This window comes from Spirosoma arcticum (genome assembly GCF_054779955.1).
The window spans coordinates 1-101,483 of record NZ_BAAGXG010000020.1; the positions used below are offsets into that span (position 1 = coordinate 1).

Consider the following 101,483-nt stretch of genomic DNA (forward strand, 5'->3'; position numbering starts at 1 on the left):
GATCAGCGTGAGCCTGTGCGTGGGTGTACCCCTGAACCTGACCAGCCTGCTGGGCAGCGTACCGGGTAACGTGCTGACGGGTCTGACAACGACCTTACTGGGCGGGGGCGCGGTGCCCACCAACCTGAGTGTGGTAGCGGGTCTGAACGCCTTCAACTTAGTGAGCACCAATCCGCTGGGCTGCTCGGCTACTACAACTATTAGTGTAACGGGTGTGAACGCACCGGTGCTACCGCCCTTGGGTCTGTCGCTGTGCGTAGGTACCAGTGTGAGTCTGTCTTCGCTGACGGGTCCGGGTGGGTCGCTGTCAATCCTGAGCGGCTTAACCAATGTGTTCAGTCTGAGTGGGACAGTGCTGACCGATCCTTTATCGGTGAGTGCCGGAGTTAGCCTCTTCGACGTTACCAGCACCAACCCGCTGGGATGCAGCGCAACAACAACGATCAGTGTAACGGGTGTGACGGTGCCAGGAATATCACCACTCTCGCCCATCAGCCTGAGTCTGTGCGCAGGCACTACGCTGGATTTGACGAGTTTGACGATCCTGAGTGGCTTAACGAACGTCTTTAGTCTGAGCGGCACTGTTATTAATGCGCCGGTCTTAGTAAGTGCGGGAGTAAGCGTGTTCGATGTAGTGAGCACCAATCCGGCGGGTTGCAGTGCTACGACAACGATCATCGTCACGGGTACTGGGTTGTCGTTAACCGTCACACCCGGCGCTTGTAACACGGCTACCAATGAATTCACACTGACGGGCACAGTAAGCCTGACTAATTCACCGGCTGCCAGTCTGACGATTACGGATGGTACGGCAACGGTTACGGTCTCTGTTTCAGCGGGTCAATCCTCCGCTACGTTCAGCTTGTCGGGCTTACTCTCAGGAACGGGTGCTCACACGGTCACCGTAGCGTCAACCGGAATCTGCAGCACGGGCGCGTCAACTACGTATGCCGCTCCGATTTCCTGTACGTCGACGGCCAGCCTGGGTAACTTAGTCTTCGCCGACAACAACCAGAACGGGGTGCAGGATGCAGGCGATACGCCGATCTCAAGCGTGACGGTGACGCTGGTCAGCAACGGTACGGTGGTCGCAACCACGACTACTGACGTTGCCGGTCTGTACTCCTTCACGGGTCTGACGCCGGGTGTTCCTTATTCAGTGAGCTTCACGGCACCGGCCAATTATTCGGCGTCGACGCCCAACGTGGGTGGGGATGATGCCATTGACAGTGATCCGGTGGCAGGCATTACGGCGCCGGTTACCTTAACCAGTGGGGAAAACAATACCAGTATAGATGCAGGTTTCATTCTGCTGACCGCTTCGTTAGGTGACCGTGTGTTTGTCGACGCTAACCGCGATGGGCAGCAAGGACCAGTGGCTCAGGAGCCAGGTATCTTCAATGTGACGGTCAGCCTGTTCAGTAACGGCACATTGGTAGCTTCGACTACTACGGACGTGAATGGCCTGTACAGCTTCACGGGTCTAACCCCAGGAGTTCCTTACTCAGTGAGTTTCACGGCTCCGGCAGGCTTCTCGGCCACGTTGCAGAACATGGGTGCTGATGCTACCGACAGTGACGGTGATCCGGCGACGGGCCTGACGGGTACTTACTCGCTGACGGCTAATGAGAATAATCTCACCGTCGATCAGGGTTACTACCAACCCGCCAGCTTGGGTAACTCAGTCTTCGCCGACAACAACCAGAACGGGGTGCAGGATGCGGGCGACACGCCAATCAGCAGTGTAACGGTGACGCTGGTCAGCAATGGCACAGTCGTGGCGACCACTACTACTGATATCGCTGGAATGTATTCCTTCACGGGTCTGACGCCGGGTGTTCCTTACTCAGTGAGCTTCACGGCACCGACCAATTATTCGGCTACCGTTCCTAACGTGGGTGTCGACGACGCCATCGATAGTGATCCAGTAGGAGGGGGTATTACGGCTCCGGTTACCTTGACATCAGGAGAGAACAACACCTCAGTTGATGCAGGCTTCATCCTACTGACGGCTTCGTTGGGCGACCGCGTGTTTGTCGATGCGAATCGCGATGGGCAACAGGGATCTCCGACTGCGGAACCCGGCATTCCGGGTGTGGTCGTGGTGCTTTTAGACGGCACCCTGACGCCAGTCGCTTCGACTACCACCGATGCCAGCGGTCTGTACAGCTTCACGGGTCTGACACCGGGCGTTCCTTACTCGGTGAGCTTCACGACCCCGGCAGGCTTCTCGGCTACGTTGCAGAACGTGGGTGCTGACGCTATTGACAGTGACGGTGATCCGGTGACGGGTCTGACGGGTACTTACTCGCTGACGGCCAACGAGAACAACTCGACGGTCGATCAGGGCTACTACCAGACAGCCAGCTTAGGTAACATGGTCTTCGCCGATAACAACAACAATGGAGTGCAGGACGGGGGCGATACGCCAATCAGCAGTGTGACGGTGACACTAGTCAGCAACGGCACGGTTGTAGCAACTACCGTTACGAATGTTGCCGGGATGTACTCCTTCACCGGATTGACGCCGGGTGTACCGTACAGTGTGAGCTTCACCACGCCAGCCAACTTCACCGCGTCGGCTCCCAACGTGGGCGGGGACGATGAACTTGACTCTGATCCAGTGGGCGGTATTACCACACCGGTCACGCTGACTTCGGGCCAGAACGACACGAGTGTCGATGCGGGCTTCTCCCCACCAACGGGCAGTATCGGCGATATGGTCTTCAACGACCTGGATCGGGATGGTCGGCGGGATCCGGGTGAGCCGGGCGTCAGTGGCGTGACGGTCCGGTTGTTACAGGAAACGACACCGGGTAACTACACGGTAGTTTCGGTGACGCTGACGACGGGCAACGGTGGCTATCTATTCCCGAACCTACCCGCCGGAAACTACATCGTTGAGTTCGACGGCACGAATCTGCCAGCGGGCTTTACGTTCACTCAGAGTCCGAATGCACCGGGTGTGCCCGACGATCTTGACAGCGACGCCGATCCGGTAACGGGCCGCACGGGGGTTATCACGATTGTACTGACCGACCCGGCTCAGCGTAACATTACAGCGGTGGATGCCGGATTGGTAACGGATTGCCCGCCCGCCAAATGCGTACCGTTTGTGATTACGCGGACTCGGTAAATAGCAACTAAGCAGCAGCAACGGGGGCCGCTAACCGGCGGCCCCCGTTTATTACTTCACGTCACTAAACATTATTACCGCCTTGATCGACTATCTACGGACTACCCTGCACTCATTCGCCAATAATTACCAGGCCATTATGTGGCGCCTGCGCGAATGTTCGCTCAATGATGAGCAATTAGGAACAGCACTCGGAGTCAGCGGCAACGCGATCCGAAACCGGCGCGCCAAACCCGACCTTTGGAAACTGTCGGACGTGGAGCGGTTAGCCACTCATTTTGCGCTGCCCGTTACGGCCTGTATTCAGCTCAATCAGGCGCTCCACGAGTTGCCCGGTCACCTGCGAACAACGCCAAACGACCAACGGCGGAAAACGGAGCGCTTGCTGCTCATTAAAACGAATCAACTGGAACTGTACAATCAGTCGGAGTGGCCCGTGCGGCAACTGCTGCGCATGCACCGGGCCTTGACAAACGGCAGTCACTGAGGAGACTGAGCCTGACGCAGGAATGTCCTGCATCAGGCTTACTTTTGCGGTGGTTAACTATTCCCACCGTATGCGATCCGTCCCTTACCTATCCGTTATATTTCTGTTTTTGACCGCCGGTATCGTCTCCGCTCAGACGCCCACGCTGGTACGCGGTCCCTACCTACAAGTCGTTACGCCCACCTCCGTCACCGTCCGTTGGCGAACGAGTCAGCCCACAACGGGTCGGGTATGGACGGGTCCTACGACTGCTCAACTCACTGGCAGTCAGCGCGAAACGCAGCCTGCACTCGATCATAGCCTGACCCTGACGGGCCTGCAACCGGCCACACGGTACGCCTACGCCATTGGTTACGACGAAACTCAGCTAACATCGGGACCGGATTATTACGTTCAGACAGCTCCACCAACTGGCGACACCCGCCCGTTTCGGCTGTGGGTGCTGGGCGACTTTGGCTTTGGTAACGACAATCAGCGGGCCGTTTATCAGGCGTATCGTACCGCTACCAGTAACCGCCCTGCCGACCTGTGGCTCTGGCTCGGCGACAACGCGTACTGCTGCGGCTTCGATGACCAGTTTCAACGATACGTGTTCGACGTATATGGATCAACGTTCCGAAACACGCCTTTTTATCCAACACCCGGTAACCACGATTACGCCGATAGCCGGACCAATTTCGACATTACTTACTACAAACTTTTTTCTGTGCCGAAGCAAGGAGAAGCGGGGGGAGTAGCCTCAAATTCATCGGCTTATTTCTCGGCTGATTACGGCAACGTTCACCTCATTTCGCTCGATTCACAGGCGCAGCAACCCGACGATCAGAAACGACTTTACGACACCACCGGTACGCAGGTACAGTGGCTCAAGCGCGATTTAGCCGCCAACCGACTGCCCTGGACACTGGTTATTTTCCACCACCCGCCCTACAGCAAAGGGTCGCACGACTCCGACACGGAAGAGCAAATGCGACTGCTGCGCGAAAACCTGACGCCCATCTTTGAACGTTACGGGGTTGATCTGGTCATGAACGGCCACAGCCACAACTACGAACGCTATTACCGGTTAAAAAACCAAACCGGTTTGGCCAATACGTTCGACCCGGCGAAGCACATTGCCGAAGCCACCACTGCCCGCTACGATGGTTCGCCCAATTCCTGCCCTATCCTGACCAAAGGCCAGGGAACGGTGTATGTGGTGAACGGGTCGGGCGGGGCATTGGGGGGCGTGTCGCCGGGCTACCCGCACGGGGGCATGGCAGCGGGTTACCGGGGCGACATTTGGGGTGGTTCGATGCTCCTCGACGTAACCGATAACCGGCTCGACGCGCAGTTTATCGCGTACGACGGCTCGGTGCAGGACAAGTTCACGCTGATGAAGGCCGTTAATAAAGTTGCCTCGCTCACGGCTGAATTTGCGGATACACTCCAGATTTCGGCCTCGTGGGTTGGCGATTACCGCTGGATGGACAGCCAGACGAGCCGTTCAATTCGGTACGTTGCCGACAAATCCGGTACGTTTCCAGTTACCGTCAGCGACGCCCAACAGTGCCTGACCGATCAGTTCACGGTACTGGTTCTGCCGCAACCGGTGCTCACCACCCGAACGTCGGCGTCGGTCTGTGCGGGTGGCACCCTCGCCGTTACGGCCACACCCGAAAACACGACGAAGGCCGCTGGCTGGCAGTATGACGTGCTGCTGTCGGACGCGTCGGGTAGTTTTTCGGCGGGGCGCGTGATTGGATCTGGTACGCTAACGGCGCTCAACGCGACGCTGCCCGCCTCTCTCCCCGCCGGAACGGGCTACCGGCTGCGGGTTCGGCCGCGTGGCATTGCCTACGCCCAATTGGTGCCGAGCGAACCAATTGCCGTAAAACTGCCCGCAACGGCTACCCTCACCGGTTCAGCGTCGGTATTGGCTGGTGAACCGGCCTCCTTAACGCTCACCTTCACGGGCGAGGGGCCGTGGCGGGGCACATTATCGACCGGGACAACCTTCTCGGCCACAACCAGCCCGACGGTAGTAAGCGTTCAGCCGTCGCAGACGACGTCGTATTCGGTTGCCACGGTTGAAAATAGCTGCGGATCGGGAACCTCGACCGGTCAGGCGATGATTACGGTGCTGTTGCCAACCGAAATAGCGCCATTTGCGGGCGGGTATTTACATATTTACCCTAATCCAGCGAAAGATGTTATTTATGTGACGCTCTCGACGGGTCAGAAAAAAGAAACCAATCTCCGCCTGCACGACGGACAGGGACGATTGGTTTATCAGAAGAAATTTAATTCGTCAACGCTGGCAGAGGAGGCCGTTCCGATGCCGGATCGTATTGGAACGTATCTGTTAACGGTGCAGGTCGGTCAGCAGACGATTACGCGGAAGGTTGTCCGGGAATAAACCCAATACCTACAGCACCTGTCCAACGCCGAAGAGCACCACAAACAGCAGCGTCGAGAGCGCTAATTGACCCAGCCGGGCGTTGAGTTCGGCGGGGCGTTCGTGGGTGGCTACCGCCCGCCCGTTCAGCACAAACAGCGGAAACGCCAGCACGTAGATATAGCCCACCCAGGACGCTTCGTTGAGGAACGAATACGTCAGGGCGCAGGCCATGCCCGCAATCAGCAATCCCCAGTGGTACCGAATGGCCAGCGACCGGCCCAGCCGCGCCGGAATGGAGCGTTTGCCCGTCATGGTGTCGGTCTCAATATCGCGAATGTTGTTGATGTTCAACACGCCGGTGGCAAACAGACCAACGCTCGTGGCGGGTAGCAGCAGCAGCGGCACAAACGACAGCGTGTGCAGAAAATAGGTGCCCAGCACGCCCACCCAGCCAAAGAAAACCAGCACCGCAATGTCGCCAAAACCGGCGTAGCCATACGGTCGTTTCCCATTGGTGTAACCCACCGCAGCGGCAATGCTGAGCAAACCGAGAATTAGAAAAATCCAGAACCGGGGAGGAATATTGGAGGTACCTGAATCACGAAATGATTCGATCAGCAGCCACACCCCACTAACGAGCGATAGCACCGCCGTGATGACGATGCCGCGCAGCATGGCTTCTTTGGTGATATCGCCGGTGGCCACGGCCCGGCGTGGTCCTACCCGCTGATCGGTATCCTTGCCCGACACCGCATCGCCGTAGTCATTGGCGAAGTTGGATAGAACTTGCAGGAAAATCGTTGTCAGCGAGGCCAGCAGCGCGATTGTCCAGCTAAACTGCACGTTAGCCAGCGCCAGCAGACTACCCAGAATAATACTGGCCAATGACAGCGGTAACGTACGCGGCCGGGCCGCAGCGATCCAGGGGTTCATACAATTAGTGAATGAGTGAAAGGGCAAGAGAGTGAAAGAGCGAACAGCCAACGCTGGCCTTATCCGCTCTTTCACTCTCTCGCTCTTTCACTAATTAAATTCCAACGGCTTTCTTGAACTCCGCGTCGTCGGGTTTCACGCCCGATGCAAAGAAGTTGGTCAGTTTGCCCGCTTCGTCGATGACGTATTTGCAGAAATTCCAGGTTGGGGCTTTGTCGTTCCAGCCGTTGAGCGATTTGGTCGTCAGCCATTTGTAGAGCGGGGCCTGATCGTTACCGACCACGTCGACCTTCTCAAACATCGGAAACGTGACGCCGTAATTTTTTTGGCAGAAACTGGCGACCTCTTCGTTGCTGCCCGGCTCCTGACCCATGAAGTTATTGGCCGGGAAACCCAGCACGACAATTTTGTCACCGTGCGCTTTGTAGAACTTTTCCCAATCGGCATATTGTGGTGTGTAACCACACTTGGAAGCTGTATTGAGGATTATAACTTTTTTGCCTTTGAAGCCGCTTAAAGGCACCGTTTTGCCGTCGATGCTTTTTACGGTGAAATCATAGAGCGATTTGGTGGGCGCTTCCATGTTGGTTGGCGCAGCAGCGGCATCTTTCTTATCGCTGAAAATACCTTTGACAATCGTTGATAACGACATAAAGCTGGTAAGGGCCACGACGAGCGCAACCGCAATTAGGGTGAAAATGAGGGGCTTTTTCATGGTGGTTTGGAATTCACATTTTTTCGGGAACGTCTATGCCTAACAACCCCATCGCCTTCCGGATGGTTTCCGCCACTGATGCCGACAGAATAAGCCGGTTGCGGAGTTTGTCGGGGTCGGTCTCCTTCAGAATCGACAGCTTATCGTAGAATTGGTTAAACGTTTTGGCCAGTTCGTAGGCGTACTGCGCAACGTAGGACGGAGCCAGATCATCGCCCGCTTCTTTTACCCGCTGCGGATACTGACTCAGTAGAAAGATGAGTTGCTGCTCGATTTCGTCTAATTCCGTTGCGGCAACGGGTCCATCAGTTGGTAAACCCGTCTCAGCCGCCTTGCGCAGCACCGACCGAATTCGGGCATGGACATACTGGATGTAAGGCCCCGTGTTGCCGTGCAGATCGACCGACTCGGTGGGGTTGAACTGCATTCGTTTCTGGGGGTCCACTTTCAGTAAATAATACTTCAGCGCCCCCAATCCCAGCATTTGAAACAGACTGGACTTTTCTTCGGCGCTGAACTCATCGAGTTTACCTTTGGCGGCCTCGTCGGCGGCTGCGGACGCGGCTTCGGTCGTTTCCTGAATCAGATCATCAGCGTCGACTACAGTGCCTTCGCGGGATTTCATCTTACCCGACGGCAAATCGACCATGCCGTAGGAGAGGTGATACAACTGGTTGGCGTAGGGCCGACCCAACCGGCGCAGAATGGCAAACAGGACGTTGAAATGGTAATCCTGCTCATTACCCACCACCCAAATCTGGCGGTTGCTGTCAAAGTCGCCGTACTTCAGTTCGGTCGTGCCGAGGTCCTGCGTCATATACACCGACGTACCATCGGACCGCAGCACGAGCTTATGGTCCAGTCCTTCGTCGGTCAGGTCAATCCAAACCGAATTGTCGTCTTTGCGGTAGAAAACGCCTTGCTGCAATCCTTCTTCAATGATTTCTTTACCGAGCAGATAGGTCTGGGATTCGTAATAGGTTTTGTCGAAGCTGACGCCAACGCTGCGGTACGTTGCCTCGAACCCGGCGTAGACCCAGGCGTTGAGTTTATTCCAGAGCGCCAGCGTATCAGGATCGCCCTGTTCCCACAGCCTGAGCATCTGCTGCACGTCCTGCATCAGTGGGGCCGTTTTTTCGGCGATTTCCTTCTCAGATCCTTGCGCTACCATCTCCTCGGCCTGTGCTTTGTAGGCCTTATCAAACAGCACGTAGTATTTGCCAATCAGGTGATCGCCCTTCATATCGGCTGACTCCGGCGTTTCCCCATCACCGAATAGCTGATAAGCCAGCATCGACTTACAGATGTGAACGCCCCGGTCGTTGACGATGCAGGTTTTGGCGACGTTGTACCCATTAGCCTTGAGAATCCGGCTGACTGAATCGCCGAGGAAAATATTGCGCAGGTGGCCGAGGTGAAGGGGTTTGTTGGTGTTGGGCGACGAGAACTCAACCATCACCGATTGCCCGTTTGCAGGTAAGGTTCCGAAGGTTGACGTATCGGCAATATCAGTCAGCACCTCCAGCCAGGCCGCATCGGCGATGCTGATGTTCAAAAATCCCTGTACGACATTGAATCCGCTGACGATCTCGCTATTTTCAACCAACCAGGCTCCGATGGCTTGCCCAATTTGCGCCGGTGCCTGACGGAGTGCTTTCGTGAGGGAAAACGTAACGAAGGTGTACGTTCCCTCGAATTCTTTTTTGGTGGGTTGTAGAACTACGTCGCCGATTTCCTGCTGATATAATGCAGCAACGGCCCGTTGAATGGCACTGCTTACTTCGTCCTGTATATCCATGTAGTCATTAACCGCACTAACGGTGGCGGTTTAGCGGGGGCAAAAGTACGAACCTTTCTTTGTCATGCTGAGGAACGAAGTATCTTCGGTGGCTACAACAGTCGGTTGAGAAGATGCTTCTTTCCTCAGCATGACAAAAATTACGGCCGCAGCACCGTCGTGCTTTCGGCTTCAGACTTGACTTTCTCCTTCGAGAAAAACACCGGGAAATACCCGTTTTCGGCCCAGATCGGGAACAGGTCGCGGTAGTGGGGGCTGGCCGGGTCGCCCGACTGACCGGGGCTGTTAATACCCAGTGTTTTGTCCCAATCCTCCGTATCAACCAAAATTCGGAACGAGGCCCCGTGGGTTTGGTTGAGGTTGTTGGCCGTTGCGTTGACGGTTTCGCCATAACCACCCCGCGCCACCGGACCGAAGTTTATTTTTTGCTGCATCGACTGCTCGACCAGGTCGCTGAGCGGGTGGGTGATGGTGATGTGCTTGTTTTTGCGCTGCCCGTAGGACCAGTCGTCTGGGTCGGCCCCGAGTCGGGTGGTCAAATCGGCCACGGCGCGGTCGAGGCAAACGAGCAGCAGGCTGTCGCGACTGGCGGTTGGTGGCAACAACGCATCTATAATTCGCTTGGTCGGAAGGCTTTTGAGGTAGGGTAGGGCCGCTTGGGGAATTATCTGCTGCGCTATCGTCTTTTTTAGCTGATCCTCCCACGCTACGTAGATCGCGGCCGGAACCGAACTGGGATCAAGCTTATAATCCCACTTCCGCAAATAACTCAGCGCCTGTTCCGTGCTGCCGTTGGGCGACGACAGGTTTTGTAACAGTGGTACCAGTTTCCGGGCAGGAATGGACAAGTAATCGGCTTGCAGGGCCATGAAATCCACTAAGCTCTTGCGTTTACCGTCGTTCAGTACTTCCTCAATGCGGTGCGCCCGACTCGGCCCGGACCACGTCCAGCCAATCGCGTTGCGGACTGGAAAATTAGCCGGGGTGAGATTGTTGTTGGCCGTGACGACGTAGCCTTCGGGCGGGTTGAGTTTGTTGGGCAACTGCTGAATGGGCAGGTAGCCGCCCCACTCGAATCGGCCGTCGCCCGGCACCGGCACCAAGCCGGTATGATTTTTTCGGATTGGTGACTGACCCACCGCCTGCCAGCCAATGGTGCCGCTTTTATCCGCCCAGATCATGTTTTCGCCCGGCAGTCGGCTAAACAGACACGCCTGCCGGAATTCGGTCCAGTTCTTAGACTGGTTCATCCGCAAACTGGCTAAATACGGCGCACAGCCCGTTTCGAGCCAGCCAGCCCGCACGGCATACGCTTTGTGGTTCACTTTATCCTCAAACACCACCGGGCCGTGTCGGGTATATTTCAGCGTAGCCACAACGCGCGATCCACCCTTTACTGGAATGGTTTCGGTGAGCACGTTCATGGCCACCCAGCTACTTGCCGCACCCTTGCCTTTGTAGCGGTACTGGTTGGGGTTAGCCGGGTTCGTTTCGTATACGTACAGATCTTCATTGTCGGTCTCGAAAATCGTCAATCCCCAAGCGCCATAGTCGTTGTGACCAATGGAAATACCCGGCAGCGTTGGCTCACCGGCACCGACTACGTTCCAGCCCGGCGCGTTCAGATGCACCCAGTAGCGCAGCGACGGCGTTGATTGCGCCCGGTGCGGGTCGTTGGCCAGCATGGGGTAGCCACTGCTCGACTTGTTGCCGGAGATGATCCAGTTATTGGAGCCGATATATTGTTTCTCGTTATTGAAGTAGTCGTCTCGGCTGGCTTCGTCCTCGTCGGCCTTCGTCGCGCGTCCGCCAAACTTGAGTGGTAATCGAAAGGCTTCATACAGTTCCAGAATTGGCTGAAAGAGTTGGTCGCCGTTGACGTGCAGGGTCAAATCCGGTTCGTTTGGTTTCGTTTTGGGATGAAACCAGCTTAACTCGCGCAGCTTGTCGGGGCCGATGAGCTTGACCAACCGGCCGTAGTTCAACTCTTCCCGGACGTTATACGCCAGTCCCTGATGGCGGCTGATGACGACTTCGGGCGTCCACAGGCCTGGTTTTGTGTCCAGCACCTGAAACTCGAAGGGCAGCGTAGCCGGTGTTTTCAGCGCTTTGGTGATGTAGGCGTTGATACCATCGACAAACGCCCGAACAATCTGCGGACCACGCGGATGGTAGTGCCGGAGTTCGGTGTCGAGGTCGCCAGCCGTGGGTCGGAACCGAAATAATCTCGTACCAATGTCGCGCTTCACCTCCTGCGGACCGAGGAGTTCGGCCACGGTGCCGGTTGCCTGCCGACGCCAGATTTCTAATTGGAACAGCCGGTCCTGAGCGGCCGAGTAACCTTGGGCAAAAAATAGATCGTGCTCATTTTTAGCGTAAATATGGTTAACGCCCCAGCGGTCGCGAATAATCTCGACGGGTTGCTGGAGGCCGGGTACGTTCAGCGGCTGATTAGGCTGAGCCGAGCAGCCGTACGTGGCGAATAGACAAAGGGTAAGAATAAAATCGAATCGGTTGAGCATCATGAATCGGGTTGAACCCGAACATACGCATAATTTCAACGCTAACTCAAAAGGGCGGCAAAAACGGCTTTACCGTTCTTACCGCCCTGTGAATTGGTAGTACGCTACGCTGCTTTCACACGCGCTTAGTCATCATCGTCATCCGCTTCAACCGTCAGAAACGCCCCCCGCTTCGGTGCGGGCATCACGGAGTGTTCGCCTTTGATGGCTTTCCAGATAATCTCGTTGAACAGCCGGTCGTCAATTTTGTCGGCGTAACGCAGGTCAATTTTCTCCGACTGCCGGGCGGGTTCGGTCATGGCCGTGTTTTTGGCGTCGAGGTCCACGCTGGTCGGGATGTGGGTGTAGGGTGTGAGGGTGGGCGTGTTAGTGAAGCAGGCGAACATCGGCGTGGCAGCCGCGTCGTACTGGCTCATCGGTGGTAATCCCAGAATCAATTCCATCGTCCTGAGCATACCCGAGGTCGAGTACATCGTGTGCTCCACATGCCTGCGCTTCGTGTAGGGGCTGATGACGAGCGCGGGCGACCGGTGGGCGTCCACATGGTCGGCCCCGTTCTGGGCATCGTCTTCGAGGATAAACACGGCTGATTCTTTCCAGATGGGACTTTTTGAGAGGTGTTCGATGAACCGCCCAACGGCCAGATCGTTGTCGGCAACGTGGGCAATGGGCGTCGGCGCACCAATTCTGGCTCCGCTGGTGTGGTTGTTGCCGAGCCGGATGCTGCTGAAGTGCGGCACGGCGTTGATGGCGATGAGCGAATCGACATCTTTTTTCCAGACTTCGACCCGGTCAATGTCCTTGATTCGCAGGTTGTAGTCGGGATAGTTGGGCGCAAACCGACCGTCTAAGGCCGAGCCTTTCTTGCGGGAATACGCTTCAAATTCGCCGTAGCTGCGGTAGCGCAGTCCTGCCCGCTGGCAATAATCCCAGATGAATCCCTTTTTCGGATACGCTACCGGTCGGCTGCCTTCGTAGTCATACGTACCACCCCGACCGCCGTAGCTCGTGGGCCAGGTTTTTTCGACGTAATCTGTGGCGTAAGCGGCCATGCTCCAGTTGTGGCCGTCGGCGCTCACCTCGGCATCGACGTAGAAGTTGTCTAACAGCACGAACTCGCGGGCCAGGGCGTGCTGATTCGGCGTGACTTTTTCGGGAAACAAACACAGCGAAGTGTCGCCGTTACCGCCGGGCATATCGCCAAACACCTGATCGTAGGTTCGGTTTTCCTTGATGATGTAAAAAACGTATTTGATAGCCGATGATTTCTCGCCCACTTTCTTGGGGATTGGCGATGCACCTGCTTCGCCAACGGCTACTTTCTCTTTTTCCTTCGTGTACGGTGTGTTCTGGTAAACCTGTTTTGACAGCGTCGCTAACTGGGCCGGTTTAGGAAGCTCAAACATGGACAACGTTCCCTTAAACAAGCCGCCGATGTATTCGGTCCCGGACTCGCGACGCTTGAATGGGTTGGGCCCGTTCGGGTTCGCCTGGGAGGAAAAGCCCTTGCCGTTCGCGACCAATACTTTGTTGCCGACTACCGTTACCGCCGTTGGATACCAGCCCGTTGGAATGAATCCCACTGACCGGCTTTTACCCGGCTTCGCTACGTCAAACACGGTCAGACAGTTGTTATCCGCATTGGCCACGAGCAGCGTCTTGCCGTCCGGCGTCAGGGCCAGACCGTTGGGCGTACTGCCCGCCGGAGAGTCGGGAAACAGGGCCGTGTTGAGCGTTTCGAGCACTCGGCGGGTTTTTACGTCGATCACCGACACCGAGTTATCGTTGGCGTTTGCAACGAACAGCGTGTTGCCGCTCTGAGAAAACTTCATGTCGTTGGGGTGACTCCCGGTTTTAATTTCGCCGGTTAGTTTTCCCTGTTTAGGATCGTAGACAACGATTTTCTCCCCGCCCCAAACCGAAATAAACAGTTCATCCGACACGGGCGAGCGCAGGCAGGTGTAGGCCTCGGCGGGCAGTTTAACCCGGCTCGTGATCTGCTTTGCGCTTAGGTCGCAGACGTACAGCGTACTGTCATCTTTCGTGACGGCGTAGAGTGTTTTACCGGTTTTATCCGTCTCGATACCCGCCACTGAAATTCGCACGGGCCAGGGTTGCCCCAATATGACCGAGTCAGTTTTAATGAGTTGGTCGCCCGACACGTCATAAATCAGGATGCGGTTGTCGTTACCGCCCGATGCCAGCAACTGTTTTCCGTTCGGGGTAAAGCGCAAACCAACCCATGATTTCGTGATGGGTACTTCGCTCAGCGTTTTCTCTCCCTTTATATCAATAAGCTGGATTGTCTGCGTGCTTTGCCCGTTGTTGGTCACTGCTAATCGGCTGCGGTTGGGCGAAACGGCCATGTTGAGGGGCAAGTCACCCAGCGGCAACGAGCGGCCATAGGGCGTCAGGCTCCAGCCATTGGGGAGCGTCAGCCGCTGTGTGGCTGATGTGCGGGTTGGCTGGGCTGGTTTTGGAGCCTGAGCGAACGTCAGCAACGAAGCGAAAACCAGTAGAAACGAAGGTAGTAGAGCACGCATGTTGAGGGGGTTTTCGACAAATATAGAGCCGATTCCGTTGCGCGGTGTTACGGGGGTGTTAAGGCGATTTACTGACGCAACAGCCAGGCTACGGTCGCCTTCGGATCGGCGATGGACCACGAATGGGGGTTGCGAACTTTTTGCTGTTTGCGGTAGCCCTTGCCGGACGTTTGCACATAAACCGCTTTCGTATTACCGCCCGCCCGCAAATAAGTAATGAGGGCCACGCAGTCGAGCGTGTTCATATCGTACAGGTCGCGATTTCGTTCGGTCATCTGCCACTCAATATCCGGTTCGCTGATTAAACGAATTGGTGTGTTTTCCAGTAAGTTAGGGTTCCGCCGGTTCGTATCGGAGTGGCAATAAGGTGACTTGGCAAGGTACTCTTTCAGATGGCTTGACGGTTCGCCCCCAAATTCCTGGCGCATCCGTTCGGTGAAGAAAGTCGCTTCGTTAACAGCCACATCCGCTTTGCTTTGGCGCTTCACCTTCTGCATACTGTCGTACATCCGCACAAAATCCAACGGTGGGTCAATGGAAAAAACGGCGTTTGGTCGGGGCAGATTTGCCGAGGCAGCCGCCCGTTCTGCGTATCGAACGGCCCCACTACCACCTAATGAGAATCCACCGATGTACAGCTTTTTGCCCGTGAGTTTGTAGGTAGTCTGCACGTCCTGAATCACGTCGCCGAGCGTCTGCTGAGAGATATCGTCGACGTAAAACGATTGAAAACCCTGCTGCAACGTAGCGATCACGGTTACTAAACCCTGCCGGGCTGCTTCTTTCGGTAAGTCGGTTTCGGTGTATACGTATTCCGGGAGTTCGCCATACCCCGGCAGCAGAACCAGCAAGCCTTTCGGCGGGCCAACCGGCATGACCGTCATATAGTAGTTGACGGCGCTGTCTTCAGGATTGCGAAACGTGATCGTCGTTTTTTGAGCGAATGCGCCAATCGTCAGTAACAGATTAATGATGAGCAGGGAAGCCAGTTTCATGGGCAATTTATTGGTCACGCTAAAGGTAAACCTATGCTTGGCAGTGTGTGGGTTAATATACCTTAAAAACAGACGAAGCCGCTGGCCTGATGCCAACGGCTTCTGTACTTGAACAGACAAATTAGCGAACCGACTGACTCTGTGCCTTAGGCTACATCAGCGTCACTGGCCACAAATTCAGCAGCTAACTGTTCCGAAGCGGCAACGCTGGTCGTTACACCCAAAAATTTTAGTGTGTTAAACAAAGTAGTTCCGCTTATGGCGTAATTAGCCGTATTGGGATTACCCGACTCATATTCAAATGATTCGTCAGCAGTTTTGTCCTTACCGGCTTGTACAGCAGCTTTCAGCTTTATCGTGAAGCCGTTTTGAACGTTGCCATTTGAACCCGGGTCGAACGTTATTGACTGACCTGCCATCTGTTTACCGTAACTGTCGGTGGTGTACGTCTGACCAGAGTTGGTCGTGTAAACTACTTCGGGGTCTACGTTAAACGCTCCCCGGTCAATGAGGTAATAATTTCCAATCGCTTGCATAAAAGAGGATTCCTCAGCTACCCGTTACTGATATCCAGTAACATTGTCTTTGGTAGGTCAAAGGTATTAGCTGATGGCTGCGCTGACTGGCTTAAATGAGAAAAGAGTTAGCTCATTTGAGTAATCTTAATTCTATACGGGCTTGATGTTTATTTAAACTATATAAAAGTTACAAAATTTATTGATTGCACGACACGATATCCGCGTTAATGGTTACCATCAAATTAAGTCATCAGGATCGTTTATCGCTTTAAAAAACGTCAGCACAAATCACTTTCAACGCGCTTCATGGCTTAAATCGCTGTTTACACCGCTTCCAGCATCGACACCGCTTTTGCTTCGAGGATGGTTTCGCCCATGAGGTAGCAATCGGCGGCTCGGGCGGCTTCGCGGCCCTCTGAGATGGCCCACACCACCAGCGACTGTCCCCGGCGCATGTCCCCGGCGGCAAAAACCTTTGGGTTAGTTGTGGTTTGGTAGTTAGTCGTTTTCACGTTGCCGCGCTCGTCATATTCTAGACCAAGATCGTCTAACAGCCCATTGTGTTGCGGGTGCAGAAAACCAGCGGCCAGCAGCGCCAGTTCGCAGGGGACATCGCGCTCCGAGCCGGGCAACTCGACCATCTGCATTTTACCGCCTTCATTTTGCCACGTCAAGTCCACCAGGCGCAACGCTTTCAAATTGCCGTTCTCGTCGCCGATGAACGCTTTGGTATTGATCGACCACTGCCGCTCACAGCCTTCTTCGTGCGAGGTACTGGTGCGGAGCATCATCGGCCAGTTGGGCCAGGGTGTGTTTGCCGCGCGATCTTTGGGAGGCATCGGCATTAGCTCGATCTGGGTGACGCTGGCGGCCCCGTGCCGGTTCGACGTCCCGACGCAGTCCGAACCCGTGTCGCCACCGCCAATAACCACCACGTTTTTACCCGTTGCCAACAGGTCGCCGTCGCCGTAGGGAACCCCCTGATGATCGACCTGCACGGGTCGGTTGGCATTGCGTTTGTTCTGCTGGCTCAGAAATTCCATCGCTGGGTAAACGCCTTTCAGGTCGCGGCCCGGAATGGGTAAATCGCGCGGAACGGTCGAGCCACCGGTGAGCATCACCAGGTCAAACTGCTCCATCAAATCGGCCGCTTTCACGTCCACGCCGACATTGACGCCGGTTTTGAACAGAATACCTTCGGCTTCCATAACGGCCAACCGACGGTCGATGGTCCACTTTTCAAGCTTGAAATCGGGGATGCCGTAGCGCAGCAAGCCACCGATCTGGTCGGCCCGCTCAAACAGGGTCACGATATGACCCGCCTTGTTCAGTTGAGCCGCTGCCGCCAATCCAGCCGGGCCGGAACCAACGACCGCAACCTGTTTGCCGGTCCGCACTTTGGGTGGGTTGGCCCGCACGTAACCCTTCTCAAAAGCCACTTCCGCAATTGACTTCTCGATAAACTCGATGGCAACGGGCGGTTTGTTGATACCCAGTACGCAGGACGCTTCGCAGGGCGCGGGGCAGATGCGGCCCGTGAACTCCGGGAAGTTGTTGGTGCTGGCCAGAATCTCGTAGGCGTAGGCCCAGTTCTGCTCATACACCGCGTCGTTGAACTCTGGAATGATGTTGCCCAGCGGACAGCCGCTGTGGCAGAACGGCGTTCCGCAGTCCATGCAGCGGGCAGCCTGCCGCCCGGAGTCCTGCTCGGAGAACGGCACGTCAATTTCTTTGTAGTCGTGAATGCGCTCCTGCGGATCGCGCTTTTTGGGCAGCTCCCGCGTAAACTCTAAAAATCCGGTCGGTTTTCCCATTGTGGTTGTATGCTACGGGGTTGGGCAGTGAAATCTCATGCCCATAATTCCATTTCTGGAACGTGTAAAATCGCTTTCTGCTGGTTGATTTTCTTAATTTGACTTTGATGAAGGGTTTCTACGGCGATTGTCTTGCCACTCGCATTAACAAATTCAATCTCAAAGCCTTGCTGGTCACCGTGAACCATAGCAACTGTGCCAACGTCACCACGTATTAAATCAGCACCTGGTAAATCAACTAACAGCGCGACCAAATCACTTTCCTTAATCATGATCGTTTCAGTTTGGATATGCTGTTACTAATTTAGGAACTTCCTCGCCGTTTGCAATAAACCATACGGATCGAATTGAATATTGTTTGCCGTTTGGACATTCCATCCAGCCTTCAACAACATACCGAATGCCAAAGTCGGTGTCGATAATCTTTGCAACCTCATTGGCGAGTACATGGCTTAGTAAGGCCACCCGGAGATGATCTGGGTTTTCTTTAGTAAAGCCTACGATCTCGTAAAAAGCGGCTTTACCTTTATTTTGTGGGTGAGCGTGATCTAACAGGTAGCTTGTTAGCTTTCGGTCAGGAACATCGGCATTATCTGTGTTCGGTAACTTCATCGATTCACCCCGGCGTCACATCCACCGTAATATCCTGATAAACGGCGTTTTTGTCGCGGATATGATCGGCGAGTGCGATGCCCCGCCCGGCTAATGCTTTGCGGAAATCGCCCGGCATCACCTTCACAAACCGGCTGATCTGCCGGTTCCAGTCCTGCATCAGGGCCAGCGCCACGTTACTGGTGGTATACTCAAAGTGCTTCTCGATGTACTCGCGCACGATGCCGTGGTCTTCGTCGTTCAGTTCTTCTAAGCTCACCATTTCCCCGTTCACCTTGGCCGCAAATGTGCCATCCTGATCGTACACGTACGCCACCCCGCCCGACATTCCGGCTGCGAAATTGCGGCCTGTCTGCCCCAGGATGATCGCTAAGCCACCGGTCATGTATTCCAGACCATGATCGCCCACGCCCTCAACCACAACCTTCGCGCCGGAGTTGCGAACGCCAAACCGCTCGCCCGCCATGCCCCGAATGAAGGCTTCGCCCGACGTAGCACCGTAGAACGACACGTTGCCGACAATGCTGTTCTCTTCCGGCTTGAACTGGGCCGCCCGGTCCGGGTACACGATCAACTGCGCCCCACACAGACCCTTGCCGAAGTAATCGTTGGCGTCGCCTTCGAGTTCGAGTTTAATGCCCGCCGTGGCGAAAGCCCCAAAACTCTGCCCCGCCGTGCCGCGCAGCTTGATGTGAATCGTGCTGTCGGGCAGACCCGGTCCGCCGTACAGCTTGGAGATTTCGTTCGACAACATCGTCCCAATGCTCCGGTCGATGTTCTGCACCGGGAACTCCGCATAAACTGACTCCGCCGAGTCCAGCGCGGGTTTCGCTATCTCAATTAGTTTGCGGTCTAGCACCTCGTCTAAGTAATGATTCTGCTCTTCCTGCTTGTAGAGGGCCACGTCGAGGTTCGTCGGGTGTTTGTAGAGCAGGGCGTCGAGGTTAATGTTTTTGTATTTCCAGTGCGGCAGGTCGGGGCGGAGTTCGAGCATCTGCGCCTGACCAACCATCTCATTGATGGTTCGGAAACCCAGTTCGGCCATGATCTCGCGCAGTTCCATCGCCAGGAACGTGAACATACTCACGACGTGCTCCGGCTTACCGGTAAACAGGGCGCGGAGTTCCTTGTTCTGCGTGGCCACGCCCACCGGGCAGGTATTCAGGTGACACTTGCGCATCATAATGCAGCCCGCAGCCACCAACGCGGCCGTGGCCACGCCGAACTCTTCGGCACCGAGCAGGGCCGCAATGGCTAAGTCCCGGCCGGTGCGCATCTGTCCATCGGCCTGCACCGTTACGCGCCCCCGCAGCTTGTTCCGAACCAGCGTTTGGTGCGCTTCGGCCAGCCCCAGTTCCCACGGCAAACCCGCGTGGCGGATGCTCGACAGGGGAGAGGCTCCTGTGCCGCCGTCGTGGCCCGAAATCAGGATATGGTCGGCGTGGGCTTTGGCAACCCCGGCGGCAATGGTTCCAACGCCCGCTTCCGACACTAACTTGACGCTGATGCGGGCGTCGCGGTTGGCGTTTTTGAGGTCGGAGATGAGTTGGGCAAGATCTTCAATCGAATAAATGTCGTGGTGGGGTGGGGGCGAAATCAGCCCGACGCCCGGTGTGCTGTGCCGCGTCCGACCGATCCAGTCATCCACTTTGAAGCCGGGTAGTTGGCCTCCTTCGCCGGGCTTGGCTCCCTGTGCCATCTTAATTTGCAGCTCGCGGGCGTTGGTCAGGTAGTGGCTCGTGACCCCAAACCGGCCCGATGCCACCTGCTTAATGCCCGAATTCATGCTGTCGCCGTTGGGTAGGGGCTTGTAGCGCAGTTCATCCTCACCGCCTTCCCCAGAGTTGCTTTTGCCGCCGATGCGGTTCATGGCAATGGCCAGCGTAGTATGCGCTTCCCACGAAATGGACCCGAACGACATGGCTCCCGTGGCAAACCGTTTGAAGATGCTTTCAACGGGTTCAACCTCATCGATTGGAACGGCTGTTCCTTTTTTGAACTTCAGCAGACCGCGCAACGTGATCGCACTTTTGTCCTGATTGTCAATCAGCTTCGAGTATTTCTTAAACAGCGAATAATCGTTCCGCTGCGTCGATTGTTGGAGCAGGTGAATCGTGTCGGGGTTAAAAATGTGCTTTTCGCCCCGCTGTTTCCACTGGTAGATACCGCCCACTTCGAGCCGGGGTGCCAGCACGGGCATGTCGGGAAACGCGACGCAGTGCCGGATTTTAATTTCGCAGGCAATTTCGTCTAACCCCATCCCGCCGATGCGAGACACGGTACCGGTGAAATAACGATTGACAACGGTTTCGTTCAGACCCAGGCACTCGAAAATCATTGCGCCCTGGTACGACTGGAGCGTTGAGATGCCCATCTTGGAGAAGATTTTGAGCAATTCGCCATTGACTGCTTTGACGTAATTTTTGTAGAGCTTGTCAAGGTCGTAATCAACCTGCAACAGCCCGCGTTCCTTCATGTTGGCAATCGTCTCGAACGCCATGTACGGATTCACGCCCGACGCGCCATAGCCGATGAGTGTGGCGACGTGGTGCGTTTCCCAAACGTCGCCCGCTTCAACTACGATACCGACCTTACCACGCAACCCGCGATGGATTAAATAGTGGTGAATGGCCGACGTGGACAGCAGCGACGGAATAGGGGCGTGGCTGGAGTCGATGGCGCGGTCCGACAACACCAAAATCGAATACCCGTCCTGAATGGCATCTTCGGCGTAGCGGCAAATGCGGTCAAGGGCACGTTCGAGCGATTTGCCCTGCCCGTCGGCCGTGAACAGGCAGTTGATCGTTTTGGCCTGGAATTTTGGCCGGTCAATAAACCGCAGTTTGTCGAACTCAGGCGTTGTCAGCACCGGCTGGTCGAGTTCCACCTGCCGACAGTGTTCCGGCGATTCGCTGAGCAGGTTATACGTGGCCCCGACGAACGAAATAAGCGACATGATGGACCGTTCCCGAATGGAGTCGATGGGCGGGTTTGTCACCTGCGCGAACAACTGCTTGAAGTAATGACTCAGGTGCTGGCTTTGCTCCGACAAAACGGCTAATGGCACGTCGGTGCCCATCGAGCCGAGGGCTTCCTTACCCGTTTCGACCATAGGCCCCAGAATCATCCGCAGATCTTCGGACGTGAATCCGAACGCCTGCTGCATCCGCATCAGTTTAATCGGGTCGTAGTGGCTGTAGGTCCTGATTGGTGCTTCGAGGTCCTGAATCCTGATTTTATTTTCGTTCAGCCACGTCTGATACGGCTGGCGCAAACTGATTTGCTCTTTAATTTCCTCATCGGCCACAATGCGACCCTGCTCCATGTCGACCAAGAACATTTTGCCCGGCTGCAACCGGCCTTTCGTCACCACTTTTGCCGGGTCGATGTCCAGAACGCCTACCTCCGACGCCATAATAACGATGTCTTCGTTAGTGACCCAAAACCGCGACGGACGCAGGCCATTCCGGTCGAGGGTAGCGCCCACAATACGGCCGTCCGTGAAGGAGATTGACGCCGGGCCATCCCACGGCTCAATCAGGGCCGCGTGGTACTCGTAGAAGGCTTTCCGAACGGGGTCCATCTGCTCGTTGCCGTCCCAGGCTTCGGGAATCAGCATCATCATCACGTGCGGCAGCGACCGCCCGCTCATAACGAGCAACTCAATGGCGTTGTCGAGGTTAGCCGAATCGGACTGTTTTGGGTCGCAGATGGGTAGGAGCATATCCATCTCGTCCTTGGTGAAGTTCGCCGATTCGAGCAGGCCTTCGGCGGCTTTCATCCAGTTGACGTTGCCGCGCACGGTATTAATTTCGCCGTTGTGGGCAATATAGCGAAACGGCTGAGCCAGCTTCCACGAGGGGAACGTATTGGTCGAAAACCGCGAATGCACCACACCGAGGGCCGAAACAACGTCTTCGTGCTGAAGATCGGGAAAGTACGGTTCGAGTTGAAGCGTCGTCAATTGCCCCTTGTAGGTGATGGTCCGGCAGGAGAGCGACGAGAAGTAAAAATGGTCGACGTCTGCTACCGTTTCGTTGATAATGCGGGTGCTGTAATTACGCAGAATATAAAGTTTACGCTCAAAATCGTCGGTATTGGTAATGTCGGCCGGGCGCTTAATAAATACCTGCTCCATTTGTGGTTCGCAGGAGCGCGATCCAGTGCCGAGTTCGCCGTTGTTAACCGGCACCACGCGGTAACAAAGCAGTTCCAGGCCCAGCCGTTTCATTTTTCGGTTCAGCACGGCCCGGCATTCTTCGCGTAGCCACACGTCTTTCGGAAAGTAAACCATGCCAACGCCGTATTCTCCGGCAGAGGGCAGGTGAATACCTAACTTGCGGGTTTCGTCTAGGAAGAACTCGTGCGGAATCTGGATGAGCAGACCCGCACCATCGCCGGTATTCCCTTCAGCGCCAACGGCCCCCCGGTGTTCCATACGCCGGAGCATCTGAAGCGCGTCGGACACGATTTGGTGGGACTTGCGGCCTTTAATATGGGCCACGAAGCCGATGCCACAGTTGTCATGTTCAAATTCGGGGCGGTAGAGGCCGGTGGTAGACGCGTTTGCTACCGAGGGCGTTACTTGGTCAACCTGATCAGACATGGTCGTAACAGTGTTGGGTTATGCCGATGTTTTTGCCATTTTTTATTAAAATGGCAAAAAAGGTCGACTGATTTAGTAAAATTCACATTTATACTGACCACGGCGGGGTAATCGAATCAGAAGTTAACAGCCGGGCTGACGAGTGTATATGGCAAAGTCACGCAATATAATACAAAAAATATTTGGCAAAAGTGCTTTTTTACGGAATTAGATAGCAATTTCCGTTGATTATCAGTTTGATTATAATCGTTCTTTGAAAGTCAATATAAGGCTTACTTATGTGCTTGTTTCTGTATGTTTCTAAAGGGTATATATCGGGTTTTAACCAAAAAAAGCCGCTCAAATGAGCGGCTTTCCTATTTTTAGTGATCCGGCTGGGATTCGAACCCAGGACCCATACATTAAAAGTGTATTGCTCTACCAGCTGAGCTACCAGATCATTTCCCCGATTTGGGAATGCAAAAGTACGTTTTCAATTCCAAAATCGCAATTAGTGCCCTAAAAAAAAGTTAGTTTCTGCGTCAATTTCACCGCTTCGACGGCCTCCCGTACGTCGTGGACCCGCAGAATGGCCGCCCCCTTCAGGAGTGCGGTTGTGTTCAGTACGGTAGTGCCGTTAAGCGCTTCATCGGCACTGATTTCCAACGTTTTCCAGATGGTCGCTTTGCGCGAGATTCCTACTAAAATCGGTTCGCTGAACAGGCTCAACGCATCGAGGTTGCTCAGTAAGTCAAAATTTTGAGCGGGTGTCTTGGCAAACCCAAAACCGGGGTCTAAAATAATATCATTGACACCTGATGCCCTCAAGGCAGCTAATTGAGCGGCTAATTCATCAATCACCTCCGTCACTACGTTCCCGTAGGTCGCCAGCGACTGCATGGTCTGGGGTGTGCCCCGGAGGTGCATCAACACGTACGGAACGCCCGGCAGGCTGGCAACCGTGGAAAACATAGCTGAGTCAAGCGTACCGCCCGACACGTCGTTGATCAGGCTCGCTCCGGCGTCAATGGCCTGTCGCGCTACCGATGACCGAAACGTGTCAATCGAAATGAGCGTATCAGGAAAACTGCTCAGGATGGCTTCGATGACGGGAAGCACTCGGTCAGCTTCTTCGCCGGGGCTAACGTCGGCCGCGCCGGGACGGGTCGAGTAGCCGCCAATGTCTAAGAACGTGGCTCCGTCGGCCAGCATTTTACGTGCCGTTTCAACCGCTTTTTCGGTGGCTACCCGACTGCCGGTAAAGAACGAATCGGGCGTCACGTTCAAAATGCCCATCACGGCGGGCACGGTCAGGTCAACCAGCCGCCCCCGGCAGTTCAGGGTGTGCCGCCGAAGCGGAGTGCCGCCCAGCGAGATGCCGCCCAGCATTTTTTTCGTAACTTTCGACATTAAAATAGCTGGTTAGTTAGCCAGTCGGTCAGTTACTGAGTGCTGACGCGCGTTGAACTGACTAACTCGCCGACTGACCAACTGACTTGACTTAATCTCTGTGAATACCGAAACCGAATATCGGCAGATTGTTCAGCGCTGCAAGGACTTGTTCCTCAAAAAGAATAAAGACTACGGCACCGCCTGGCGAATTCTGCGCTTGCCCAGCATCACCGATCAGATTTTTATTAAAGCCCAGCGCATCCGAACGTTGCAGGAAACGGGCGTGAGCAAAGTGGGCGAAGGTGTCGAGCCGGAGTTCGTCGGGATCATCAACTACTGCGTTATGGCCCTGATTCAGATGGAATTAGCCCACGAACGTAACGACGTGGATGCCGGTACGCCGGAGCGGGCCTTCCGACCGCAACGCATTGACATTCCGGCTAATGAACTCGAACAGCTCTACGACGAACAGATTGGCCGGGTTATTGAGTTGCTGTTTGCCAAGAACCACGACTACGGCGAGGCCTGGCGCGACATGCGTGTGAGTTCGATGACCGACATTATTCTGATGAAACTGATGCGTACCAAGCAGATTGAGGATAACCGGGGAAACACCTTGGTTTCGGAAGGTGTTGAGGCCAATTATATGGATATGATTAACTACGCCGTTTTTTGTTTGATCAAGATGAATTTATCTCCGACAGGATTATAGCCGGGCCGCCGTTGCGGATTGACAGCCTGTTACTGCTGTCCGTTATTATCCCGTTAATCCTCTAATCCTGTCAAAAAGTACGATGAACATAACTGCAACACCACCTAAACTAAAAACCGGAACGCCACCCATGCTCTGGGCGGCCCGGATTGCCCGCTTTCTGGTGGGTACTGTCTTTGTTTTCTCCGGCCTCATCAAGCTCAACGATCCCGTTGGGACGCAGATTAAGTTTGAAGAATATTTTGAAGTTTTCGCCCAGGATCTGCCGTTCCTGCATGATTTCTTCATGGCCTTAGTGCCGCTCACACTGACGATGTCGGTGCTGTTCTGCGCGGCTGAAATTATCCTCGGCGTGGCGCTGATGGTTTCTTACAAACCTAAGGTCACAGTTTGGCTGCTGTTCTTTCTGATCGTATTCTTCACGTTTCTGACGTTCTATTCGGCTTACTTTGACCGCGTAACGGACTGTGGCTGTTTTGGTGACGCCATCAAACTCAAGCCTTGGACGTCGTTCGGTAAAGACGTTGTGCTAACCGTACTGATTCTGTTCATTATCGGTCATCGTAACCGCATCACCCCCCGCAACAACGGCTGGTTCGTTGGGTTGGTAACGGTGTTCACGCTGGGGCTGGGTATTTACGCTATTGAATTTCTTCCTCCGCTCGATTTGCTGCCCTATGCTGTTGGCAAGAGTATTCCGGCGCAGATGAAACCGTCGGAGCCGCTGCGTTACAAATACATCATGGAGAAAAACGGGAACACAAAATCCTTTGAGCAGTATCCAACCGATACCACGTATAAGTTTAAAGAAATGGTGCTGATTAACGAAAGCGCCAAGCCAAAAATCACTGACTATCGCGTTTGGAACGACAATCTGGAGGGCGACTTTACCCAACAGACGTTTGTGGGTAATAAACTTTTTGTTGTCGTAAAGAACACCAAAGACATCGATGCGGGCAGTATTCCCGCCATTCGTTCCTTAGTCGGGAAGTTGAAGGGTTCTTCCATCGAAACGTATATGCTGACTTCGGTCAGCGACGAGGAAATCGACGCGTTTCGGGCGCAGTACCAATTGCCGCTCAAGCATTATAAGGTAGACGCAACCGTACTAAAAACCATCATGCGGTCGAATCCCGGTACGTGGCTCCTGAAAGACGGCGTTGTGCGCGGTAAGTGGCACTACAACACCACGCCGGACGCGGCAGAGGTACTTGAAAAAGTAAAATGAGCGAAAGAGCGAATGAGTGAAAGAGCGAAAACCATCTGGCGTTTTCGCTCTTTCACTCATTCGCTCTTTCGCTCTTTATTGCATGAAAAACATCTTCCTCATCGGTATGCCTTCTTCCGGCAAGAGTACGCTGGGTAAGCGCATTGCCGATGCGCTCCACTACCGGTTCATAGATACCGACCGGCTCATCGTTCGCCAGGAGGGCCGGTCAATTGCCGACATCTTCACGCAGGCGGGTGAGGCTTATTTTCGGGAAGCCGAACGGCGGGTGCTGCGGACAATCCGGCCCGGTAGCAGCTTAGTAGTCTCCACCGGTGGCGGCATGCCCTGCTTTCACGATAACATGAGCTACATCAACGCTACGGGCGTCTCTGTCTTCCTGGATGTGCCGGTGGCGGTGCTTCACAGTCGGATGGTTGCTCACGCCCAGCATGACCGTCCGTTGTATAGCCCTGACAATCCTGATTTGCTCCGCAGTCTACAGGAGCGCTACGAGACTCGCCTGTCATTCTATACCCAGGCCAACATTTGCATTCCGGGAGAACCGGACGAAGAGGAGATCCTCAGGCAGGTGGGGGAGTGGTTGTAAAAGAGGAGGGCGTCAACTTTGCCAAAGCTCTGAAGCTTTGGCAAAGTTGACGCCCTCCTCTTTCATTGCTTAAAAGAACACGCCGATGGATAACGTTGCATTCGCATTGCGATTACTGGTTAAAACGGTGGGCGTGTCCACGTCGGTAGGAAGCTGGTAGGGAGAAAATCCTGATTTAGTCGTTATATAGGAACCGGACAGGTCCGCAAAGAAACGCTCGTTACGAACGCCTAAGCCACCCGAAATCAGCACTTTGTCCCGGTCTGCCCGCGCTACCCGGTCCAGATCAAGTTTGTAAGCACTGGGTAGGTAAGCAACACCACCCCGGAGTCGAAGCAGGCCCAGCCGAAATTCAGCACCACCGCGCACATTCAGTACGTTCTGGTACGTTTCCTTAACCGCCCCCTGCACATCGTTTCTAAAATCGGTGTTATCCAGTTGGGTGTCGAAATAGGACGTCCGGACCCGCATACCCGAGTAACCTACGTATTCTGCCGTAGCCGTTACAAATCCGATTTTACCACCCCCAATAAAGTAGGTCAACCCACCGGATGCCCGCAATGGAGTTTGCAGCGTATACTCGAAATTGTCAAAAGGGGTGACAACATCGATGCTATTGGTTTGCAATTGCAGCGCCGGGTCATTAGCAACGGCGGATAGTCGCTGACTAAACGTTTCTCTAACACTACCAACGGACGGTGAAACAACGGTTGCACCCACTTGTAACTGACTGTTGAGTCTGTAAATCAGACCCAACGTCGCGTTAAATCCACTACCCGACACATCAAATCGGTTGGTTTGACCATAATTTGCAAATGTCCGGCCGCCGATGGGCGTTTCGGTAAATATGAATTCCGAAGAGTAGCGTAACCGCGTCAGTGCAACCGACGCACCCACATACAACTTATCATCTAAATTACCCGCGTAGGCCAGCGACCATTGCGAATGAGCACCCGACCGGCTGATAGTCGCCCGCTGCTCTTTAGGCGTATTCGCGTCGAAGCGGGTGTACGGTGGCCCCGAATAGTTTTGCGCCGGTATGTCGGTCGGATTGATTAGAAACAACCGATAGGCGGCTGCTTCCCTGAACGAAACCTGATTTGTCGATGGATCGTAGTCGTTATCCAAATCAGTTTCGCTGTAGGCTTCATCGTTTGCCGCATTGACATACGTTTGCGCGATTGAGGAGTTGGGATTGAGATTCCGGCCGCGTGCGTCAATATAATCGTGGAAGTTTACCGATTGCGAATAGGTAATACCCAACGCCGTCCGGCGCCAGCGTCGGGTACCGTTGTCGTTTCTTCCCGCTAATATGGCTCCAAACTGACCAATACTAACCTTACCCTGATTGCCGGTTGTTTGCGCCCCTAAAAATGTGCTCTGGTTATTGGCCAGATTAAGCGATGGGCTGAAACTCAGTTCGGAACGGTTATAAAAACCTAACCCAGCCGGATTGCCGAACAGGTTGCTGGCGTCTCCTCCGAGTGCCGAATGATTGCCGCCAAGACCACGAAAACGGGCAGTGCCACTTTGTGTGAAATCAGAGAACCGGAAAGCGTCGTCAGCATAATCAGCGGCCGGTCCCTGCGCGTAGCCTATGTGGGAGAGCAACGCTAACGTTGCTGCGCACGTGAACAATTTTTTCATGATTTCCAGATAAATCGAAGAGTACAGACCTGTAACCATTGGTTAGAATAACGAACCGATAAAACGTTTAATGGCCGGAGTGGTCTTTCGTTTAGTAAAAACGAAAATCCCCGCTAATTGTCAGTATCAGCGGGGATTTTTTATTAATTGTTAATCGAATACTGTCTATCGTGGGCCACGGGAGCTACCGCCACTTGAGCGGCTACCGCCCGATGAACTACCTGACGAGCTGCTGCTGCCGCTACTGTAGCTGGGCGAAGGCGCACTGGCTGCGGGCGCACTATAACTCTGCGATGGCTGACTGTAGCTGCTCCGGCTTTGGCTTTGATACGACGGTTGACTGCTGCTCTGCGATGGCTGGCTGTAACTACCCCGGCTCTGACTTTGGTAGGACGGAGACGGTTGGCTATAGCTGCTTCTGCCACCACTGCTGCTTTCTGAAGGCGTGTAGCTACCGCGTGAACTTTGCCGGGGACGAGCATAATAGTCGCTATTGCTGTTAACAGTTGGTGTTGAATTTACGGATGAACCGGGGTTCGTATTAGCCGACCGACCGTTGCTGCTGGTACCATTATCATAATAGTAGCTACCGCGACTACTGTTGCCGGGACGGGAATAGTAACCGCTGTTGTTGCCCCGGTTATTGCTGTATGTGCCGTTGCTTGCAGAAGCCGGGTTGCTGCTGCCACGCCGACCGCCACCGTTCGGGTTGTAGGTGCGGGCCGAGTTGTCGAAATCAGATGCATAACGCCCTGCCGAGCGGGCATTACTCGGCGAGTAGTTCCGGTTGCGGTACGGATCGGCACCTCTCACGATAACATTGTTAACGATTACTGGTCGGCCATAGCCACCGCCCCAACCGCCAAAGCCACCGCCGTAGAACGAGTTGTAGCCACCAAATCCACCACCGTAGTAAGGGTTGTAGAACGAGTCATAAAACCCGTTTCCATAACCGCCGTACCCACCAAAACCACCGTAGGCAAATGAGTTGCCGTAGAAAGGTGAGTAGAACGGATCATAGAATCCGCCACCGAAGCGATTGAAGCCACCGCCCCAGCCGCCAAAGCCACCCAGTCCTAAGCCAAGGCCCAGACCGCTGTAGAAACCGGTGTTGTTGAAACCCCAGCGATTCCAGCTATAAGCCGACGTGCTGGCAGCATTGTAGCCATTAACGAAGCCGGAATTGTAGTCAGCCTGATCGTTCCAGCCCGGATCGGGCGACAGACCCCGGTTGAGTTTGCGGGCGCTCAGCTCCGTATAGTACTCATCGGAGTTGGCATTGTAGCCCTGCTGCTCGTCGGAGTACTCCGGATTGTCGTTGCGGGACAACCGCTGTAGACGCTCCTCGCGTTGTTGCTGACGGCTGGGCCGCTGCGCTACCGTAGACACATCCGACGACGTGCTCGCGTACACGGCCGCATTGGTCGAGTTCGCGTACAAATCGTCCATTTCACCGACATTCTGGGCGGTCTGACGGCTGGAAGAACAACTCCAGAGACCCATCAGCGCGGCCAGTGTCAGGTAGCGGTATGACTGTTGCGTTTTCATTTAGCAAAGGGGATTTATCGTAAAAGCTGTGACATGCACCGTCTCATATACATAAACACGAGACCGGGTTGTTTGATTACAAAAATAGGATAAAAACCTATCTTTGCAACTTTTCACTTATTAGATTCTGATTAGAATCGAATGGTTTAATTCAGTTAGAAAAAGATTTTGGACGCACTCCATTATCGGTCACACCCAACATGGCAAAAGCAATTCCGTCCCGTAGTGAAAACTACTCTGAGTGGTATAACGAATTAGTGAAACGGGCCGATCTGGCTGAGAACTCTCCCGTGCGCGGCTGCATGGTCATTAAGCCGTACGGGTTTGCAATCTGGGAAAAAATGCAGCGGGCCTTAGACGATATGTTTAAGGAAACCGATCACCAGAATGCTTATTTCCCGCTGTTCATTCCCAAATCGTTTCTGAGTAAAGAAGCCTCCCACGTCGAGGGGTTTGCCAAAGAGTGCGCTGTGGTGACGCACTACCGGCTCAAAAACGCCGAAGACGGGTCGGGCGTTATTGTTGACCCCGACGCCAAACTCGAAGAAGAACTCATTGTTCGGCCCACGTCCGAAACCGTGATTTGGAGTACCTACAAAAACTGGATTCAGTCCTATCGCGATCTGCCACTGCTCATCAACCAGTGGGCCAATGTGGTGCGGTGGGAAATGCGCACCCGGATTTTTCTGCGCACGACCGAGTTTCTGTGGCAGGAAGGGCACACGGCCCACGCCACTGAAGCCGAAGCCCAGTTTGAAACGCGTCAGATGCTGGACATCTACGCCCGATTTGCTGAAGAATGGATGGCGATGCCCGTTATCCGGGGCACAAAAACCGCCAATGAGCGCTTCGCCGGGGCCGTTGATACGCTGTGCATCGAAGCCATGATGCAGGATGGCAAGGCGCTACAGGCGGGTACGTCGCATTTTCTGGGTCAGAACTTCGCGAAGGCCTTCGACGTGCAGTTTCTGAACAAGCAGAACACGTTGGAGTACGTTTGGGGAACGTCGTGGGGATCGTCGACGCGTCTGATGGGGGCGCTCATCATGGCCCACTCCGACGACGATGGGCTGGTGCTGCCCCCAAAACTGGCGCCCATCCAAGTGGTAATTGTGCCCATCTATCGGACCGATGAGCAGTTGGAAGCCATTTCGACTAAAATCAAACCGCTGGTTCAGGAATTGAAAAAGGCGGGCGTCTCAGTCAAGTACGACGATTCCGACGCTAACAAGCCCGGCTGGAAATTTGCCGAGTACGAACTGCGGGGCGTTCCAATTCGTCTGGCGATGGGCGGACGCGACCTGGAAAACGGCACTGTCGAAATTGCCCGGCGCGACCTTAAAACCAAAGAAACGGTACCATTCGACGGGCTTACTGAGCGCATCAGAACGCTGTTAGACGACATTCAGCAGGCTATTTATGACAAGGCGTACGCGTTCCGTCAGGCCAACACGTTCCGGGTCGATACGTTGCAGGAGTTTGAGGAGCAGCTCGAAAAGGGCGGTTTCCTGGTGGCACACTGGGACGGCACGTCCGAAACCGAAGACGCCATCAAAGAAGCCACCAAAGCCACCATCCGGTGCATTCCGTTGGATCAGGAAGCCGAAGACGGCGTTTGCATCTACTCTGGCAAACCGTCCAAAGGCCGGGTCGTGTTTGCGCGGGCTTATTAACGGGCGTTTGTCGGTTTTCACGCCAACGCCAGCCGAAATTCGGTACCGGTTCCCTGCTCTGACCGGACACTGATCTGGCAGGCGATGGCGCGGGCTAAATCGCGGATGAGGTGCAGTCCCAGCCCGCTTTTGCCGCTGATAGCCGCGTCGTTGGTGTACAAAGCGCTCAGTTGATCCTCCGACATACCGGGGCCATTATCACGGATGGTCAGCACTACCCGCCCGTTTTCGGACCGAGCCTGCCACTGAATGTGGGCCGGTCGGAATCGCTCCGGCGAACCGGCCGCATCACCGCCGATGCGGCCGGGCTTGTTTTTCAGGGCGTTGATGGCGTTGCTGGTCAGGTTTTGCATAATGGTGCGGAGGTAGTCCTCATCGGTGGCTACCTGCAATCCGTCGGGGGCGTCGAAACTGAACCGCACGTTGGGTACGTTGGCGAAAAGCCGTTGCTGGTAATTGAACAGCGTTTCGACGGGAATGACTTTTACGTCGGGTTTAAATTGCTGCATCTGCCCCTTACTCCAGAGCAGCATCGACTCCATCGTATCGAGCAGGCCCTCGGCGGCTTCGGTAACGGTTTGCTGATGGCGGGCTACCTGATCGGGGGGCAGCAGGTCGGGACTTGTGCGCTGGAGGTGCAGAAAATTAATCAGGTTAGCAACGGGGCCGCGCAAATCGTGGCTCAGAATGGCGAAGAACCGGGTCTTTACCTGATTGGCCTCATCGAGTTCCTGATTCAGGTGGAGTAGGGTCGTATTGGTCAGTTTACGGGTGCGGCTTTGCCAGTACAGTAGCCCCCCAATCACCAGCAACAGCCCGACGCCCACCAGCAGAGCTAATTGCTGGCGTTGCTGCCCGGCAATAGCCAGCCGGTTGATTTCGAGTTGTTTATCGCGGAGTTCAATTTCGCGCTTTCCTTCCAGCCCGGCAATCTTGTTCTTGGCCTCCTGCGAATACAGTGAATCCTGCACGGCCTGATACGCCCGAAAGTTCTCGTAAGCGCCCTTATAGTTACCCGTTAGTGCCTGTAATTCGGCCAGATTTCCCCGAAAATGAGCCAGATCGCCCACCTCACCCTTGTCGCTACTGAGCCGGATGGCGTCGGTCAGATATCGCTTGGCCAATTGCAGTCGGGCGGTCCGGTCGGTGGGCTGGATAGTAGCCGTACTGGGGCTGGGGTGGCGCACCAGATCGAAATAGGCCACGCCGAGGTTCGCTAAGTTGCTGACGGCATTAAGGTTTCGCGGATTATAGCTGTCCCAGCGTTGTTTGGCCCTCAGCGCGTAGTCGATTTTTCGGCGGTAATCGCTCTGCATGGCAATGGCCAGGTTGCCGTAAGTTTTGGCCAGACCTTCCTGGTTGCCCACTTTCTGATGTTCAACTAAAGCCCGCAACCCATATTGCCGGGCTTTGGGCCAATCTTCCATTAGCGTGTACAGGGCCGCCATACTACTTAGTGAACCAGCCAGTTCGCGCCGAGCGTTGATGTCGGGGTTGCGTTGTTGCTGCCGCAGGACCAGCGACCGCCGACCAAATTGCAGGGCTTTGGGGTAGTTTTTCTGAATCCGATAAATCTCCGAAACATTGTCGAGGCCGATGCCAATTAGGTAGTTATCGCGGTTGGCCTCGGCGTATTTTAATCCTTCAAAATAGTAGCGCGTAGCGGCTGGGTAATTAGAGCGGATATTGTGTTCGGCCACCCCGAGGTTATTGGTGGTGCTGGACAGATTCCAGGTGTCGCCCAGTGTTTTGTAGATCGCAATCGCTTTTAGAAGATAGTGTCGGCAGGAGTCGTAGTTGCCTTTATCGCTGTAGGCCCGGCCCAGGTAACTATTGAACACCCCAATGCCCCGTTGCCAGTTCATGCGGGTAGTGTGCTGCAACCCTAACCGGCTGTAATGCAGCGCCTGATCGACGCTAACAAAAAAATATTCATCGGCAATAACCCGGTACAGCCGCCCTTTCACGGTGTCGTTGGCGGCTTTAGGCAGTTCGGCCACTAACGAGTCGATAAGCACACGCCCCTGCTTCTGCGCCAGTACCGGGGCGGTCAGCAACAGAAAAAGCAGGATTAGAAAAGTACGCATTGGCTCAAATGGCTTTGTCGACGTAATCAGGCAAATCGGTTGGTCTGCTGCGGGTTAATCCCATTCAGTGCCGCCCGGTAACTCCGGCCAATCGGTAACGTAAACTGCTGGGCGTGAACCTGCTGGGCGTCAATCCGATCAATATAGTGCCGCTGTACGGCGTAGCTGCGGTGAATACGCAGAAACGACTGAAACGCTACTTCCTGTACCAGATTGCCGATGGATGACAGCACCGTGTACTGCTGAGTGGCCGTCACGATACGCGTATAGTCTTTAAGCCCCTCCAGATACACAATTTCGTACAGGTTTACCTTAATCTGCTGGTGACCATCCTTGATAAACACCGTATCGACCCCCAAACTCAGGTCGAACAACTGCGCCTTTCGGGTCAGGTCGAAAAACGCCTGAATGCGGGCCATCACGTGACTGAATCGCTCGGCCCGGATGGGTTTCACGATGTAATCGAAGGCGTCGACCGCAAAACTTTCGGCCGCATAGTCCGGGTAAGCCGTAATAAATACGCAAACCGGCACCTGCATCAGACTCGCCCGCAGGTCCAGCCCGCTCAGGCCGGGCATATCGACGTCGAGTAACAGCACGTCGACCGGCTGGTTTTGCACGACGGGTAAGGCTTCGGTGGCCGACGCAAACACCCCGATAATGTCGAGCAGCGGGTACTGCCGGGCGTGCGCCAAAGCGGTCAGCCGGTCAATCTCGTTATCATCGACAATAACGCAGGAATGGGTATTGTGGGGCATTGCCTTAGCAAACAGTCAGTTACTCAAATATAGGCGCTTTTTTGATTATAAATTAACCGGTTGCTCAAAGTGACCGGTTGTTTGTCGATTCAAACGGTCGTTGGTCGAGGCCGTATTGTGAGCGCCGATCAATCCGGGCAATTTCAACCCGTCATTGATTTTAACTCATGAAAAAGCTCCTGTTTCTAATCCTGCTGGCGGGTTGCACCAGCCCGGCCGACGTTCCGGCGGCCAACGACCCTAACCCGGCCGCCCCGACTAATCCGTCAAATCCCACCGACCCAACTCGCGGTGGCAGCGCGACCCTCGGTAATGGGCAACCCGGTGTGGTGGGCATCAGCGGCATCAGTGTCTGGGATAACCTGACGGCGACCGAAAAAGGACGTGTGAAGGGCTGGAACAGTCTGTTCGTTCACGCGTCGGTGGGGGGCGACCTGGAAGACGGCTCGCAGAATAACGGGTTTAAGTTTGAGTTTTACGACGGCAATACGCTCTACGATGGTCCGAACGGGACTGACTGGAACTCCATCAACAACGGGGCCAACATCTCGAATGGGGAGCCGGAGAAAAAGATGGCCGCTTTCAAACGCGAAGCCCTTCAGCAAAGGGATAAGCTCCAGATTGCCATCTTCAAATTTGGGTACGCCGACATCACGGACAGCAACGTCGAAACCGTTAAAACGGCCTATAAACAGATGGTCGACGACCTGCGGGCGGCTGGTATCAAACGCTTCATCCACATCACTCCACCCCTCATTTACATCGTCACCAAAGACGACGGCAACGCGGCCAAACTAAAGGTAGGCCAGTGGATGCGTGACATCTTTAAGGCACAGGATGTAGTCTTCGATTTACAGGAAATCGAATCTGACAACGGAGCCTGCAAACTCGGCACCGTCTGGACGATCTGCGACAAATACCGCTCGACGGTCGCTTGCTCCAGCAAAGGACAGGGCATCGACGCGCCCGAAGGTCAGGGTCATTTGTGCGAGCAAGCCGCCAATCGCATCAGCAAGGCATTTTTGATGGCCATTTATAATGCGGGGAGGTGATTAAAACGGACCGCAGATCATTATGATTTTTATGATTAACGCTGATAAAAATCATTTTAAATCATAAAAATCATAGCAATCCGCGTTCCCCTGATTCTTATGACAAAAGGCACAAGACTACTGCTGATTCTGTTGGGCTTGGCGGGCCTTAGCTGGGGCGTGTACGAGTGCAAGTACGCCTACAGCTACTACGCCGACCTGAAAAATCGGCCCTGGGCGTACAGCCGCGACGAGAACGCCAAACTGCTCGTAGGCACCTGGCAGGGTGAATTTCGGGACCCCGATGGCGTAGCGAAAACCATCCGGCTCGAGATCGCAGAACCCGTGACGGACGAAGAGCGGGCCAAAAAAGCGGGTCGACGTTCCCGGCGTCGGAGTGGGTTGGATTCCCGAACCGATAAAAGACGGTTCGACGGTTTCGCTACTGTGACCAGCAAACGCGGGAAAGAGAAGTATGAACTATATGGCGCGGTTGGTGAAGACGACTGGCATCAGATCAGCTCGGTTCACTTCATCGTCCCCGACGAGCAGCAACAGCTACGCAAAAACTTCGGTCTCGGTCAGCTTGAAAGCGGCCAGTGGCAGGATGACAAGCTAACCCTGACGCTCGCCTTTACGTACACCACCGCCACCGGTTCGCATATGTCCGACAGTGTCGACCCGCGCTACGACAAAAAAGTAACCGTTCGCTTTTCGCGGGCAAAACCATAAATACGGTACGCATAACCAACGAATTACACCACCCTACAACTATCACTTTTGCTCATGGAACGCCGTCATTTTCTATCTGCCACAGCCGCCATTGGCTTGCTTTCCGGCATCGGTTTACCCACGCTGTCGGCCCAGCCAAACGCCGGTGACCCGCTGAAACCATTTTACCTGCCGCCCGTTGAGCCGCTGCAACCCGGCCCGTTCGGGCTGAACACCCGAACCCGCGTTCGGCAGACCCAGACCAACGGGCAGTTCTCCTGCGTTGAGTTTGCCGTTGCACCCAAAAAAATGGGTCCGGCTCCGCATCTGCACAAAGAACTTGACGAGCTGATGTACGTGGTAGAAGGCACCATTACCGTACTGGTTGGCGACACGGAATACCAGGTAGCGGCAGGCGGCTGGCATCTGCGTCCGCGTGGCATTGTGCACACCTTTTGGAATGCCACCGACAAACCCGCCGTGGGCATCGACTGCTATTTTCAGCAGCCCTTCGAGGAGTATTTAGAAACGGCGATTCATACCATTCCTGAAGCAGCCAAAACCCGTGGACTGGCCATGAATTCGCCGGAAGTACAGGCCATGTACAAAGACCTTCGCCAAAAATTCGGCATGGTGAGCTTCCCGGAAAAACGCCAGCCGCTCATCGACAAGTACGGCCTGGACGCCTGATTATTCACCCTTCCAATTACTTAAAACTATGAAAAAATTACTCGTCTACAGCCTGTTAGCGGCTGTTCTGTTCGGCAACTCGGGAGCGGGTTGCAGCAGCAAAAACGCCGACGATCCACAGCCCGGTAACGACATCAAGTTATTGGTGGGCGGCCTCTGGGAAGTGGCGCAGACTTTAACGTTTACGCCGAGCGACAAAATAACGCTCAAACTGAAAAAGGGGGCTTTAGGCTTTAAATTTTATGCCGATGGAAAGCTGGAAAGCTGTTCGTTTGGCACCTGTTCAGCGATTGGCCGCTGGTCGTTTCTGTTGCAAAGCCAGAGTAAGGGAACGGGAACGCTAACCATGTATATCGAAAACCCGGATGTAGCGTCCATTTATGGAAACAAAATGGAAGGATACCTCGATATCTCAATCGATAACTTTGTCCGCTGGGTGGTAAAAGGAAACCCCACGATTGGCGATACGGACGCAACGCAAATCCAATGGACGATGGAGCGGAATCCTTAATAATCAGTCATTTTTTATCGCCAACCACTATGAAACACTACTTTTTTCTCCGAACAGTCCTCATCCCGCTGTTTCTGATGTTGAGCCTTTCATGCCTCAAACAGGCGGCCAAAGACGACCCTGCACCTGCACCTACTGACCCCATCAGCAATACGCAATGGTATGGGGAGTTTGCCTATAAGGATCAGGCGACTTTCCGTGTTTTTACCATCCAGTTCAAAAAAGACGGTGATTTTGTCTGGCAGGACATGAGTGGTTCGTACGACGGCACCTGGAACCTCAACGAAGCGAACGATAGGGTAACCATAACCTTTAGGGCCAACGGCATCCAAACGGCATTTACGTTGCTGGGAACCAGTGAATTGGCAAGACCCGATAACCTGAATCACTCGACCTGGGTCATTCTCCAGCCCTTACGAAAAATCGAGTTGCCTTTCGTGCAGAACATCGGCGCGAAGCTGCCTAAAACCTATTGGCTCGGTCGGCTGGAAAACTTTGCATTCATGTTCGATGAAACCAGCGCGGGGAAGGTGACCTGGTATTGGCCTAGAAACGCCAATAAGGTATACGGACACGCTGCGTATACCATGAACAGTCCGGTTGTTATGGCCGACGAAGCACCACTTGATGGGATAGGCCCGGGTTACCGGTGCCGTTTCTTTGGCGTGTTCATTAACGAAAAGACGCTTCGGGTGAACACCTGGTACTGGCGACCGGGTCAGGAGCAGACCACACTCCGCATTAATGACAGCGAAGACTATAGCGTGAAATAAGCTCAACCCATAGGTCATGATGAAACCCCTGCGTCTACTGATGTTTGGCGGGCTGCTCCTGCTTGCGTTCGCGCAATGCCAAAAAGCCACCAACGACCCGGCCCCTGACGATCCAACACCCGGAGACAATACGTCGGTCCCGTCGGGCTTTGCCTGTACCGAACCCAACCCCACGCCCCGAACGTGGTACGTGGCCCTCAACGGCAGCGATAACAACGACGGTACACTCGATAAACCGCTGAAAACGGTTCAGAAAGCGGTTGATTCGGCCAAACCGGGCGATGCCGTCGAACTGCGGGCCGGTACGCACGAGAGCCGCGAAATCAGAATCCTGACCTGTAACCTCACGCTCCGGTCGTATCCGGGTGAGTGGGCCGTAATCAAAGCCGTTACAAACGTGGAAGACATCGCATCGGTGCTTTGGTACCGCGAACCGACCATCGTGGGCGGACTGATCGAGAATCTGGAAATCGTGGGCGGGTATTACTACGGCATTAAACTCGAAAACAACTGGGAGAACAGCGAACCCGTCCGGCGCAGCGTCAGCGATCTGATTATCCGCAATTGCCGCATTCACGACACCGGCCGCGACTGCATCAAGATTGTACCGGGATGCCAGAACATCAAGGTGCTGAACTGCGAGATTCACCATTCGGGGGTAGGACCGGCCAATGTAACGGCCCAGAACGCCGAGGGCATCGACAACGTGAACGGCTCTGGTATGGTGGTGCGCAACTGCTACATTCACGACATTGCCACCACGGGTCTCTACGCCAAAGGCGGGGCCAAAAACTGTCTCATCGAAAACAACCTGATTGTCAATTGTGGCGATATGGGCGTTACGGCGGGCAACACCGACACCGACGAAGAGTGGTTTGACAAAGACAACCGCGACTACACCGAAAGCGTCGACATCATCATCCGTAACAACATCATCGTGGGGGCCAAATGGGGCGGGGTAGGGCTGTTCGCGGCCGTTCGTCCGCAGGTGGTTAATAATACGTTCGTCAACGTGGCGAACGATACCTACGGTGCGCTGTACGTCAGCCGGGGCGAAACCTACGTAAGCCCAAACGGGGCGTTGCGCACCCCGCCCTGCCGCGACGTAGTGGTGCTGAACAACATTTTCGTGCAGGCGCAGGCTGGTGACCGGCCCATGATCCGCATCCGCTACAACGATGATGACAAAGCCGAATCGCTGACGGGAACCAGCCAGATTGATTATAACTGCTACTACCGCTCTGGTAAAGCTGCCATCTACGAAAACCGGCAAGCCAGCAACCTCACTTTTGCCCAATGGAAAGCGGCCACCGGCTTCGACGCGCACAGCACCGAAGGCGACCCAAAACTCAACGGGCACTATCACCTGCAGGCCGACAGCCCCTGCCTGAAAGCTGGCCAGTCAACCAGTATTATCACGATAGATTACGACGGCGGTACCCGCTCCGGCAAGCCCGACATCGGGGCCGATGAAGCAGGCGGAACGGCCTTGCCGGTGCCCCCATTGGCCAGTGTGATTGGTACGGGATTGAAGTAACCCAACGCGGACCTCATCTGGTTTGGTCAGTAGGCGGCTGAACAAAACGGCTCGGCCTGGTTGTTAGCTCACCGGCATACAACCCGAATTTATGACAACCGCATCCCCCCTCATTACACCTGGCCTCATCGCGTCGGCGCTTACCTACGAGCAATACAGTCAGTTATCCGTCGACCGCTTTGCGCAGGGCTTGAGCACAACTGATGACGCGCACTACAACACGCCCGAAATTCTGGGGTACGTTAAACTGAACCTGTCCCGGATGAGTCGCCTGAACAAGCAGGTAGTTCTCACGCCTGAGTTGCAGTCGGTAATGGCGCAGGTGACGGAGCCGTGGACGTGGCTCGTGCTGACCGAGTCGTGGTGTGGCGACGCGGCCCAAATTGTTCCTGTGCTGCACCGCATCGCACAGGAATCGCCAAACATCAACCTCCGGTTTTTGTTGCGCGACCAGCACCCCGACCTGATGAACGCTTACCTGACCAATGGCGGCCGATCTATTCCCAAACTAATTTGTCTGCGAACGAGCGACGGGGACGGCCCGGCGCTACGGGAGCTTGGCACGTGGGGACCACGCCCGGCTGGTTTGCAAACGCTGATGAACGATTGGCGCACCGAAAAACTGTCGTTGGCTGAGGCTGTAGAACGAGCACAGCGCTGGTATAACGACGACCGGACGCTGGCTATGCAGCGTGAACTTTTGACCCTGGTAGCGAGTTGGTCAAAAGTTATTGTATAGTTCGGTCCCTGTCGGAAGTTCCGGTATTTTTGGGACAGCGTTTACCAAACAAACAGCACTATGGCACAAGCAAAATCCGGCGACACCGTTCAGGTGCACTACACCGGCACCCTGAGCGACGGAACCGTATTTGATTCGTCGGCCGGTCGCACTCCATTAGAATTCACCGTTGGTAGTGGTCAGGTCATTAAAGGCTTCGACGAAGGCGTTGCCGGGATGAATCAGGGTGAGAAAAAAACGATAAACATTCCAGTGGAAGACGCGTATGGCCCGGCCAACGAAGAGATGATCTTTACGCTGAACCGCACCGACATTCCCGACGATATCCCGCTCGAAATGGGCATGACCCTCAATATGCACGAAGACGGCAACCCCCGGCCCATTCAGGTCATTATTCGTGACCTGACCGATACCAACGTCACGCTCGATGCCAACCACCCGCTGGCCGGGCAGGACCTGGTGTTTGAAGTTGAATTAGTTGGGGTCAAGTCCCCATCGGGGTTGATTATTTGAAAAGAGTCGAAAAAGTCATAAGTCGTAGCAGTCGTAAGTGCGGTTTCCCGCCGGGACTGACGCCAGCAGTTGCCGACGGGGAACCGCACTTACGACTGCTACGACTTATGACTTTTTCGACTCTTCTATCCTTCCTCCTCCGTCACCAACAAATCGCCCAACTCGCGCAGGGCGGTTTGGATGCCCCGCAGGTTGGCGCGGGCCACGTAGGATGCCAGTGCCACCGTAATGGCCCCCACGTTGAGCGCCACCGTCAGGTTGCGAATGTGTTTCAGGCTGTCTTTCGCTTCCCGCGTGGCCCGCTGAATACCTTCGGCCATCTCCGCCGTATTGCTGAAGGCGGGCCGAACGGCCATCGTTTGCAAATCCTGCGCCCGATTGAGCAGGCTGTTCTGATACGCATTGATGTCTAAATGCTGCTCCGTCGAAAACTCCGGCCAGCGCATCACCTGAAATTCGTTCAGGGCGCGGGCCATGGAGCGATAACCGTTGGCGATGACGACGATTTGTTCAGGGGTTAAATCTTCCATAAACAGGTTTGAGTTGGTCCAGGTCGGTGCGGAGTTGTTGCAGCGTCGCTACGTGGGTGCCGATGGCGGCAAGTGTTTCCCTGCGGGTCAATTGTTTGCGCTTTTCGTACAAGACGTCGTAGCCCGTCCGCAGCGTGCTAAGCGACTTTACGTACGTCAAAACGGCTTGCCGCGTTTGCTCAATCGACCTGGTCGTTTGAAGCCACTGCTTCGCCAGGTCAAGCTTTTGGCTATAGGTCAGTGTTTTGTCGTTGATGAGCACACTTTTGTAATAGTTGTACTGCTGTTCCCGGCTGATGTCGACCACGTCGGCTAACCGCTGATGCGCAAAAATCAGTACGTCCAGCAACCCACGCACGTCGGTATAGCTTTGGTCGAGCACACTCGCTACCTGTCGTTGGCGGTACTCGCCCGTGGCGGCAGCCCCAACGAGATTGACAACCCGGGTGAATGAAATCACTTGCCCCGCCGTTAGTTTAAGGGCTGAATTTTGTAGAAACTGCTCAAACGTTGGCGATTTAAGTTGCACCGGAACGAACGCACTGCCCGCAGCGGATAGCTTAATCAGAGCGGTAAAATAATTTGTCAGGAGCGCAGTGCCATTCTTCGTTAACGTATCGGCTAATTGGTAAGACCGCAGGGAATCCTGCCGGACGTGGTCGGCGAAGTCGATACCCACCAGTGGAATTCGATTGAAGGGGTGCCGGTTGAGCGAGTCGTCCTGTGTGCGTTGTTGATACACACCGCCGAACGTCGCGGGTAGCGTTGTGCGCTGTTGCAGACTGACAACGGCCGCTGTGCTAAATACGTTAACGGACCGCAGGTTTACGCAGCCGGTTAAACTCAGACAACAAAAAAACAGGCATGAATAAAGTCGGTTCATAAAGCTGATTGGGGACTGGCGGGAAGATAAGCCATGATGTGGCTATTGTGGCTGTGTAAGCCCGACTTTTGAACGAACGGTAACAAATCGAAACCCCGGAGAGGAAAATCCGGTTAAATCAGCATGAATTCAGCACCGGTCAATGTTGGGTATGCTTGTATTAACTTGAGTCTTCAGGTTGATAAAGTTATGACGAATCGAGGAATGATCAAAAAGACATTCGTCGAGAAAGGAGTCGCCTATGCATCGGAACTGGCATTGAAAAATGTGCAGGACCTGCTGAAAATCGTGGACTGGAATCTGGCCCACGGGTTCGGGCTTTTTCGTATTTCGTCGGATCTGTTTCCGTGGGCGTCGGAGTACCGGATTGCCAGCCTGCCTGACTACACGGAGATTCGGGCCACGCTCGAAGAGATCGGTGCCCGGCCCATCCGCCTGACTACGCACCCCGGCCCCTTCAACCACCTCGCTGGGCAGGGGAAAGTGCTCGACAACACCATCATCGACCTCGAATACCAATCTGAAGTGTTTGACCTGATGGGCCTGAAACCGTCGCACTGGAACAAAATCAATATTCACGCGGGGGGGACTTACGGCGACAAAGCCGCTACGCTGGCCCGGTTTTGCCGGAATTTCAAACGGCTCTCCGAAAACCTCCGCGCCCGGCTGACCGTGGAAAACGACGACAGGATCAGTCTCTACGGCGTGGCCGACTTAGTGCCGGTTTACGAAACCATTGGTACACCCGTCGTCTTCGATTATTTTCACCACACCCTCAACCCCGGCGACCTGACGCAGGAAGAAGCATTTCTAATGGCCTATGACACGTGGGACGTTCGGCCGGTGTTCCACTACTCCGACTCGCGGCAGGAGCGCGAAGACCCCAAAGCAAGGCGCGAAGCCCACGCCGACTGGCTCTATTCGCCGGTCAACACATATGGCAAGGCCGTGGATATTGTTTTCGAGTCGAAAATGAAGGAGTTAGCCTTGCTGCGGTTGCGGGGGGAGGAACCGGAGATGACGCCTAAATTAGCCAAGCTGATTAATCAGCAAAAGAAGCAGGACCCCGAAGCCCCGCCGGTGGAAGTGGTCGCGTAATTCACCCCTCACCGGAACGCAAAACGCCCCAACTTGCTCATACGAGCCGTTGGGGCGTTTCGACTGTAGAGCAATTCAGCTTGTCCGAAAAGCTGGATTGCTCAATCAACTTACGTTACTTCCTGACATCCACACGGGAGGAGAAGTGTTTCTGCTCCGGGCCAACGACGAAGGTATAGGCACCTTCGGGCAGCGACGACAGATCGAACCGGCGGGCCGGTCCCGTAAACTTCTCGGTGTGTACCAGCACGTTCTGCGCGTCGTAGATGGCTACGCTGGCGTTCGTTACGTTGGTAGCGGGCAGCGCCACCTCAATCTTGTTCTTCTCGTAGGCCGTCAGCGTGGGCTGCATCACCTGTTGCAGGTTGCGGGCGTCCACGGTGAGGGCATTACCCCGGATGGTCACGCCCTGCGACATCCACCAGGCATTGTTGCCAGCCGTGATGTAATACTGGCCATCGGGCAGATTTTTGAGGTTGAACGACTGCTGACCCGCCTTGTTTTTGGCCGCAACGCCCTGGTAGAGTACGTTACCCTCGGCGTCGATGATGGCTACGTCAACGGCCGCGTTCGATGTTAAACTTCCCGTCGGGATATATAGGCGAACTTTCTTGCTCTCGGACTTCTCGATTTTCACCCCATTCGCTCCCGAACCATTGTCGGCTTTGGCACCCTGGGTGCCTGCCAGACTCCATACTGACAGCAGTACGGCGATTGTTAAACGGAACTTTTTCATTGCTCTATTTTTTGGTGGTTGTATTTGGTTGTTTGACCGGGACAAAGGTGGGGCAACCAAATCACCCAATGCAAGAGGGTACGCCTTGAAAACCAGTGTTTTAGTAAAAGTCCATCTAAAAAGACAATTCAATATAGGGATAATGAGTCATTTATGGGAAAAATGCAAAAAGTCCCTATTTATGGCGTATGTGTTGTATTATTCCGCTATTCTTAACTTATTGCACTGTGCGTTTGTCCACAACTATTTAAAAATAGTAAAGTACAATTCAGTAAATCAGAGCAATTAGTCAGCCCCGAACTTTACCCCGCCAATGCAAGCTGTTTCGGTTTAATTCACGCAGAAATGAATCGCCTTCCCGCTCGATTTGAGTGGCTAAGTGAATGGCCCGTTCGAGTTGTTCGTCGGATAATTGCCGATAGGCAGGGCCTTTACTTGTGAGTTGATTGCGCCAGGCATCGCCCACGACGTTGTCTAAGATGATGCGCTGGAAGCAGTGATCGGCCGTAACGACCCAGCCCTCCCGCCGGGCACGGGCGGGGAGAACCTCGCGGGTGAGGTGGAAATAAGTTTGAAGCACATCGGTGCGGTTCATTCCATACTCACATCAGGATGTCATTCACGGACTGAACGCGTTTGGGCAGTTCGGTTTCGCCGAGCATGTCGCGCAGGTCGATTTCAATATTGCGGCAAATGGCCGTCATCGGCACGTCGTTGATGCTGTTCTCAAACGGATTTTCGCTGGTGTCGCCCACGATTTCCATTGTATTAAATACCCACGCAATGACGGTGAAAAAGGGAACCGTCAGCCAAACGTGCCAACTGCTGGTTCTGGCCATTTCGGTGAGCAAACCAAACGGCAGCACCGCAATGAACAGCCAGACGAACACATAACTGAAAAACGCGTACTGGCGCGGAAACGGGAACGACTTAATACGTTCGCAGGCCCCCTGCTGATTATAAAACTCAACCAGCATCCGCTCCATTTCAACGTGGTAGTATTCGGGCAGGTGATTACTGTCGCGCAGTTGACGGAGTTGGCCCGACTGCTGACGCATGAGTACCGTGGCTGGGTTAGGGTGCTTGATGAGCTCTTCGATCTGGCTAACCGGCAAAAAACGACTCAGTTCTTTATCCAAACTACACTGCCGGAATTCCAGAATGCGTTCGACGACTTCGTGGGCGGGGTCGCGGTGGAGTTCCCAAACGGGCTTTTGCCGAAGCTGCACCCGCAGCGCCGTCAGAAAAGCCAGATGACGATAGATCAATTCCTGGCGAACCTGCTGCAAACCGGCTTCGGGCAGTGGGTCGTTAGTGTCGCGGTTGGTGATGTAGTCCAGCGTCATGATGCCCCACGACCGGCTGGCGTTGGTGAGGCTGCCCCAGATTCGGCGGGCCTCCCAAAGCCGATCGTACGACGAGTTGCTTTTGAAGCCGACGTAAAAAGCGACGGCCGTGCCGATGGTGGCTACGGGAACGAACGGAATGGCGAGGAACGTCCAGCCCGCGAGGGAATAGAGCAGACAAATTGCCGTAGAGTACGCCAAAAAGATGAGAACGGAACGCCGGGCAAACGGAAAGACAACGGAAAACGGAACGCGTTTGGTGGTAAACATACAGGCCGATTAGGATGAGTGAAGGACGAATATACGTACTCAGTAGCAACCACAAATGAATGAATTGGTTGGCAACGAAAACCTGCCCAGTCAACTGATTACAAAATAGTCACAAACCAAACCCGTCGGAAACGGCTTACCTGTTCATAAACCGCTTTTTCATGGACACTGTACTAAAAGGACAAATCGCCATCATTACCGGAGCCAGCAGCGGCATTGGGTCAGGCGTGGCCAAATCAATGGCCCAGGCCGGGGCAACCGTGGTTATCAATTACCCCGTTCCAACTTCGCAACCAGCCGCCGATGCTGTGCTAAAAGAAATTACGGACGTGGGTGGCACCGGCATGGTCGTCCAGTGCGACGTCAGCAAAGAAGACGAAGTTGCCCGGATGTTTGCCGACGCTGTCGCTGCGTATGGGACGGTCGATATTCTGGTGAACAATGCCGGTCTTCAGCGCGACGCCAAATTTGATGAAATGACCCTGGAGCAGTGGAACACGGTCATTGGCGTTAACCTGACGGGGCAGTTTCTGTGCGCCCGCGAGGCCATCCGGGAGTTTCTGCGCCGGGGACCGCGCCCGGAAGTTTCGGTGGCAACGGGTAAAATTATTTGCATGAGTTCAGTGCATGAACTGATTCCGTGGGCCGGTCACGCCAACTACGCATCCTCCAAAGGGGCCATCAAAATGCTGATGCAGTCGCTGGCGCAGGAGTACGGCGACCGTCAGATTCGGGTCAACAGCATCTGCCCCGGGGCCATCCAGACGCCCATCAACCGGTCGGCGTGGGAAACGCCCCAGGCCCTGAACAGCCTGCTGACGCTGATTCCGTACAACCGCATCGGTCAGCCGCAGGACATTGGTAATTTAGCCGTGTTTCTGGCCTCCGACCAGTCCGACTACATCACCGGCGCCAGTATATTCATCGACGGCGGCATGACCGTTTTTGAGGGATTTGCCACGGGGGGATAAAATTGGTTTGTAGTTTGTGAGCGTTTGAGTTCCAATCCACCCTACCAAAATAAGGCGGGGCTAATTCCGATTGACTGGAATTCGCCCCGCTTCGTGTTTACTAAGTCACCTTTTACTGTTTCAAGACCTTAACAGCCGCTGTCTGTCGGTTCGTTGACACACGCAGCAACACCAGGCCACTCGCCTGCCGACGGAGGTCGAAGATATGTCGCTCAACGATACTGCCTTGCTCAACCGAGCGGCTTTCTATCAGGCGACCTTTACTGTCGGTTAATTGGAGTTGCAGCGATTGCCCATTGGCTCCGGTGATTTCGGCTACTACCTGCTCCCGGACTGGATTGCCCAATAGTTTGACGGCGAGTTGATTACGCGGCTCCTCGGCACCCAGCCGACCGCTGCCGTTGCTACAAGCCGACAGCCAGTTGTAGCTGAACGTGACTTCGTTGGGAGTGCCGGTCTGCACCGCCCTGAGCGTGACAAGGGGGTTGTCGGTGTACAAATTCAGCGTGTAGGGGCCGGGGTTAATGGTGGGCGACAACTCGTTGACCACCGAGAAACTAACCGGCTGCCCACTCACACCGGTGTATTGAGGTGTAAAACTTACCGACCGCAGCCCGGCGCTCATCGTCTGGCAACTTACTGTGGTTACCGCCGTGATAGCAAAGGAAGTGTTGTTGCCATTGCTGTTGCAGGCTGTCAGCCAGTTATAACTAAAGCTTACTTCCCCGGCTGTTCCCTGCTGCACCGCCCTGAGCGTGACGACGGGGTTATCGGTGTACAGACTCAGCGTGTAAGGGCCTGGGTTCGTCGTTGGGGCCAGTTCGTTAACCACCGAAAAGCTGACGGGTTGGCCACTCAAGCCAGCGTACTGGGGCGTAAAACTCACCGACCGTAACCCGGTGCTTACCGTTGAACAACTTGCTGTCGTTACCCCCGTGATGGCAAACGGTCCCGGCGCTGGCGGGTCTGCCTGGCGCTCGAAAGCGCCGATGTCAACGCCCGCTCCCTGCGGACGCTCTACGCCGAGAATGTCTTTGGTGCTATACTGGTCCGGGGCGGAACTGCCTGCGTTGAGGGCTGGGCTATTGGCCAAAAGCTGAAAATCACTCCCGGCCGCATTGACAAACAGCGGGTCCCGGCCCGTTATGTTTTGATTGCCGCTGAAGAACGGCGTACCCGTACCCTCAAACGTCAGGTTGTTGTTGTACGCAATGGTGGAGGAGTTGACTTCGGTCACCTTTTCGCCCGGACGTCCGTAAAAAATGTTGCTGTAGACGCGGATGTTGTTGGCTCCCTGCGCAATGAACTCGCTTTCGATACCAATTCCCGGACCGCCATCACTGACCCCGTTCTGGTAGGTCGTGTTGTTGATGATGATGGCATTATCGGAATAGTTGACGTTAATGCCCCGACCACCATTCTGGTAACAGAGATTGTTTTCGATCAGGAACTTACCCGTATAATCGCCAAGGGGGTTCTTGACGACACTCGGTCGGCTGGGGTCAACCGCCTTGTTGTTGTCAAGAATGATGCCGTTACCGTCGAAGAACCGGCAGTTGGTGCCCGTACCGCCGATGTTCCACGCAATTTTCAGGATGTTGCCGAAACTGCGGTTGTTGCGGATGATGATGCGCGGGGTTGTGGTGTTGTTATCGTAGTTCCAAGCGTTGATGATGTTGATGCCGCTGGTCCCATAAATTGTGTAGTAGGAATTGTTGTACACCGTGTTATTCTCAATCGTCACGTAGTCGCATTCGCCCCCGCCAATGCCACCCCCGCCACAGTCGTGAACCGTGTTGTTGGCGATGACCACGTGGTGAGGCCGCAGGTTACCGCCCCGGCTCCCAATGAGCGAGATGCCATTGCTGTTGAACCGGGCCGTTCCGGTTGCCGTTGGGTTGGGACCTTCGCACGCGCCGGGCTGCTGCTGAGCTTGGGCCAGGGTGACGTTGGCGTTATTGCCGATCACCTCAAACCCCTGAATTTGGATGTAGGCGGCTGCGGGCAGTAGTCTGAATCCCTCAAAGTTAGTGTTGCCCAGGGCCACCACGGGCTTGTCGGTTCGGTAGGGCATAAAAACAATCGAGCGGGTGGGTGTTCCGGTGCGCTGAATGCCCACAACGGTGATGCTCGTACTCGTGTACCGGCCCGCCATCACGAAAACGGTGTCGCCCGGCGCTACCCGGTCAGCTGCTTTCTGGATCGTGTTCAGGGGCAAAGCTTCCGTTCCGGCCGTGTTGGTACTCGACGCGGTTGCGCTCACGTACCAGTTGCGGGTGCTGACGTAATTTGTTGGATAGATGCTGATACTTGCATAACCCGTGCCAGACTGGATGGCAGTATTACCCGCCGAGTTAGTCACCACCGCCCTGACCTGGTAGTTTCGCGCGGCCGTCACCGTCGGCGCTGTCCAGATAATAGAATACGGAGCCGTTAATGACTCCCCGATCTTCGTGCCATTTGTGGGATTCGTAAGGCCGCTGCTGAAAAAGTCCGTAGCAAAATAAAATTCGACCTTGGTAATGGTCGTACCGGCCGGGGTGGTTGCGGTAGCCTGAAGGTTGATCGGCGTTCCCGACAGATAGGAAGAGTTAAACTGGGGAAAACTCAGGCTTGTCGATAGTGACTGGGCGAAAGTAGTGGTTAATGCGCTTACAAAAAGCGCCAGCGCCAACAAACTGGTCCGGTAAAATTCAGACGAAAATCGGTTGCTAATCGACCGGCTGAAGGTTGGGCGCGGGGTGATAAACCGGGGGAAAGAAGAAATTCTAATCATTGGGCGTTTTTTGTAGTTGGTAAGAATGTAGGTAAGACGAATAGAACGTTCTGGCTGTCAAACAGAGCACATCGCCCTCTTTCCTGCTTTTCTCCGTATTATATTTAGGCGATTGGCGCAGCGGCCACTACAAATCCCGGCCATTCCGGTGCGGCAAAACCACATGAGTTATCTAACATGACCACCGAACAACAACGCCTTGACGATCCCGCGTGGCGGCAGTGGGGACCCTACGTCTCTGACCGGCAGTGGGGCACTGTCCGCGAAGACTACAGCGCCAACGGCGATGCCTGGAACTTCACCACCCACGACATGGCCCGCAGCTACGCCTACCGCTGGGGTGAGGAAAGCATCGCCGGTTTCTGCGACGATAAGCAGCAGTTGTGCTTAGGACTGTCGCTCTGGAATGGACAGGATCCAATTTTGAAAGAGCGGTACTTCGGCCTGACCAACAACGAAGGCAACCACGGCGAGGACGTGAAAGAACTGTATTATTACGTAGACGCGACGCCGACGCATTCCTACCAGCGGATGCTGTACAAGTACCCGCAGGCGGCTTATCCATACGAGCACCTGCTGGTCGAAAACCGGCGTCGGGGGCGATTAGAGCCTGAATTTGAACTGCTTGAGACGGGTATTTTTGACGACGACCGCTACTTCGACGTGTTTGTTGAGTATGCCAAAGCGGGTCCGCAGGACATTCTGATGACTCTAACGGTGCACAACCGGGCCGCGCCGGAGCAAAACCCGGAACCGGCTGTGCTGCACCTGGTGCCCACGCTCTGGTTTCGAAACACGTGGCGCTGGGGCGACGATACTGATGGCGTACCCCGCCAGAAACCAGCGCTTGTTCGGCAACCGGATGGCACGGTCATTGCTGAAGGGTCAGCACTGGGTCAGTACGTGTGCTGCGCGGAGGGTGATTTTGACTGGCTTTTCTGCGAAAATGAAACCAATACAGCGCGATTCTACAACGATCACACGGGGGCACGTTACCCCAAAGACGGTATCAACGATTACCTGCTGCACGGGACTGACAGCGTCAATCCATCGGGCGTGGGCACCAAAGCAGCCGCGCACTACGCCCTGACACTGGAAGCCGGGACTTCAACAACCATCCGGCTTCGGCTTACGTATTCTGGCACCGATACCGCTGGCTTAGTAGAACCGTTTGCCGATTTCGATGCAATCGTGGCACAGCGTAAAGCAGAAGCCGACGAATTTTATGCGAACATCCAGCCCGCGCAGGCCACCCCCGATGAGAAGCTCGTGCAGCGGCAGGCCTTTGCCGGGATGCTCTGGAGCAAGCAATATTACTACTATGACGTGTCGCGCTGGATGGCTGGTGATGCCAACGGGCCGCCCCCGCCCCCCCAACGGATGCAGGGGCGCAACCGGACGTGGCTGCAACTCATCAACGCGAACGTTATTTCGATGCCCGACAAGTGGGAGTACCCGTGGTATGCAGCCTGGGACTGGGCGTTTCACTGCGTAACGCTATCCGTGATCGACCCTTTCTTTGCCAAAGGCCAACTGATGCTGCTGACCAACGAGTGGTACATGCACCCTAATGGTCAACTGCCCGCCTACGAGTGGAATTTCTCCGACGTGAACCCGCCCGTGCAGGCGTGGGCCGCGTGGCGGATGTACCAGATGGACTGCGACTGCAAACCCACCGGTGAGGAAGACTTAGTGTTTCTGCGGGGCGTGTTTCACAAGCTGATGCTCAACTTCACGTGGTGGGTCAACCGGAAGGACGAATCGGGTAATAATATTTTTGAGGGTGGTTTTCTGGGCTTAGACAACATCGGCGTTTTTGACCGCAACGTGACGCTGCCCGGCGGAAGCCACCTCGAACAGGCCGACGGTACGAGCTGGATGGCCATGTATTCCCTGAACATGATGCGTATTGCCCTCGAACTGGCCGCTCACGACGAGGTTTATGATGAAATGGCGACTAAATTCTTCGACCATTTTTTGTACATCGCCGGGGCCATCACGAACATCGGCACCGCCAACGTGGGTCTGTGGGATCAGGACGATGGGTTTTTCTACGATCAGATTCGGATGCCGGACGGAAGCGTGAACCGGATGCGCGTCAGGACGATGGTGGGCCTGATTCCTATGTTTGCCGTTGAGGTGCTGGACGATAAACTGCTCCAGAGCCGCCCCGATTTTAAGAAACGGATGACGTGGTTTCAAAACCACCGCCCCGATCTCTACCAGCAGGTATCGCGCTACACGGAAGCGGGCCGAAACGAGAAACGGCTGTTGAGTCTGCTCCGGGGCTTCCGGCTTAAATCGCTGCTGAGCAAACTCCTCGACGAAACTGAATTTCTGAGTCCGCACGGCGTTCGGGCGGTATCCAAAATCTATCAGGACCAACCCTACGAGTTCACGCTGGACCACACCACCTTTCGACTGGCGTATACGCCCGCCGAGAGCGACAGTGGCATGTTTGGCGGCAACAGCAACTGGCGCGGGCCGGTCTGGATGCCGGTTAATTACCTGCTCATTGAAAGCATTGAGCGATTCTACGATTATTTTGGTGATGGCTTCACGGTCGAATACCCCATTGGGTCGGGTGAGCAGATCACGCTGAAAGCCGTTGCCGCCGAACTCACCAACCGGCTCATTGGCCTATTCACGCGGGATGATACTGGCAACCGGCCCGCGTTCGGGCAGCACCCGAAGTACCAGGACCCGCATTTCCGCGATTATGTTCTATTTTACGAATATTTCGACGGTGATAATGGCCGGGGCGTGGGAGCCAGCCACCAAACCGGCTGGACGGGCTTAGTGGCGGAGTTGATCAGCCGGAAGTACGGTAGTTTAGCGTGACGTGATTCGATGCCAATAAAAATCAATGCTTCTCCAACACGCCATCCTCTTTGACCACTTCCATCAGCCCGTCGGCGTTCACGGCGGTTAGTTGCACGGGCAGGATTTCGTTGATGAGCAGCGGGTCGTACTTCGCTACCACCCGGACGTAGTTTTCGGTGAAACCCTGCATAAATCCATCGGTAACGTCTTCTTCAAACAGTACCGTAGCGGCCCGCCCGATCTGTGAGTCGTAAAACGCCCGGCGTTTTTTGTCCGACAGGATATGCAGCATCTTCGACCGTTCTGCCCGGACGTGACCCGGCACGGTCGGTTTGATGGTTAGCGCGGTGGTGTTGGGTCGCTCGGAGTAGGTAAATACATGGAGGTAGGAGATAGGCAGTTCGTTTAGAAACTGATATGTTTCCCGGAAAGCACCGTCGGTTTCGCCGGGGTGGCCCACAATCACGTCGACACCGATGCAGGCGTGGGGCATGAGTTCCTTGATTCTGGCAACCCGGTCGGCGTATAATTCACGCTTGTAGCGACGGCGCATCAAACCCAGCACCCGGTTCGATCCCGATTGCAGCGGTACATGGAAGTGCGGCACAAACCGCTTCGACTGCGCTACAAACTGGATAATTTCATCGATGAGCAAGTTTGGTTCGATGCTCGAAATGCGGAACCGCTCAATGCCGTCGACCTCGTCCAGCGCCCGGACCAGATCGAAGAACGTTTCGGTGCGCTGTGCGTCGACAGTTGTATTCGTCAGGCCAAAATCGCCAATGTTGACGCCCGTCAGCACAATCTCCTTGACTCCACGGTTGGCAATCTCACAGGCGGCTCGAACGATATTGCTGACCGTATCGGAGCGGCTTTTACCCCGTGCCAGCGGGATGGTACAGTACGCACAGGGGTAGTCGCAGCCATCCTGTACTTTCAGAAACGTGCGCGTCCGGTCATTAAGTGAGTAGGACGCGTGGTAGTCGATGGCCTCGCTGATGGGTGAATTGTGCACCACGGCGGGCTGGCCGACGGCCGTTTTCTCAAACGTGCCGATCAGTTCGTGAAGCCGGAATTTCTCGGCCGCGCCCAGCACCGCATCTACGCCCGGAATCTCCGAAATCTCGGTCGGTTTCAACTGAGCATAGCAACCTATAATTGCCACGTAGCCATCGGGATTGATCTTTTGCGCTTCCCGGACAATCTTCCGGCATTTCTTGTCGGCGTTGTCGGTAACGGAACAGGTATTTATGATGAACACGTCGGGATGCGCGTTGAACTCCACCCGCTCATGCCCCTGCTGCTCCAGCAAACGGGCGAGGGTTGAGGTTTCGGAGAAGTTCAGTTTGCAGCCGAGCGTATAAAAGGCAACTTTTTTCACGGTAAATGGTCTATCCGTCAAAATTACAAAAAAACGGCGGGGCGGGTTCGTTTTTGGGTTCCCAACGCTAAAGCGGTGGGCTGATAGCCGGAACACCGCTCGTTTTTATCAGCCCACCGCTTTAGCGTTGGGACATAAAAAAAGACCGCTACAGATTTTAAAATCCGTAGCGGTCCGAACTACTGCAAACCTAACTAACTATCGGATGTCCATCTCGAACGGCAGGCGGGCCTGAACGCCGTTCATGGTTTTGAGCTTCTTCAGATACGTTACGTACGGAGCCAGTTCGCCAAGCTGGGCCCGAACAGCTGCTTCGCCGTCGTCGTTGAACGAGCTCATCAACTGCTCGAAGAACTCTTTTTTGCGCGGCTGATACTTCAGCTTGTAATCACCTTCTTTCAGTTTAGCCGTTTGCGCGGCTAACTTGATGGCATCATCCAGGCCGCCGAGTTGATCGACCAGGCCGATGGCTTTGCCCTGCGTACCCGTCCAGACGCGCCCCCCGGCAATGGCCCGCAGGCTGTCGACGGGCAGTTTCCGACCGGCTGCTGCTTTGCCCGTGAAGTCAGCGTAAATGCGTTCCGTACTACGCTGGAGGGACTGTTTCTGAAACGGCGTCATCTCGTGGGTCACCGCCGGGTAGTCGGCGTTGGTGTTGGTTTTCACCCGGTCATAGGTGATACCAAGCTTGTCTTTGAAGAAGGTTTCGGTGTTGAACAGCAGCGCGAATACGCCGATAGACCCCGTGATGGTGTTGGGTTGAGCCACGATTTTGTTGCAGCCCATGAGCATGTAGTAGCCGCCCGAAGCCGCGTAGTCGGACATGGAGCCGATAACGGGTTTGGCTTTTTTAGCTAATTCAACTTCGCGGTACATCACATCCGATGCCAGCGCACTGCCCCCGCCTGAATTGACGCGCAGCACGATGGCTTTGATTTTATCGTCTAACCGGGCTTTGCGCAGTTCCTCCACGATGGATTCGGAGCCGATGCTGTTGGCGTCGCCCTTACCCGAGTTGATGTCGCCCGAAGCGATGATAACGGCAATTCGGTTCGAGCTTGTTCCTGACTCAGCATCGGTGTCCGAACCTTTGTATTTGTTGAGCGACACGTAGTTGATCTTCTTTTTAGCATCGATGTCCAACTGCTTGTGAATCAACGCTTCGAGTTCATCCTGGTAGCCAATATTGGTGACGAGTTTGGTCCGCAGCGCGTCGGCGGGTTTTTGGATGGTCAGGTTGTCGGCGTAGCGTTTGAGCGAATCGACGCGCAGTCCCCGGCTTTGGGCCACCTTCACCAGCATGTGGTCGTTGACCGAATTCAGGAACGACGTCACCTGCAGGCGGTTTGGCTCACTCATATTCTCGCGAATGAACGGCTCCACGGCACTTTTGAACTCACCTACCTTGAAGATTTCGGGCTTCAAACCCAGTTTGTCGAGTGTTCCTTTAAAAAAAGACAGTTCGGCGTTCAGGCCATTCCATTCCAGGTCACCGGCCGGGTTGAGGTATATTTTGTCGGCCACCGACGCAAGGTAGTAGCCCTTTTCGGTCATCGTTTCGGCGTAGGCGTACACGAATTTTTTCGACTGTTTAAAATCGACGAGCGCGTTACGTACTTCTTCGAGCGACGCCCAACCCGCTATCGGGCCTTCGGCCTGTAGGTAGATGCCTTCGATATTTTCGTCGTCTTTAGCCTCCTTCAGGGCCTGCTTAAGCTCGACCAACCCAATGGCATCGCCCGAGCCACCAACCGAGCCAAAACCCTCGAACGGATTGTCAACGCTTCGCTCCTGAATGGGCTTATCTAAATCTAATTTCAGCACTGATTTTTCTTTGACGGCGGTTCGTTTGTCGGACGATGACGACACGGCGGCTCCGATGCCGGCCACCAGTAGAAATCCAACAAAAAAGAAAAGCAGCAGACCAACGATAGTGGCCAGAACATACTTAAGAAACTGTCGCATAAATGAAAGACGCTTGTTTAACAGGTCATTACAAATATAGCCCGGAAAGCTATCTCCGGGCTGTAAAAGTGTTGAGTGCATGAAAAGCGCGGACGAATGGCTGATGCCACTGCCGGGTATCAATCGACTACATCAGTTTATAGTCGGCGATGGATGTGCGGATAACTTCCCAGGCTTCGGCCTGCCCATAAATGTTGGCCAATTCCATGACGGGCGGCTCATCGGGCAGGTTTTTATAAGTCAGGAAGTAGTGACGCAGCCGCTTGACCACGGCTTCGGGCAGTTGACCCAACTCGGTAAACTGCTCGTACATGGCGTCGCCTTTCAAAACGGCAATGATTTTATCGTCGGCCTCGCCCTTGTCGATGAGCCGGAAACCACCAATTGGAATGGCCTGAAGAATAATGTCGCCGTGCGTAATCTCGCGCTCGGTCAATACGCAGATGTCGAGCGGGTCACCATCGCCCATGTGCACAACTTTACCCGATTTCTCACTGGCCAGCCGGGCAATCTGCTCCCCGCAGTAGGTTTGGGGAATGAAGCCGTAGAGGGCGGGCAGCACGTTGGAATACTGATGAGGACGGTCAATTTTGAGGTAGCCCGACGTCTTGTCAATTTCGTACTTAACCGTGTCAGTTGGCACAATTTCGATAAATACCGTTACCTGCTTCGGGGCTAAGTCACCAATTGAAATGCCGTGCCAGGGATGCGCTTTAAAGTTACTCTTCATTGAGTTGTTAGTAAAAGATTAATTAGTTGACAAAAATCGGTCACATCGATACCGTTTGTTCGGCAAAACCGATCCGTTCAGCAATGAGTGAATCACCGGTTTTGCTCAGGCTTTGCCGCACGAGCATTTCGCCCAGGAAGCCTGCCAGAAACAATTGAACGCCGAGGATAATGGCTACTAAACCGAAGTAGAACAGCGGATTGTCGGTGGCGTTGCGGAACCTGACACCCTGCGCAATATGAATAAGTTTTTCGGCAATGAGCCATACCGCCAGCACCGTGCCGACAAAGAACGACAGCGTTCCAAACGTCCCGAAAAAGTGCATGGGTCGCTTACTGAACCGATGCACGAAGGCAATGACGAGTACGTCCAGAAAGCCGTTTACAAACCGCTCCAGCCCAAACTTGGTGGTGCCGTATTTACGGGCGCGGTGTTGCACCACCTTCTCGCCGATGCGGCTGAACCCGTTCCAGTTGGCCACGATGGGTAAATTACGGTGCATATCGCCATAGAGCGAGGGCGCAATTGCCTTCACCACGCGCTGCCGGTAGGCTTTCAGGCCGCAGTTGAAATCGTGAAGCTGAACGCCCGAAATCCAGCGCGACACGGCGTTGAACAGTTTCGTCGGTAAGGTTTTGGTGATGGGGTCGTAGCGTTTTTGTTTCCAGCCCGAAACAAGGTCATACTTGTCTTCGACAATCATTCGGTAGAGTTCGGGTATCTCGTCGGGACTGTCTTGCAAATCGGCGTCCATCGTGATCACAACCTGCCCCCGTGCGGCCTGAAAGCCGGTTTGCAGACCCGCCGTTTTGCCGTAGTTGCGGTTGAACCGGACACCCCGCACGCTTGGATTGACGCCCGCTAATTGCTCAATGACGGCCCATGAATTGTCAGTGCTGCCGTCATCGACGAACAGGATTTCATACGTATAATTATGCTCCGTCATGACCCGAACAATCCAGTCGTGCAGTTCAGGCAGCGACTCGTCTTCGTTATAAAGCGGAATCAGGATGGTTAGTTGAAGTAGGCTGGTCATTTATTGATTTACGACGAATGACGAACGGTATACACTGTAAACGTAAAACGTAACCAGTCAATTCATTGGCAAAGGTCGAAAAGATTTAGAATATCAGGTAGAAATCGCGCAGCAACGCCCGAAACGCCGGGGTATACCCTTTACTGTCTGATTCATAAATGTCCAGTGTGCTACTGCTTGTCGTACGCTGGACATAGCTAAAGCCCGTAATGATGCGAAATACTGATTTGCGTTCGTTGTGACGCAGGTGTAGCTGCCGATAAGGTGTCAGGCCCATTGCAGCGGCTAATTTAATCAAACTGACGGTCTCGGAAGGGGGCAGCAACACCCACCATTGGCCGTCCGGTTTCAACAGCCGCCCAATCGCTTCGATCAACTTTGGGAAAGGAAGTTCGTCGGTGTGCAGCGCCCGGTTCACGGCGGAGTTGGGTGAGCGTAAGTGATTGGTGTAGAACGGCGGATTAGTGAGGATGTGGTCGTAGGGGTGAGGAGGAACAAAATCCTGCACCCGCCCGTACCATACCCGCCCCCGCCCGCTAAACGGACTATTCGCTACGTTCTCCACCGCCTGACCGAACGCGGCTTCATCAACCTCCACGGCGTCGACAAGTGCCAGCGGATTTCGTTGGGCGGCCATAAGCGCCAGCAACCCCGTTCCCGTCCCAATGTCGAGAATACGCACCGGGATTTCGGACGTTTCGGCTACGTCGGCAAACGCGCCCAGCACGCAGGCGTCGGTGCAGACTTTCATGGCCGTGCGATCCTGGTGGATGGTGAACTGTTTGAAGCGAAACATTACTTTCGGCCGAAATCAGCGGGATTTTCGCCCCAGACGGTGGTTTCCCATTTCAGTACCGGGTTGGCGAACGTGTGGGTTTTGAGCCAGGTTTCGGCCCGGTCAATTAACTCGAACAGCTCGGCGTTGCGGGCCGTTTCTTCGAGTTTGGTATTGGCGTGTTTCTTCTTGACCCAGCTAATGGCCGTTCGGGAGTCGGAGTAAACGGGAATGGTGCTGCCTTTTTGGTGGAGCAGTGCCAGCGCATGAATAATGGCCAGAAACTCGCCGATGTTGTTGGTACCATCGGCGTAGGGACCTTTCAGAAATAGCTTTTGCTTCGTGGCTAAATAAATACCCTGGTATTCCATGTCGCCGGTGGCGGTGTTCCAGGCCGCATCGACCACCAAACTGTCCTGGATTGGGTTGCCCACCAAGCCCGCTAATTTGCCTTGTTTGGCAACGGGTTTGGTGCCCTGCCCAACGTGGGCGTGGGGTTTGTCCTGAAACGCTTTCAGCGCGGCTGGTTTGCTGTCGAACGATTTGAACAGCGGCTTGGCAAACCCATCAGTCTGGGCTTTAGCGTCGTCCCAGTTGTCGTAGACACCAGGTTTGCGACCCTGCCAGACGACGTAGAACTTCGGTTTTTTCTGGGCCATGCGGGCAAACGATTGATTTCGCAAAACTAAGGAATACGCGCTCCCCTGCTACTACGCACCGAAATGGCTGGTTCGTGGTTTCTCGTCAACGACCAAGCAGCAGATTGGTGCGTCGGTGATTAATCAGGCTTAAGGTAACGGAATACGTATCGGACTCGTTACTGATGGTTAACGTATGATCTGTGGGGTAGAGTAGTGCCAGTCGACGCTGGATGTTGGCTAAGCCCACCCGATGCACGTTTATTTTGTGCTTAGAGGACGAAACCCGCTGCACGGCGGGTTTGCTGTTGCTGACCTCAAACCGTAATTTGTGCTGATCGACCCTTAACTGGATGCGTACCCAGGAGGACCCAATTGTGGAATGAATACCGTGTTTGAACGCATTCTCCACCAACGTTAGCAGGAGCAGGGGCGGCACGGCAAAACCGTTGGGATCGCCCGTTACCGCAAAATCAATGTGGGCGGGAGCCGTATCATCGTGCCGGATTCGTTCCAGTTCAATGTAGTCACTCAGAATGCTTACTTCCTGGTGCAGATCAATAAACTCGTTATTCACCTCGTAGAGGGTGTAGCGCATGATGTCGCCGAATTTCAGGAGGATTTCGGCCGCGTAGGCATCCTTTTCTTCAACAATGGAGTAGACGTTGTTAAGCGTGTTGAAGAGGAAGTGCGGGTTAATCTGCGCTCGTAACAGGTTAAGCTCTAATTGCAGCGCATGGTTACGGGTAAGGTAAATCTCCTTGACGACTTTCATAAAAACGGCGACTAACAACACGCTATAAAACCACCACCAGTTTTGGAAGAAAGTTTCCAGATTTATCAATGAGTAGAGCGAGTTTTCTTCGCCGTAGTAGCCGTTGATGTACTTATCGAATCGCTTGTTCTCACCCTTAAACGAGTCGCTCACGGCATGATAGAGGTAGTAAGCGCCTAAGCCAATCAGGACATACACGCTAACGCCGTGCATGATGGCGATGGGCCACCGCCAACCCACAACGTTTGGGATAATACGTAACGTAATCCAGTAATAGGCGATAAACGTGATGGCTACGTGACCAGCACCCAGCCAACGGGCCATGACCGAGTTAACTGGCAGATCAAAGTCAGGTACGTACGATTCGAGAAACAACCAGTGCAGATACGTCAGAGTCCAGTAGCAGGCTATCCAAATGAACGTGTGCGTCCAGACCTGGCGCCAGTTGACGGGCCGTCGGGCCAGAAAATCCACTACTTTATTGACTACCATACTTTGTGCGCTTGACTAACCTGCCTAATTGGGGTACTCAGTAAAACGATCTGAAACAGACATGGCACGTCAGCACGCAACGTGGTTAGTCAACGGTGAAGGCTTAGGGAGTGGCCGGTTTACTTCAACTGGTCCCTGACCGAATCCCGGTAGGTGATGCCAACCGTTAATTGTGTTTTGTTGGTTAACTCAACCGTTTTGCCCTGAATCGAGGCAACAGCATCGCGCCGGACAATGTATGACCGGTTGATGCGCATAAACTCATCGGGCGGCAACAACTGTTCCAGTTTGTTGAGGGGGGCATGGACTTCCACGCGCTGATCGGGCAGGTGAATGCGGGTGTAATCTTTGAGGCTCTCCAAAAACACAATCTCCCGAATAGTCAGCCGAATTTTCTTCTTGTTTATGTTGACCCAGATAAACGGATCAGTTGGGGCCGCGGCCTGACTGTCGGCGGACGCATTATCGACGGGGGCTGGGTTGGGGGGCAGGGTCACCGCCGTTTGCGCCGTGCGGGCGTGCACCTTATTGATGGCTCGCACGAACCGCTCAAACCGAATCGGCTTCAGCAAATAGTCCGTTACGTCGTAATCGAACCCCTCCAGGGCATATTGGGGATACGCAGTGGTCAGGATAACCTGGGGCCGGTTGGTGGAAAAAGTGTTCAGGAAATCAAGCCCGCTCAGTTCAGGCATCTCAATGTCCAGAAACAGAAGCGCCGGTTGGTGAACCCGAACGGCGCCAATGGCATCAACCGCGTTTGTGCACGTGCCAATCCAGTGTAGGGAAGCAATGCGGCTAATGAATCGTTCAATCAATTGGCTGGCTAATGGTTCGTCGTCAACGACCAGGCAGGAGATGGGCGTGTCCATGCTTCATGAGGGTTATGGTGATCGTATAGGTATCGGGGGTATCGACGATGGTCAGTTTATGACGGGCCGGATACAGTAAATCCAGTCGGCGCCGGATGTTGGCTAAGCCTACCCGGTGCACGTTCAGTTTGTGTTTGTTTATCCGCTTGGGCGTAATAGGCGGCTTGCTGTTGCTTACCTCAAACTGCATCCGCTGCGCGTCAACGTCCAGCCGAATATGAACCCAGGATGAGCCAATGGTAGCGTGGGTGCCGTGCTTAAACGCGTTTTCGACCAGCGTAATCAGCAGCAGGGGCGGCACGACAAAATCACCCGTGTCGCCCGATACATCAACCGTGATGCGAGCGGGTGTCGAGGCATCATGCCGAATGCGCTCCAGTTCGATGTACTCATTCAGCATATCAATCTCGTGTTCCAGATTGATAAAACTACTGTCCGTCTCGTACAGAGCATAGCGCATGATGTCGCCAAACTTCAGCAGAATATCGGCGGCATACGGGTCCTTTTCTTCAACGATGGAGTAGATGTTGTTTAGTGTATTAAAGAGAAAATGCGGGTTTATCTGAGCACGCAGCAAATTTATCTCCAGCCGCAGCGCACGGTTTTGCGCGTGAAAAATTTCCCGGCTCACCTTAAAGGCAATGGCCGTCAGCATGATGCTATAAAGCCACCAGTTTGGCAGGAAGATGCTCAGGCTGGTTATTGAATAGAATGGCCCCGCCTGTTTAAAGTACTTGGGGTAGCTATCCAACTGCGCATTTTCGCTGAGGAACGACTCGCCAACTTTGGTGTATAAAAGGTGAGTAGCCAGCCAGGTCAGCCCGTATATGGTAACCACGTGCAGCAGAACGTGTAACCAGCGTTCCCGTATAATGGCGCGGTACACAATCCGGGTGATCCAATAATAGGCAATGAACATACACACGAAGTGGCCCGCTCCCAGCCAGCGGGCAATTGTCCAGTCTACCGGTATGCCAAACTCTCGGCCCCGTGCATCAAGTGATAACCAGTAAAGCGTGGTGATCAGGCAATAACAGCCAATCCAGACGAGGGCATGTGCGCCAAGCTGGGGCCAGTTCACCGTGCGTTGGTTCGAGAAATACGGGACTTTAACGAAAAGCATAATTGCGTAGAACGCGACTGAACTGGTCAACTGATGCTGTTTGCAGACCGTAGCGCAAAACAGACGTTGTCCCGTCGGCACTCAGACTACAGGCCGGTTTGAGCCGGTTAAAATAAGCTACATCTCCCATAAACTGACTATCCTGTCGCTTAATTCGCATAAACTGTCGACCAATTGTATCCAACGATGCTAACCGTCTATTTCACTACAGATATCAATTATTGAGCCGTTTTGGTTACCTGCTACATAACAACAAACGAACATTCTTGTTAAAATTGCTTTCGATAACCAGCAGTAACCGGGTCATTAGCGGGCCAGTTGTTCACCAGATTTAATTTCTAATTAACCTGTTTCCATTATTTATCAACTGATTATGTTACAAACTTTTTTACGTGCGAATGGCAGCCAATCGACGCTGCCCGAAACATCTCAGCATAGCATACGACCCCGGTGGTTGATGCTGTTGTTTGGCCTGATGCTGATGGCCTCTTTCGTGCGCGCACAATCGCAGACGGTTTTCGTCAATGAAATCATCCGCGACGGCCAACGTCTGGTTGGTAGCACGTTCGTGTTTGACGTAGAGGAACTGGTTGAGATTGCCGGGCCAGCAAACACGAACGTGAACAGTTGGAGTCTGGTGTTTTACGGACGCATTCCAAATGTTAACGGTAATATCAACCAGGGGGCAGTTACCGGCTCGGCGGTATTGTCGGGCACAATACCGGATCAGGAAAACGGCTATGGCACCCTTGCTTTCACGTTCCCGCCAGGTACCATCAGTGCCGGTACTGAGCGGAAACAGGGAGGAATAGCGGTGGTCAATGCAAGTGGTGAGGTCACCAATTTCATCAGCTATTTTGGTTCGTCGCTGACCGCCGTAAGTGGTCCGGCAGCCGGTCTGGTAGCCCCCACAACCACTACGCCCGGTCCTCCCAACGGTACTAACTCCATCCAGCTACAGGGAACCGGTTCGATTTATACCGATTTTACCTGGTCGGGATTGTTCGAGAAAACACCGGGTCAGGTGAACAAGGCGTTCATCAACAACAAGCAGATTTTCGTTCAGCCGACGTTCGTCAATATATCCGTTAACCCCACGACCCTAACGGAAAGCAGGACGTCAGGCACGACGTCGTTCAGCGCCGTCGTGACGGTGACGGCCACCAGGCCGGTGGTGGGCAATCAGTCCGTACGCGTTCGCGCGTCAGGCACGAATATTTCGGGTGACGTCGGATTTAGTTTAACAACCATCCCCATTGCCAGCGGAGCCACCTCGGGCACGGCCCTGATGAGTGTTTTTAACGACGACGATATTGAAGGCACCGAAACAGCGATACTAACCATCGACAACCCCAGCGAATCGGTGTTCATCGGCCCAACCAACACGGCAACCGTTACTATCTTAGACGACGACGCGCCACCGGCCCTCACAGTCTCACCAACGACGCTCAATTTCAGTACATCTCAGGGCACCGCGTCGCCGGAGCAATCGTATGTGCTTTCAGCCACGGCGCTGACGGGCGTGTTAGAGGCAAGAGCACCCAGTGGTTATCAGATCAGTAAGACCTCAACGACGGGCTTTGCGAACGTAGTGACGTTTCCTAACTCCACTACCTCGGCCACGGTTTATGTTCGGTTGGCTGCTAACGCGCCGGTTGGTGCAGTAGACGGAACGATCATAAACTTCAGTGGTTCGCAAACGGCTAACGTCGGCGTTACGGGCACGGTTAGCTCGACAGTTCCTGCTAACCAGGCCCCGGTAGCGGTGAGCAACCCCAACCAGACGGCGACAGTAGGCGTCAACTTCACCTATGTCGTCAATGCCTTCACTGACCCTAACGGCGACGTGCTGACTTACTCGGCGTCGGGCCTGCCAGCAGGCTTGACCTTCGACGCCGGAACGCGCACAATCTCGGGCGTGGCCAGCGCGTCGGGCGTCTCAATGGTGACTATAACAGCGACCGATCCGGGTAGTCTCTCGGCCAGTACGACCTTCACCATCACGGTCAATCCTGCTCCAGTGACTCCCCCTGCTAACCAGGCCCCAGTAGCGGTGAGCAACTCCAACCAGACGGCCACGGTGGGTCAGAACTTCAGCTACGTCGTCAATGCGTTCACCGATCCCAACGGCGACGTGCTGACTTACTCGGCGTCGGGCCTGCCCGCAGGCTTGAGCTTCGACGCTAACTCGCGCACGATCTCAGGTGTGGCCAGTGCATCGGGCGTCTCGACGGTGACGATCACGGCTACTGATCCGGGCAACCTTTCGGCCAGTACGAGCTTCACCATCACGGTTAATCCGGCCCCGGTTACTCCGCCCACCAATCAGGCTCCAGTGGCGGTGAGCAATGATAATCAGACAGCCACGGTAGGGGTCAACTTCAGCTACACGGTCAATGCTTTCACTGACCCCAACGGCGACGTGCTGACCTACTCAGCGTCGGGCTTGCCATCGGGTTTAACCTTCGATGCTAACTCGCGTACGATCTCAGGTGTGGCGAGTGCATCGGGCGTTTCAACGGTGACCATCACCGTCACCGATCCGGGCAGTTTGTCCGCCAGTACGACCTTCACCATCATGGCTAATCCTGCTCCGGTTACTCCGCCTGCTAACCAGGCCCCGGTGGCAGTGAGCAACCCTAACCAGACGGCCACGGTGGGCCAGAATTTCAGTTACGTCGTCAACGCTTTCACCGACCCCAACGGCGACGTGCTGACTTACTCGGCATCGGGCCTGCCCGCAGGTTTGACCTTTGACGCTGGTACGCGCACGATCTCGGGCGTGGCCAGCGCGTCGGGCGTTTCGACGGTGACCATCACCGCGACCGATCCGGGCAACCTCTCGGCCAATACGACCTTCATTATTACGGTCAACCCGGCCCCCGTCACTCCGCCTGCCAATCAGGCTCCGGTAGCGGTGAGCAATAATAACCAGACAGCCACAGTAGGTCAGAGCTTCAATTACACGGTCAATGCTTTCACTGACCCTAACGGCGATGTGCTGACTTACACCGCGTCGGGTCTGCCAGCCGGACTCAACTTTGACGCCGGAACGCGCACGATCTCAGGTGTGGCCAGCGCGTCGGGCGTTTCGACGGTGACCATCACGGCTACTGATCCGGGTAATCTTTCGGCCAGCACGACGTTTACCATTACGGTTAACCCGGCCGAGGTTATCAACCCGCCAACGCCCGGTTCGTTTGCGATTACGGGTGTGACAACGGTGAATTGTGCCACGGTAACGGCTGGCTTGCGTACGCTAACGTTCGCGCCCCAATATACAGGTACAAATGGTCAACCGGTTACCTTCGAGGTTGTTAATGAGACACTGCCGACTACGGCACCGGGTCCGTACCGACTAAATTTGTACACCGATAACCCAACCGTTACGCTGAGGGCCACGCAGAGTGGAACAGCGGGTGAATCCAGCTTTAGCTATAGCTGGCTGGCCGCCTGCGTAGGAGGTTCGACTCCGCCACCCACCCCAACCCCCGGTTCGTTTGCGATCACGGGCGTAACGACGGTGAATTGCGCTGTAGTAACTGCAAGTCAGCGTACGCTAACGTTCACACCCGAGTACTCAGGTACGAATGGCCAGCCGATCACGTTCGAGGTGCTCAATGAGTCGCTGCCAACCACAGCATCAGGTCCCTACACGCTGACCTTGTACACCGACAACCCAACGGTTACGCTGAAAGCTACGCAGAGTGGAACAGCGGGTGGAGCCAGCTTTAGTTATAACTGGCTGGCTGCCTGCGGGAGCAACAGTGCCCGAAAAGGGGCTGAGTCAGGAACCGCTCTTCAGGTGCGTGTCCTGGGTAACCCAGTTCAGAACGTGGTTGAGGTTGAGGTGACGGGTGCTCAGGGAACTGCGCTCACGCTGTCATTGACCGATATGCAGAACCGCGTCGTTGGTCAAAGCCGGTCTGAGCAGGCGGGCGCGGCTGAGCGGCACCGCTTCAACGTGTCGGCGCATCCAGACGGCGTATTGTTACTGCGGGTTAGCACCAATAGTCAAACCAAAACGGTTCGGATAGTAAAAGTGAAGTAAGTTCGTTGACGTCCAATACAAAAATGCCCCGGCAAGCAGCCGGGGCATTTTTGTATTGGACCGATCCGGTCAGGCACGACACTTATTCCTCCTCATCTCCACCCGGCCAGAACGTGTACAGCAACAGCCCGGCCAAGGCGCTCCAGCCAATCACCCGCGCTACGTTGTACGACGTTGGTGCGGGCATATCGACCACGCCAGCTTCGTCCGTAATAGCGGCTTGCTTCACATATCGGCCTTCGGATGGTATGGACTGTTTATCGAAGTTATCGGCTAAGTGGGTCAGCTTAATCTGTAGCTCGTAACCCCGAACGGAAACGCCGTGCCCTGTGCCGACGGCCAACGGATTTAGATCGGCCAGCGTTTGAACCGACTGACGGGCAGCATCCCAATCGCAGGTAAAGTAGGCTGGTGGACCGTGAAATTCTTCCTTTTGCGTAGCCACCGAAACCGCCGAGTTCTGATTTGTCGTCACAAAGGCGTCGCCCGCGATTAGCGTCCGATCTTCTTCCCGGAAGAGCGAAATATGGCCCGGTGCATGACCCGGTGTATGAATCGCCCGCCAGCTTGGCAATTCGGGGATGATGCCGTCAGCCGGTATTGCCCGGACGCGGTCGCCGAAGTCGTCGGGACCGATGGGGAAAATGAATGAGCTATACGACATGAATCCGCCCCCAATGGCCGGGTCGGGTGGGGGATAGCTCGACATTCCAGTTAAGTACGGCAATTCGAGGGTATGCGCGTAAATCGGCACGTCCGGCCACTCCTTCAGCAATGATTTCAACGCTCCCGTATGGTCGAAGTGGCCATGCGTGAGCACAATAGCGCTGGGCTTTGCACCGCTTCCGAACAGCGTTTCGGCTTTCTTTTTAATCTGACCTGCGTAGCCCGGCAAACCCGCATCGACCAACACCCAGGGATTACCCGCGCCCGCGTCTCCACGCTGGGGTGTACCGATGAAGAATACGTTAACAAAAAGCGTTTTCAGACCGGCTACGTCGTGCGTGACATCGTAAGGAGATGACAAACTTGTGTCGGTTGATGTATCAAGATCGAGTTGAGCTTCCATACCGGCGTTGAATTTAGTTTGTTGCTCAACCTATGCGTCTGGCAGATTGTTCGTTAGATCGCGCAAACGGGATGTTACGCCCAAGCTGAAAATTACCGTCCAGCCCACCCTACTTACCCCAGTTGACGCTCACTAATCGGGTAAACAGTTTGGGGATTCGCTTACTCCGGCGCAGTTGAGGTAACGCTTTCATCCCGCCACAACCGCCGTTCAACCGGAAATGGCTCGCTCTTAACAACTTGGGTTTCGCTAAAACGGGGATGACCCGGATGCAGCAGGTAGTTGTACGACATCGGCACAACCACCGATGGCACAGCCGCTATCAACGTTGTGGGGTTACTGAGCCAGTCGCGCAGAATCCATTGGGTGCGTTCGTAACTCTCGTCGTTCCAGTAATCCGGTAGCTCTTCAGGGGGATAGGCCGTTACGTCCTCCGGCACTTCCAGCGTAAATAAAAACAGCTTTGGTAACTTTTGATAGTTCACGCGGGGCTGATGCACCAGCGACTCAACCAGTGCCAAAGCTGGTGAGGAGGTTGCGTATAACAACGGATAGCCCTTGGGATTCCAGCGACCGCCGAACAACCGCGCTCCCTCGGTGGACAGCGGTTCAGCTACGTATTTGGCTTTTACAGTTCGATAAACAGTCAGCATTGCGGGTTCAGTATGTCCCTTACCCGACAATGCCGTGTTCGATTCGACCCAGCACATCATCTACCAGCCCAAAGCCGGTCGTCGTGTCCAGCAGGTGCAGGGGCGACTGGCTATTCAACTCCCGGATTGGCGACCGCAGCCAGTCGGCAAGCGTTTCGGCGTCCTCATCGAACACGTCCAGCCCGTGCCGCAGCAGGTTCGTTAGCAGCAGTAGCCGCTCTGAAGCATCGCGCGACAGTCGCTCGTTGGGTTTAATTCGGTGCAGGTTACGGTCCGACATGTTCAGAATTCGGGCCATTTCAATGTCCGTCAGCCTAACCATACCCGCTACCTGATCGGCTTCGGACCGAAATACTCCCTGCCGAGCCTTATCAATGACAGTGTAGGGGGCATAAACAGCCGTATTTGGAGGAAGTGTTGCAGAAGCCATAGTTATTGACCGAAATATGTCAGTGCTATAACCGCAATATGTCATACTGGGTTCATTCTATCGACAGATTAGTGTGAATCACGCCCATGTTGCCACAGGCCCAAGCCGAAAATTACCGTCCAGCCCACCGTACGCATCCAGTTGACGCTCACTAACTGGGCTAATGTTTCGGGCGAGGAATTACTGGCTGCAATGGCGTTATGAATCGGCACTGCCTGGAACGCCGTTGAAGCCCACATCAGCCCAACCAATACCGCCGATGTTACCGCCAACCAGGAAGAGCGATTGACTAATTCCCAACCGATCAAACCAACCTGCGCCAGCATCAGCGGGCCGACGATGAGTGTGATGAAATTGCTGTATTTAGGATGCCAGGCGGCTAACTGGTCGGTGCTCATGTACTGGAAACTGGGGTAGATGATGAGCTGAACGAGCCAGATCAGAACGACTAAGCCGAAGTCAACGGCGATGCGGGCGGTGGTCATACGGATTTTCTTCGTCTTACTCCTGGTAAGTGACCCGTTGTGCCCCAGTTAGCAGTCGCCGGTGATAGTCGATCTGCCCCAGATGATAGTTCAGGTGACCGCTCAAATGCACCAGAAAATAATGAACGGTCATTGGGTAGCCTAATATTTCATTGGGATAAAGTTTGCTCAACTGGTCATCTGGTATTGCTGACAACGTGGCGTTTATCATGGCCTTTGTGCTGGTCAGATCCGCCAGCAGTTCGGCTTTGGGGATGTGTTTGGTTGAGAACTCAGCAGAACGGTCACGTATGTAGCCCGTCCTGCCTAAGGTTGCTCCGATGTACGCGTTGAGGTTGCCGATCAAATGCAGGCACAGGTTTCCGGCCGAATTGCTGATGCCGGGGGCAACTTCCCAAAGCTTTTGTTCAGCATCGTAGGCGTCGATTTGCTGCATCAGTCTGGACAGATCCCGCGCAAACAGCGTAATTAGTGTGTTGGTTAGCATAGCAGTGAACGCATCATTATGTGGCAACCATTGTTAAGCCCGTTCTTCCCACACCCGTGCCACGTTCACAATTACCTCCACGGCGCGTTGCATGTCCTGCACCGATACCCACTCCTGCCGCGAGTGAAAGGCGTGTTCACCCGCGAAAATGTTGGGGCAGGGGAGACCCATGAATGACAGCCGCGACCCGTCCGTGCCGCCCCGGATGCTGCGCCGTTCGGCCGACAGTCCCGCCCGGCGAATGGCTTCCAGCGCGTTGTCGACCACGGCCGGATGCTGATTCAGGATTTCTTTCATGTTCCGGTACTGCTGTTTCACCACGAAGTCAGCTTTTGAGCCGGGGTAGCGCGTCAGCACGTCGTTTAGCCCACTTTGCAGGTACGCTTCTTTGTCGTGCAAACCCATTTCGGTGAAGTCGCGGATGATAAATTCCAGCACGGCCTGATCCTGATTACCCTCTATCCGGGTCGGGTGCACGAAACCGGCCATGCCCTCCGTCGTTTCGGGCGAAAGCGTGTCTGTAGGTAACGCAGCCAGCAGATCACCGGCAATTTTCAACGCGTTTTCCAATTTGCCCTTCGCGAAACCAGGATGTGTGCTGACGCCCTGAATGGTGATCTTGACGGCGTCGGCGGAGAAGGTTTCGTCTTCGAGCGTACCGAGCGCTTCCCCGTCGATGGTATAGCCGAAGTCGGCTCCTAACTTCTGAATGTCGACCTTTTCGGTGCCTCGTCCTACTTCCTCGTCGGGCGTGAACAGCAGCCGGATACGCCCGTGCTTTATATCGGGATGGGTTGTTAGGTAGTGGGCCGCGTCCATGATTTCGGCCAGCCCCGCTTTGTTGTCAGCTCCCAGTAACGTGGTGCCACTGGCGGTAATAATGTCGTTACCGATTTGATTGTGCAAATCCGGGTGGTCGGCGACGCGGATAATCTGTGTTTTGTCATTCGGCAAGATGATGTCAGAACCGTCCCAGCGTTCGTGGATGATGGGTTTCACGCCCGCACCGGTCACGTCGGGAGAGGTGTCGACGTGTGAGCAGAAGCAGATTGTCGGCACATTTGGCTTGTCGCTGTTGGCCGGGATGGTGGCGTAGACGTAACCCCACTCGTCCAGTCCGGCGTCAGCAATGCCCATGTTGAGCAGTTCCTGCACCAGCACCCGGCTCAGGTCTTTTTGCTTTTCGGTACTCGGATTCGTCGGCGACTGCGGGTCCGACTGGGTGTCGATCTGCACGTAGCGCAGAAAGCGCTCAACGGCGGTGTAGGGATAATGCTGCATGAATTAGGGGACTATGGTATTCTTTCGGTTGAGTTGCTCCGCAACGTGCTGTTTGTAGGTTCGGCCCACCCGAAGCGTCTGTTTGCCAAGCACCAGTTCGTCGCCCGAATAGCGGGAAACGTGCTGGATGTTCACCAAGTGTGACCGACTGATGCGCAAGAAATGGCTATTAGTCAACTGTTCTTCGGCTTGTTTCATGGTTAGCCGCGTCACGAAGGTGGTCGTCGTCGTCACAACGCGTACGTAGTTTTCCAGGCTTTCGATGTACACAATAACGCTCGGGATTAGTTCGCGCTTACCGTCGTCGGTCAGGATGGTGAAGGGCAACGAAGTAGGAAAGCCAGTCGGAACGGGTGTCGCTGGCGGATCGGTCGGTCGGGTCAATTGCCGATAGGTTACGTACACGCCTAAACCGGTGATAGTAAACAGGTAGAACTTAACCAAGATCGGTACCGGCCAGTGAATGTCGTAGCCATAGCGCAGCGTTACCGTCATGTTCACCGTGCCGATGACCAGCGACAGTAGCAGCCAGCCCACGTACTCGCGCCGTTTGCCCTGCTCAAACAATCGCTCGAACAGGATGCGATTGTGAAAGACAATCCAGCCGTACATCAGCAGCAGAAACAGGTAGGGCGTCCATTTTGCCCAGCCCGAACGCGCCTGAATAGCGTAGTGGTCGGGTAGATAAATCGCTAACAGCAGACCCGCCAGCGCAATGCCGTTACGTACCCAGAACCGCTGAATCCACATGCGCTGCGTGATTACACTCTATGGCCACAAAAATAAGCAGTGGTGAATGCACTTGGTCACTGCCGGGTGGACTTTGTCACTCGTTGCTTGACGGGTACGGAGTCGACGCTCATCTTTGACCCGCTCCTTTACTTAAACCAAATCCGTCATTATGCTAACGATTAATACGTCGTCGCGGGCGTTGCTCCTGCTACCTTTTTTTGTGCTGCTTTTCACCCGGATCGGGATCGAGATCAGCGTATGGGTGCTGCCCCTGCGCTGGGCATGGTTACCGGCCTTCGCGGGCTACTACCTTGCCATTGCCATTACTATCCGGTACGCCAATCGTTACCTCGGCGTTAGCAGTCCGGTTGTCGGGAAACTGCTGCCTCCACCGTCAATCCATCTGATTCTGATTGGGGTGATGATACCGGCCCTGTTGCCGCTGGGCGTGTTCGTGCTGAACGTGCAGGTCGTGCCGTTATCGATGTTGATGGGCATTGTCGGGTTTGCCCTCATCAACCCGTTTTTCGAGGATGCTTTCTGGCGGGGCTTGTTAGCCCACGTGCCGCTCTCCCGCTGGGGGCGCATTCTCTTTTCGGCCAGTCTATTCAGCTTTTCTCATTATTTCCTGTGGGGAGCCTACTGGCTGGCCACTCCTCACATCCTGATTCCTACTTGCCTGACAACGTTCATCATGGGCGTTTGCTGGATGTGGTTTTACCAACGCGACCAACGACTCATTTACCCAATTATGTCGCACATGCTGGTCGACGTGTTCAATCTGTCAATCGCCGTCTTCATGGGCATTCCCCTACCGACCGTTCGATGAGAAGTAGCGGATTAATTCGTACCTAAAATGCGTTCCAGATCAGCTGGGGAGTAGTTCACGCTTTTGAGCGTTTTGTGGTCGGCGTCGCGGAAGACTAAGAACTTGCCCTCCGACTCGACGTAGTGACAGGGAACACCTCTCGCCGTGTACTGCGCGACGGTGGCTTCGGCTTCGGCGACCGTCATGCAGGCTTTGCTCATGTTGGAGCGTTGTACTTCATCGAACAACGCCTTAAACGAATCGCCCAGACCAAACTCCAGCACCGCGCCGGACAGGACGTACTGCAAATCGCAAAGCGCGTCGGCCACGGCGACAAGGTCACCGTCGGCAATGGCTTCGCGGAATTCGTCTAATTCTTCGGCCAGCAGCGACACGCGCAACTGAGCGCGGGCGTCGGACGGAATTTGGGGCGCTTTTAGAATAGGCGCGTGAAAGGTGCGGTGGAATTCGGCGACCTGATTGAGTGAGTCGGGTTGTTGCATAGGTGCGGTTGTCAGTTCTTAAACGTAACCTTCGGGTTCTTGAGACTCTTCATCGCCTGCTCCAGACCGTTGAGCGTTAGCGGGAACATGCGGTTGCCCGACCAGTCGCGGATAAGCTGCGTGCTTTGGGTGTATTGCCAATAAGCGGCTATGTTGGGGTTCAGCCAGACCAAATGCGGATACTGCGTCTTGAACCGGTCGAGCCAGACGATGCCCGCTTCGGGGTTGTAATGCTCCACGCTTCCTTTGGCCGACGTGATTTCGTAAGGGGACATGGCCGCGTCGCCCACAAAAATCACTTTGTAGTCTTTATTGTATTTGTGAAGCACTTCCCAAGTCGGGACCCGCTCTTTGCGACGACTGTTATCTTTCCACAGCGTTTCGTACACGCAGTTGTGGAAGTACATAAACTCCAGGTGCTTAAATTGGTAGCGGGCTGCCGAAAACAGGTGCGAACACAGTTCAACGTGTTCATCCATCGAGCCACCCACATCGAATAAAAGTAGCACTTTCACGCGGTTTTTGCGTGAGGGCTGCATCTTGATGTCTAAGTAACCCGCGTTGCGGCTCGTCCCGTCAATGGTGCCGTCGATATCCAGTTCATCCTCTACGCCCTCGCGGGTCAGGATGCGCAGTCGACGCAGGGCCATTTTCAGGTTGCGCGTGTTGAGTTCGAGACTATCGTCGAGGTTTTTGTAGGCCCGTTGCTCCCAAACTTTTGCCGCTGTTCGATTGCCTTGTGATGCATCGCCCGGTTTCATCTTAAAACCCTGTTCATTGGCTCCGTTCGTACCAAACGGTGATGTTCCTCCGGTGCCAATCCATTTGGTGCCGCCTTCGTGCCGTTCGTCCTGTTCATCGAGCAGTTCGCGGAGTCGTTGCCAGAGTGCGTCCAAGCCTCCCATGGCTTCTATTTCCGCTTTTTCTTCGTCGGTCAGTTGGCTTTCGAGCGCGTCGCGAAGCCAGTCGGGTGGTATGTCGGGCAAGGCTTCGGGCGGTGCCGACTGCTTACCCGTAACGTACTCGCCAAACAGCCGGTCGAACAGGTCGAGGTGCTGCTCGTGTTTAACGAGGGCCGTTTTACTCAGGAAATAGAAATCCTCAACGCTCGTACCACCCACGTCGCTCCGCAGCGCCGACAGCAGCGTCAGGTACTCCGGCAGCGTGACCGGCAGGGCGTGTTGGCGGAGGAGGAGGAAGAAATCTAAAAACATGGTTTTTAATGATGAATGATGAACGATGAATGATTAGCAGGTAAATCATTCATCGTTCATCATTAAATTAATACGGCCTTCCACCTTTTTTGCGCAACGCAATCATCAAATCCGTGTCCTGCTCGTTTTTGAGGAGTGAGCCGAGGTAGGGCGGGAGTTCGTTGAGCGCGTCGAGTTCGGCCAGGTCGTCGTGGGTGACGCCCGCCACCAGCAATAGCCGAATCCAGTCGATGAGTTCGCTCGTGGACGGTTTCTTCCTGAACGCCTTTACGTCGCGCAGACTATAGAACACCGACATCGACCTCGCCATCAGTTCCTGGGGCAACGCCGGGAAATGCACCGTCACAATCTGCTGCATCGTTTCGCGGTCGGGGAAGCGGATAAAATGGAAAAAACACCGGCGCAGAAACGCATCGGGCAGTTCTTTCTCGTTGTTGGAGGTGATGATGACCACCGGCCGGTGCTTTGCCGAAATAGTCCGCTGTAGTTCGTAGCAGTAAAACTCCATCCGGTCCAGTTCCTGCAACAGATCGTTGGGAAACTCAATGTCGGCCTTGTCGATTTCGTCAATCAGCAGCACCGCCTGCTCGTCGGATTCGAACGCCTTCCAGAGTTGACCCTTGCGGATGTAATTTTCTATGTTCCCCACCCGGTCCGAGCCGAATTGTGAGTCGCGCAGCCGCGACACGGCATCGTATTCGTACAGGCCCTGATGCGCCGACGTGGTCGATTTAACGTGCCATGTATAGAGTGGCTTTCCCAGCGACTGCGCAATTTCGTAGGCCAGCAGGGTTTTACCGGTACCGGGTTCGCCTTTAATGAGCAATGGCTTTTGCAGTTGAATAGCCGCGTTGACGGCCGTGCTCAACTCGCGGGTAGCAACGTAGGTATCGGTTCCCTGGAAATTCATAATCAAGAATGAATAATGGTTAATGTATAATGCACAATGAAATTCTCCAGCATCATTGTGCATTATACATTAACCATTATTCATTAATTTAATTTTCCTCCTCACTCATGAACGAATACAGCGTGGTATCCAGCGAAAGCGTGTTGGCGTTAAAATCGCGGACGAATTTTTCGACTACCTCGTCGGTGATTTCTTCCACGTTCAGGCATACGTCTAAGCTGATGCCGTAATCGAAATCGGTGTCGACTTCGATGTGTTCCTGCACCTTCACAGTCTCGGTTTCCTCAATCTCCTCGATGATTTCGGTCAGGGCGCTCTCTGCTTCTTCCTCCATCTCCGGGGTGATTTTGTAGTTCAACTCACGATCTTCAGGGGGCACGTAGGTTGGAAAGGTTTTTTGAACCTGGCCCACCGCCATCTCGTACACTAAACTGCTGTGGTGCAGCCGCAGGGTGTAGACTAAAGCGTCGTAGATTACCTCCTGCCCTTCATATACGCCCGGGAACTGAATATGAACGCATTCGCCGGATTCGAGCACGTCCAGATCGTCGTCTTCGACATACACAAATGATTTGCCTTCCTGCTGACATTCGTCTTTCAGTGCGTTGATTTCCTCGGGATCAAACCCGTCATTTTTGTTTGTTGCCATGGGGCAAAAGTAAGGTTTGTAGAGGAATGAACCGCGCGGGCGGCCCCGAATGTTAATGCACAATGAATACTGAACCGGCAAGTGCCCCGCGTATTATTATTCATTGTGCATTAACCTTTCTCCATTTCTCCACCACCGCTTCGGCCAGGTCGATGGCGGTGTACAGGGGCGTGGGGTCAACGGCCTCAAGGGTGTCGTCGGTTTGGTGAATGCGGGGCATCCGGCCGTTGGCGTCCAGCGCACACAGGGCCAGCACGGGAATGTTGTTGCGAACAAACCAGGCGCTGTCGAAGTCGGCGGTATGCCAGCGACCGACCTGCGCCTGGTCGCGGAACGCGTCGGTTTGAAGCAGGGTGCGGGCTAATCGGGTTGGTTCGTTGTCGTAGCGAAGGGTTTCAAGGGTGCCGGTCTGTTCCACTACCGTCAGCTTTCCCGCGCCGAGTGTATCAAAGTTGATAACCATTGTCCGGGGTCTATTCCAGGTTTTCTTGTGCCTTTCCACGTAATAGTACGCCCCGATCATCCCGGCTTCTTCGGCGCTCGTCAACACAACCTCGATGGCCAGATTGGGGAGGTTGGCCCGCCGAAGCCGGTCGGCGGTGGCGAGGGCAGCCGCTACCCCCGTGGCGTTGTCACTGGCCCCGTTGGTGTATCCTTTAAGCCAGTAGCCGAGGGTGCCGGTGAGCGCCTGCGCCACAAAATAAACCATTAGTCCGTAGCGCAGGTAAGTCAGGTACGGCAATCCAACGCCGACGGCTTCCAGAGTAGCCGCCATCGCTGCCAGCAGCATCAACCCCAGCGACACAATCAGCGACGACCGAAAACCCGCCTGCTGTTTGGGGCTGTAGAGCAGCGATACGGGAGCGGTGTCATAGTGCGCCATCAGAATCACGGTCCGAACGTCGCGGCCATTCGCGGCCCGGCCGGTTGTTTGGGCGGGCCAATGGCCAATGACATTATGCGCCGTATACTGCGCAGGAAACCTGATGATGAATGAATACCGCCAGTTGAAATACAGCCAGGCCAGCCCGACAAAATACCAGACAAAGCCAACCGCTACGCCCGTCACGGGCACCAGCGCCAGTCCTGCCAGCAACCCGCCAATGAGCCAGTAGACAACGGTAGCGTAGGTTTTGGGCGTCTGGAAGGGTTCCGTCCGAACTTCTGCACCCAGGTCGAAGAGGTACGTTTGAAGCAGCCGGGCGGCTTTGGCTCCTTCGGGCGTGGCGGCTCCCCGGTGCGGCAGGGCGCAAAGATCACGTAGAATTGTCGAAACGGATATTGGCATTGATTTTTATTGGTAGTATTGTGGTACGGTTTGAGGTTGCGTTCACGTTATGGACAAACGTCTGCCGGATTATCGAAATTCGTGAATTTTCGGGCCATAACTGCAATCCCGGAAAACCGAATTCAGTTAAGGATGTTTATTCAAAAACCAGTATCATCTCCCCCCCAACACAAATCAGTACCAATAATGGATTTATTCACCGAAATATTCGACAACAACCGGAACTGGGTAGCTGAAAAAACGCAGACTGACCCGCAGTATTTTGAAAAATTAGCGCAGGGCCAGCACCCCGACATTCTCTACATCGGCTGCTCCGACAGCCGGGTTACCGCCGAAGACCTGATGGGATTACAGCCCGGCCAGGTATTTGTCCATCGTAACATCGCCAACTTAGTTGTTAGTACTGACAACAACGTCAATGCGGTGGTTCAGTACGCGGTGGAGCAATTGCGGGTAAAACACATCATTGTGTGCGGTCATTACGGGTGTGGGGGTATTGACGCAGCCCTTCACCCCAGCGACATGGGCCAACTAAATAGCTGGCTTCAGACGCTGCGGGACGTTTATCGCCTGCACAGCGCCGAACTGGATGGAATTTCGGATGAGCGGCAGCGCTTCGACCGGCTGGTGGAACTGAACGTGCGGGAACAGTGCATCAACATTATGAAAATCGACCACGTACAGCGGATGTGGCGTAAAACCGGATCGCCGACGATTCACGGCTGGGTGTTCGACATTCGCACCGGGCAACTAAAGGACTTAGACCTTAAAATGGAAGAGGTGTTTGAAAAAGTCAGTGCTATTTACGACCTCCGCTTCGAAAAAGACTGAGGATTGGCAGGCCCTGTTGATGCGTTTGGCTTCCCGGCGGAGCTATTCCGGGTTATCGTCACCACCTGTCAAATTCTCCGCCGTTTTGCTTTTTTGCCTTTTCCAGAAAATCGTCAATTATGACGATGTCACGCAGGTCCTGTGGGAGTCGGGCAACAATTTCTTGTTCACGAAGATCATTCAAGTGTAGAAATGAATCGTGTTGCCGTACTGATTCTGAACGCAGCGTGAACGCTGAAAGCATTCGCTAAAATTGAACTTGCGATGAACAACGGTCAGGATGTCGAGGTAGTTGTTTAGCCCGAACACTTGCGGCTGCGTGAAATCAAGGGCTTTCATCTGGTCCAGTTCATCATCTGTGTCCCCCATACCCAGCAACGTCCTGATGAAACGCTGCCCGTTCAGCGCGGTTGGTTCAATCCAGATATTGACATCCTCCGTGTTCCGGGCCAGTCCATTCAGATACCTGGCAAAGCCACCAATTGCGATGTACCGCAGGTCGTTGCGTACGGCGTGTTCGGTGAATGGTTTGAACTCATCGTTCTCTAAATCCATGGTGGCTTGCTCACCGTGATGGTTCGTTTACTGGCATGGGGATAGCCTTTGATCGCCCAGAGCCGGAACTGCATGGCAAAGAATCCCCGGTAGCGCTCTTTGGGTGTTTCGCGTAGCCCGCGTTCCAGCATCCGCTCATACGGTTCGTTCAAATCCTTGTAAAACGTTATCGTGCGTTTCTTTTCCATAGTCAACGGGTTACTTCACAAATAGCAACTCCCGGTATTTTACTAATGGCCAGTCCTCGTCATCAACAATTTGTTCGAGCTTGTCTACTTCGTAGCGAATCGGGTCGAAGTGGTCTTTGACGTCTGTAGCGTAGAGAGTGGCCATTTCGATGGTGTCAGCGACGTTGTTGGCTCGCTTGCGACTCTCAATCATCGACTCCACGCCCTTCTTGATAACGATGACGCGGGCCGAAATTTCGCGTAATATTGCCTTGATTGGTTCGGCTTCGTCGGCCATGCCTAATTCCACGAGGTTGCGGGCGGTTTCGGCTAACTTGTTCTGGTACTTGAGCGCCGTTGACACGACGTGGTTCATGGCCAGATCGCCCATCACCCGCGACTCGATCTGCACGTTTTTGATGTATTTCTCCAGTTCAATTTCGTAACGCGACTCTACTTCGGCGTGGTTCATCACGCCCGTTCGCTCGAATAGGGCCAGCGTTTCCGGCTGCACATAAACGGCCAGCGCTTCGGGCGATGATTTGATGTTCGACAGGCCGCGACGTTCGGCCTCCGCCACCCACTCGTCGGCGTAACCGTTGCCCTCGAACAGTATGCGTTTGGACTGCGCGTAGTAGTCTTTCAGGATGTCGACAATGGCTAATTCTTTCTTTTCGCCCCGCGCCAGCCGCCCGTCGAGGTCGGCTTTGAAGTTGTTGAGCTGATCGGCCACGATAGCGTTGAGCACAGTCATGGTCGAGGCTGAGTTAGCTGAACTGCCCACCGCCCGAAACTCGAATTTGTTGCCCGTAAATGCAAACGGCGACGTTCGGTTGCGGTCGGTGTTGTCGCGCATCAGGCTCGGAATGCGCGTCAGGCCGAGTTTGTAGTAGACGTTATCACCTTTGTTGACGGTGATCTCCGACTTGCTTTCGAGGTCGTTGAGCGCCTGCGTCAGCGACTCGCCCAAAAAAATGGACATGATGGCCGGGGGCGCTTCGTTGGCTCCCAGCCGGTACTCGTTGCCCGCCGACGCGATGCTGCCGCGTAGTAAATCGGCATTGTCGTGCACGGCTTTCACCACGTTGACCAGAAACGTCAGGAACCGCAGCGTCTCTTTGGGTTTGGAACTGGGAGCGAGCAGATTAACGCCCGTGTTGGTCCCCATCGACCAGTTGTTGTGCTTGCCGGAGCCGTTAATTCCCGCGAATGGTTTTTCGTGAAAAAGCACTTTCAGGTTATGCTTCTCGGCTATTTTGTCCATTAAATCGCGCAGCAGCGCATTATGATCGACGGCTAAGTTGACTTCCTCAAACGTCGGAGCCACCTCAAACTGCCCCGGTGCTACTTCGTTGTGGCGGGTTCGAACGGGCATCCCTAATTTCATGGCTTCGAACTCAAAATCGACCATAAACGCGTTGACGCGGGGCGGAATGGACCCGAAATAATGGTCGTCCAACTGCTGCCCCCGCGCGGGCGAATGGCCAAAGACCGTCCGGCCCGCCAACACCAGATCGGGCCGGGCGTAGAACAGGGCGCGGTCCACCACGAAATATTCCTGCTCCGGTCCGAGGGTGGGCGTCACTTTCGTAATGCTCCGGTCGAAGTACTGGCAAACGGCCGTTGCTGCTTTGTCGAGGGCGTTGAGGGCTTTGAGTAGGGGCGTTTTGTAGTCGAGGGCTTCGCCGGTGTAGGAAATAAACACCGACGGAATGCAGAGCGTTTTGCCGCCTGCGCCGTTGTCGATCAGAAACGCGGGTGAGGAGGGGTCCCAGCCGGTGTAGCCGCGAGCCTCGAAGGTGTTGCGCAGCCCTCCACTCGGAAACGACGATGCATCCGGCTCCTGCTGCACGAGCGCCCCGCCCTTGAATTTCTCGATGGCTTTTCCGTCGATGGTTATGTCGAAAAAGGCGTCGTGTTTTTCGGCTGTTTCGCCCGTCAGTGGCTGGAACCAGTGCGTGTAGTGCGTGGCTCCTTTAGACGTAGCCCACGATTTCATGGCCCCGGCCACTTCGTCGGCGATGGCCCGGTCGATTTGTCCGTTGGTCTGGATGGCTTCCGTAATTTTCAGGTACGCTTCGGGTGAGAGCAGCGTACGCATCACCTCAGTGTTGAATGTATTACTGCCAAAGTAATCGGCAACGCGCTCGGCCGGGGCGGCTACCGGTATCGCCTGACGACTTTGCGCAATTTCGAGGGCTTTGAATCTGAAGTTAGACATGATCGGATTTAGGATGGTTTTGTTGGCACAAATTCAACCAAACATACACGCCTTTGGGTCCTGTTGCAACCGGCATTAAAAAAGAAAGCCCGACTACTCGCGCAGCCGGGCTTTTGTTATGTATTTGGGTGTTTTAGTGTTTGGGTGTGTAGGTGTTTGACATACACACCCAAACATGCACATACTGAAAACACTTAAGCCGTTTCCATCACGGCAGCCGATTTCACGGTTTTGATGATGACAGCGGCTACTTTGTAGGGGTCAGCCGCCGAGTTGGGACGCCGGTCTTCGAGCCAGCCTTTCCAGCCGCGCTCCACCGTGGCGATGGGAATTCGGATGGACGCGCCCCGGTCCGAGACGCCGTAGGAAAACTGGTCGATGGACTGCGTTTCGTGCTTGCCCGTCAGGCGCATCTCATTGTCAGCACCGTAAACGGCTATGTGCGCTTTGATGATGTCGGCGGGGGCGAAGGCCTGGCAGATGGTGTCGTAGGTGTCTTTGTTGCCCGCCGTGCGCAGGGCCGAGTTCGAGAAATTAGCGTGCATACCAGAGCCGTTCCAATCGGTGTCGCCCAGCGGTTTGCAGTGCCAGTTGATCCACACGCCGTAGGTCTCACCAATGCGCTCCAGCAGGTAACGGGCAACCCAAATCTGATCACCAGCATCCTTGGCACCCTTGGCAAAAATCTGGAATTCCCACTGCCCCGTGGCTACTTCGGCGTTGATGCCTTCCACGTTCAAACCGGCGTCCAAACACGCGTCGAGGTGTTCCTCTACGATGTCGCGGCCAAATGCGTTGTTTGCCCCGACGGAGCAATAATACGGTCCCTGCGGACGACTTGGGAAGCCTTCAACCGGAAAGCCCAGCGGCTTGTCTGTTTCAGCATCCCACAGGAAATACTCCTGCTCAAAACCAAACCAGAAATCATTGTCGTCGTCTTCAATTGTGGCGCGGCCGTTGGTGGGGTGGGGCGTTCCGTCGGCGTTCATCACTTCGCACATGACCAGAAACGCGCTTTTACGCTGCGGATCGGGGCAAATATAAACGGGCTTCAGTAAACAGTCCGACCGACCTCCTTCGGCTTGTTCGGTTGAAGAGCCATCGAATGACCAAACGGGGCAGTCTTCAAGATTACCGGAGAAATCAGCTTCGATTTTTGTTTTGGAACGCAGGCTTTGGGTGGGCTTGTAGCCATCGAGCCAAATGTACTCTAACTTCGATTTTGCCATGATTGTACAGTGGATTGAACTGGATTTGGGTTTTATTGCAATACGTTCAACAAATATAATGTAGGAGACCAATAACTTATAGAGGTGCAAAGGCTGTTTTGCCTTATATCGTATTGATTTTGTGGAATTATTATAATTAAAATTTGCTGAGTGCACAAATAACCATATATTCTACAAAATTAGTGGGCATTTCGCATGAAGTTATTTATTGACTGTTCAGCTAAGTGAGAGTATTTTTCGCTTCAATTCATACTGAAAACAGGCAGTTTTTAACCGACGATTAGGCATATTCGTTGTACGGTAGAGTGCAGATTTGGTCAATAAATCGGCGTTTTTGAGATGAATCCACTACCTTGTTTTTTAGTACCTTGGCGGGCGCAATAGTTGGTTTTTGATGCAGATACTTCCTGTACATCTTGACATATTTGCCTTGGTCATCCTGCTGGGGGTGGCGCAGGGCGTTTTCCTGGGTGCGTTTTTCCTCACCGGCAAGCGGGGCCAGCGTGTAGCGAACCGCTGTTTGGGCTGGTTTATGCTGGCTTTATCAGCCGTCAGTGCCGAAATATTCCTGAACTACACTAACTACATGTTCCGCGTGTTGTGGTTGGTCGATGTAGCCGAACCAGTCAATTTTGTACTGGGTCCGCTGTTCTACTTTTTCGTTTTCAGCCGCGTCCGGCACCAATTGCCGCATCGCTGGGGCTGGCATTTGCTGCCGTTTGGCATCTGGCTCGTTAATGCCCTGACATGGTTGTATCAACCCATCGAATTTAAGTACAACTCCTACGTTGACTCGCTCCATCCTGAATTGCCGCTCATTCCGTCCCAGCCGTATTGGGCAGAAGATTTTACGGGCGTGCGGCCTTTTATCAATGAACTGACCTTGCTGAGTTGCGTAGTGTATGCCGGGCTGGCCTTGCTGCTGATCCGAAACGCCAGCCGCCGGGATGCCCGGTTTCGACTGTCGGCTAATCGGGATGCGCTGCGCCTGTTGAGTTGGCTATTTGCGCTGGTTCCCCTGTTAATTGTCCTCGTGAAGCCTCAGTTTTATGAGGACCTCGGCGACTATTTGCTGGCAACGTACATGGCCGTCACGATTTACGCAACCAGTTTTCTGGTTATGCGCGGCTCTTCGTTCTTTGCCGATTCATCCGCCATCGTGCTACCCGAACAACCGGAACCTGAACTGCCCGTTGAATTAAAAAAGAAATACGAAAAATCATCGCTATCGGAGGAGGTTGAAGATGCGGTGCTGACCCGTTTAGCCCGCCTGCTCGAAACCGAGAAGCCACACTTGCAAAGCGATCTTTCGTTGCCTAAACTGGCCGGGCAGCTCGATACCAGTCCGCATCACCTTTCGCAACTGCTCAACGACCGGCTCGGATTGACCTTTTTCGACTGGCTGGCTACCCACCGCACCGCCGAAGCACAGCGTCTGTTGCAGAATCCCACGACGTCCCATCTCAAGATCGAGGAGATTGCGGAGCGGGTCGGTTATAATTCAACGTCGGCTTTTCACACGGCTTTCAAGCGCCTGACGAACCAAACCCCGGCTCAGTTTCGGGAATCGACCGGCGCAAAACCGGCGCGGCTGGGGTAGATGCAACTTCGTCCCGGTCGGCGCGAACTTCGTCGTTGTCGGGACATAGGGGGTTTAGGGTTTTGGCAGGCCATTTTTGGGCCATAAACCAAACGAACAAGGTTATGCAGCCAACCCGGCTATCCACAACCCCCGGTCCCGAATCTCCAGCCCTGAGCACAAGACGCTACGACCTCGACTGGCTGCGCGTCATTGCCATTCTGACGCTGCTGTTCTACCATACCGGTATGATTTACGTGTCGTGGGGCTGGCACATCAAGAGCGATGAACACAGCCAGCCGATGGAAGAAGTGATGCGCTGGCTGCACCGCTGGCGGATGCCACTGTTGTTCTTTATTTCGGGCGCGGGTACGTTCTTCGCCCTAAAAAAACGCACATTCGGCTCCTATGCCGGGGAGCGCGTCCGGCGGCTGTTCATACCGCTTGTGTTCGGGATGTTCGTGATCGTGCCGCCCCAGATTTATATCGAATGGCTGTTTCGGGGCCGGTTTACGGGCAGCTACGCCCAATTTTATCCGAACGTATTTGGGTTCCAGCCGTACGAAGATGGCGGCACGGGCGGAGCGTTTAGCTGGCACCACCTGTGGTTCATCTGCTATTTGTTTTTCTATTCGCTGCTGAGTATTCCGGTGTTTCGGTGGTTGAAGAGCGATAGCGGGCAGCGGTTCACGGATTGGTTTGGTCAGTTGATTTCTCGAAAGGGCGGGGCATTTTACGTTGGTTTTGCCCTTATCCTTTGTAGTCAACTCATTCTCAAACCGTTCTTCCCCGACGAGACGCACGGCCTGACCGATGACTGGGCGTACTTTGTCAAAAATTTATTGCTCTTCTGGCTGGGCTATCTGCTCATCAGCCGCCCGTTGTTCTGGCAAACGCTCACCAATCAGCGACGCTTTTTCTTAGTTGGAACACTGCTCTGCACGGTTCTGCTGTACGGTTCACGGGCTATTTGGGACGAGGAAATCATTGATAACACCGGTTGGCTCAATCTGCTGTACACCATCAATAGCGACTGCCTGATGTGGTTTTCGGTGCTGATGACGATTGGGTACGGCTACCGGTATCTGAATGTTAACAAGCCAGTTCTCAAGCACCTGAACGAAGCTGTTTATCCGTTTTACATCCTGCACCAAACGGTTATCGTCCTCATTGGATATTATGTGTTGACCCAAACCAGTTTAGGAATTTATGATGGTTTTCTGGTAGTAAGTCTGTCAACATTAGTCGTTTGCGTTACGCTGTACCTGTTACTCATTCGGCCGTTCAAGCTGACGCGGGTGTTGTTTGGGGTGAAATAGTTGTCCGTTTGTGCGGGAGACTCTATTTTTACCCCATACCGGGATAATTACCCCGACCAATTTCATGCTTCGTACCGACTGGACCCGCGCCGAAATCGCGGATATCTACAACTCCCCCGTTTTAGACCTAATGTACCGGGCCGCTACCGTTCACCGGCAGCACCACGACCCGCAGGAGGTGCAGGTCTGTACGCTGCTGTCGGTGAAGACGGGCGGCTGCCCCGAAGACTGCGCCTATTGCCCGCAGGCCGCCCGCTACCACACCGCCGTAACCGTGCATAAGCTACTGGAGGTGGATGAAGTGCTGACGGCCGCGCAACGGGCTAAAGATACCGGCAGCACGCGCTTTTGCATGGGCGCGGCCTGGCGCGAAGTGCGCGACAACCGCGACTTCGACAAGGTGCTCGACATGGTGCAGGGCGTGAATGAACTGGGTCTGGAAGTGTGCTGCACGCTCGGAATGCTCACCGAAAGCCAGGCGCAGAAGTTGAAAGACGCCGGGCTGTATGCCTACAACCACAACCTCGACACGAGCGAAGAGTTCTACGGCGACATTATTACCACCCGCACTTACGACGACCGGTTAGATACGCTCAGCCATGCCCGCAAAGCTGGTATATCGGTTTGTTCGGGCGGCATCATCGGCATGGGCGAATCGGACGGGGACCGCATCGGGATGTTGCACACCTTAGCCACGCTGCCGCAGCACCCCGAATCGGTGCCGGTCAACGCGCTCGTGCCGGTGGAAGGAACGCCGTTGGAAGACCAGCCGCGCGTATCGGTGTGGGAAATGATCAGGATGATTGCCACCGCCCGGATCATCATGCCAAAAGCGATGGTGCGCCTGTCGGCGGGGCGGGTCCGAATGAATACCGAAGAGCAGGCGCTGTGCTTCCTGGCTGGGGCCAACTCGATCTTCGCGGGTGACAAACTTCTCACCACGCCCAACCCCGGCGAAGACCTCGACGGGCAACTATTTCAGACGCTCAACATCCGCCCCCGCAAAGCGTTCAAAAACGCCGATCAGCCGAGTGTGGTGTTCGAGCAAATTCCAGTTTAAGGTATCCTGTTAGTGTATGTATCCTCGACGGCCATGTCCGGGCGGGAAAAGCCAGTTTCGCATCTTCACGCCCGGACGTGGCCGTCCAGGATACACAACCAAGCCATGCCAACCCCAAAACGTTTTTTCGGCACATTTGCCACAATTCTGGTTTCAATCAGCGCTTTTGCCCAAAGCCCCGCGCCAACGACAAAGCCATCTGCCACATCGGGGAATCCCGTGCTCAAAGGCTGGTACGCTGACCCCGAAGGTGTTATTTTCAATAATAAATATTGGATTTATCCGACGTATTCAGCTCCGTACAACGAGCAGGTGCATCTGGACGCGTTTTCGTCGCCCGACCTTGTCAACTGGACCAAACACCCGCGTATCGTGGACACAACGGCTGTGCGCTGGGTGAAGCGGGCACTGTGGGCACCGGCCGTCATCGAAAAAGGCGGTAAATATTTTTTGTTCTTCGGAGCCAACGATATTCACGATGATAAGAAAGAAGTGGGGGGCATTGGCGTCGCCGTTGCCAATAACCCCGCCGGACCGTTCCGCGACTACTTAGGGAAGCCGCTCGTGGGTCAGATTCACAACGGCGCACAACCCATTGACCAGTTCGTTTTCAAGGATCAGGACGGGGCGTATTACCTCATTTACGGCGGCTGGGGGCACTGCAACATTGCCCGGCTAAAAGACGATTTCACCGGCTTTATTCCGTTTGCGGATGGCACCACGTTTCAAGAAATCACGCCCAAAGGCTATACCGAAGGGCCGGTGATGTTTATCCGTAACGGCAAATACTACTTCATGTGGTCGGAGGGCGGCTGGACGGGTCCCGATTATTCGGTGGCGTATGCAGTGGCAAAATCCCCATTTGGCCCGTTTGAACGCGTCGGTAAAATTCTGCAACAAGACCCCGCCGTGGCAAGGGGCGCGGGTCATCACTCGATGATTCAGATTCCCGGCACGGACGAGTGGTACATCGTTTACCACCGCCGACCTCTCACCGAAACCGACGGCAATCACCGCGAAACCTGCATCGACCGGCTCTCCTTCGACGCACAGGGCAACATTAATCCGGTGAAAATCACGACGGAAGGGGTTCAGGCGCGGCTGTTGAAGTGATAATAAAAAATTATAGAACCGTCAGGTCATAGATAAAGCTTCAAAACTTGATTACAGATAGGTTACCGGCAAGAACTTATGAGCCTGCCACAATGATTCTCTATTGAAATAATTAGGTTGAAAAGGATCGATGATCAATGAAGGTGGACCATTTCGCTTGCTGGTTTAAACTGGATAATATTCATCAATACCTGATATGGATATGTGGTGAACCGGATTCTATTCATTTGAGAGATGATCTACGAATACCCGTATTTAGTAGTGAAATGGCTTTAGCGCAATATGCCCTCTCCAAAGATATTTCAATTGAAAATCAAGCGCCCGTTTTGCATGATTTAGATGCAGCCGAACGATGGATTCAGAACACCAGCGAACCCATTGACTGTTACGAGTTGCTTGCTGCATGGAACCTTTTTACGGATGTGAGTTATGCCCTGAATATGCCTTTCAAAGGCAACAGAGATTATCAGAAAAGGCGCTCTACAGTGAGAGATAAAATTTATGATAAGCTGTTTTACGGGAACAATATATACAATCTGACCCCGGAGAACGAGTATTACATTCCAATGTGGACTAACCGCGAACGAGAAAAGATAGCTGAAATAATTACGGATGGACTTGTTCTGTTCAGACAGGGTATAGCACCCATAAACACTCATTCTTACAAACAGGAATGAGTGCATTTTCAAGCTACATCAACTAATGCCTGCCAGCAGCCGGTGCTTCGCCGAAACGGGTAGCAACCGCCCCTGATCGTCCAGCAAGCCCATTTTCAAAAGCCAGTCCTCAAACTCGGGGGCGGGGCGGAGTTTGAGGATGTCGCGGATGTATAATGCGTCGTGGAAACTGGTGCTCTGGTAATGCAGCATTACGTCGTCGGCACCGGGAATGCCCATGATGAAGGTGACGCCCGCTACGCCCAGCAGCGTCAGGAGCGTATCCATGTCATTCTGGTCGGCTTCGGCGTGGTTGGTGTAGCACACGTCCATGCCCATCGGCAAGCCGAGGAGTTTTCCGCAGCAGTGGTCTTCGAGTCCGGCGCGGATAATCTGCTTGCTGTCGTAGAGGTACTCCGGTCCAATGAACCCCACCACTGAATTAACCAATAGTGGCTCGAATACCCGCGCTACGGCGTAAGCCCGCACTTCGGCGGTTTGCTGATCCATGCCGTGGTGCGCGTTGGCCGAGAGCGCACTGCCCTGCCCCGTTTCAAAATACATCACGTTCTGCCCCACTGTGCCGCGCTTCAGCGATTTGGCCGCTTCCCAGCCTTCGCGCAGCAGCGCTAAGCTTATTCCAAACGACGCGTTGACGGCTTCCGTGCCACCAATGCTTTGGAACGCCAGATCGACTGGTGCGCCCTGTTCGATGGCCTGAATGGTGGTGGTCAGGTGGCTCAGCACACACGACTGCGTTGGGATGGCGAACCGTTCGCGCACGGCGTCGATCATGTCCAGCAGCCGGATGGACGTTTGCACGTGGTCGGTGGCGGGGTTGATGCCGATGACCGCGTCGCCCGATCCGTAGAGCAGTCCGTCGACCAAACTGGCCGCGATCCCCCGCGCATCGTCGGTGGGGTGATTGGGTTGCAGCCTTGTACTAAGCCGTCCGCGCAACCCGATGGTGTTTCTGAACTTTGTAACGACTTCGCACTTGGCCGACACCGTGATTAAATCCTGATTGCGCATCAGTTTCGAGACAGCCGCGACCATTTCGGGAGCTAATCCAGTGTGTAGGTGTTTAAGTGTTTCTGTGTCCGTCGTGTTGGCCAGCAGAAAATCGCGAAAGTCGCCGACGGTCAGGTGCCGGATAGGGGCGAAGGCATTAGTGTCGTGGGTGTCGATGATGAGCCGCGTCACTTCGTCCCGCTCGTAAGGCAACACGGCTTCGTTCAGAAACGTGGCCAATGGCAGATCGGCGAGGGCCATCTGAGCGGCTACCCGCTCCTCGGCCGACCTGGCTGCTACGCCCGCCAACTCATCGCCCGACCGTAAAGGTGTGGCGCGGGCCAGCAGCGTTTTGAGGTCGTCGAACACGTAATTTGTTTGGCGGACGGTATGGCGGTACGGCATGAAGCAGGAGTGAAGCGGTGCTGTCTGTAAAGATACGATGTTCACTGAACGGTCAAATACCCGGCTAATTCTCGTATCTTACCGAAAGTTCATAGATAAATGGACAATAAATCACCTTCAAGTTATGGGAAGAGGAGACATAAAATCGCGCAGAGGTAAAATTTCAATGGGTTCCTACGGGAATGTCCGTCCCCGTACTTCGAGTAACCTGACCGTTCCCGTTCCGAAACCCGCTGAACCGAAACCGACCGAGGAAAAGGCGTAAGAAGAGGAACGCAACAAAGCAGATGAGTTCCGGATGATAGTACGTTCAATACTATCATCCGGGACTCATCTGCTTTGTTATAAGACCTAAATGAGGACCGAACTGGCCGGGGAACAGGTCTTCATATCAGCGCGTCTTCGCTTTGGTTGGTTTGGGTGCGGGCTTCGGCTTTACCGGTATTGGCTCTGAAATTGTTGGCGCAACGGGTTCGGGAGCAACGGGCACAAATTCGGAACGCCGGTTTCGGCCCTCGCGAAAGATCACGAAACCGATCAGCGCAATCAGCAATATGTTGCAAATCAGATCGATGGTATCGCCAATTTTAGCGGCTGGCGGATCGAATCGAAACTCAATGGTGTGCTTGCCCGCCGGAACGCGCATGGCCCGCAGTACGTAGTTAGCCCGCAGGTGCTCGACTGGCTTGCCGTCCAGCAGCGTTTGCCAGTCTTCCTGTCCCCGGTAATAAATTTCGGAGAACACCACCAGCCCGTCACGTACGGCGTTGGCTTGGTAGATCATCTTATCGGGTCGGTAATTCGTCAGTTGAATCGTGCTGCCGGTATGGTCCAGCGTCGTGGGCAAACCACCCAATTGTGCCGTAAACCGTTTATCGACCACGGCCGAATCGCGCGGGTTCAGCGTTTTCATGGTGGCCAGTTCCGCATCGGCGTCGGCCACCGGCACCACCGTCCCCACAAACCAGGCCGCGCCCAGCACTTCGGGATTCGGCAGAGCCACCGGTGCTGTGGGCTGTTGTTGCTGCGGGTCGGCTCCCGGCGCGGGTTGTCCCTGCTGAATGATGTATTTCGCGTTCAGCATGTTGAGCATGTTCAGCATATTACCTGGGAAAGCATACGACACCAACTCCTGATACCGGCGCAGCTTGGCCGCGTGGTAGCCGCCAATGGACCGGTGGAAATACGACGTCCGGTTGCTGTTCATAAAGTCAACCGTCTGGTCGAACACGCGGTAGCCGGGGGTCTTATCCGCCAAAATCTGCTCATCGGCGGGTGTCGGCTCGAAAATTTGGGATGCCTGCGTTTTTGAGATGAAGTCGGTGTTGTTCAGGAACCGCTTGTCGACCCCGAATAGATCGAACAGCACAATCGCCAGCAGCACCGGGTAGAAGACAATGGGTTTGATTTTATTCGTCACGAATGCCCATACCGCCCCAGCCGTCAGCAAAATCAGAATGACCGACCGGAAGGCATCGCTCCGCAGCAGACTTTGCCGGTCACTAATGAGCGCAGTTTGAAATTCTTTAGCCGCTTCGCCGAAATATGAAGATAGCCGGTCGAGGTCGGCAGGCCCCTGAAACTTAAATAAGGCACCGCCCACCACGGCCAGCACGAGGGCTACGCCCGCCGTCAGGCCGAGACTGATGAATAGGGGTTGCTTCAGTTGGGCCAGCGTCAGCTTCTGGCTCACGATGGACTGCACTGCCAGTGCTGCACCGGCCCCGATAAACAACTGCGCCAGACACAGCGCCATCGTCATCGCCCGAAACTTGTTCAAGTACGGCAGGTAATCGAACAGAAAATAGTTGACACCCGCGAAGTTTTTGCCCCACGCCAGCACGATCATCAGTCCGGCCGCGCTCAGCAGCCACCAGCGAATGTGCCCCCGGATGACAAACATGCCCAGCACGAACAAAAACAGCAGGGCCGCGCCCGCATAGGCCGGACCACCCACCATCAACTGATCGCCCCAGTAAGCCGGTGCGCCGAGTTCGACAAACTGCTTGGCCTGCGCCGGGTCGAGACCTTTGCCCAGTAACGCTTTGTAGAATTCCGAATCCGTCGACAGTCCCCCGCCCGATGCTCCCCCAAACGCGTTGGGAATGAGGAGCGTCAGCGTCTCGGCCTTGCCATAACTGTAGCTAAACGCGTAATCCTTATCTAATCCACTGTCCGACGTACTACCGGACGCTTTACCGTCAGAATTGGTTGTTTTTGCGGTCAGTTCCGAGGTGCCGCGAATGGTTTCTTTCGTGTATTGATTGAGTACCAAGAGCCGCTTACCGAAGCTCCCGGCCGCCACCACGCCGACCACGGCCAGCGTCGCCAGCCCCAGCGCCAACTGCCGGGCTTTGCCCGCCCGCACCAGCGCAATGCCTTCGATGAGGATGTACAGACCGATGGTCATGAACAGGTAATACGTGATCTGAATATGGTTGGCGCCGAGTTCCATGCACCCGAATAATCCCGTCAGGGCCGCGCCAAGCCAGTAACGACCGCGCAGCACCAGCACGATGCCCGCCAGCATACCCGCCCCGAAACCCATGGCGTAGAGTTTGGACACGTGACCCGCTTCTAAGCTGACAATCCCGAACGTACCGAAGCCGTACGCAGCCGCGCCCAGCGCTGCCAGCCACGCATTGCAGCCCAGCACCACGAGCAGCAGGTAGGCGCACAGCATGACCACGAATACGAGGCTTACCGTGTGGGGCAACAGGTTAATAGCAGCCATCACGACTTTGTAAACGAAGATATTCGGGTAATCGAAGTCGATCATGTAACCCGGCATTCCACTAAACACGGCGTCGGTCCAGAGGGGTTTTTCGCCCGTGGCCTTCGTGATTTCGCGGATTTCCTGTGCCGACGCCGACGCCTGCTGCACGTCGGCCATGGACAACGTTTTGCCCGACATCACCGGCGAAAAATAGATCATGGCCAGCACGAGCAGCCCCAGCACGGCAATCAGGTGCGGACGCAGGTGCTGGAAGAGGGTAGGTTGGTTCATAAGGACAAAGGTAGAATGTAGAGACGCAATATTTTGCGGCTGGTTTGCGTCAGCTAATCCATTCGGGTGATCAGCCGCAAGGGGATGCCGGTCCGCCGGTGCGGGCTCTACTTACACGTCGTCACCACCGTCAGGCTGGCGTTGCTGAAGGTGTTGGCCGTGATGTGGGCCGACACCTGATCGTCGCCACAGATTCGATTGGTAATTCGGCTTGGCTGGGCCTGTTGTGGCCCCTGCGTAAGCGTCTCGCAGGATTTGCAGTTGCGTTTCCTTAAGGTGCCGCCTTCGCAGGCCATTAGCCCAACGGCGACGACCAACAGCAGTTTTATGTTTTTCATGTAAACTCGTTTAGGTGCATACTACACCACCAGAATATCTTTTTCCTTCGCCACGAACGTCTCGTCGATGCGGGAAATGAAGGCGTCGGTAAGTTTCTGGACACGCTCTTCGCCTACTTTCACGGCATCTTCCGATACGCCGTCTTTGGTCAGTTTGCGGATGTCGTCGTTGGTGTCCTTGCGGATGTTGCGGACGTTTACTTTGGCCACTTCCACCTCCTGCTTCACTTTTTTGACAAGGTCACGCCGACGATCTTCGGTCAGGGGTGGGATGCTGAGCCGGATCTGCTCGCCGTCGTTGTTGGGATTCAGGCCGAGGTTGGAGTTGCGGATGGACTTCTCGACTTCGCCGATCAGCTTTTTCTCGAAGGGCTTGATCACGAGGGTACGGGCGTCGGGCGTGTTGACGGCCGCGATCTGCACCAACGGCGTCGGCGATCCGTAGTACTCGACCTGAATGCCGTCGAGCATCCCGGCGTTGGCCTTCCCGGCGCGGATTTTAGTCAGTTCGATGGACAGGTGCTTGAGGGCCTTTTCCATCGTGTCTTTTGCATCGTCGAGGTATAGCTCGATTTCTTCCATGTTCGTTGTTTGTTATGCTGACCGGTACGCCGGAGCGGAAGTAAGCATGATAAAAAACAGTCCTATTTCGACGTAATCAACGTGCCTGTATCTTCGTCGCCCTGCACAACCCGGAGTAAACTGCCCGGTTTGTTCATGTTAAAAACGATGATGGGCAGGTTATTTTCCTGACAAAGCGTGAAGGCCGTCAGGTCCATAACGTTCAGCTTCTTTTCGTAGACATCTTCAAACGAAATTTTTCTGTAGCGCGTCGCCGTTTTGTCTTTCATCGGGTCGGCCGTGTACACACCGTCGACTTTGGTGCCTTTGAGCACCACGTCGGCTTCAATTTCGATAGCCCGCAGGCTGGCCGTGGTGTCGGTGGTGAAGTAGGGACTGCCCGTTCCGGCGGCAAAAATGACGACACGGCCTTTTTCGAGATGGCGCACCGCCCGCCGACGCACGTAGGGTTCGCAGACCTGCTCCATTTTGATGGCCGACATCACGCGGGTGTACATGCCGTGCTTCTCGAACGAACTTTGCAGGGCCATTGCGTTGATGACCGTTGCCAGCATCCCCATGTAGTCGCCCTGAACGCGGTCGATGCCTGATTTCTCGCCCGAAACGCCCCGGAAGATGTTACCCCCGCCGATGACGATGGCGACCTCAACGCCCATGTCGACAACCTGCTTGATTTCTAAACTGTACTGTTCGAGCACAGCGGGTTCAATGTTGTAGCCGTTAGGCCCGGCCAATGCCTCCCCACTCAGTTTGAGCAGGATTCGTTTATAAGTCGATGATGTCATGCGGGGGTGTTTTTTGCGGGGGCAAAGATAGAAGAAAAAAGGGACGGGCTGGAAGCCGACACTAAATCAGGCCGCTGCCCAGAGTTGCTTTAAGCGGTTTAGATCCCGTTTCGTAGCCGCGAACAACTCGTTTTGCGGAATAGACAATTTGGTCGCTCCGTGTTCGGCTCCGCCCATCGGGTATTCAACGTGTAGCGACACCGGCACCCGCACGTTGGCCTGCTTCAACAGCCGGAAGTACGCGTTGAAATCGACCATGCCCTCGCCAATGGGCACGTTTTGCACGGTCCATACCCCGTCTTTCTTACTCCAGTGGAAATCTTTAAGCGCAATGGATTTGATGCGGGGCTGAAGCAGCCGCAGGCCATTCGACCACGAGAGACCTCCTTCGACGGTGGCGTGCCGGATGTCGTACTGAACGCCCATGTGGGCTGGGTCGGCGGTTTTGAGCATTTCGTGGGATTCCCAAACGGATGCGCCCACCAGCAAACCCGCATGGTTCTGGTAGCAGCCCGTCAGGTTCAAGGTTTTGTTCAACTCGCCCAGCGCCTGTAGTTGCCCCTGAAAACGCTGGATGGAATCGGTCATGGCCTGTTTCGGATCATACCGATACCAGTTCATCCGGTAACGCTGGAAGCCGAGTTTCGACGCTGTTTTCAGCACTCGTATGTCGGTGTCATTGGTCGCATCACCCACGGCCGTTGTCAGCATGTTGGGTACGAAGCCGACTTTTTTGAGCGCATCAACGGCTTTGGGTAGATCGTCTTCCACGCGGTCGGGCAGTACGTGACCATCGGGACGGACGGTGAGGTCAACACCGTTGAACCCCATACTGACGGCCGCATCGGCCATGTCGGCGTAATTCAGGAACTGGAGGTGTTTCGAGAAAATATGGACGTCGGGGAAGGGGTTGTCCGTTGCGTTCGCTAAATCAAGCCGTGTAGTCGGTAACAGCGGCAGTGCGCCGAGGGCCATCGTCTGTTTCAGAAAATTCCGGCGTGAAGGCAGTGGTTCCATACCTTACGAAAGCACTATCCTACGCAAATTCTACCAGTACCTGCCCTTTTTCAACGCGGTCGCCTTTGGTAGCGCGGATGGCTTTGACGGTGCCGTCGCCGGGGGCTTTCAGGTTGTTTTCCATTTTCATCGCTTCCAGAATCAACAGGCTGTCGCCCTTGCTGACCAGGTCGCCAACCGCTACGTTGATACCCACGATCAGGCCGGGCATGGGGGCTTTGAGCTGGTTGACTTTGATCGATGCTGCATTGCTCATGCCCATTTTTTCGAGCAGCAGATCGAACCGGTCTTTCAGTTGAACCTGATGAATGTGCCCGTTGATACGCAGGCTGACCGTTTTATCCGCTGCGTTCAGGTCCAGCACTTCGGCGGAGTAGGAGCGGTTCTGATGCAGAATGTGGAAGGTCCGGTCGGTGAGTTTGACCAGATCCCAGGCAAAGGGTTCGCCGTTGAGCACGGGACCGCCGGGGCCGAAGTCGATGGTTGTGTTGTTGGTTGTGGTGTACATGGTTTTGGGTTTGTAGTTTAAGGGTTTGTGGTTCGTAGTTTGTAGTTGCGGTTCCCCGCCGGGACTGACCGCACCGGCGGACCGGCATCCAGGTCATGCGTCAGCCAACCACAAACTACAAACCAGTTTCATGACTTATTTATCAACCAGATGCCCAGCAGACAGATGCCCATTCCGGCGAACTGCACGGCGTAGATCGTTTCGCCGTCCAGTACGCCCCAAAACAGGGCCACGATGGGAATCAGGTAGGTGACTGAGGACGCAAACAGGGGCGAGGAAAGCTGCATGATCCGGTTGAAAAAGATGGCCATAAGCCCCGAACCAACTACGCCGAGCGTGATGAGGGCCATCAGTGGCCAAGTATTCTGACCGTCAGCCAACCGGCTCAGAAAATCGGTTGGGAGCAGGGTCAACCCGGCGATTGATCCGGCGAAAACGAACATCCAGGCCGTCGATACCAGCGCGGGCAAGTGCGTAATGTAGCGACCGATCAGGTTAGTATTCAGCCCGTAGCAAACCGTTGCCAACACCACAAGCAGGGCGTAGGCGTTGAGCTGGAAGGAGCCGGTGGCGCTGAAAAACACCAGCAGCAGCGACCCCGCCAGCCCCAGCAGAATACCCGCTACCTGCCGAATTTTGAGCGCCCGTCCGAAAAACACCGCACCGATGATGAGTGTAAACAGCGGACTTACCGAGTTAAGGGCTCCGGCCAATGAGCTGTTCAGGTGCGCCCCGGCCTCGGCAAACAGAAAGGCCGGAATCACGAAGCCAACGACGCCACTGGCCAGCAGGGCCACCCACCGATGCTTCACCGCGGTCCGCACGTCGGGCTGCCGACTTTGCTGCACCAGAAACGGCGTGAAAAACAACAGCGCGAACACCAGCCGACCAGCCGCTACCTGCTCCGGCGGAAACGCGACTAAGCTCCGCTTGATAAGAATAAATGAACTGCCCCACACGACGGCCAGCGTACAAAGCAGCAGCCAGGCCAGCAGCGGGCGTTTTTGCGGGATAACGAGGGGTTCTTCGGTGGTCATTTTGGGCGAAATGGGGCCGGTTCGGTCAGTGATAACAAAGCTACTCAACGAATCTGTGCCGTGGTCTACCGGGACCATAAATACCGCAAAACGCAGGTGGTGTGCGCGTGTATCCTGATGGTGCGGCATTCCGACAACCACGTCCGGGCGCAACAGGACTTATGTTATTTACGCCGGACGTGGCCGTCGGAATGCCGCACCACCAGGATACACGCGCACTGCCTGCATCGAATAACTCGAAGCAACTTCACGAATTGGTATCGTATTTGCCGTGGCTCAACGGTGCCGGTGCGGAGTGGTCGCCCGACCAATCGACAAACGCATGAAATTTCGTTTTTTATGGATTAGCGGGCTACTGGGTGGGCTTTGCTTAGACGGGTTGGTCGCTGTAACTCCGGGGCTGGCACAGTCTGATTTAACCAGCGCCGGAAAAATAATTCCGACGAATACGCTGCCGGTTGCTACCCCATCCCCCGATACCGGGCGTACCTTACGGGAAGTGAGGGTATCGGCAGGCGCGGGGGCAATTGATCGGAGCAATCCCATTCACACCGAGTTTATTAACCAGCGCACTCTAACAAAAGCGGCTTGCTGCAACCTGTCGGAGAGTTTCCAGACCAATGCCTCCGTAAGCGTTTCGTACAGCGATGCCGTGACGGGTGCGAAGCAAATTCAGTTTCTGGGACTGGGCGGACAGTACGTTCAGATTGCCGTTGAGAACATGCCCACGCTGCGCGGACTGGCCACGACGTTTGGACTGGACTACATTCCCGGCACCTGGATTACGGGCATCGACATTGGAAAAGGGGCCGGTTCGGTGGTGAACGGCTACGAGTCGATCAGCGGGCAGATAAACGTTGAGCTGCACAAACCCGACCGGGACGCCGACAAATTAGTATTGAATGGCTACGTCAATCGTTTCGGCCGCGCTGAAGGCAATGCAATCTGGTCGGCGCCACTGAGTAAGCGGTGGCGCATGGGCCTACTGGGCCACGCCAGCACGCTCCGTACCGAGCTTGACCAAAATAACGATGGATTCCGGGATTTACCCGGCTTCACCCAGTTTAACGCCATCAACCGCTACATGTACACCACGGATCGGTTCATGGCGCAGGTGGGCGTTAAGGCACTCTACGAAGACCGCGATGGGGGGCAACTATCCCGGCTTGGTCAATGGCGCTACCGGGTCGGGAATGCTACCAAACGACTGGAGTTTTTCTCCAAAACGGCTGTTCTGTATCCCAATAAACCGCATCAGGGGCTGGGGTTGCAGGTGAACGGCCTCCAGCACGAGCAGACCGCACACATCGGGTTCCGGCTCTACAGCGGGCAGCAGCGGACACTGTATGCCAATCTGATCTATCAAAACAGCATTGGCAATACGAATCACGGGTACAAGGCCGGGCTTAGCTACCTGCTCGACGACTACCGGGAGGAATTAGCCACGCTCATGACCAAACGGACAGAGTCGGTGCCGGGGGTCTTTGCTGAGTACACGTATACCTACCCCGAAAAATTAGTGGTTGTGCTGGGTGGGCGGGTCGACTACCACAATCTGTTTGGTCGCCAGGTAACACCCCGTGCGCACGTCAAATACACCCCAACGCCTGGCCTGATGCTGCGAGCTTCGGCGGGCCGGGGGGTTCGGGTGCCCAACCCATTCGCGGAGAACATGGGCTATTTGGCCAGCGCACGAGCCGTATTCATGCACCAGAACCGCAACGCCGGACCCTACATCAACTGGAATTTGGGGGAACTACGGCCGGAGATAGCGTGGAACTACGGCCTGAGCGTAACGCAGGACTTTATCCTGCTGGGCCGGAAATCAACCCTCGTGCTGGATTATTACCGAACTGATTTTCGGAACCAGTTGGTGGCCAATCTGGAAAACTCCTCCCTGTTGTTTTTTTATAACCTGCGGGATGAGTTCCACCACGGCCGCTCGGTTGCTACCAGCTTCCAGGCTGAACTGAACGTGCAATTAGCGAAGCGATTTGACCTGAAACTCGCCTACCGGCTTTTCGATACGAAGCAAAGCACCGTTCTGCCCGCTGGGGATACGGTCCTGCTGCCCCGGCTGATGGTGCCCCGCCAGCGCGTGTTGTTGAACGTGGGCTATGCCCTGCCCTACGACAAATGGAAAGTGGACGCAACGCTGCACTGGAACGGCCCCCGCCGTATTCACTACCTGCGCGACGGCTATGTCCATCGGATGAATCAGAATGCGCCCATTGACTACTCCCCTGGTTTTTTTACGCTTACCGCGCAGGTGAGCCGTGGGTTCAAAAACGGTTGGGAGGTGTATCTGGGAGGAGAAAATCTAACTGGTTTTCGGCAATCGAACCCGATCAGGGCTGCTGACGATCCGTTTGGACCAGATTTTGATGCCGCTGGTCGCGCCTGGGGGCCCATTACCGGCCGGATGGTGTACGTAGGGTTCCGGTTTAAACCAGTTGGTGACTGACGAGGCTGGTGCTGCTATCATCCCGTTTCATTCCAGCCGTCAGTAGGAAAGGGAAAGTAGATAGACCATTGGGATAACAGCTAAAACCGTAATTCTTCTAAAAACAACTTCACTATTTAGTGTAACGAGAGACTAATTTATTTATACATAATTATTTATTGATACTAATAAGAGTCTAAAACGTAAGCACGGCATCGTTTTTGAGAATAGCCAATCGTAGTAAATACCCACATCCACTCAGGACGGTTCCCGCTTTCAACATTCACCGTTTCTTCTGCTAATGAAGCACTTTTCTCTTTCATACAGGTATTTACGTCGGCTTCTGATTGCCGTTCAAGTAGTAACGACCACGGTATTGCTGATTGCGGGCCATGTTGTCCGGGCTGACTCACCCCCGAAAATTTCCACGGCCGGGGTGCCGATGGACATCATTGGTAACACGGTTTTCCAGGACTATAATCGGAACGGCAATCAGGACACGGGTGAGCCAGGATTTGCGAACATACCCGTTCGTTTATTCCAGAGCGGTATTGAGCGGGGCCTGGTACTCACGGGCAGCAACGGTCAGTTTTCGTTTACCAATGCAAATGTACCGGTTGGTATTCGTCCGAATACGCCATATGAGATCAGGATAGCCGCTGCTGACTTTCCGGCGGGCTTCAACCTGACCAGACCCGTAACTGCTACACCCGGTAATAATGCCCAGTTGATAGGCAACAACGCGGTCGTCTTCTTAACGACGGATGCAAGTGGTAATTCGCCCAGCACGTACGGTATCGGTTTTGCTGCGGGTAATCCCGATCTGGCCATTACGACCTCGGCCACCAGTTCAACCGTTGCCAAAGGCGGTACGGCCACGTTCACCATCCAGGTGAATAATATAGGAAGCGGAACTGCCACGAGCGTAGTCGTCAGCACAACCCTCGATCCCGGCTTAACGTATGGGTCATCGTCACCAACAGCGACGACCATAACAACGGAAGGGAGCAGCACGGTTTTACGGTGGAGTCTGAACACACTCACGGCAGGTGCTCCTCAATCAACTTTCAGCGTGATTGCCACTGCGGACCTGGAAGGAGTTTTGTACAATACAGCCAGCGTCACGACCCCCGACACCGAAAGCAATCCGACTAACAACATCAGCCGGGCTTGTGTATCCGTTCCCATCAAGCTGTGCCCTGGTGATCAATACGTAGCCAGTGTATCGGCCGAGTTCACCAATGTTCAGTGGTTCCGCAATGGCAGTAGTACACCAATTGCCAGTGGCAACAGCCTGACCATTGTACAGTCGGGCAGCTACAGTTTTACCACAACGGCCAACACCAGTTGTCCGGCCAATGGCTGCTGTCCGGTTATTGTTGAGGACGGCATACTGCCAAACTTAGCCATTACGCCCGCCAATCCGGCTATTTGTGCGGGTACCACCACGAGCTTGACCGCTACGGGTTGCACCAGCGCCAGTCTGGTGTGGAGTACTGGGGCTACAACCATAAGCATTCCTGTTTCGCCCACCGCAACAACCGTTTATTCGGTAACGTGTAATTCAACTACGTACGGCACCTGTACCGTGTCGGCCTCTACGACGGTGACGGTCAACCCGTCGGTGACGGCTACTTTGAGCAGCGCCACGATCTGTAACGGCACCATCGCCAGCCTGACGGCTACGGGGGGCACCTCCTACACACTCAATCCGGGTGGGCTGCTTTCGGTGGCCAGCATTGGCTCCTTCACGGTGAACCCTTCGCTCACCACGGATTATGTGGTGAGTGTGACCGATGCCAACGGTTGTTCGGGTACGGCCACGGGCACCGTCACGGTCAACCCCTCAGTCACCGCTACGCTCTCCTCAGCTACGATCTGTAACGGTACCGTCGCCAGCCTGACGGCTACGGGGGGCACCTCCTACACACTCAATCCGGGTGGGCTGCTTTCGGTGGCCAGTATCGGCTCCTTCACGGTGAACCCTTCGCTCACCACGGATTATGTGGTGAGTGTGACCGATGCCAACGGTTGTTCGGGCACGGCTACGGGCACCGTCACGGTCAACCCCTCAGTCACCGCTACGCTCTCCTCAGCTACGATCTGTAACGGTACCGTCGCCAGCCTGACGGCTACGGGGGGCACCTCCTACACACTCAATCCGGGTGGGCTGCTTTCGGTGGCCAGTATCGGCTCCTTCACGGTGAACCCTTCGCTCACCACGGATTATGTGGTGAGTGTGACCGATGCCAACGGTTGTTCGGGTACGGCCACGGGCACCGTCACGGTCAACCCCTCAGTCACCGCTACGCTCTCCTCAGCTACGATCTGTAACGGCACTGTCGCCAGCCTGACGGCTACGGGGGGCACCTCCTACACACTCAATCCGGGTGGGTTGCTTTCGATGGCCAGTATCGGCTCCTTCACGGTGAACCCTTCGCTCACCACGGATTATGTGGTGAGTGTGACCGATGCCAACGGTTGTTCGGGTACGGCCACGGGCACCGTCACGGTCAACCCCTCAGTCACCGCTACCCTGAGCAGTGCTACGATCTGTAACGGTACCGTCGCCAGCCTGACGGCTACGGGGGGCACCTCCTACACACTCAATCCGGGTGGGCTGCTTTCGGTGGCCAGTATCGGCTCCTTCACGGTGAACCCTT

General features: G+C 54.7%; 85 protein-coding genes and 1 tRNA gene. 30 read left to right on the plus strand and 56 right to left on the minus strand.

The genetic code is table 11. The features are described 5' to 3' along the window. The 3 genes from ACYVHB_RS28045 to ACYVHB_RS28055 all read left to right on the plus strand — a co-directional run. On the plus strand, nt 1-3,136 hold a 3,136-nt coding region (locus ACYVHB_RS28045; RefSeq protein ID WP_461055211.1), incomplete at its 5' end, for an SdrD B-like domain-containing protein. Between the two features lie 82 nt (nt 3,137-3,218). Then, nucleotides 3,219-3,623, plus strand: coding sequence for a hypothetical protein (locus tag ACYVHB_RS28050; RefSeq protein WP_461055212.1), 405 nt, complete (start codon nt 3,219-3,221; stop codon nt 3,621-3,623). Between the two features lie 70 nt (nt 3,624-3,693). Then, nucleotides 3,694-6,021 (plus strand): metallophosphoesterase, encoded by a 2,328-nt coding sequence (locus tag ACYVHB_RS28055; RefSeq protein ID WP_461055213.1) that lies wholly within the window; start codon nt 3,694-3,696, stop codon nt 6,019-6,021. Between the two features lie 9 nt (nt 6,022-6,030). Here the strand turns inward: ACYVHB_RS28055 and ACYVHB_RS28060 are convergent, their stop codons facing one another. The 13 genes from ACYVHB_RS28060 to folP all read right to left on the minus strand — a co-directional run bounded on the left by ACYVHB_RS28060 (nt 6,031) and on the right by folP (nt 24,448). Then, nucleotides 6,031-6,936, minus strand: a complete 906-nt coding sequence (locus ACYVHB_RS28060) for a 1,4-dihydroxy-2-naphthoate polyprenyltransferase (protein WP_461055214.1) — start codon at nt 6,934-6,936, stop codon at nt 6,031-6,033. 94 nt (nt 6,937-7,030) lie between these two features. After that, complete coding sequence (locus ACYVHB_RS28065) at nt 7,031-7,651, minus strand: glutathione peroxidase (protein ID WP_461055215.1); 621 nt, start codon at nt 7,649-7,651, stop codon at nt 7,031-7,033. Between the two features lie 13 nt (nt 7,652-7,664). Continuing rightward, complete coding sequence (gene argS, locus ACYVHB_RS28070; protein ID WP_461055216.1) at nt 7,665-9,449, minus strand: arginine--tRNA ligase; 1,785 nt, start codon at nt 9,447-9,449, stop codon at nt 7,665-7,667. A gap of 140 nt (nt 9,450-9,589) precedes the next feature. Further along, the gene (locus tag ACYVHB_RS28075) at nt 9,590-11,971 is read right to left on the minus strand and encodes a penicillin acylase family protein (protein ID WP_461055293.1); all 2,382 of its coding nucleotides are present in this window, start codon (nt 11,969-11,971) and stop codon (nt 9,590-9,592) included. 125 nt (nt 11,972-12,096) lie between these two features. Continuing rightward, the gene (locus ACYVHB_RS28080) at nt 12,097-14,514 is read right to left on the minus strand and encodes a YVTN family beta-propeller repeat protein (protein WP_461055217.1); all 2,418 of its coding nucleotides are present in this window, start codon (nt 14,512-14,514) and stop codon (nt 12,097-12,099) included. A 68-nt stretch (nt 14,515-14,582) separates the two neighbouring features. Further along, nucleotides 14,583-15,509, minus strand: a complete 927-nt coding sequence (locus tag ACYVHB_RS28085) for an alpha/beta hydrolase (protein ID WP_461055218.1) — start codon at nt 15,507-15,509, stop codon at nt 14,583-14,585. 146 nt (nt 15,510-15,655) lie between these two features. After that, nucleotides 15,656-16,045, minus strand: a complete 390-nt coding sequence (locus ACYVHB_RS28090) for a hypothetical protein (RefSeq protein WP_461055219.1) — start codon at nt 16,043-16,045, stop codon at nt 15,656-15,658. 305 nt (nt 16,046-16,350) lie between these two features. Further along, nucleotides 16,351-17,841, minus strand: coding sequence for a glutamate synthase subunit beta (locus ACYVHB_RS28095; RefSeq protein ID WP_461055220.1), 1,491 nt, complete (start codon nt 17,839-17,841; stop codon nt 16,351-16,353). Between the two features lie 35 nt (nt 17,842-17,876). Then, entirely contained in the window at nt 17,877-18,113 is a 237-nt protein-coding gene (locus tag ACYVHB_RS28100; protein WP_461055221.1) for a DUF4926 domain-containing protein, read from the minus strand. Nucleotides 18,114-18,120: 7 nt separating this feature from the next. Then, a complete protein-coding gene (locus ACYVHB_RS28105; protein ID WP_461055222.1) occupies nt 18,121-18,453 on the minus strand; it encodes a DUF6883 domain-containing protein in 333 nt (110 codons plus the stop codon). Nucleotides 18,454-18,457: 4 nt separating this feature from the next. Next, nucleotides 18,458-23,059: a glutamate synthase large subunit gene (gltB, locus tag ACYVHB_RS28110; protein WP_461055223.1), complete on the minus strand. Its 4,602-nt coding sequence runs from the start codon at nt 23,057-23,059 to the stop codon at nt 18,458-18,460. A 366-nt stretch (nt 23,060-23,425) separates the two neighbouring features. Beyond that, nucleotides 23,426-23,498, minus strand: a tRNA-Lys gene (locus ACYVHB_RS28115). A gap of 59 nt (nt 23,499-23,557) precedes the next feature. Continuing rightward, the gene (gene folP, locus ACYVHB_RS28120; protein ID WP_461055224.1) at nt 23,558-24,448 is read right to left on the minus strand and encodes a dihydropteroate synthase; all 891 of its coding nucleotides are present in this window, start codon (nt 24,446-24,448) and stop codon (nt 23,558-23,560) included. A 100-nt stretch (nt 24,449-24,548) separates the two neighbouring features. Between folP and ACYVHB_RS28125 the strand changes: the two genes are divergently transcribed. The 3 genes from ACYVHB_RS28125 (at nt 24,549) to ACYVHB_RS28135 (ending at nt 26,959) form a co-directional block, all read left to right on the plus strand. Further along, nucleotides 24,549-25,142 (plus strand): DUF1599 domain-containing protein, encoded by a 594-nt coding sequence (locus tag ACYVHB_RS28125; protein WP_461055225.1) that lies wholly within the window; start codon nt 24,549-24,551, stop codon nt 25,140-25,142. An 82-nt stretch (nt 25,143-25,224) separates the two neighbouring features. Then, nucleotides 25,225-26,370 (plus strand): BT_3928 family protein, encoded by a 1,146-nt coding sequence (locus ACYVHB_RS28130; protein WP_461055226.1) that lies wholly within the window; start codon nt 25,225-25,227, stop codon nt 26,368-26,370. 82 nt (nt 26,371-26,452) lie between these two features. Further along, entirely contained in the window at nt 26,453-26,959 is a 507-nt protein-coding gene (locus ACYVHB_RS28135) for a shikimate kinase (protein WP_461055227.1), read from the plus strand. A 69-nt stretch (nt 26,960-27,028) separates the two neighbouring features. Here ACYVHB_RS28135 and ACYVHB_RS28140 read toward each other — a convergent pair whose 3' ends face one another. Together ACYVHB_RS28140 and ACYVHB_RS28145 are read right to left on the minus strand one after the other, a co-directional pair. After that, nucleotides 27,029-28,606, minus strand: a complete 1,578-nt coding sequence (locus ACYVHB_RS28140) for a hypothetical protein (RefSeq protein WP_461055228.1) — start codon at nt 28,604-28,606, stop codon at nt 27,029-27,031. A 165-nt stretch (nt 28,607-28,771) separates the two neighbouring features. Further along, the gene (locus tag ACYVHB_RS28145; protein ID WP_461055229.1) at nt 28,772-30,154 is read right to left on the minus strand and encodes a hypothetical protein; all 1,383 of its coding nucleotides are present in this window, start codon (nt 30,152-30,154) and stop codon (nt 28,772-28,774) included. Between the two features lie 200 nt (nt 30,155-30,354). Between ACYVHB_RS28145 and proS the strand changes: the two genes are divergently transcribed. Further along, the gene (gene proS / locus ACYVHB_RS28150) at nt 30,355-31,827 is read left to right on the plus strand and encodes a proline--tRNA ligase (RefSeq protein ID WP_461055230.1); all 1,473 of its coding nucleotides are present in this window, start codon (nt 30,355-30,357) and stop codon (nt 31,825-31,827) included. Between the two features lie 17 nt (nt 31,828-31,844). On the opposite strand, the gene ACYVHB_RS28155 is transcribed toward proS, so the two are convergent. Then, on the minus strand, nt 31,845-33,914 hold the full coding sequence (locus ACYVHB_RS28155) for an ATP-binding protein (RefSeq protein ID WP_461055231.1): 2,070 nt from the start codon (nt 33,912-33,914) through the stop codon (nt 31,845-31,847). Nucleotides 33,915-33,940: 26 nt separating this feature from the next. Continuing rightward, entirely contained in the window at nt 33,941-34,672 is a 732-nt protein-coding gene (locus ACYVHB_RS28160; protein WP_461055232.1) for a LytR/AlgR family response regulator transcription factor, read from the minus strand. Nucleotides 34,673-34,839: 167 nt separating this feature from the next. Here ACYVHB_RS28160 and ACYVHB_RS28165 point away from each other — a divergent pair, with 167 nt between their 5' ends. From ACYVHB_RS28165 to ACYVHB_RS28200, 8 genes are all read left to right on the plus strand, one after another. Beyond that, the gene (locus ACYVHB_RS28165; RefSeq protein WP_461055233.1) at nt 34,840-35,724 is read left to right on the plus strand and encodes a hypothetical protein; all 885 of its coding nucleotides are present in this window, start codon (nt 34,840-34,842) and stop codon (nt 35,722-35,724) included. Between the two features lie 99 nt (nt 35,725-35,823). Beyond that, on the plus strand, nt 35,824-36,435 hold the full coding sequence (locus ACYVHB_RS28170) for a hypothetical protein (RefSeq protein ID WP_461055234.1): 612 nt from the start codon (nt 35,824-35,826) through the stop codon (nt 36,433-36,435). A 54-nt stretch (nt 36,436-36,489) separates the two neighbouring features. Further along, nucleotides 36,490-37,104 (plus strand): cupin domain-containing protein, encoded by a 615-nt coding sequence (locus tag ACYVHB_RS28175; RefSeq protein ID WP_461055235.1) that lies wholly within the window; start codon nt 36,490-36,492, stop codon nt 37,102-37,104. 28 nt (nt 37,105-37,132) lie between these two features. Further along, the gene (locus ACYVHB_RS28180) at nt 37,133-37,615 is read left to right on the plus strand and encodes a hypothetical protein (RefSeq protein ID WP_461055236.1); all 483 of its coding nucleotides are present in this window, start codon (nt 37,133-37,135) and stop codon (nt 37,613-37,615) included. Between the two features lie 29 nt (nt 37,616-37,644). Beyond that, complete coding sequence (locus tag ACYVHB_RS28185) at nt 37,645-38,388, plus strand: hypothetical protein (RefSeq protein ID WP_461055237.1); 744 nt, start codon at nt 37,645-37,647, stop codon at nt 38,386-38,388. A gap of 16 nt (nt 38,389-38,404) precedes the next feature. After that, a complete protein-coding gene (locus ACYVHB_RS28190; RefSeq protein ID WP_461055238.1) occupies nt 38,405-39,925 on the plus strand; it encodes a right-handed parallel beta-helix repeat-containing protein in 1,521 nt (506 codons plus the stop codon). Between the two features lie 91 nt (nt 39,926-40,016). Beyond that, entirely contained in the window at nt 40,017-40,664 is a 648-nt protein-coding gene (locus tag ACYVHB_RS28195; protein WP_461055239.1) for a thioredoxin family protein, read from the plus strand. A gap of 60 nt (nt 40,665-40,724) precedes the next feature. After that, on the plus strand, nt 40,725-41,177 hold the full coding sequence (locus ACYVHB_RS28200; protein WP_461055240.1) for an FKBP-type peptidyl-prolyl cis-trans isomerase: 453 nt from the start codon (nt 40,725-40,727) through the stop codon (nt 41,175-41,177). 125 nt (nt 41,178-41,302) lie between these two features. Here the strand turns inward: ACYVHB_RS28200 and ACYVHB_RS28205 are convergent, their stop codons facing one another. Further along, nucleotides 41,303-41,707 carry a hypothetical protein gene (locus ACYVHB_RS28205; protein ID WP_461055241.1) on the minus strand — a complete coding sequence of 135 codons (405 nt, stop codon included), beginning with the start codon at nt 41,705-41,707 and terminating at the stop codon, nt 41,303-41,305. Next, the gene (locus ACYVHB_RS28210; protein ID WP_461055242.1) at nt 41,688-42,590 is read right to left on the minus strand and encodes a hypothetical protein; all 903 of its coding nucleotides are present in this window, start codon (nt 42,588-42,590) and stop codon (nt 41,688-41,690) included. Before ACYVHB_RS28210 ends, ACYVHB_RS28205 begins: the two co-directional genes overlap by 20 nt. Nucleotides 42,591-42,713: 123 nt before the next feature. Between ACYVHB_RS28210 and uvsE the strand changes: the two genes are divergently transcribed. Beyond that, nucleotides 42,714-43,688, plus strand: a complete 975-nt coding sequence (gene uvsE / locus ACYVHB_RS28215; RefSeq protein WP_461055243.1) for a UV DNA damage repair endonuclease UvsE — start codon at nt 42,714-42,716, stop codon at nt 43,686-43,688. A gap of 115 nt (nt 43,689-43,803) precedes the next feature. Here uvsE and ACYVHB_RS28220 read toward each other — a convergent pair whose 3' ends face one another. From ACYVHB_RS28220 to ACYVHB_RS28230, 3 genes are all read right to left on the minus strand, one after another. Continuing rightward, complete coding sequence (locus ACYVHB_RS28220) at nt 43,804-44,424, minus strand: T9SS C-terminal target domain-containing protein (RefSeq protein ID WP_461055244.1); 621 nt, start codon at nt 44,422-44,424, stop codon at nt 43,804-43,806. Between the two features lie 289 nt (nt 44,425-44,713). Further along, the gene (locus ACYVHB_RS28225; protein ID WP_461055245.1) at nt 44,714-45,019 is read right to left on the minus strand and encodes a hypothetical protein; all 306 of its coding nucleotides are present in this window, start codon (nt 45,017-45,019) and stop codon (nt 44,714-44,716) included. A gap of 7 nt (nt 45,020-45,026) precedes the next feature. After that, a complete protein-coding gene (locus ACYVHB_RS28230; protein ID WP_461055246.1) occupies nt 45,027-46,040 on the minus strand; it encodes a bestrophin family protein in 1,014 nt (337 codons plus the stop codon). 161 nt (nt 46,041-46,201) lie between these two features. Between ACYVHB_RS28230 and ACYVHB_RS28235 the strand changes: the two genes are divergently transcribed. Beyond that, the gene (locus ACYVHB_RS28235; RefSeq protein WP_461055247.1) at nt 46,202-47,011 is read left to right on the plus strand and encodes a glucose 1-dehydrogenase; all 810 of its coding nucleotides are present in this window, start codon (nt 46,202-46,204) and stop codon (nt 47,009-47,011) included. Nucleotides 47,012-47,123: 112 nt separating this feature from the next. Here the strand turns inward: ACYVHB_RS28235 and ACYVHB_RS28240 are convergent, their stop codons facing one another. Then, nucleotides 47,124-49,787, minus strand: a complete 2,664-nt coding sequence (locus ACYVHB_RS28240; RefSeq protein ID WP_461055248.1) for a choice-of-anchor Q domain-containing protein — start codon at nt 49,785-49,787, stop codon at nt 47,124-47,126. A 177-nt stretch (nt 49,788-49,964) separates the two neighbouring features. Between ACYVHB_RS28240 and ACYVHB_RS28245 the strand changes: the two genes are divergently transcribed. Beyond that, nucleotides 49,965-52,628: an MGH1-like glycoside hydrolase domain-containing protein gene (locus ACYVHB_RS28245; protein ID WP_461055249.1), complete on the plus strand. Its 2,664-nt coding sequence runs from the start codon at nt 49,965-49,967 to the stop codon at nt 52,626-52,628. A 22-nt stretch (nt 52,629-52,650) separates the two neighbouring features. Here the strand turns inward: ACYVHB_RS28245 and mtaB are convergent, their stop codons facing one another. The 9 genes from mtaB to ACYVHB_RS28290 form a co-directional block, all read right to left on the minus strand. Next, nucleotides 52,651-53,991, minus strand: a complete 1,341-nt coding sequence (gene mtaB / locus ACYVHB_RS28250; protein ID WP_461055250.1) for a tRNA (N(6)-L-threonylcarbamoyladenosine(37)-C(2))-methylthiotransferase MtaB — start codon at nt 53,989-53,991, stop codon at nt 52,651-52,653. A 198-nt stretch (nt 53,992-54,189) separates the two neighbouring features. Continuing rightward, a complete protein-coding gene (gene sppA, locus ACYVHB_RS28255; RefSeq protein WP_461055251.1) occupies nt 54,190-55,956 on the minus strand; it encodes a signal peptide peptidase SppA in 1,767 nt (588 codons plus the stop codon). Between the two features lie 127 nt (nt 55,957-56,083). Continuing rightward, on the minus strand, nt 56,084-56,686 hold the full coding sequence (locus tag ACYVHB_RS28260; RefSeq protein ID WP_461055252.1) for an inorganic pyrophosphatase: 603 nt from the start codon (nt 56,684-56,686) through the stop codon (nt 56,084-56,086). A gap of 40 nt (nt 56,687-56,726) precedes the next feature. Then, nucleotides 56,727-57,722, minus strand: a complete 996-nt coding sequence (locus ACYVHB_RS28265; protein ID WP_461055253.1) for a glycosyltransferase family 2 protein — start codon at nt 57,720-57,722, stop codon at nt 56,727-56,729. Nucleotides 57,723-57,807: 85 nt separating this feature from the next. Further along, complete coding sequence (locus tag ACYVHB_RS28270) at nt 57,808-58,518, minus strand: tRNA1(Val) (adenine(37)-N6)-methyltransferase (protein ID WP_461055254.1); 711 nt, start codon at nt 58,516-58,518, stop codon at nt 57,808-57,810. Next, complete coding sequence (locus ACYVHB_RS28275; protein ID WP_461055255.1) at nt 58,518-59,156, minus strand: ribonuclease H1 domain-containing protein; 639 nt, start codon at nt 59,154-59,156, stop codon at nt 58,518-58,520. The genes ACYVHB_RS28270 and ACYVHB_RS28275 overlap by 1 nt, the downstream gene beginning before the upstream one ends. 85 nt (nt 59,157-59,241) lie before the next feature. Continuing rightward, nucleotides 59,242-60,402: a sensor histidine kinase gene (locus ACYVHB_RS28280; RefSeq protein WP_461055256.1), complete on the minus strand. Its 1,161-nt coding sequence runs from the start codon at nt 60,400-60,402 to the stop codon at nt 59,242-59,244. A gap of 119 nt (nt 60,403-60,521) precedes the next feature. After that, nucleotides 60,522-61,274, minus strand: a complete 753-nt coding sequence (locus tag ACYVHB_RS28285; RefSeq protein WP_461055257.1) for a LytR/AlgR family response regulator transcription factor — start codon at nt 61,272-61,274, stop codon at nt 60,522-60,524. Continuing rightward, on the minus strand, nt 61,243-62,397 hold the full coding sequence (locus ACYVHB_RS28290; RefSeq protein ID WP_461055258.1) for a sensor histidine kinase: 1,155 nt from the start codon (nt 62,395-62,397) through the stop codon (nt 61,243-61,245). The genes ACYVHB_RS28285 and ACYVHB_RS28290 overlap by 32 nt, the downstream gene beginning before the upstream one ends. Nucleotides 62,398-62,770: 373 nt before the next feature. Between ACYVHB_RS28290 and ACYVHB_RS28295 the strand changes: the two genes are divergently transcribed. Then, a complete protein-coding gene (locus ACYVHB_RS28295; RefSeq protein WP_461055259.1) occupies nt 62,771-66,448 on the plus strand; it encodes a putative Ig domain-containing protein in 3,678 nt (1,225 codons plus the stop codon). A gap of 82 nt (nt 66,449-66,530) precedes the next feature. Here ACYVHB_RS28295 and ACYVHB_RS28300 read toward each other — a convergent pair whose 3' ends face one another. The 7 genes from ACYVHB_RS28300 to ACYVHB_RS28330 form a co-directional block, all read right to left on the minus strand. Continuing rightward, nucleotides 66,531-67,517 (minus strand): MBL fold metallo-hydrolase, encoded by a 987-nt coding sequence (locus tag ACYVHB_RS28300; RefSeq protein ID WP_461055260.1) that lies wholly within the window; start codon nt 67,515-67,517, stop codon nt 66,531-66,533. A gap of 161 nt (nt 67,518-67,678) precedes the next feature. After that, nucleotides 67,679-68,170 carry an RES family NAD+ phosphorylase gene (locus ACYVHB_RS28305; RefSeq protein ID WP_461055261.1) on the minus strand — a complete coding sequence of 164 codons (492 nt, stop codon included), beginning with the start codon at nt 68,168-68,170 and terminating at the stop codon, nt 67,679-67,681. Nucleotides 68,171-68,189: 19 nt separating this feature from the next. Beyond that, nucleotides 68,190-68,600 (minus strand): type II RES/Xre toxin-antitoxin system antitoxin, encoded by a 411-nt coding sequence (gene parS / locus ACYVHB_RS28310; protein WP_461055262.1) that lies wholly within the window; start codon nt 68,598-68,600, stop codon nt 68,190-68,192. Nucleotides 68,601-68,668: 68 nt separating this feature from the next. Continuing rightward, nucleotides 68,669-69,085, minus strand: coding sequence for a hypothetical protein (locus ACYVHB_RS28315; protein ID WP_461055263.1), 417 nt, complete (start codon nt 69,083-69,085; stop codon nt 68,669-68,671). Nucleotides 69,086-69,101: 16 nt separating this feature from the next. Continuing rightward, nucleotides 69,102-69,572 (minus strand): DinB family protein, encoded by a 471-nt coding sequence (locus ACYVHB_RS28320; protein WP_461055264.1) that lies wholly within the window; start codon nt 69,570-69,572, stop codon nt 69,102-69,104. 33 nt (nt 69,573-69,605) lie between these two features. After that, a complete protein-coding gene (gene pepT / locus ACYVHB_RS28325) occupies nt 69,606-70,853 on the minus strand; it encodes a peptidase T (RefSeq protein WP_461055265.1) in 1,248 nt (415 codons plus the stop codon). A gap of 3 nt (nt 70,854-70,856) precedes the next feature. After that, the gene (locus tag ACYVHB_RS28330) at nt 70,857-71,603 is read right to left on the minus strand and encodes a LytTR family transcriptional regulator DNA-binding domain-containing protein (protein WP_461055266.1); all 747 of its coding nucleotides are present in this window, start codon (nt 71,601-71,603) and stop codon (nt 70,857-70,859) included. Nucleotides 71,604-71,754: 151 nt separating this feature from the next. Between ACYVHB_RS28330 and ACYVHB_RS28335 the strand changes: the two genes are divergently transcribed. Continuing rightward, nucleotides 71,755-72,414, plus strand: a complete 660-nt coding sequence (locus tag ACYVHB_RS28335; protein ID WP_461055267.1) for a CPBP family glutamic-type intramembrane protease — start codon at nt 71,755-71,757, stop codon at nt 72,412-72,414. A gap of 11 nt (nt 72,415-72,425) precedes the next feature. On the opposite strand, the gene ACYVHB_RS28340 is transcribed toward ACYVHB_RS28335, so the two are convergent. From ACYVHB_RS28340 to ACYVHB_RS28360, 5 genes are all read right to left on the minus strand, one after another. After that, a complete protein-coding gene (locus tag ACYVHB_RS28340; RefSeq protein WP_461055268.1) occupies nt 72,426-72,896 on the minus strand; it encodes a pyrophosphohydrolase domain-containing protein in 471 nt (156 codons plus the stop codon). 11 nt (nt 72,897-72,907) lie between these two features. Next, nucleotides 72,908-74,110, minus strand: coding sequence for a vWA domain-containing protein (locus tag ACYVHB_RS28345; protein ID WP_461055269.1), 1,203 nt, complete (start codon nt 74,108-74,110; stop codon nt 72,908-72,910). Nucleotides 74,111-74,177: 67 nt separating this feature from the next. Further along, nucleotides 74,178-75,020, minus strand: a complete 843-nt coding sequence (locus tag ACYVHB_RS28350) for an AAA family ATPase (RefSeq protein WP_461055270.1) — start codon at nt 75,018-75,020, stop codon at nt 74,178-74,180. A gap of 88 nt (nt 75,021-75,108) precedes the next feature. Beyond that, nucleotides 75,109-75,669, minus strand: coding sequence for a hypothetical protein (locus ACYVHB_RS28355; protein WP_461055271.1), 561 nt, complete (start codon nt 75,667-75,669; stop codon nt 75,109-75,111). Between the two features lie 100 nt (nt 75,670-75,769). Further along, nucleotides 75,770-76,957: a M28 family metallopeptidase gene (locus ACYVHB_RS28360; protein WP_461055272.1), complete on the minus strand. Its 1,188-nt coding sequence runs from the start codon at nt 76,955-76,957 to the stop codon at nt 75,770-75,772. 186 nt (nt 76,958-77,143) lie between these two features. Here ACYVHB_RS28360 and ACYVHB_RS28365 point away from each other — a divergent pair, with 186 nt between their 5' ends. Beyond that, nucleotides 77,144-77,788: a carbonic anhydrase gene (locus tag ACYVHB_RS28365; RefSeq protein WP_461055273.1), complete on the plus strand. Its 645-nt coding sequence runs from the start codon at nt 77,144-77,146 to the stop codon at nt 77,786-77,788. 180 nt (nt 77,789-77,968) lie between these two features. Here the strand turns inward: ACYVHB_RS28365 and ACYVHB_RS28370 are convergent, their stop codons facing one another. The 4 genes from ACYVHB_RS28370 to ACYVHB_RS28385 form a co-directional block, all read right to left on the minus strand. Continuing rightward, the gene (locus ACYVHB_RS28370; RefSeq protein WP_461055274.1) at nt 77,969-78,343 is read right to left on the minus strand and encodes a hypothetical protein; all 375 of its coding nucleotides are present in this window, start codon (nt 78,341-78,343) and stop codon (nt 77,969-77,971) included. Further along, nucleotides 78,334-78,531 carry a hypothetical protein gene (locus ACYVHB_RS28375; RefSeq protein ID WP_461055275.1) on the minus strand — a complete coding sequence of 66 codons (198 nt, stop codon included), beginning with the start codon at nt 78,529-78,531 and terminating at the stop codon, nt 78,334-78,336. The genes ACYVHB_RS28370 and ACYVHB_RS28375 overlap by 10 nt, the downstream gene beginning before the upstream one ends. Before the next feature lie 10 nt (nt 78,532-78,541). Beyond that, complete coding sequence (locus tag ACYVHB_RS28380; RefSeq protein WP_461055276.1) at nt 78,542-80,731, minus strand: glutamine synthetase III family protein; 2,190 nt, start codon at nt 80,729-80,731, stop codon at nt 78,542-78,544. Nucleotides 80,732-80,925: 194 nt separating this feature from the next. Next, nucleotides 80,926-81,960, minus strand: a complete 1,035-nt coding sequence (locus ACYVHB_RS28385; RefSeq protein WP_461055277.1) for a glutamine synthetase beta-grasp domain-containing protein — start codon at nt 81,958-81,960, stop codon at nt 80,926-80,928. Nucleotides 81,961-82,354: 394 nt separating this feature from the next. Here ACYVHB_RS28385 and ACYVHB_RS28390 point away from each other — a divergent pair, with 394 nt between their 5' ends. The 5 genes from ACYVHB_RS28390 (at nt 82,355) to ACYVHB_RS28410 (ending at nt 87,708) form a co-directional block, all read left to right on the plus strand. Then, nucleotides 82,355-83,560 (plus strand): helix-turn-helix transcriptional regulator, encoded by a 1,206-nt coding sequence (locus tag ACYVHB_RS28390; RefSeq protein WP_461055278.1) that lies wholly within the window; start codon nt 82,355-82,357, stop codon nt 83,558-83,560. A 104-nt stretch (nt 83,561-83,664) separates the two neighbouring features. Beyond that, entirely contained in the window at nt 83,665-84,858 is a 1,194-nt protein-coding gene (locus ACYVHB_RS28395) for an acyltransferase family protein (RefSeq protein WP_461055279.1), read from the plus strand. Nucleotides 84,859-84,922: 64 nt separating this feature from the next. Next, on the plus strand, nt 84,923-85,918 hold the full coding sequence (bioB, locus tag ACYVHB_RS28400; RefSeq protein WP_461055280.1) for a biotin synthase BioB: 996 nt from the start codon (nt 84,923-84,925) through the stop codon (nt 85,916-85,918). 105 nt (nt 85,919-86,023) lie between these two features. Continuing rightward, complete coding sequence (locus ACYVHB_RS28405; protein ID WP_461055281.1) at nt 86,024-87,031, plus strand: glycoside hydrolase family 43 protein; 1,008 nt, start codon at nt 86,024-86,026, stop codon at nt 87,029-87,031. A gap of 137 nt (nt 87,032-87,168) precedes the next feature. Continuing rightward, a complete protein-coding gene (locus ACYVHB_RS28410; RefSeq protein ID WP_461055282.1) occupies nt 87,169-87,708 on the plus strand; it encodes a hypothetical protein in 540 nt (179 codons plus the stop codon). A gap of 18 nt (nt 87,709-87,726) precedes the next feature. Here the strand turns inward: ACYVHB_RS28410 and ACYVHB_RS28415 are convergent, their stop codons facing one another. Then, the gene (locus ACYVHB_RS28415) at nt 87,727-89,103 is read right to left on the minus strand and encodes an ethanolamine ammonia-lyase subunit EutB (RefSeq protein WP_461055294.1); all 1,377 of its coding nucleotides are present in this window, start codon (nt 89,101-89,103) and stop codon (nt 87,727-87,729) included. 124 nt (nt 89,104-89,227) lie between these two features. Here ACYVHB_RS28415 and ACYVHB_RS28420 point away from each other — a divergent pair, with 124 nt between their 5' ends. Further along, complete coding sequence (locus ACYVHB_RS28420; protein ID WP_461055283.1) at nt 89,228-89,368, plus strand: 30S ribosomal protein THX; 141 nt, start codon at nt 89,228-89,230, stop codon at nt 89,366-89,368. A gap of 126 nt (nt 89,369-89,494) precedes the next feature. Here the strand turns inward: ACYVHB_RS28420 and ACYVHB_RS28425 are convergent, their stop codons facing one another. The 7 genes from ACYVHB_RS28425 to ACYVHB_RS28455 form a co-directional block, all read right to left on the minus strand. Further along, complete coding sequence (locus ACYVHB_RS28425) at nt 89,495-92,110, minus strand: hypothetical protein (protein ID WP_461055284.1); 2,616 nt, start codon at nt 92,108-92,110, stop codon at nt 89,495-89,497. A 107-nt stretch (nt 92,111-92,217) separates the two neighbouring features. Continuing rightward, on the minus strand, nt 92,218-92,448 hold the full coding sequence (locus tag ACYVHB_RS28430) for a hypothetical protein (protein WP_461055285.1): 231 nt from the start codon (nt 92,446-92,448) through the stop codon (nt 92,218-92,220). 21 nt (nt 92,449-92,469) lie between these two features. Continuing rightward, nucleotides 92,470-93,030: a ribosome recycling factor gene (frr, locus tag ACYVHB_RS28435; protein ID WP_461055286.1), complete on the minus strand. Its 561-nt coding sequence runs from the start codon at nt 93,028-93,030 to the stop codon at nt 92,470-92,472. 62 nt (nt 93,031-93,092) lie between these two features. Continuing rightward, nucleotides 93,093-93,815: a UMP kinase gene (pyrH, locus tag ACYVHB_RS28440; protein WP_461055287.1), complete on the minus strand. Its 723-nt coding sequence runs from the start codon at nt 93,813-93,815 to the stop codon at nt 93,093-93,095. A gap of 66 nt (nt 93,816-93,881) precedes the next feature. After that, entirely contained in the window at nt 93,882-94,832 is a 951-nt protein-coding gene (locus tag ACYVHB_RS28445; protein ID WP_461055288.1) for a sugar phosphate isomerase/epimerase family protein, read from the minus strand. Nucleotides 94,833-94,851: 19 nt separating this feature from the next. Continuing rightward, entirely contained in the window at nt 94,852-95,340 is a 489-nt protein-coding gene (locus ACYVHB_RS28450) for an acyl-CoA carboxylase biotin carboxyl carrier protein subunit (protein WP_461055289.1), read from the minus strand. A gap of 128 nt (nt 95,341-95,468) precedes the next feature. Further along, nucleotides 95,469-96,377 carry a DMT family transporter gene (locus tag ACYVHB_RS28455; RefSeq protein WP_461055295.1) on the minus strand — a complete coding sequence of 303 codons (909 nt, stop codon included), beginning with the start codon at nt 96,375-96,377 and terminating at the stop codon, nt 95,469-95,471. A gap of 101 nt (nt 96,378-96,478) precedes the next feature. Between ACYVHB_RS28455 and ACYVHB_RS28460 the strand changes: the two genes are divergently transcribed. The 3 genes from ACYVHB_RS28460 to ACYVHB_RS28470 all read left to right on the plus strand — a co-directional run. Continuing rightward, entirely contained in the window at nt 96,479-96,703 is a 225-nt protein-coding gene (locus ACYVHB_RS28460; protein ID WP_461055290.1) for a hypothetical protein, read from the plus strand. Beyond that, entirely contained in the window at nt 96,700-98,841 is a 2,142-nt protein-coding gene (locus tag ACYVHB_RS28465) for a TonB-dependent receptor plug domain-containing protein (RefSeq protein ID WP_461055291.1), read from the plus strand. Before ACYVHB_RS28460 ends, ACYVHB_RS28465 begins: the two co-directional genes overlap by 4 nt. Before the next feature lie 280 nt (nt 98,842-99,121). Beyond that, a partial coding sequence (locus ACYVHB_RS28470; protein ID WP_461055292.1) for an SdrD B-like domain-containing protein occupies nt 99,122-101,483 on the plus strand: 2,362 nt, incomplete at its 3' end.

Bases quoted from the DNA above. Each gene is read 5' to 3' on its own strand.
- ACYVHB_RS28330 (WP_461055266.1), bottom strand. From the start codon at position 71,603: ATGTGGATTCAGCGGTTCTGGGTACGTAACGGCATTGCGCTGGCGGGT.
- ACYVHB_RS28425 (WP_461055284.1), bottom strand. From the start codon at position 92,110: ATGAACCAACCTACCCTCTTCCAGCACCTGCGTCCGCACCTGATTGCC.
- ACYVHB_RS28095 (WP_461055220.1), bottom strand. From the start codon at position 17,841: ATGGGAAAACCGACCGGATTTTTAGAGTTTACGCGGGAGCTGCCCAAA.
- ACYVHB_RS28130 (WP_461055226.1), top strand. From the start codon at position 25,225: ATGAACATAACTGCAACACCACCTAAACTAAAAACCGGAACGCCACCC.
- ACYVHB_RS28340 (WP_461055268.1), bottom strand. From the start codon at position 72,896: ATGCAACAACCCGACTCACTCAATCAGGTCGCCGAATTCCACCGCACC.
- ACYVHB_RS28450 (WP_461055289.1), bottom strand. From the start codon at position 95,340: ATGTACACCACAACCAACAACACAACCATCGACTTCGGCCCCGGCGGT.
- ACYVHB_RS28370 (WP_461055274.1), bottom strand. From the start codon at position 78,343: ATGGATTTAGAGAACGATGAGTTCAAACCATTCACCGAACACGCCGTA.
- ACYVHB_RS28055 (WP_461055213.1), top strand. From the start codon at position 3,694: ATGCGATCCGTCCCTTACCTATCCGTTATATTTCTGTTTTTGACCGCC.
- ACYVHB_RS28165 (WP_461055233.1), top strand. From the start codon at position 34,840: ATGAAAAAGCTCCTGTTTCTAATCCTGCTGGCGGGTTGCACCAGCCCG.
- gltB (WP_461055223.1), bottom strand. From the start codon at position 23,059: ATGTCTGATCAGGTTGACCAAGTAACGCCCTCGGTAGCAAACGCGTCT.
- ACYVHB_RS28335 (WP_461055267.1), top strand. From the start codon at position 71,755: ATGCTAACGATTAATACGTCGTCGCGGGCGTTGCTCCTGCTACCTTTT.
- ACYVHB_RS28145 (WP_461055229.1), bottom strand. From the start codon at position 30,154: ATGAAAACGCAACAGTCATACCGCTACCTGACACTGGCCGCGCTGATG.
- uvsE (WP_461055243.1), top strand. From the start codon at position 42,714: ATGAATTCAGCACCGGTCAATGTTGGGTATGCTTGTATTAACTTGAGT.
- ACYVHB_RS28140 (WP_461055228.1), bottom strand. From the start codon at position 28,606: ATGAAAAAATTGTTCACGTGCGCAGCAACGTTAGCGTTGCTCTCCCAC.
- ACYVHB_RS28170 (WP_461055234.1), top strand. From the start codon at position 35,824: ATGACAAAAGGCACAAGACTACTGCTGATTCTGTTGGGCTTGGCGGGC.
- ACYVHB_RS28245 (WP_461055249.1), top strand. From the start codon at position 49,965: ATGACCACCGAACAACAACGCCTTGACGATCCCGCGTGGCGGCAGTGG.
- ACYVHB_RS28195 (WP_461055239.1), top strand. From the start codon at position 40,017: ATGACAACCGCATCCCCCCTCATTACACCTGGCCTCATCGCGTCGGCG.
- ACYVHB_RS28180 (WP_461055236.1), top strand. From the start codon at position 37,133: ATGAAAAAATTACTCGTCTACAGCCTGTTAGCGGCTGTTCTGTTCGGC.
- proS (WP_461055230.1), top strand. From the start codon at position 30,355: ATGGCAAAAGCAATTCCGTCCCGTAGTGAAAACTACTCTGAGTGGTAT.
- ACYVHB_RS28105 (WP_461055222.1), bottom strand. From the start codon at position 18,453: ATGAAGTTACCGAACACAGATAATGCCGATGTTCCTGACCGAAAGCTA.
- ACYVHB_RS28135 (WP_461055227.1), top strand. From the start codon at position 26,453: ATGAAAAACATCTTCCTCATCGGTATGCCTTCTTCCGGCAAGAGTACG.
- ACYVHB_RS28100 (WP_461055221.1), bottom strand. From the start codon at position 18,113: ATGATTAAGGAAAGTGATTTGGTCGCGCTGTTAGTTGATTTACCAGGT.
- ACYVHB_RS28200 (WP_461055240.1), top strand. From the start codon at position 40,725: ATGGCACAAGCAAAATCCGGCGACACCGTTCAGGTGCACTACACCGGC.
- ACYVHB_RS28350 (WP_461055270.1), bottom strand. From the start codon at position 75,020: ATGAATTTCCAGGGAACCGATACCTACGTTGCTACCCGCGAGTTGAGC.
- ACYVHB_RS28305 (WP_461055261.1), bottom strand. From the start codon at position 68,170: ATGCTGACTGTTTATCGAACTGTAAAAGCCAAATACGTAGCTGAACCG.
- ACYVHB_RS28205 (WP_461055241.1), bottom strand. From the start codon at position 41,707: ATGGAAGATTTAACCCCTGAACAAATCGTCGTCATCGCCAACGGTTAT.
- ACYVHB_RS28065 (WP_461055215.1), bottom strand. From the start codon at position 7,651: ATGAAAAAGCCCCTCATTTTCACCCTAATTGCGGTTGCGCTCGTCGTG.
- ACYVHB_RS28280 (WP_461055256.1), bottom strand. From the start codon at position 60,402: ATGGTAGTCAATAAAGTAGTGGATTTTCTGGCCCGACGGCCCGTCAAC.
- ACYVHB_RS28445 (WP_461055288.1), bottom strand. From the start codon at position 94,832: ATGGAACCACTGCCTTCACGCCGGAATTTTCTGAAACAGACGATGGCC.
- ACYVHB_RS28090 (WP_461055219.1), bottom strand. From the start codon at position 16,045: ATGCAAGCGATTGGAAATTATTACCTCATTGACCGGGGAGCGTTTAAC.
- ACYVHB_RS28160 (WP_461055232.1), bottom strand. From the start codon at position 34,672: ATGCCCCACAATACCCATTCCTGCGTTATTGTCGATGATAACGAGATT.
- ACYVHB_RS28210 (WP_461055242.1), bottom strand. From the start codon at position 42,590: ATGAACCGACTTTATTCATGCCTGTTTTTTTGTTGTCTGAGTTTAACC.
- ACYVHB_RS28155 (WP_461055231.1), bottom strand. From the start codon at position 33,914: ATGCGTACTTTTCTAATCCTGCTTTTTCTGTTGCTGACCGCCCCGGTA.
- ACYVHB_RS28415 (WP_461055294.1), bottom strand. From the start codon at position 89,103: ATGCCGTACCGCCATACCGTCCGCCAAACAAATTACGTGTTCGACGAC.
- ACYVHB_RS28185 (WP_461055237.1), top strand. From the start codon at position 37,645: ATGAAACACTACTTTTTTCTCCGAACAGTCCTCATCCCGCTGTTTCTG.
- ACYVHB_RS28375 (WP_461055275.1), bottom strand. From the start codon at position 78,531: ATGGAAAAGAAACGCACGATAACGTTTTACAAGGATTTGAACGAACCG.
- ACYVHB_RS28300 (WP_461055260.1), bottom strand. From the start codon at position 67,517: ATGGAAGCTCAACTCGATCTTGATACATCAACCGACACAAGTTTGTCA.
- ACYVHB_RS28320 (WP_461055264.1), bottom strand. From the start codon at position 69,572: ATGCTAACCAACACACTAATTACGCTGTTTGCGCGGGATCTGTCCAGA.
- ACYVHB_RS28465 (WP_461055291.1), top strand. From the start codon at position 96,700: ATGAAATTTCGTTTTTTATGGATTAGCGGGCTACTGGGTGGGCTTTGC.
- ACYVHB_RS28410 (WP_461055282.1), top strand. From the start codon at position 87,169: ATGAAGGTGGACCATTTCGCTTGCTGGTTTAAACTGGATAATATTCAT.
- ACYVHB_RS28260 (WP_461055252.1), bottom strand. From the start codon at position 56,686: ATGAAGAGTAACTTTAAAGCGCATCCCTGGCACGGCATTTCAATTGGT.
- ACYVHB_RS28360 (WP_461055272.1), bottom strand. From the start codon at position 76,957: ATGCCAATATCCGTTTCGACAATTCTACGTGATCTTTGCGCCCTGCCG.
- folP (WP_461055224.1), bottom strand. From the start codon at position 24,448: ATGTCGAAAGTTACGAAAAAAATGCTGGGCGGCATCTCGCTGGGCGGC.
- ACYVHB_RS28275 (WP_461055255.1), bottom strand. From the start codon at position 59,156: ATGGCCCAGAAAAAACCGAAGTTCTACGTCGTCTGGCAGGGTCGCAAA.
- ACYVHB_RS28230 (WP_461055246.1), bottom strand. From the start codon at position 46,040: ATGTTTACCACCAAACGCGTTCCGTTTTCCGTTGTCTTTCCGTTTGCC.
- frr (WP_461055286.1), bottom strand. From the start codon at position 93,030: ATGGAAGAAATCGAGCTATACCTCGACGATGCAAAAGACACGATGGAA.
- ACYVHB_RS28385 (WP_461055277.1), bottom strand. From the start codon at position 81,960: ATGGCAAAATCGAAGTTAGAGTACATTTGGCTCGATGGCTACAAGCCC.
- ACYVHB_RS28390 (WP_461055278.1), top strand. From the start codon at position 82,355: ATGCAGATACTTCCTGTACATCTTGACATATTTGCCTTGGTCATCCTG.
- ACYVHB_RS28365 (WP_461055273.1), top strand. From the start codon at position 77,144: ATGGATTTATTCACCGAAATATTCGACAACAACCGGAACTGGGTAGCT.
- pyrH (WP_461055287.1), bottom strand. From the start codon at position 93,815: ATGACATCATCGACTTATAAACGAATCCTGCTCAAACTGAGTGGGGAG.
- ACYVHB_RS28430 (WP_461055285.1), bottom strand. From the start codon at position 92,448: ATGAAAAACATAAAACTGCTGTTGGTCGTCGCCGTTGGGCTAATGGCC.
- ACYVHB_RS28240 (WP_461055248.1), bottom strand. From the start codon at position 49,787: ATGATTAGAATTTCTTCTTTCCCCCGGTTTATCACCCCGCGCCCAACC.
- ACYVHB_RS28060 (WP_461055214.1), bottom strand. From the start codon at position 6,936: ATGAACCCCTGGATCGCTGCGGCCCGGCCGCGTACGTTACCGCTGTCA.
- ACYVHB_RS28225 (WP_461055245.1), bottom strand. From the start codon at position 45,019: ATGAACCGCACCGATGTGCTTCAAACTTATTTCCACCTCACCCGCGAG.
- ACYVHB_RS28235 (WP_461055247.1), top strand. From the start codon at position 46,202: ATGGACACTGTACTAAAAGGACAAATCGCCATCATTACCGGAGCCAGC.
- ACYVHB_RS28405 (WP_461055281.1), top strand. From the start codon at position 86,024: ATGCCAACCCCAAAACGTTTTTTCGGCACATTTGCCACAATTCTGGTT.
- ACYVHB_RS28420 (WP_461055283.1), top strand. From the start codon at position 89,228: ATGGGAAGAGGAGACATAAAATCGCGCAGAGGTAAAATTTCAATGGGT.
- ACYVHB_RS28380 (WP_461055276.1), bottom strand. From the start codon at position 80,731: ATGTCTAACTTCAGATTCAAAGCCCTCGAAATTGCGCAAAGTCGTCAG.
- ACYVHB_RS28270 (WP_461055254.1), bottom strand. From the start codon at position 58,518: ATGTTTCGCTTCAAACAGTTCACCATCCACCAGGATCGCACGGCCATG.
- ACYVHB_RS28345 (WP_461055269.1), bottom strand. From the start codon at position 74,110: ATGTTTTTAGATTTCTTCCTCCTCCTCCGCCAACACGCCCTGCCGGTC.
- ACYVHB_RS28285 (WP_461055257.1), bottom strand. From the start codon at position 61,274: ATGGACACGCCCATCTCCTGCCTGGTCGTTGACGACGAACCATTAGCC.
- pepT (WP_461055265.1), bottom strand. From the start codon at position 70,853: ATGCAGCATTATCCCTACACCGCCGTTGAGCGCTTTCTGCGCTACGTG.
- argS (WP_461055216.1), bottom strand. From the start codon at position 9,449: ATGGATATACAGGACGAAGTAAGCAGTGCCATTCAACGGGCCGTTGCT.
- ACYVHB_RS28085 (WP_461055218.1), bottom strand. From the start codon at position 15,509: ATGAAACTGGCTTCCCTGCTCATCATTAATCTGTTACTGACGATTGGC.
- ACYVHB_RS28395 (WP_461055279.1), top strand. From the start codon at position 83,665: ATGCAGCCAACCCGGCTATCCACAACCCCCGGTCCCGAATCTCCAGCC.
- ACYVHB_RS28190 (WP_461055238.1), top strand. From the start codon at position 38,405: ATGATGAAACCCCTGCGTCTACTGATGTTTGGCGGGCTGCTCCTGCTT.
- ACYVHB_RS28290 (WP_461055258.1), bottom strand. From the start codon at position 62,397: ATGCTTTTCGTTAAAGTCCCGTATTTCTCGAACCAACGCACGGTGAAC.
- ACYVHB_RS28455 (WP_461055295.1), bottom strand. From the start codon at position 96,377: ATGACCACCGAAGAACCCCTCGTTATCCCGCAAAAACGCCCGCTGCTG.
- ACYVHB_RS28355 (WP_461055271.1), bottom strand. From the start codon at position 75,669: ATGGCAACAAACAAAAATGACGGGTTTGATCCCGAGGAAATCAACGCA.
- bioB (WP_461055280.1), top strand. From the start codon at position 84,923: ATGCTTCGTACCGACTGGACCCGCGCCGAAATCGCGGATATCTACAAC.
- ACYVHB_RS28220 (WP_461055244.1), bottom strand. From the start codon at position 44,424: ATGAAAAAGTTCCGTTTAACAATCGCCGTACTGCTGTCAGTATGGAGT.
- ACYVHB_RS28175 (WP_461055235.1), top strand. From the start codon at position 36,490: ATGGAACGCCGTCATTTTCTATCTGCCACAGCCGCCATTGGCTTGCTT.
- ACYVHB_RS28075 (WP_461055293.1), bottom strand. From the start codon at position 11,971: ATGCTCAACCGATTCGATTTTATTCTTACCCTTTGTCTATTCGCCACG.
- ACYVHB_RS28080 (WP_461055217.1), bottom strand. From the start codon at position 14,514: ATGCGTGCTCTACTACCTTCGTTTCTACTGGTTTTCGCTTCGTTGCTG.
- sppA (WP_461055251.1), bottom strand. From the start codon at position 55,956: ATGCGACAGTTTCTTAAGTATGTTCTGGCCACTATCGTTGGTCTGCTG.
- ACYVHB_RS28315 (WP_461055263.1), bottom strand. From the start codon at position 69,085: ATGACCACCGCCCGCATCGCCGTTGACTTCGGCTTAGTCGTTCTGATC.
- parS (WP_461055262.1), bottom strand. From the start codon at position 68,600: ATGGCTTCTGCAACACTTCCTCCAAATACGGCTGTTTATGCCCCCTAC.
- ACYVHB_RS28295 (WP_461055259.1), top strand. From the start codon at position 62,771: ATGTTACAAACTTTTTTACGTGCGAATGGCAGCCAATCGACGCTGCCC.
- ACYVHB_RS28265 (WP_461055253.1), bottom strand. From the start codon at position 57,722: ATGACCAGCCTACTTCAACTAACCATCCTGATTCCGCTTTATAACGAA.